At 70.5% G+C, this 114,938-nt stretch carries 104 protein-coding genes, 1 rRNA gene and 2 pseudogenes (1 of these 107 running past the window's edge); 79 read left to right on the forward strand and 28 right to left on the reverse strand.

The genetic code is table 11. The annotated features are described in order from the left end of the window. Positions 1–113 precede the first annotated feature (113 nt). Positions 114–230: ribosomal RNA gene (gene rrf / locus ABZX61_RS35870) — 5S ribosomal RNA — on the forward strand. A 477-nt stretch (positions 231–707) separates the two neighbouring features. Here rrf and ABZX61_RS35875 read toward each other — a convergent pair. Beyond that, entirely contained in the window at positions 708–2,375 is a 1,668-nt protein-coding gene (locus ABZX61_RS35875; RefSeq protein ID WP_355200576.1) for a hypothetical protein, read from the reverse strand. Here ABZX61_RS35875 and ABZX61_RS35880 point away from each other — a divergent pair. Continuing rightward, the gene (locus ABZX61_RS35880; RefSeq protein WP_355200578.1) at positions 2,313–3,446 is read left to right on the forward strand and encodes a hypothetical protein; all 1,134 of its coding nucleotides are present in this window, start codon (positions 2,313–2,315) and stop codon (positions 3,444–3,446) included. The genes ABZX61_RS35875 and ABZX61_RS35880 overlap by 63 nt on opposite strands. A gap of 578 nt (positions 3,447–4,024) precedes the next feature. Here ABZX61_RS35880 and ABZX61_RS35885 read toward each other — a convergent pair. Then, a complete protein-coding gene (locus ABZX61_RS35885) occupies positions 4,025–4,960 on the reverse strand; it encodes an MBL fold metallo-hydrolase (RefSeq protein ID WP_350739871.1) in 936 nt (311 codons plus the stop codon). 110 nt (positions 4,961–5,070) lie between these two features. Between ABZX61_RS35885 and ABZX61_RS35890 the strand changes: the two genes are divergently transcribed. Further along, positions 5,071–5,490, forward strand: coding sequence for a single-stranded DNA-binding protein (locus ABZX61_RS35890; protein WP_350739874.1), 420 nt, complete (start codon positions 5,071–5,073; stop codon positions 5,488–5,490). A 428-nt stretch (positions 5,491–5,918) separates the two neighbouring features. Here the strand turns inward: ABZX61_RS35890 and ABZX61_RS35895 are convergent, their stop codons facing one another. Beyond that, the gene (locus ABZX61_RS35895) at positions 5,919–7,715 is read right to left on the reverse strand and encodes a DUF1015 domain-containing protein (RefSeq protein WP_355200581.1); all 1,797 of its coding nucleotides are present in this window, start codon (positions 7,713–7,715) and stop codon (positions 5,919–5,921) included. A 120-nt stretch (positions 7,716–7,835) separates the two neighbouring features. On the opposite strand from ABZX61_RS35895, the gene ABZX61_RS35900 reads away from it, so the two are divergent. After that, positions 7,836–8,258 carry a tetratricopeptide repeat protein gene (locus tag ABZX61_RS35900; protein WP_355200583.1) on the forward strand — a complete coding sequence of 141 codons (423 nt, stop codon included), beginning with the start codon at positions 7,836–7,838 and terminating at the stop codon, positions 8,256–8,258. Positions 8,259–9,022: 764 nt separating this feature from the next. Beyond that, positions 9,023–9,994 (forward strand): HAD-IIA family hydrolase, encoded by a 972-nt coding sequence (locus ABZX61_RS35905; protein ID WP_355200585.1) that lies wholly within the window; start codon positions 9,023–9,025, stop codon positions 9,992–9,994. 891 nt (positions 9,995–10,885) lie between these two features. Here ABZX61_RS35905 and ABZX61_RS35910 read toward each other — a convergent pair. After that, a complete protein-coding gene (locus tag ABZX61_RS35910; RefSeq protein ID WP_350739886.1) occupies positions 10,886–11,233 on the reverse strand; it encodes an SCP2 sterol-binding domain-containing protein in 348 nt (115 codons plus the stop codon). Positions 11,234–11,361: 128 nt separating this feature from the next. Between ABZX61_RS35910 and ABZX61_RS35915 the strand changes: the two genes are divergently transcribed. The 13 genes from ABZX61_RS35915 (at position 11,362) to ABZX61_RS35975 (ending at position 24,080) form a co-directional block, all read left to right on the forward strand. Next, positions 11,362–11,523, forward strand: coding sequence for a hypothetical protein (locus tag ABZX61_RS35915; RefSeq protein ID WP_350739888.1), 162 nt, complete (start codon positions 11,362–11,364; stop codon positions 11,521–11,523). Continuing rightward, positions 11,520–12,332: a TlyA family RNA methyltransferase gene (locus ABZX61_RS35920; RefSeq protein WP_355200587.1), complete on the forward strand. Its 813-nt coding sequence runs from the start codon at positions 11,520–11,522 to the stop codon at positions 12,330–12,332. Before ABZX61_RS35915 ends, ABZX61_RS35920 begins: the two co-directional genes overlap by 4 nt. Next, a complete protein-coding gene (locus ABZX61_RS35925; RefSeq protein WP_350739894.1) occupies positions 12,329–13,228 on the forward strand; it encodes an NAD kinase in 900 nt (299 codons plus the stop codon). The genes ABZX61_RS35920 and ABZX61_RS35925 overlap by 4 nt, the downstream gene beginning before the upstream one ends. Positions 13,229–13,333: 105 nt before the next feature. Next, a complete protein-coding gene (gene recN / locus ABZX61_RS35930) occupies positions 13,334–15,043 on the forward strand; it encodes a DNA repair protein RecN (protein ID WP_350739897.1) in 1,710 nt (569 codons plus the stop codon). A 73-nt stretch (positions 15,044–15,116) separates the two neighbouring features. Continuing rightward, the gene (gene steA / locus ABZX61_RS35935) at positions 15,117–16,313 is read left to right on the forward strand and encodes a putative cytokinetic ring protein SteA (RefSeq protein WP_350739900.1); all 1,197 of its coding nucleotides are present in this window, start codon (positions 15,117–15,119) and stop codon (positions 16,311–16,313) included. Further along, complete coding sequence (locus tag ABZX61_RS35940; RefSeq protein ID WP_355200590.1) at positions 16,310–17,287, forward strand: copper transporter; 978 nt, start codon at positions 16,310–16,312, stop codon at positions 17,285–17,287. Before steA ends, ABZX61_RS35940 begins: the two co-directional genes overlap by 4 nt. A gap of 1 nt (position 17,288) precedes the next feature. Further along, positions 17,289–18,152, forward strand: a complete 864-nt coding sequence (locus ABZX61_RS35945) for a hypothetical protein (RefSeq protein ID WP_355200592.1) — start codon at positions 17,289–17,291, stop codon at positions 18,150–18,152. Between the two features lie 73 nt (positions 18,153–18,225). Further along, on the forward strand, positions 18,226–19,839 hold the full coding sequence (locus tag ABZX61_RS35950) for a lipid II flippase MurJ (RefSeq protein WP_355200594.1): 1,614 nt from the start codon (positions 18,226–18,228) through the stop codon (positions 19,837–19,839). A gap of 126 nt (positions 19,840–19,965) precedes the next feature. Beyond that, positions 19,966–21,045, forward strand: coding sequence for a glycosyltransferase family 4 protein (locus tag ABZX61_RS35955; RefSeq protein WP_355200596.1), 1,080 nt, complete (start codon positions 19,966–19,968; stop codon positions 21,043–21,045). Positions 21,046–21,222: 177 nt separating this feature from the next. Next, positions 21,223–22,206 (forward strand): TerC family protein, encoded by a 984-nt coding sequence (locus ABZX61_RS35960; protein ID WP_185077015.1) that lies wholly within the window; start codon positions 21,223–21,225, stop codon positions 22,204–22,206. Between the two features lie 108 nt (positions 22,207–22,314). Continuing rightward, entirely contained in the window at positions 22,315–22,956 is a 642-nt protein-coding gene (locus tag ABZX61_RS35965) for a phosphatidylserine decarboxylase (protein WP_350739914.1), read from the forward strand. Next, on the forward strand, positions 22,943–23,767 hold the full coding sequence (gene pssA / locus ABZX61_RS35970) for a CDP-diacylglycerol--serine O-phosphatidyltransferase (protein ID WP_350739917.1): 825 nt from the start codon (positions 22,943–22,945) through the stop codon (positions 23,765–23,767). Before ABZX61_RS35965 ends, pssA begins: the two co-directional genes overlap by 14 nt. Before the next feature lie 37 nt (positions 23,768–23,804). Continuing rightward, positions 23,805–24,080 carry a hypothetical protein gene (locus ABZX61_RS35975; RefSeq protein WP_355200597.1) on the forward strand — a complete coding sequence of 92 codons (276 nt, stop codon included), beginning with the start codon at positions 23,805–23,807 and terminating at the stop codon, positions 24,078–24,080. A 309-nt stretch (positions 24,081–24,389) separates the two neighbouring features. Here ABZX61_RS35975 and ABZX61_RS35980 read toward each other — a convergent pair whose 3' ends face one another. Both ABZX61_RS35980 and ABZX61_RS35985 read right to left on the reverse strand, forming a co-directional pair. Continuing rightward, positions 24,390–25,046, reverse strand: coding sequence for an MBL fold metallo-hydrolase (locus ABZX61_RS35980; protein WP_350739922.1), 657 nt, complete (start codon positions 25,044–25,046; stop codon positions 24,390–24,392). After that, positions 25,043–25,837: a maleylpyruvate isomerase family mycothiol-dependent enzyme gene (locus ABZX61_RS35985; RefSeq protein ID WP_355200599.1), complete on the reverse strand. Its 795-nt coding sequence runs from the start codon at positions 25,835–25,837 to the stop codon at positions 25,043–25,045. Before ABZX61_RS35985 ends, ABZX61_RS35980 begins: the two co-directional genes overlap by 4 nt. Positions 25,838–26,053: 216 nt before the next feature. Between ABZX61_RS35985 and uvrA the strand changes: the two genes are divergently transcribed. Then, a complete protein-coding gene (gene uvrA / locus ABZX61_RS35990) occupies positions 26,054–28,894 on the forward strand; it encodes an excinuclease ABC subunit UvrA (RefSeq protein ID WP_355200601.1) in 2,841 nt (946 codons plus the stop codon). A gap of 528 nt (positions 28,895–29,422) precedes the next feature. Here uvrA and ABZX61_RS35995 read toward each other — a convergent pair. Then, positions 29,423–30,091: a DUF2306 domain-containing protein gene (locus tag ABZX61_RS35995; protein ID WP_355200603.1), complete on the reverse strand. Its 669-nt coding sequence runs from the start codon at positions 30,089–30,091 to the stop codon at positions 29,423–29,425. A gap of 616 nt (positions 30,092–30,707) precedes the next feature. On the opposite strand from ABZX61_RS35995, the gene ABZX61_RS36000 reads away from it, so the two are divergent. From ABZX61_RS36000 to whiA, 7 genes are all read left to right on the forward strand, one after another. Next, positions 30,708–31,115: a Rieske (2Fe-2S) protein gene (locus ABZX61_RS36000; protein ID WP_350739934.1), complete on the forward strand. Its 408-nt coding sequence runs from the start codon at positions 30,708–30,710 to the stop codon at positions 31,113–31,115. Between the two features lie 154 nt (positions 31,116–31,269). Further along, positions 31,270–31,743, forward strand: a complete 474-nt coding sequence (locus tag ABZX61_RS36005) for a Rieske (2Fe-2S) protein (RefSeq protein ID WP_350739937.1) — start codon at positions 31,270–31,272, stop codon at positions 31,741–31,743. 45 nt (positions 31,744–31,788) lie between these two features. Next, positions 31,789–32,235, forward strand: coding sequence for a Rieske (2Fe-2S) protein (locus ABZX61_RS36010; RefSeq protein ID WP_192785735.1), 447 nt, complete (start codon positions 31,789–31,791; stop codon positions 32,233–32,235). Positions 32,236–32,346: 111 nt separating this feature from the next. Continuing rightward, positions 32,347–34,251 carry an excinuclease ABC subunit UvrC gene (gene uvrC / locus ABZX61_RS36015; protein ID WP_355200990.1) on the forward strand — a complete coding sequence of 635 codons (1,905 nt, stop codon included), beginning with the start codon at positions 32,347–32,349 and terminating at the stop codon, positions 34,249–34,251. An 82-nt stretch (positions 34,252–34,333) separates the two neighbouring features. Further along, the gene (gene rapZ / locus ABZX61_RS36020) at positions 34,334–35,200 is read left to right on the forward strand and encodes an RNase adapter RapZ (RefSeq protein ID WP_350739942.1); all 867 of its coding nucleotides are present in this window, start codon (positions 34,334–34,336) and stop codon (positions 35,198–35,200) included. A 218-nt stretch (positions 35,201–35,418) separates the two neighbouring features. Beyond that, positions 35,419–36,387, forward strand: coding sequence for a uridine diphosphate-N-acetylglucosamine-binding protein YvcK (gene yvcK, locus ABZX61_RS36025; protein WP_350740115.1), 969 nt, complete (start codon positions 35,419–35,421; stop codon positions 36,385–36,387). 70 nt (positions 36,388–36,457) lie between these two features. Further along, entirely contained in the window at positions 36,458–37,438 is a 981-nt protein-coding gene (whiA, locus tag ABZX61_RS36030; protein WP_350739945.1) for a DNA-binding protein WhiA, read from the forward strand. 693 nt (positions 37,439–38,131) lie between these two features. Here the strand turns inward: whiA and ABZX61_RS36035 are convergent. Beyond that, a complete protein-coding gene (locus tag ABZX61_RS36035; RefSeq protein ID WP_355200606.1) occupies positions 38,132–38,686 on the reverse strand; it encodes a hypothetical protein in 555 nt (184 codons plus the stop codon). A 273-nt stretch (positions 38,687–38,959) separates the two neighbouring features. Between ABZX61_RS36035 and gap the strand changes: the two genes are divergently transcribed. The 5 genes from gap to ABZX61_RS36060 all read left to right on the forward strand — a co-directional run bounded on the left by gap (position 38,960) and on the right by ABZX61_RS36060 (position 42,985). After that, the gene (gene gap, locus ABZX61_RS36040; RefSeq protein WP_350739951.1) at positions 38,960–39,964 is read left to right on the forward strand and encodes a type I glyceraldehyde-3-phosphate dehydrogenase; all 1,005 of its coding nucleotides are present in this window, start codon (positions 38,960–38,962) and stop codon (positions 39,962–39,964) included. A gap of 282 nt (positions 39,965–40,246) precedes the next feature. Then, a complete protein-coding gene (locus ABZX61_RS36045; protein ID WP_355200992.1) occupies positions 40,247–41,446 on the forward strand; it encodes a phosphoglycerate kinase in 1,200 nt (399 codons plus the stop codon). 7 nt (positions 41,447–41,453) lie between these two features. Further along, entirely contained in the window at positions 41,454–42,236 is a 783-nt protein-coding gene (gene tpiA, locus ABZX61_RS36050; RefSeq protein WP_350739957.1) for a triose-phosphate isomerase, read from the forward strand. 99 nt (positions 42,237–42,335) lie between these two features. Beyond that, positions 42,336–42,566, forward strand: coding sequence for a preprotein translocase subunit SecG (gene secG / locus ABZX61_RS36055; RefSeq protein WP_185076999.1), 231 nt, complete (start codon positions 42,336–42,338; stop codon positions 42,564–42,566). Positions 42,567–42,640: 74 nt separating this feature from the next. Then, positions 42,641–42,985 carry an RNA polymerase-binding protein RbpA gene (locus tag ABZX61_RS36060; protein ID WP_350739960.1) on the forward strand — a complete coding sequence of 115 codons (345 nt, stop codon included), beginning with the start codon at positions 42,641–42,643 and terminating at the stop codon, positions 42,983–42,985. Between the two features lie 79 nt (positions 42,986–43,064). Here the strand turns inward: ABZX61_RS36060 and ABZX61_RS36065 are convergent, their stop codons facing one another. Further along, the gene (locus ABZX61_RS36065) at positions 43,065–44,669 is read right to left on the reverse strand and encodes an amidohydrolase (RefSeq protein ID WP_355200609.1); all 1,605 of its coding nucleotides are present in this window, start codon (positions 44,667–44,669) and stop codon (positions 43,065–43,067) included. 508 nt (positions 44,670–45,177) lie between these two features. On the opposite strand from ABZX61_RS36065, the gene ABZX61_RS36070 reads away from it, so the two are divergent. Continuing rightward, positions 45,178–46,197 carry a GNAT family N-acetyltransferase gene (locus tag ABZX61_RS36070; RefSeq protein ID WP_350739966.1) on the forward strand — a complete coding sequence of 340 codons (1,020 nt, stop codon included), beginning with the start codon at positions 45,178–45,180 and terminating at the stop codon, positions 46,195–46,197. Between the two features lie 174 nt (positions 46,198–46,371). Here ABZX61_RS36070 and ABZX61_RS36075 read toward each other — a convergent pair. Beyond that, a pseudogene (locus ABZX61_RS36075) lies at positions 46,372–46,788 on the reverse strand (Clp protease N-terminal domain-containing protein); the annotation flags it as partial. 72 nt (positions 46,789–46,860) lie between these two features. Between ABZX61_RS36075 and ABZX61_RS36080 the strand changes: the two are divergent. From ABZX61_RS36080 to ABZX61_RS36090, 3 genes are all read left to right on the forward strand, one after another. After that, positions 46,861–47,607 (forward strand): hypothetical protein, encoded by a 747-nt coding sequence (locus ABZX61_RS36080; RefSeq protein WP_355200611.1) that lies wholly within the window; start codon positions 46,861–46,863, stop codon positions 47,605–47,607. Positions 47,608–47,684: 77 nt separating this feature from the next. Next, on the forward strand, positions 47,685–48,554 hold the full coding sequence (locus ABZX61_RS36085; RefSeq protein ID WP_355200613.1) for an oxidoreductase: 870 nt from the start codon (positions 47,685–47,687) through the stop codon (positions 48,552–48,554). A gap of 12 nt (positions 48,555–48,566) precedes the next feature. Further along, positions 48,567–49,142, forward strand: coding sequence for a TetR/AcrR family transcriptional regulator (locus ABZX61_RS36090; protein ID WP_355200614.1), 576 nt, complete (start codon positions 48,567–48,569; stop codon positions 49,140–49,142). Here ABZX61_RS36090 and ABZX61_RS36095 read toward each other — a convergent pair. Beyond that, positions 49,131–49,877 (reverse strand): class I SAM-dependent methyltransferase, encoded by a 747-nt coding sequence (locus tag ABZX61_RS36095; protein WP_355200615.1) that lies wholly within the window; start codon positions 49,875–49,877, stop codon positions 49,131–49,133. The genes ABZX61_RS36090 and ABZX61_RS36095 overlap by 12 nt on opposite strands. A 99-nt stretch (positions 49,878–49,976) precedes the next feature. Between ABZX61_RS36095 and add the strand changes: the two genes are divergently transcribed. After that, the gene (gene add, locus ABZX61_RS36100; protein WP_355200616.1) at positions 49,977–51,011 is read left to right on the forward strand and encodes an adenosine deaminase; all 1,035 of its coding nucleotides are present in this window, start codon (positions 49,977–49,979) and stop codon (positions 51,009–51,011) included. A gap of 92 nt (positions 51,012–51,103) precedes the next feature. Here the strand turns inward: add and pgl are convergent, their stop codons facing one another. The 6 genes from pgl to tkt form a co-directional block, all read right to left on the reverse strand. Beyond that, positions 51,104–51,877 carry a 6-phosphogluconolactonase gene (gene pgl / locus ABZX61_RS36105; RefSeq protein ID WP_355200617.1) on the reverse strand — a complete coding sequence of 258 codons (774 nt, stop codon included), beginning with the start codon at positions 51,875–51,877 and terminating at the stop codon, positions 51,104–51,106. Between the two features lie 33 nt (positions 51,878–51,910). Then, on the reverse strand, positions 51,911–52,825 hold the full coding sequence (locus tag ABZX61_RS36110) for a glucose-6-phosphate dehydrogenase assembly protein OpcA (protein WP_355200619.1): 915 nt from the start codon (positions 52,823–52,825) through the stop codon (positions 51,911–51,913). Positions 52,826–52,892: 67 nt separating this feature from the next. After that, positions 52,893–54,488, reverse strand: coding sequence for a glucose-6-phosphate dehydrogenase (gene zwf, locus ABZX61_RS36115; protein WP_355200621.1), 1,596 nt, complete (start codon positions 54,486–54,488; stop codon positions 52,893–52,895). A 1-nt stretch (position 54,489) separates the two neighbouring features. Beyond that, entirely contained in the window at positions 54,490–56,103 is a 1,614-nt protein-coding gene (locus tag ABZX61_RS36120; protein ID WP_355200994.1) for a glucose-6-phosphate isomerase, read from the reverse strand. Then, positions 56,103–57,194: a transaldolase gene (tal, locus tag ABZX61_RS36125; RefSeq protein WP_355200622.1), complete on the reverse strand. Its 1,092-nt coding sequence runs from the start codon at positions 57,192–57,194 to the stop codon at positions 56,103–56,105. The genes ABZX61_RS36120 and tal overlap by 1 nt, the downstream gene beginning before the upstream one ends. Before the next feature lie 7 nt (positions 57,195–57,201). After that, complete coding sequence (gene tkt / locus ABZX61_RS36130; RefSeq protein ID WP_355200623.1) at positions 57,202–59,310, reverse strand: transketolase; 2,109 nt, start codon at positions 59,308–59,310, stop codon at positions 57,202–57,204. A gap of 248 nt (positions 59,311–59,558) precedes the next feature. Between tkt and ABZX61_RS36135 the strand changes: the two genes are divergently transcribed. Beyond that, positions 59,559–60,503: a heme o synthase gene (locus tag ABZX61_RS36135; RefSeq protein WP_350739996.1), complete on the forward strand. Its 945-nt coding sequence runs from the start codon at positions 59,559–59,561 to the stop codon at positions 60,501–60,503. A gap of 81 nt (positions 60,504–60,584) precedes the next feature. Next, the gene (locus tag ABZX61_RS36140) at positions 60,585–61,775 is read left to right on the forward strand and encodes a PrsW family intramembrane metalloprotease (RefSeq protein WP_350739999.1); all 1,191 of its coding nucleotides are present in this window, start codon (positions 60,585–60,587) and stop codon (positions 61,773–61,775) included. Here the strand turns inward: ABZX61_RS36140 and ABZX61_RS36145 are convergent. Continuing rightward, the gene (locus ABZX61_RS36145) at positions 61,751–62,458 is read right to left on the reverse strand and encodes an ElyC/SanA/YdcF family protein (RefSeq protein WP_350740002.1); all 708 of its coding nucleotides are present in this window, start codon (positions 62,456–62,458) and stop codon (positions 61,751–61,753) included. The genes ABZX61_RS36140 and ABZX61_RS36145 overlap by 25 nt on opposite strands. 62 nt (positions 62,459–62,520) lie before the next feature. After that, positions 62,521–63,516 carry a COX15/CtaA family protein gene (locus tag ABZX61_RS36150; RefSeq protein WP_355200625.1) on the reverse strand — a complete coding sequence of 332 codons (996 nt, stop codon included), beginning with the start codon at positions 63,514–63,516 and terminating at the stop codon, positions 62,521–62,523. Between the two features lie 316 nt (positions 63,517–63,832). Between ABZX61_RS36150 and ABZX61_RS36155 the strand changes: the two genes are divergently transcribed. The 8 genes from ABZX61_RS36155 to ABZX61_RS36190 are packed head-to-tail and all read left to right on the forward strand — an operon-like array spanning position 63,833 to position 71,121. After that, on the forward strand, positions 63,833–64,975 hold the full coding sequence (locus ABZX61_RS36155) for an FAD-binding oxidoreductase (protein WP_355200627.1): 1,143 nt from the start codon (positions 63,833–63,835) through the stop codon (positions 64,973–64,975). Beyond that, positions 64,972–65,214 (forward strand): (2Fe-2S)-binding protein, encoded by a 243-nt coding sequence (locus ABZX61_RS36160; RefSeq protein ID WP_185076981.1) that lies wholly within the window; start codon positions 64,972–64,974, stop codon positions 65,212–65,214. Before ABZX61_RS36155 ends, ABZX61_RS36160 begins: the two co-directional genes overlap by 4 nt. Next, positions 65,211–66,584 carry an FAD/NAD(P)-binding oxidoreductase gene (locus tag ABZX61_RS36165; protein WP_355200629.1) on the forward strand — a complete coding sequence of 458 codons (1,374 nt, stop codon included), beginning with the start codon at positions 65,211–65,213 and terminating at the stop codon, positions 66,582–66,584. Before ABZX61_RS36160 ends, ABZX61_RS36165 begins: the two co-directional genes overlap by 4 nt. Positions 66,585–66,606: 22 nt before the next feature. Next, positions 66,607–67,500 (forward strand): dihydrodipicolinate synthase family protein, encoded by an 894-nt coding sequence (locus tag ABZX61_RS36170; protein WP_355200631.1) that lies wholly within the window; start codon positions 66,607–66,609, stop codon positions 67,498–67,500. Further along, positions 67,497–68,498 (forward strand): proline racemase family protein, encoded by a 1,002-nt coding sequence (locus ABZX61_RS36175; protein WP_355200632.1) that lies wholly within the window; start codon positions 67,497–67,499, stop codon positions 68,496–68,498. Before ABZX61_RS36170 ends, ABZX61_RS36175 begins: the two co-directional genes overlap by 4 nt. Then, positions 68,495–69,508 (forward strand): proline racemase family protein, encoded by a 1,014-nt coding sequence (locus tag ABZX61_RS36180; protein ID WP_355200633.1) that lies wholly within the window; start codon positions 68,495–68,497, stop codon positions 69,506–69,508. Before ABZX61_RS36175 ends, ABZX61_RS36180 begins: the two co-directional genes overlap by 4 nt. Then, a complete protein-coding gene (locus ABZX61_RS36185) occupies positions 69,505–70,440 on the forward strand; it encodes an ornithine cyclodeaminase family protein (protein WP_355200635.1) in 936 nt (311 codons plus the stop codon). The genes ABZX61_RS36180 and ABZX61_RS36185 overlap by 4 nt, the downstream gene beginning before the upstream one ends. Positions 70,441–70,452: 12 nt before the next feature. Beyond that, a complete protein-coding gene (locus tag ABZX61_RS36190; RefSeq protein WP_350740024.1) occupies positions 70,453–71,121 on the forward strand; it encodes a GntR family transcriptional regulator in 669 nt (222 codons plus the stop codon). 321 nt (positions 71,122–71,442) lie between these two features. Here ABZX61_RS36190 and ABZX61_RS36195 read toward each other — a convergent pair whose 3' ends face one another. Beyond that, entirely contained in the window at positions 71,443–72,357 is a 915-nt protein-coding gene (locus ABZX61_RS36195; protein WP_355200637.1) for an EamA family transporter, read from the reverse strand. 193 nt (positions 72,358–72,550) lie between these two features. On the opposite strand from ABZX61_RS36195, the pseudogene ABZX61_RS36200 reads away from it, so the two are divergent. Beyond that, positions 72,551–73,027, forward strand: a pseudogene (locus ABZX61_RS36200) (MFS transporter); the annotation flags it as partial. A 116-nt stretch (positions 73,028–73,143) separates the two neighbouring features. Continuing rightward, on the forward strand, positions 73,144–73,653 hold the full coding sequence (locus tag ABZX61_RS36205) for an MFS transporter (protein ID WP_355200639.1): 510 nt from the start codon (positions 73,144–73,146) through the stop codon (positions 73,651–73,653). Positions 73,654–73,659: 6 nt separating this feature from the next. Here the strand turns inward: ABZX61_RS36205 and ABZX61_RS36210 are convergent, their stop codons facing one another. Next, entirely contained in the window at positions 73,660–74,457 is a 798-nt protein-coding gene (locus tag ABZX61_RS36210; RefSeq protein ID WP_355200641.1) for an ABC transporter permease, read from the reverse strand. After that, complete coding sequence (locus tag ABZX61_RS36215) at positions 74,454–75,362, reverse strand: ABC transporter ATP-binding protein (RefSeq protein ID WP_355200642.1); 909 nt, start codon at positions 75,360–75,362, stop codon at positions 74,454–74,456. Before ABZX61_RS36215 ends, ABZX61_RS36210 begins: the two co-directional genes overlap by 4 nt. 146 nt (positions 75,363–75,508) lie before the next feature. Here ABZX61_RS36215 and ABZX61_RS36220 point away from each other — a divergent pair, with 146 nt between their 5' ends. The 14 genes from ABZX61_RS36220 (at position 75,509) to ABZX61_RS36285 (ending at position 91,015) form a co-directional block, all read left to right on the forward strand. Next, complete coding sequence (locus tag ABZX61_RS36220; protein ID WP_355200644.1) at positions 75,509–76,294, forward strand: VOC family protein; 786 nt, start codon at positions 75,509–75,511, stop codon at positions 76,292–76,294. Positions 76,295–76,378: 84 nt separating this feature from the next. Further along, a complete protein-coding gene (locus ABZX61_RS36225) occupies positions 76,379–77,605 on the forward strand; it encodes a multidrug effflux MFS transporter (protein ID WP_355200646.1) in 1,227 nt (408 codons plus the stop codon). A gap of 95 nt (positions 77,606–77,700) precedes the next feature. Beyond that, the gene (locus ABZX61_RS36230; protein ID WP_350740121.1) at positions 77,701–78,399 is read left to right on the forward strand and encodes a helix-turn-helix domain-containing protein; all 699 of its coding nucleotides are present in this window, start codon (positions 77,701–77,703) and stop codon (positions 78,397–78,399) included. Next, positions 78,396–79,808: a Fe-S cluster assembly protein SufB gene (sufB, locus tag ABZX61_RS36235; RefSeq protein WP_350740043.1), complete on the forward strand. Its 1,413-nt coding sequence runs from the start codon at positions 78,396–78,398 to the stop codon at positions 79,806–79,808. Before ABZX61_RS36230 ends, sufB begins: the two co-directional genes overlap by 4 nt. Beyond that, positions 79,808–80,929: a Fe-S cluster assembly protein SufD gene (gene sufD / locus ABZX61_RS36240; protein WP_355200648.1), complete on the forward strand. Its 1,122-nt coding sequence runs from the start codon at positions 79,808–79,810 to the stop codon at positions 80,927–80,929. Before sufB ends, sufD begins: the two co-directional genes overlap by 1 nt. Beyond that, complete coding sequence (locus ABZX61_RS36245) at positions 80,926–81,246, forward strand: non-heme iron oxygenase ferredoxin subunit (protein WP_350740049.1); 321 nt, start codon at positions 80,926–80,928, stop codon at positions 81,244–81,246. The genes sufD and ABZX61_RS36245 overlap by 4 nt, the downstream gene beginning before the upstream one ends. Positions 81,247–81,251: 5 nt before the next feature. Further along, positions 81,252–81,998 carry a Fe-S cluster assembly ATPase SufC gene (sufC, locus tag ABZX61_RS36250; RefSeq protein ID WP_350740052.1) on the forward strand — a complete coding sequence of 249 codons (747 nt, stop codon included), beginning with the start codon at positions 81,252–81,254 and terminating at the stop codon, positions 81,996–81,998. Further along, a complete protein-coding gene (locus ABZX61_RS36255; RefSeq protein ID WP_350740055.1) occupies positions 81,995–83,251 on the forward strand; it encodes a cysteine desulfurase in 1,257 nt (418 codons plus the stop codon). The genes sufC and ABZX61_RS36255 overlap by 4 nt, the downstream gene beginning before the upstream one ends. 2 nt (positions 83,252–83,253) lie before the next feature. Next, entirely contained in the window at positions 83,254–83,691 is a 438-nt protein-coding gene (gene sufU, locus ABZX61_RS36260) for a Fe-S cluster assembly sulfur transfer protein SufU (protein ID WP_350740058.1), read from the forward strand. Next, entirely contained in the window at positions 83,688–84,047 is a 360-nt protein-coding gene (locus tag ABZX61_RS36265) for a metal-sulfur cluster assembly factor (RefSeq protein WP_350740061.1), read from the forward strand. Before sufU ends, ABZX61_RS36265 begins: the two co-directional genes overlap by 4 nt. A gap of 308 nt (positions 84,048–84,355) precedes the next feature. Beyond that, on the forward strand, positions 84,356–86,317 hold the full coding sequence (locus ABZX61_RS36270) for a DEAD/DEAH box helicase (protein ID WP_350740064.1): 1,962 nt from the start codon (positions 84,356–84,358) through the stop codon (positions 86,315–86,317). A 119-nt stretch (positions 86,318–86,436) separates the two neighbouring features. Beyond that, positions 86,437–87,492 (forward strand): LacI family DNA-binding transcriptional regulator, encoded by a 1,056-nt coding sequence (locus ABZX61_RS36275; RefSeq protein WP_355200650.1) that lies wholly within the window; start codon positions 86,437–86,439, stop codon positions 87,490–87,492. 41 nt (positions 87,493–87,533) lie between these two features. Continuing rightward, the gene (locus ABZX61_RS36280; RefSeq protein ID WP_355200995.1) at positions 87,534–90,023 is read left to right on the forward strand and encodes a glycoside hydrolase family 2 TIM barrel-domain containing protein; all 2,490 of its coding nucleotides are present in this window, start codon (positions 87,534–87,536) and stop codon (positions 90,021–90,023) included. Beyond that, positions 90,020–91,015, forward strand: coding sequence for a cellulase family glycosylhydrolase (locus ABZX61_RS36285; protein WP_355200652.1), 996 nt, complete (start codon positions 90,020–90,022; stop codon positions 91,013–91,015). The genes ABZX61_RS36280 and ABZX61_RS36285 overlap by 4 nt, the downstream gene beginning before the upstream one ends. Here ABZX61_RS36285 and ABZX61_RS36290 read toward each other — a convergent pair. The 4 genes from ABZX61_RS36290 to ABZX61_RS36305 all read right to left on the reverse strand — a co-directional run bounded on the left by ABZX61_RS36290 (position 91,005) and on the right by ABZX61_RS36305 (position 95,429). After that, positions 91,005–91,964: a carbohydrate ABC transporter permease gene (locus ABZX61_RS36290; protein ID WP_355200654.1), complete on the reverse strand. Its 960-nt coding sequence runs from the start codon at positions 91,962–91,964 to the stop codon at positions 91,005–91,007. The two genes, ABZX61_RS36285 and ABZX61_RS36290, sit on opposite strands and share 11 nt — an antisense overlap. Next, positions 91,964–92,875: a sugar ABC transporter permease gene (locus ABZX61_RS36295; protein WP_350740079.1), complete on the reverse strand. Its 912-nt coding sequence runs from the start codon at positions 92,873–92,875 to the stop codon at positions 91,964–91,966. Before ABZX61_RS36295 ends, ABZX61_RS36290 begins: the two co-directional genes overlap by 1 nt. Positions 92,876–92,938: 63 nt before the next feature. Next, entirely contained in the window at positions 92,939–94,183 is a 1,245-nt protein-coding gene (locus ABZX61_RS36300) for an extracellular solute-binding protein (protein ID WP_355200656.1), read from the reverse strand. Between the two features lie 205 nt (positions 94,184–94,388). Beyond that, the gene (locus tag ABZX61_RS36305; protein ID WP_355200658.1) at positions 94,389–95,429 is read right to left on the reverse strand and encodes a LacI family DNA-binding transcriptional regulator; all 1,041 of its coding nucleotides are present in this window, start codon (positions 95,427–95,429) and stop codon (positions 94,389–94,391) included. A gap of 152 nt (positions 95,430–95,581) precedes the next feature. Here ABZX61_RS36305 and ABZX61_RS36310 point away from each other — a divergent pair, with 152 nt between their 5' ends. The 7 genes from ABZX61_RS36310 to ABZX61_RS36340 all read left to right on the forward strand — a co-directional run bounded on the left by ABZX61_RS36310 (position 95,582) and on the right by ABZX61_RS36340 (position 101,285). Next, on the forward strand, positions 95,582–96,544 hold the full coding sequence (locus ABZX61_RS36310; protein WP_355200660.1) for an acetylxylan esterase: 963 nt from the start codon (positions 95,582–95,584) through the stop codon (positions 96,542–96,544). A gap of 114 nt (positions 96,545–96,658) precedes the next feature. Next, positions 96,659–96,922, forward strand: coding sequence for a phosphoribosyl-ATP diphosphatase (locus tag ABZX61_RS36315; RefSeq protein ID WP_192785690.1), 264 nt, complete (start codon positions 96,659–96,661; stop codon positions 96,920–96,922). Between the two features lie 64 nt (positions 96,923–96,986). After that, the gene (gene hisG / locus ABZX61_RS36320; protein WP_355200662.1) at positions 96,987–97,832 is read left to right on the forward strand and encodes an ATP phosphoribosyltransferase; all 846 of its coding nucleotides are present in this window, start codon (positions 96,987–96,989) and stop codon (positions 97,830–97,832) included. Positions 97,833–97,925: 93 nt separating this feature from the next. Continuing rightward, the gene (locus ABZX61_RS36325; RefSeq protein ID WP_355200664.1) at positions 97,926–98,810 is read left to right on the forward strand and encodes an ABC transporter ATP-binding protein; all 885 of its coding nucleotides are present in this window, start codon (positions 97,926–97,928) and stop codon (positions 98,808–98,810) included. After that, positions 98,810–99,544: an ABC transporter permease gene (locus ABZX61_RS36330; RefSeq protein WP_355200666.1), complete on the forward strand. Its 735-nt coding sequence runs from the start codon at positions 98,810–98,812 to the stop codon at positions 99,542–99,544. Before ABZX61_RS36325 ends, ABZX61_RS36330 begins: the two co-directional genes overlap by 1 nt. After that, positions 99,541–100,683 carry a sensor histidine kinase gene (locus ABZX61_RS36335; protein ID WP_355200668.1) on the forward strand — a complete coding sequence of 381 codons (1,143 nt, stop codon included), beginning with the start codon at positions 99,541–99,543 and terminating at the stop codon, positions 100,681–100,683. Before ABZX61_RS36330 ends, ABZX61_RS36335 begins: the two co-directional genes overlap by 4 nt. Next, positions 100,680–101,285 (forward strand): response regulator transcription factor, encoded by a 606-nt coding sequence (locus ABZX61_RS36340; protein WP_355200669.1) that lies wholly within the window; start codon positions 100,680–100,682, stop codon positions 101,283–101,285. Before ABZX61_RS36335 ends, ABZX61_RS36340 begins: the two co-directional genes overlap by 4 nt. 9 nt (positions 101,286–101,294) lie before the next feature. Here the strand turns inward: ABZX61_RS36340 and ABZX61_RS36345 are convergent, their stop codons facing one another. Together ABZX61_RS36345 and ABZX61_RS36350 are read right to left on the reverse strand one after the other, a co-directional pair. Beyond that, on the reverse strand, positions 101,295–102,572 hold the full coding sequence (locus tag ABZX61_RS36345; RefSeq protein WP_355200671.1) for an aminotransferase class V-fold PLP-dependent enzyme: 1,278 nt from the start codon (positions 102,570–102,572) through the stop codon (positions 101,295–101,297). Positions 102,573–102,635: 63 nt separating this feature from the next. Then, a complete protein-coding gene (locus ABZX61_RS36350) occupies positions 102,636–103,658 on the reverse strand; it encodes an EAL domain-containing protein (RefSeq protein WP_355200673.1) in 1,023 nt (340 codons plus the stop codon). Between the two features lie 127 nt (positions 103,659–103,785). Between ABZX61_RS36350 and ABZX61_RS36355 the strand changes: the two genes are divergently transcribed. From ABZX61_RS36355 to ABZX61_RS36400, 10 genes are all read left to right on the forward strand, one after another. Continuing rightward, a complete protein-coding gene (locus ABZX61_RS36355; RefSeq protein WP_350735143.1) occupies positions 103,786–104,442 on the forward strand; it encodes an acVLRF1 family peptidyl-tRNA hydrolase in 657 nt (218 codons plus the stop codon). Positions 104,443–104,736: 294 nt separating this feature from the next. Further along, positions 104,737–105,756 carry a LacI family DNA-binding transcriptional regulator gene (locus tag ABZX61_RS36360; RefSeq protein WP_350735145.1) on the forward strand — a complete coding sequence of 340 codons (1,020 nt, stop codon included), beginning with the start codon at positions 104,737–104,739 and terminating at the stop codon, positions 105,754–105,756. Positions 105,757–105,864: 108 nt separating this feature from the next. Then, positions 105,865–106,521: a DUF1961 family protein gene (locus tag ABZX61_RS36365; RefSeq protein WP_355200675.1), complete on the forward strand. Its 657-nt coding sequence runs from the start codon at positions 105,865–105,867 to the stop codon at positions 106,519–106,521. Between the two features lie 123 nt (positions 106,522–106,644). Then, entirely contained in the window at positions 106,645–107,274 is a 630-nt protein-coding gene (locus ABZX61_RS36370; RefSeq protein WP_350735149.1) for a DUF624 domain-containing protein, read from the forward strand. Positions 107,275–107,306: 32 nt separating this feature from the next. Continuing rightward, positions 107,307–108,830, forward strand: coding sequence for an extracellular solute-binding protein (locus ABZX61_RS36375; RefSeq protein WP_355200677.1), 1,524 nt, complete (start codon positions 107,307–107,309; stop codon positions 108,828–108,830). Between the two features lie 58 nt (positions 108,831–108,888). Next, positions 108,889–109,863: an ABC transporter permease subunit gene (locus tag ABZX61_RS36380; RefSeq protein WP_355200679.1), complete on the forward strand. Its 975-nt coding sequence runs from the start codon at positions 108,889–108,891 to the stop codon at positions 109,861–109,863. Between the two features lie 11 nt (positions 109,864–109,874). Then, positions 109,875–110,765, forward strand: coding sequence for a carbohydrate ABC transporter permease (locus tag ABZX61_RS36385; RefSeq protein ID WP_355200681.1), 891 nt, complete (start codon positions 109,875–109,877; stop codon positions 110,763–110,765). Further along, positions 110,762–111,382 (forward strand): rhamnogalacturonan acetylesterase, encoded by a 621-nt coding sequence (locus ABZX61_RS36390; RefSeq protein WP_355200682.1) that lies wholly within the window; start codon positions 110,762–110,764, stop codon positions 111,380–111,382. The genes ABZX61_RS36385 and ABZX61_RS36390 overlap by 4 nt, the downstream gene beginning before the upstream one ends. Further along, on the forward strand, positions 111,379–113,961 hold the full coding sequence (locus tag ABZX61_RS36395) for a Tat pathway signal sequence domain protein (RefSeq protein ID WP_355200684.1): 2,583 nt from the start codon (positions 111,379–111,381) through the stop codon (positions 113,959–113,961). Before ABZX61_RS36390 ends, ABZX61_RS36395 begins: the two co-directional genes overlap by 4 nt. A gap of 111 nt (positions 113,962–114,072) precedes the next feature. After that, positions 114,073–114,938: the 5' end (the start) of an excinuclease ABC subunit UvrA gene (locus ABZX61_RS36400; RefSeq protein WP_355200686.1), read on the forward strand. It continues 1,432 nt past the right edge of the window; the window shows 866 of its 2,298 coding nt (coding positions 1–866); it begins with the start codon at positions 114,073–114,075; its stop codon lies beyond the right edge, outside the window.

Genomic DNA, 114,938 nt, shown 5'->3' on the forward strand with positions numbered 1-114,938 from the left:
GTGGAGCTGACCGGTACTAATAGGCCGAGGACTTGACCACAAAGCAGACTTTTCTAGTCGTTGCTCGCGTCCATTATGTGATTCTGAGACAGCAAATGGCTGTTTCGCAGAGTTACGGCGGTTATGGCGGGAAGGAAACACCCGGTTACATTCCGAACCCGGAAGTTAAGCTTCTCTGCGCCGATGGTACTGCACTCGGGAGGGTGTGGGAGAGTAGGTCGCCGCCGGACAATCTTTGGAGGGGGTTCGACGCCTTGTGCGTCGGACCCCCTTTTTTTGTGTGCTGTGTCGGCTGTGATGGGAGCTGTGGGGCGTTCCCTGGCGCGGCCGGCTACCCGCCCTTCCACTTACTGGCCAGATCGGCGTCCGAGGCCACATTTCTGTAGCTGTGACGTTCCGCTAACGGCGCAGCTGTGCGCTGTTCCGCAATTCGAGCGCCTTCGTAAACGGACGACGGGCGTTGACCGCCCCGATGGCAGAGCGGCAACTTCGGCCGAATCCCGTTCGCGGATCAAGATTTCCGCGAGGCGTGGTGACAGTGCGAACACCCTCGCTGACCGTACGTTTCTGGTTGCGCCGATATATGGCTTGCGTCCGGGCTCATGGACGTACTGGGGCTTGCTAGGCTGGAAGGAACCGGGCCACCCCACGGGTGGCCTTCGTCGCGTAAGGCCCGAGAGGCGGCGACCAGCCACGGTGGACCGTCGTTATGAGTCCGCTGAGTGAGCCAACGAAATGGACCAGAAGTGAACAGTGATAACGGATCGGACGGCGGACAGCGCGGGCGCGGCGACTATGGGGACAGGCGCTCCAGCGGAGGCGGCAGGAGCGGCGGGTACGGTTCTCGTGGGCGAGACTCCGGCGGCGACCGTCCGTTCCGTTCCGACGACAGGTCGCGCTCCTACGGTCGTGGAGACAGGACGCCGCGGCGCGACGACGGATACAGAGATGATCGCGGCCCGCGTCGTGAGGGTGACGAGCGTCGTTCGTTCGGGGACCGGGATGACCGTGGGCCTCGTCGTGAGGGCGGGTCCGGCGAGCGGCGCGAGGGCAGGTACGGGGACCGCCGTGAGGGCGGCTTCCGTGAGGACCGTGGCCCGCGCCGCGAGGGCGGCTTCGGCGAGCGCCGGTACGGCGACCGTCGTGAGGGCGGGTCTCGTGACGATCGAGGGCCGCGCCGCGAAGGTGGCTTCCGTGACGATCGTGGTCCGCGCCGTGAGGGCGGGTTCCGCGACGATCGAGGACCGCGCCGTGAGGGCGGGTTCCGCGACGACCGAGGACCGCGTCGCGAAGGCGGGTTCCGTGAGGACCGCGGCCCGCGTCGTGAGGGCGGCTTCGGCGACAGCCGTGGCCCTCGACGTGAGGGTGATGATCGCGGACCCCGGGGTGACGATCGTCGTACCTACCGGGACCGCGACGATCGCGGCCCCCGTCGTGAGGGTGACGAGCGTCGTCCGTTCCGGGATCGGGATGATCGCGGTCCTCGCCGTGAGGGCGGTTTCGGCGAGCGGCGCGAGGGCAGGTACGGCGACCGTCGTGAGGGCGGCTTCCGTGAGGACCGTGGCCCGCGCCGCGAGGGCGGCTTCGGCGACCGCCGTGAGGGCGGGTCTCGTGACGATCGAGGGCCGCGCCGCGAAGGTGGCTTCCGCGATGATCGGGGTCCGCGCCGTGAGGGCGGGTTCCGTGACGATCGAGGCCCGCGTCGCGAAGGTGGGTTCCGTGACGATCGAGGCCCGCGTCGCGAAGGTGGGTTCCGTGACGATCGAGGCCCGCGTCGCGAAGGCGGGTTCCGCGACGATCGTGGGCCGCGTCGTGAGGGTGAGGAGCGTCGTCCGTTCCGGGATCGGGATGATCGCGGCCCCCGTCGCGAGGGCGGCTACGGTGACCGGCGTGAGAGTGGGGGCGGCCCCCGGCGCGAAGGCTCGCGTCCATTCTCGAGGGACGACCGTGCCCCCCGCAGGGAAGGCGGCTACGGCGACCGCCGCGAGGGCGGGTTCCGGGAGGATCGGGGTCCGCGTCGTGAAGGCGGATTCGGTGGCGGGCGCGAGGGCGACCGCGGCCCGCGTGGCGGCGGCGACCGTCGCGAAGGTGGCTTCGGTCCCCGCCGGGACTCGCGGCCGTTCTCGCGGGACGACCGCGGCGAGCGCCCCGACTCCTCGGGCACCCGCGCCAGGTACGGCAGGTCCGACCGCGACGCCGAGGCCCCGCAGCGCGAGAAGCTGCCCGAGGTCGCGCTCGACATCACCGCGGACGAGCTCGACAAGGAAGTCCGCGAGGAGCTGCGCTCCCTGCCCGGCGACCTCGCCGAGCTGGTGGGCCGGCACCTCGTCGCCGCCGAACGGGCGCTCGAGGACGACGACCCCGACCGGGCGCACGAGCACACGAAGGTGGCACGCAGGTTCGCGGCCAGGATCGGTGTCGTACGAGAGGCCGCGGGCATCGTCGCCTACCGCGCGGGACACTTCTCCGAAGCGCTGAGCGATCTGCGCGCGGCCAGGAGGATGACGGGCTCTGACGCGTACCTGCCGGTCATGGCCGACTGCGAGCGCGGTCTCGGTCGTCCGGAGCGGGCGCTTGACCTCGTACGTTCGCCAGAGGCCGAACGCCTCGACCGCGCCGGACGCATCGAGCTGACCATCGTCGAGTCCGGCGCCCGCCGCGACCTGGGCCAGCACGACGCCGCCGTGATCACCCTGCAGCGCCTCCCCGAGCTGCGTGACCCGCAGCCCAGGCCGTGGTCGGCGCGGCTGGCGTTCGCGTATGCGGACGCTCTGGCCGAGGCCGGGCACCAGGAGGCGGCTACGGACTGGTTCGGACGGGCGATGGCGTTCGACGAGGACGGGGAGACCGAGGCGGCCGAACGTTACGCCGAGCTGACCGGGTCCGTCATCGAAGATGTCGAGGAGGAGTTCGACTACGAGGACGACTTCGACGACGCCGGCGCGGCCGAGGCAGCTGAGGCGGCCGAGGACGTGGATGACGCCACGGCCCTGGCCGAAGCGGGCGACCTCTTGGACTCCCCGGAGAGCGTCTCGGACGAGGCGTCCGCCGACGTAGTCGATGAGGAGTCCCCGGAAACGGCCCCGGCCGAGGAGGAGCCGCGGGAAGCGGCGCCCGCCGACGTCCTGGAAGAGCAGCCGGCGGACGTTCTGGACGAGGAGCCGCAGGAGGCGGCCTCGGCAGACGTACGGGATGGGGAGTCGCGAGAAGCTGCCCCCGCGGACGCATCGGATCGTGGGCAGGAGGCTGCCCCGGCCGACGCGCCCGAACAGTCCGGTCCCGCCGACGCTGCCGAGGAGCAGACTGAGCGGCCTGCTCAGGAGGCCCCGAAGCAGGCCGAGGCGCCGAGCATTACCCCGGCGTTCATCGAGCCCAACTTCGGAGACACGCTCAACGACGAGTCCGACGAGCCTGCCTCGGACGGCAAGCGCAAGTCCGACGACTGACGCCACGTCCCCGCCGTACCCGGACCGATACCGTCGCCATCCGACGGTCAAGCCGGTCCGGTACGGCGGGGACGGGTGGGCGACCGCTCACGGTCTCATTCGATGACGAACGCCCGCCTATCCGGCCCGCCGGCGGATTCTGTACGGCATGAGCGTGAGAATCCCCCGCGCGATTGACGGCGAGGAACTCGGCTCCTCGTACGGTGCCGAGGAACCCAGCTCACGTCCATCGGCCCTGAAATCCCATACGCATCTGACCGCGTGAAATTCCCGTCTCCATGCGAGAAACCCCGCAGGCCTTCGACCGCGAGAAATCCTGCACAGCGTTGACCCGCGAGAAGCCCAGTACACGCGTGACCTAGGGGAATCTGACGTCCACGACGTCGGCGCACGTGCAACGGCACGACGCCCCCTGACCCGTATGACGCCAAGAACCGCCACACACGGGAGCACGACGCTCCCTGACACACGGCTTCTGCGGTGAGATTTATTGGCCAGGCGAGGAAAGCGGATACCGGTAAGGCGACGACGCGGACATCCGCCCGCCCCCATCGCCCGGCACCTCCCACAACGCGCGACTACGGTGAGACGCGGTTGAGCCAGTGGAGGATCCCCGCCACGTTTGACGGAGCACCACTCAACAGCTCGAGTTGCTCAGCCGCCCCATCCTCCCCACCAGCAGCCTCCAACGCCCGATAGCGATCCTTGGTGCGATCCCTGACCATGGCGACGGCGTGGTCCAGATCCATCCCCTCAGCATGAGCCCGCCGAGTGAGATCAACCCAGATGCGAAGCTCCTCCGCAGACCGCTCCAAAGTCTCCTGTACGGCATCGACCGGCCCATAGTGGCTGAACAGCAGCCGTTGCGGCCCAAGCGCCTCGAACAACGCGATCGAATCGAGCGCCGTCTCCAGGTCGAAGTCCGGCGGCGGCGTCGCGGGACGGAGATCGCCCGTTTCGGGGAGGTAGACGCCGGCCGCGTCGCCGACGTACAGGTCTCCGGTGGCGGAGTCGATCAGGCCCACGTGGTGTTTCGCGTGCCCAGGGGAGTAGTGGCTGTTCAGCGTGCGTCCGTTGCCCAGGTCGACGGCTCCGGTGTCGCCGAGGGCCACGATGCGTTCGGCCTCGGTGGGCGACAGTTCACCAAATAGTGTGTCGAGCTTGTCACCCCACACCATCCGTGCACTGGCCATCAACCGTGACGGGTCAGCCAGATGGCGGGCGCCCTTCTCGTGTACGACGACCTGCGCGGACGGGAAGAACTTGGCGATGTCGCCCACGCCACCGGCGTGATCGAGATGAATGTGCGTCACCACGACGGTGGCCAGGTCCTCCGGGCCGACACCGAGCGAGGCCAGCGCATCGCGCACCACAGGGGCCGAGGTCGAGGTGCCCGTCTCCACGAGGCACGGCCGATCCCCCAAAATCAGATAGCCGGCCGTGATACCCGTGTATCCAGCCATTTTGGTGTCGATTTCATAGACGTCGCCACCCAACGCGGTGATGTTTTCCACAGGAACTCCCGAGCCTCCAGCAGCTGTCCCCAGAACGGCATTCCAGCCGATCCGGCCTCCTCCTCATCGTAGATAGTGATCTCCACCAGAGCACCGATAGGAGGACGACAGTGGACCGAAACGAAGTCCTGCTGGTAGGCCGGCTGTCGGCGGGGGTCGAGGAGCACTCCTTGCCCAGCGGCGACACCGTGGCGAAGTGGCGCATCATCGTGCGCCGCCGCCGCAACCGACGCGGAGCCGCCCTGACCGACAGCATTCCGTGCGTCACCTTCGACCCGGAGACGGCGGCCACAATCCGCGGCCTCAAACCCCGCGACTACATGGAGGTGACCGGATCCTTCCGCTGCCGCGTCTTCGGCCCGTCCGCGGCCAAGATCTGGCGGTACGAGGTGGAGGTGAGCTCCGCCAGACCGTACGAAGCCGACGTTCCCCTCCCCAGCGACCTTCCGGACGGCCCCACCCACAGCTCTCACGGAAGCCTCGCCGCCCTGATCCCCCGCCAAGTGGTCTACCTCGCCCCAGCAAGCTGACCCACCGGTTGTGAGAGTTGGCGTGCGTGGAGAGCGCTGGAGCCTCGCCCGGTCGTGGACAGCGCCCTCTTGTGGGGTGGCGGCCGGCCGGTCGAGGGCGTGGATTTCCTCGGCCGTCCGTCGACCGAGAGCACATAACCGTCCGCCGCGGTCAGCGGTAGTGCTCGCGGTCATCACGTGGAGTCGCTCGGCCAGGCAGCGCTCGCCGGCGGGTGGCTGGGCTGGCCATTCGATCGGGGCTCTCCGCGGCTGGGCGGTCGTGCTGGGTGTTGCACCGTTCCGTGTGTCCCGCCGCCACGGGTGGTTCTCGCAGGAGCCACCGCACAGCGCTTTATGGACGGCGGGGACGTTCTTACGATCGCCGCGCAGACGGCGGACGTCGGCGATCGTGAAGAATCCTGCGCCGCGATTGAGGGGAGACGGCTGCGTCAGTCGATGGCGAACGTACGGAGGACCAGGCCGGTCCTGGGCTTCGGACCGAAGGAGGTGGACTTGCGGGGGACTCGTTCGCCGCCCGCAGCGACGGCCAGTACGTCGTCAACCGCGAGCGGCTTGAGGAGCACCGCGGTGCCGCCGGTGCGGATGGCCAGTCGCACCGCGGCGTCCGTGTCGTGGTGGACGATGCGTACGGCCTGCTCGTCATCGCGCATGCCCCACACCTTGGGCAGGACGAACTCCGTGAGGACGGAGGTGTTGAGGGAGTTCCAGCGCTCGGAGTGGTCGGGCGGCATGGCACGGGCGATCTGCACCGGGTCGGGGTTGGTGAGCAGGTGCGTGCCACCCTCCCCGCCGAGCAGGAAGGCCGGCTCTTGAGCCTCCTCCAGGGCGGCCAGGCCCTGCGCCAAGTCGTCGAAGTCGTGAACGCGCCACGCGCCTCTGGCCTTGGCGACCGCCTCGGCGAGGGGGAGCCCGGGGATCACGCGGTGGATGGCCTGCAGATTGGGCGGGTACGCGGTGGAGTCGACGAGCAGGGCCAGCCCGAAGTCCCACGGCCCGACCACGGGTGCTGGTGTCGAGCGGCCGCCGCCTGAGGGCACGGATCCGGCCTTGCCGGCGACACCATCGGTCCCGGAGACCTGGGAGGCCTGGGGGATATCAGGGATCGACGGCTTCCCATCCAGGTCGAGGTTCCCGCTGGGGGAAGACGTCTGTGATTCCGAAGGGATGGCGGGATGAGGTGGTTGAGCCGCTGGTTCGACGTCAGAGGAAGAGGATGTTTCTGCCTCCGAGGCGTTGGGTGACTGCGCCTTTGAAGTGGCGGCAGGCTGGGAGAGGTGGGCTTCTGACGTGGCGGTGTGCAGCGGTGGCGGCGTCTGCGGGATGTCGGGTGGTTCCGGTCTCGTGGTGGTGGAGAGCGGCTGCTCGGGCTGGGCCGAGCGGTGGGTGGCGTGCTCCTGGCGTTGGAGGACGCGGTACGTCGCGTACCGGTGGTGGCCGTCGGCGATCAGGGCTTGGCGGTCGTGGAGATCGGCGTTTATCGCGTTGATCTCGGATACGTCCGTGATGGCCCACAGGCGGTGCGTGAGGCCATCCTCGGTGTGGGCGGACACGAGGGGGCGCCGTTCCGAGGCCACCTCGTCCACCAGGCGAGTGGCCGTGCCGTTATCGCCGTTGTAGAGGAGGAAGATGGGTTCGAGGTTGGCCTGCGTGGTGCTCATGAGGGCGAGCCGGTCGGTGATAGGGCCCGGCATGACGTCCTCGTGGGGGAGGATGATGCGCTGCCCCGGATCGGCCAGGCCCACGTCGCCGATCAAGCCGCGTTGCAGCACGTTCGGCCCGCTCTGCTCGTACACGTAGAGCGCTGGAACGTCATCCGGCACCAGGACACCCGTGTCCAGCCAGGCCCTCAGCGTGTCCCGCGCCTTGGCATAGCGGGTTTCAAGCCCGGCGTCGGACGGTGCGGGAGGAACGGACGCCTGCTGCTGCGTGGTGGCCGGCTCGCCGTCAGCCGACGGGCGGTGGGGCGCGGTGCTGGGTGTTTGGTTTGGTTCCTGTTGCCGATGGGGGGCTGGTGGTTTGACGGAGGAATCGCCTCGGGGGGAGCGGGGAAGGATGAGTCGGACGACGTTGTTCGGATGGGAGTCCAGGAGGGCGTCCACGTCGGCGTCGGAGATCAGGTCGTATGGCGGGGAGGTCACCTTGGCGGGATCTTCGACGGCGAAACGTACCCCTCGGAAGGGTCGCAGCACCAGCCCGTCCGGCATCGGCAGTTCAGGAGTCCCCATACCGGGCATGCTCCCATAAATGCTTGTCCCTCCCCGAAGTCCCCCCATGGTTGCAGCCCGTGCCCTTCCCGTAGCAGGGCGAAGCGGGTCCGTCGTTCAGCGATGAAGGAGTCCCCACGCATGGCCCACGATGGAAACGTTCAGAACGAGAACTCAGGTGCTCCCGGGGGCGGTGTTTACGATTGGTATCAGCGTGGGGTGAGATTGCTGAAAGAGGGCAGCCCGGCTGCCGCTGCCGCGTTGCTGGAGCGCGCTGCCGCGGCCGAACCCGCATCGCGCAGCATTCTGGAAGCGTTGGCTCGGGCGCAGTTCAATTCACGGCAGTACGCGGAGGCTGCCGATAGTTTCCGGCAGATCGTGAATGCTAATCCGGCCGAGGATTATGCCTACTTTGGGTTGGGGTTGTCGCTGTGGCGGACCGGGGATGTGGAGGGGGCCCAGGAGCCTCTGGCCATCGCGGTGGCCATGCGGCCGGATGAGCGGCATTATGTGTCGGCTTTGAAGAGTGTTCGCGCTACCTTGCGAGCTCGTCGCGAAATGTAGTCGGAGGACGTAGGGCGTCGGGTGGCCGCCCTGGTCTCTTGTGGTCGTCTTCTTTGGCTGTCTTGAGCTATGTGGTTCTGGGTGTGGGATGCGTGTTGAGCGATGCCTTGCGTCGTTCCGGCGAGGGGTTCGGTGCTTGAGTCGGCCTGGTGTGTGAGCGGGCGGTAGGCGGCGTTCCTGTTGTCTTCGTGCGGGATCGAGTGGTCGGTAATGGCGTCGCGCTGTTCGGCGGTTGGCGCGGGCCGTGTCCTGTGGCCGAGCGCGGGCGGGGCGGGGGCGTGAAGTTTGGTATTGAGTGATCTCAGGGCGCACGGGCGCGGGTGAAGATTGCTCCGGTTTGGAAAGCTGGGGCTGGTGGGTGTGGGTGCGCCCGCGCGATTGGCGGTGTGGATCTCAGGCGTGCAGGGTGCTCTGGTGCCGACGAGGGTGAGGAGACCGCCGATGCAGCCAGGGTGGGTTGTGGAGCCCAGGCGGGCTGTAATGCGTTTGGGGCGCGAGGGAACGGCCGCTGGGTCAGTCGGCTCGATATGGCAACCGTGAATGCGGCGGCGGCTGATGAGAGGCGTTGGTTGGTGTGGGCGTGGGATGTGAAGTTGGGCGCCCTGCGCATGTAGGGGTGGGTGTCTCTGCGTGTGCGCGTGGTGTGGAGATGGGTGTCCACGCGCATCGGCGGTGGGCGTGGAAATGGTCGGCCCTTGTGTAGGTGAGGGTTGCGGCGGCGCTAGAGTCGCACGCGGCGTAAGAGTCGAACGGGGAGAGGCACTGTGCTGATCGACGGCTATGACACCCTGCTGCTCGACCTCGACGGTGTGGTCTATCTGGGCAGCCATGCGGTGCCGGGGGCGCCGGCGGCGTTGGAGGAGGCTCAGCGGCGTGGGGTGCGGCTGGCGTACGTCACCAACAACGCCTCTCGTACGCCTGCTGCCATCGCCACTCACCTTCGCGAGCTTGGGGCACCGGCCTCGGCTGACGACGTGGTGACTTCGGCTCAGGCCGCTGCTCGGTTGGTCGCCGAAAGGGTGCCGCCCGGGTCGAACGTGCTCGTCGTCGGAGGGTCCGGGTTGCGGCTGGCCCTACGGGATCGGGGGCTTCGGCCTGTTTCTACCGCCGCCGAGTCACCTGTTGCCGTGGTGCAGGGGATCGCCCCCGGGCTGTCGTATGGGCTGCTGTCGGAAGGGGCGCTGGCGGTGCGGCAGGGGGCGTTGTTCGTGGCCTCCAACGGGGACAGCACGATGCCTACCGGGCGAGGGGAGTTGCCGGGGAACGGGGCGATGGTTCGGGTGATCGCGGCTGCTACCGGGGTTGAGCCGGTTTATGCGGGCAAGCCTGATCCGCCGTTGCATCGGGAGTCCATGATCCGTACGGGGGCGCGGCGGCCGTTGGTTGTGGGGGATCGGCTGGACACCGATATCGAGGGGGCCTCCAACGCAGGGGTTGAGAGCCTGCTGGTGCTGACCGGGGTGGCTACGGCTGTCGATGTGCTGACGGCGGGACCGCGTCATCGGCCCACCTATGTCGGTGCGGATTTGCGTACGTTGCTGGAGTCTTATCCCGAGGTGCGGGATGGGGCTTGCGGGGGGTGGCGGGCCCGGTGGCAGGACGGCGTGCTGCGGCTCGATGGTGACGGGAGCCGAATTGACGGGCTGCGGGCCGCCTGCGACGCGGCGTGGGCCGTGGCTGGGGAGGGGCGGGTCGAGGAGGACGCCGTGAAGCCTGTGCTGGATCGGTTGGGCTGAGGTTCGCGAGGGCTGGGCCACCCTTGAGGGTTCGCCGGTCTCACTGAAGTGTTGCCGGGTAGAGGCAGGCCGGTGAATCTGGCGCAGGGGTGTCGGGTGGTTGGCGCTGCCTCAAGCTGCCGCCCGGGTGTCGCCGCTGCCACAGCTGTGGTCCCCGTCCCCGCCGCTGCGGTGGTCGCTGCCGTGGTTGCCGTCGCTGCTATGGTCGCCGCTGCTGGACGGGTGGGTCGGCTCGGATGTCTCCGCTGCGTGGTGTCGCCAGGGTTGAGGCGGAGACAGCGGGGCTGGTTGGGGTTGGGGCGTGTGCGGCCCTGCTGGGGGTGCGGGCTCGGAGCCGGTGAATCTGCTCAGGGGCAGGTTGGCGTGGGGGTGTGTGCTGCCTGCTGGGGTTGCGGGCAGGGCGGCGGTGAGTCTGCTCAGGGGCTGGTTGGTGGTGCCTGCCCCTCTGTTGCTGCCTCGCTGCTGCTGGACGGGCCGGTGTTGGCGACCTGATGTCTCGGCTGCGCGGTGTTGCTGGGGTTGGGGCGCGCGGGGTGAGTTTGGCGGGGTTGGCGTCAGGGGTGGGGCCGGCAGTAGGTGGTGCCGTCGTGGCGACTATGCCGGTCGCGGTCGTCAGATGGTCTGGCCCGTTCGGAGGGAGAGCGGGCAGACGGAGGGAGGGCGGGCAGGGGGCTCAGGGGCGGTGAGTGGTGAGCCGCCCCTTTGGGGGCGGCTGGGGAGGGTTGGGGTGGTGTGCGGGCCCGAGGGGCAGGGCGGCGGGTCAGTTGGGCAGGGTGGCTGGTTCGTTGGTTGGGGTGGCGGGTTCGTTGGGGTAAGCCAATGGGTTCATTGGGGTGGGGTGATGGGCTTGCTGAAGTGAGGTGATGGGTTTGTTGGGTGGGGTGGGTTCCGTTAGAGGAGTCTGCGGAGGCGGAGGAGGTCGCCGAAGCTGGCATCGACCTTCACTCGTCCCCCGAGGAGCGCGCGAGCGAGGTCCAGTTCCCCGTCCACCAGGGCGATCAGGTCGTCGCTCGCGATCGTGAGCTTGACGTCCGCCGGTTTGCCGTCCGATGGTGGACGTTCGGTGAACGGGTCGAGCCCTCCGTGGTGCAGTCGGCCGTAGAAGATCACGTCGAGGTCGGGAACCCGGCAGCTGACCGTCCGCTCGACCACGTGCTTGGCACGATCCTGCTCGTCGATCTCGTCGAACTGGGCGACGAGCTTCACCAGTGCCGCCCGGCACTCCTCGACGCTTGCCATGATGCGCATCCTTTCATTTCCCTTTGCGGACGGTAGCGTTCCACATCAGTAGCACCCCCGTATGAGCTTCAACGCGTGACACGCCTGCCAAGGTCCCGGGCGCTCGCGGGAGGCGTTACCGTCGAGTCATGAGTGAGCTGCCGGAGGAGACCGGCAACGAGCGGGTCGATGCCATCGTGGCCGGTCTGGGCCGCCTTGGCGAGCTGCCGGTGAGTGAGCACGTTCAGGTCTTCGACGAGGCGTTCTCCGGGCTCGAGTCCACGCTGGCCACCGCAGTGGAAGAGCAGTGAGCCGGCGGATCCGCCTCGACAGCGAGCTGGTACGCCGGGGCCTGGCCAGGTCGCGTGAGCAGGCCGCCCAGCTCATCGAGGCCGGCCGGGTCAGCGTCGGGGGCCAGGCGGCGCGCAAGTCCGCCACCCAGGTCGAGACCGCCTCCGCCATCGTGGTGGCCGAGTCGGAGGACGGGCCCGACTACGTTTCGCGAGGAGCGCACAAACTTCTCGGCGCGCTCGAGGCGTTCGAGAACCTGAGCGTGGAGGGCCGGCGCTGCCTCGACGCGGGCGCCTCCACCGGCGGGTTCACGGACGTGCTGCTGCGCCGCGGCGCCGGTCACGTGCTCGCCGTGGACGTGGGATACGGCCAGCTGGCGTGGTCGCTGCGTACCGATGAGCGGGTGACGGTGATGGAGCGCGTCAATGTACGCGACCTGACCCCCGAGATGGTCGGCGAGCCGCCCACGCTGGTCGTGGGCGACCTGTCGTTCATCTCGCTGCGGCTGGTGCTGCCCGCTCTGGCCTCGGTCGCCGCGCCGCGGGCCGATTTCGTGATGCTGGTCAAACCGCAGTTCGAGGTGGGCAAGGACCTCGTCGGGGCGGGTGGCGTCGTGCGCGATCCCGAGTTGCGCAGGCGTTCGGTGAGCGATGCCGCCGCCAAGGCCCGGGAGCTGGGGCTGACCGTGCGCGGTGTGACCGCCAGCCCCTTGCCGGGACCATCGGGAAATGTCGAATATCTGCTCTGGCTGGGCAAAGGGGAGGGCGAGCCAGCTGTCGCCGACCTCGAAGCCGAGATCCAACGTGCCGTCGCGGAAGGGCCGCAATGAAACGGACCGTGCTGGTCGCCGTACACACCGGGCGTGACGCCGCAGTCGAGAGCGCTCGCCTGGTCATCAACCGGCTGGTGGACGCCGGAATCAACGTCAGGGTGCTCGAGACCGAGTACGCCGAGGTCGGCTGCGGCGGCGTGGAGACGGTGCCCGGAGACCCGGGCGCGGTCAAGGACGCCGAGGTCATGATCGTGCTCGGTGGCGACGGGACGCTGTTGCGTGCGGCCGAGCTGACCAAGCCGGCGGGCACGCCGCTGCTGGGGGTCAATCTCGGACATGTCGGGTTCCTGGCCGAGGCGGAGGTCGCCGACCTGGCCGAGGCGGTCGACAGCGTCGTGGCGGGTCGCTACGACGTCGAGGAGCGCATGACCATCGACGTTCTCGCCAGGCAGAACGGCCGGGTGATCGCCGACACGTGGGCGCTCAACGAGGTGACCGTGGAGAAGCAGGAGCGCATGCTCGAGGTGGTCGCCGAGATCGACGGCCGCCCCCTGTCGCGGTGGGGGTGCGACGGCGTGATCTGCGCCACCCCGACGGGCTCGACGGCCTATGCTTTCTCGGCGGGCGGACCCGTCGTGTGGCCGGAGGTGGAGGCGCTGCTCATGGTGCCCATCAGCGCGCACGCGCTGTTCGCCAGGCCGTTGGTGGTCTCGCCGCGTTCCACGCTGGCCGTCGAGATCCTGCCCGAGACGCCGGGCGGCGTCCTGTGGTGCGATGGGCGGCGCCGCTTCGAGTTGCCGTCGGGCTCGCGGGTCGAGGTGCGCAGAGGCGCCGAGCCCGTACGCCTGGCGCGGCTGCACGGCGTGGAGAACAGCGGCGCGCCGTTCACCGACAGATTGGTCGCCAAGTTCGAGCTTCCTGTTCAGGGCTGGCGCGGAAGGGTGCGACCCTGAGTCAATGGAGGCGGGACCGCGTAGGATCGCCTGGGCACACGTTGGCACACGTGTTCGGAGACGACGCGGGTGACCATCAGACACGGCAGTGAACGGGAGTGGGCAGTGCGACCAAGGGTCGAGGAGGTCCGCATCCAGGGGCTCGGCGTCATCGACGAGGCCGTGCTCGAGCTTTCGCCGGGCTTCAACGTGGTCACCGGCGAGACCGGCGCGGGCAAGACGATGGTCGTGACCGGGCTCGGGCTGCTGTTCGGCGGCCGGGCCGACCCCTCGCGCATCCGTCCGGGGGCCGATCGGGCGCGCGTCGAGGGCACGCTGGTCATCAAGCCGGCCGGGCGCGTCTCCCAGCAGGTCGAGGACATCGGCGGCGAGGTCGAGGACGGCGAGCTGATCATCTCGCGCACCGTCTCGGCCGAGGGCAGATCCAGAGCCTGGCTCGGCGGGCGCACGGTGCCCGTCGGCACCCTGACCTACCTCGCCGACGACCTGGTGGCCGTGCACGGGCAGATGGACCAGCAGCGGCTGCTCCAGCCGGCCAGGCAGCGCGCGGCGCTCGACCGTTATGCCGGAAACGAGCTGGTCAAGCCGCTGCGGGCGTACTCGCAGGCGTACAAGCGGCACAAGCAGGTCGGCGCGCTGCTCGAGGAGCTGACCACCAGGGCCAGGGAGCGCACGCAGGAGGCCGACCGGCTGCGGTTCGGTCTGGAGGAGATCGAGAAGGTCGAACCCAAGCCGGGCGAGGACACCGAGCTGCGCGGTGAGGAGGAGCGGCTCTCGCACGCCGACGCGCTGCGCAGCGCCGCCACCACCGCGCACACCGCGCTGCTCGGCGACCCCATGGAGGCGGCGGGAAGTCCCCACGACGTGGTCTCGCTGCTCGGCGAGGCGCGTACGGCTGTGGAGGCCGTACGCGACTTCGACCCCCAGCTCGCCTCCGTGGCCGACCGGCTGGCCGAGGCCGGCTACCTGATCTCCGACGTGGCCACCGACCTGGCGGCCTACGCGGAGTCGATCGAGGCGGATCCGGCGCGGCTGGCGGCGGTGCAGGAGCGCCGCTCCGTGCTGTCCGGGCTGATCAGGAAATACGCGGAGGACAGCGCGGGCGTCCTGGCCTGGGCGCAGCAGGCCGCCACGCGGCTGGCCGAGCTGGAGGGCGACGACGAGCGCATCGAGGAGCTGACCCGCGAGCACGAGGAACTGACCGCCCGGCTCACCGACCTGGCCGCCGAGCTCACCAGGGTGCGCCAGAGCGCCGCCGAGCGGTTCGGTCAGGCCGTGACCGAGGAGCTGACGGCGCTGGCCATGCCCCATGCCAGGGTCGTGGTGCAGCTCAGCCAGAGCGAGGAGTTCGGCCCCGAGGGCCGCGACGAGGTGGAGCTCCGGATGGCGGCCCACCCCGCCGCGCCGCCGCTGCCGCTCAACAAGGGCGCCTCCGGCGGTGAGCTGAGCCGGGTCATGCTCGCGATCGAGGTGGTGTTCGCGGGGGCGGACCCGGTGCCGACGTTCGTGTTCGACGAGGTGGACGCGGGGGTCGGCGGCAAGGCCGCGGTCGAGATCGGGCGCCGGCTGGCCAGGCTCGCCCGCACCGCGCAGGTGATTGTGGTCACCCACCTGCCGCAGGTCGCCGCGTTCGCCGACCAGCATCTGGTGGTCGAGAAGGCGAGCGACGGCAGTGTCGTGCGCAGCGGCGTGGTCACGCTCGACCACGAGGGCAGGGTACGCGAGCTCTCCCGCATGTTGGCGGGCTTGGAGGACTCCGAATTGGGCAGAGCCCACGCGGAAGAACTCCTGGGGCTGGCTGCGGCAGACAGGTGATCCTGGGTGACATAGCGGACACGCCGCGTCATGCGTGGCCTCTGCGCTGTTTCGCTCTGGCAGGATGGTCTTGATGAAGGTTCCGGGAAGCAAGATGCCGGGCCTCCGCGGCCGGAAGGTCGGAGACCTTCCAGGTGTAACGGCAGTGGCGAGAATCGACCGGCGGACCAAGAGGCTGACAAAGCGCCTCCAGCCCGGGGAAATTGCGATTATCGACCACGTTGACGTTGACCGGGTCAGCGCGGAGGCGCTCGTCGCATGCGGTGCCGCGGCGGTGGTGAACGTCGCCTGCGGCATCAGCGGCCGCTACCCCAACCTGGGGCCCCAGATTCTGCTCGAAGCGGGCGTGCCGTTCGTCGACAACGTCAATCAGGAGCTGTTCGAACGCGTCAAGGACGGCGACGTCGTACGCGTCAGCGACGGCGTGGTCTACCTCGACGACGACATCGTCGGCAAGGGCAGTGAGCAGACCGTCGAGGCCGTCGAGTCGGCCATGGCCGAGGCCCGCGCCGGGCTCGCCGTGCAGATCGAGGCCTTCGCCGTCAACACCATGGAGTACGTCCGTGGTGAGGGCAAGCTGCTCATCGACGGAGTCGGCGTACCTGAGATCCGCACCCCGATGGAGGGCAGGCATGTCCTCATCGTGGTGCGCGGGTATCACTACAAAGAAGACATCGCCACCCTCCGCCCCTACATCCGCGAATACCGTCCCGTCCTCGTCGGCGTCGACGGCGGGGCCGACGCGCTCATGGAGGCCGGCTACCTGCCCGACGTGATCGTGGGCGACTTCGACTCCGTCTCCACCAAGGCCCTGACCTGCGGCGCCGAGCTCGTCGTACACGCCTACCGCGACGGCAGGGCGCCGGGCCTGGAGCGCGTCCACCAGCTCGGCCGCGAGGCGGTGATCTTCCCCGCCACCGGCACCAGCGAGGACATCGCGATGCTCCTGGCCGACGACAAGGGTGCCGAGCTGATCGTGGCCGTCGGCACCCACGGGACGCTGGAGGAGTTCCTCGACAAGGGACGCCCCGGCATGGCCAGCACGTTCCTCACCCGGCTGATCATCGGCAGCAAGCTCATCGACGCCAAGGGCGTGAGCAGGCTCTACCGCAGCCGCATCTCCACCCCGCAGCTGCTCCTGCTCGTGATCACGGCGCTCATCGTGATGAGCGTCGCGCTCTTCCTCTCACCGATCGGCCAGACCTGGCTGAACGGTCTGCAAGATGCCTGGAACGCCTTCATCTTCTGGCTGGTCGGACTTTTCTCGTGATCGATTTTCGCTACCACCTCGTCTCCATCGTCGCGATCTTCCTGGCGCTCGCGGTGGGAATCGTGCTGGGCACCACGCTGCTGCAGGAGCCCGCGGTCAAGTCGGCGCAGGAGGTGGCCGCCCAGCTCACCAAGTCGAAGGAGGAGCTGCGGACGCAGCTCGACGCGCTCCAGGGCCGCGAGGCCGGCAACGACGCGCTCATCACCGCCCTGACGCCGGACCTGGTGGCGGGTGACCTGACGGGCCAGCGGGTGCTCCTCGTCGAGACGCCCGGCTCCAGCACCACCGTTCGCGAGGCCGCGCAGCAGGTGCTCACGCAGGCGGGCGCGGAGATCTCCGGGCGGGCCTCGCTGACGGAGAAGTTCTTCGACCCCAAGGGCGTCGGCGTGCTGGACGGCCTGGTCAACCAGCTCAAGCCGGCCAACATGATCTTCCCGGCCACGGCCACCTCCTGGGACCGGGCCGCCATGCTGCTGTCGGCCGCCTTCGTCACCCCCGACCAGGCACAGGCCAACACTCCCAACCCGGCCACCGCCGACGTCGTCAGCTCCTTCGAGACGGGCGGGCTGCTCACCACGGACGGCGACCCGGTCAAGCGGGCCACGCTCGCCGTCATGCTCGCGCCGGAGAAGCCGTACGAGGGCGAGAGCGCCGAGGTCCAGGCGGGCGCGCTCGTCTCTGTGGCCGGCGGGCTCGACCTGGCGGGCAAGGGCACGGTGCTGGCCGGGACCGTCGCGACCCCCGCCGCGCCCGGCGACCCGATCGCCGCCCTGCGCGACGACGGCGAGGTCTCCAAGAGGGTCAGCTCGGTCGATACCGCCGACATGCCCGCGGGCCGGGTCGCGATCGTCTACTCTCTCCGGGAGCAGCTCAACGGGCGCGCCGGCCAGTACGGCATCGGCAGAGGCGCCTCGGCGATGCTGCCCACGGTGACGACCGCCACTCCGTCCCCCACCACCCAGTCAGGGAGCTGACATGCCTGCCACCCAGGCCCGTGGCCTCCTCTACGCACTCGCCGGTGCCGCGATCGGCGCCGCGGCCGCCCGCGTCGCGTACGCCGCGTTCACCCGCAACAAGCCGGCCGACCTGAGCGGCCGCTGGACGCGCAAGAACCACCGCGGCGAGCCCATCACGCTGCTCGAAGGCCCCGCGTTCGTGGCGGGGGCGAGCACGGCGGCCGCGCTCACACCCGGCTTGCCGGGGCGGTTGCGCCTGGCCGCGCTCGTCGCGGGCGCGGGCAGCGGCGCGCTCGGCGCCTACGACGACCTGTACGGCACCACGTCGTCCAAGGGCTTCAAGGGCCACCTGACCGCGCTCGCCCGGGGCGAGGTCACCAGCGGCGCCGTCAAGATCCTCGGCATCGGCGCCACCGGGCTCGGCGCCGCCGCCCTCGTCTCGCAGGGACCGGTCGACACCCTGGTCAACGGCGCCGCCATCGCCGGCGCCGCCAACCTCGCCAACCTCTTCGACCTGCGCCCCGGCCGGGCCATCAAGGTGGGCCTGCTGACCGGCGGGCCGCTGCTGGCCGCCTCCCTCTTCCGCGACTCGCCCGCCGCCGCGGCGCTGGCCGCCGTGCCGCTGGGGGCCGCCGCGGCGCTGCTGCCGGACGACCTGGGCGAGCGCGCCATGCTCGGCGACGCCGGGGCCAACTCCCTGGGCGCCCTGCTCGGGCTCGCCGCCGTCACCAAGCTGGGCCGTCCGGGACGCTATGTCCTGCTGGGCACCGTGGTGGCGCTGACCGCCGCCGCGGAGAAGGTCAGCTTCACCAAGGTCATCGCCGGCAACCCCGTGCTCAACCGCCTCGACATGCTCGGCCGCCGACCGGTCGACCCTGTGTGACCGCTCGTTTGTCGGTACGACCTGCCAGGATGTTCTGCGTCGGCGCGATCGGGCGCGGGGCTGGGGAGGCCGGGTGGCAGTGGTGACGGCGCGAGGGGTCGCGGGCGGCGCCATGCTCATCGGAGCCATCACGGTGCTGGCACGCGTCGCCGGGTTCGCCAAGCAGTACGCCTTCGCCCAGACGGTGGGGACCAACTGCCTCTCGACCGCCTACATGACGGCCAACCAGATCCCCAACATCGTGTTCGAGGTGGTCGTCGGCGGGGCCCTGGCCGGGATGGTCGTCCCGGTGCTCGCCGCCCGGGCCTCGGACGACGACCGGGAGACCGGCCAGCGGGTGGGGTGGATCAGTTCGGCGCTGCTGACGTGGGTGGTCGTGGTGCTCGTCCCGCTGGCCGTGCTCACCGCGCTGTTCGCCGGGCCGGTCATCGGGCTGTTCTTCGGCTCCCCGATCAAAGGGTGCGACATGGGCGCGGTGACGGCGGTCGCCACCCGGATGCTGGTCGTCTTCGCGCCCCAGATCCCCCTTTACGGTGTCGCCGTCGTGCTCTACGGCGTGCTGCAGGCGCACAAGCGCTTCGCCGGGCCCGCGGTCGCGCCCCTCGTGTCCAGCATCGTGGTCATCGTGGCCTACCTGCTGTTCGTGCCGCTCAGTGGCGGCGACAGCAACCCTGAGCCGCTGTTGACCCCGGCCGAGCTGGCGCTGTCGCTGGGGACCAGCCTGGGGGTGCTGTCCCTGGGGCTTGCCGTGATCGGGCCCACGGCCCGGCTGGGGCTGAGATGGCGGCCCACCCTGCGGTTCCCCGACGGGGTGGCCGGGCAGGTGCGCCGGCTCGCCTTCGCCGGGATCGCCGCGCTCCTCGCCCAGCAGGCCGCCACGATCATGGTGTTGGTGCTGTCCAACCACGCGATCGGCAACGGCGCCATCGTCGTCTACAACTACGCGTGGGCGATCTACCTGGTGCCGTACGCGGTGCTGGCCGTGCCCATCGCCACCAGCGCATTCCCCCGGCTGTCCGCGCAGGCCGGCGAGCCGCGGGCGTTCGCCGAGCTGGCGGCGCGCACCACGCGGGCCGTGGTGCTGGTGTCCGGGCTGGCCGCCGGGGTGCTGGCCGCCGCGTCGGGGCCGGGAGCGGTGGTGTTCCTCGGGAGCAAGACCCAGGTGGACCCGTCCGAGCTGGCCCACGCCATCGCGCTGTTCGCGCCGGGCCTGGTCGGCTATGGGCTCATCGCTCACCTGAGCCGGGTCCTCTACGCGGCCGGCCGCGGCCGGGAGGTCGCCACCGGGACCGTGGCGGCATGGGTGGTCGCGACGGTCGCGCAGGCGGTCTTCGCGCTGGCACTGCCCGGGGGGTGGAAGATCGGTGGCCTGGCGCTCGGGATGAGCGTCGGCATGAGCGTGGGCGGTGCGCTGCTGCTCGGCTCAGTGGTCCGCGCCCGGGGGAGCGCGGCGGTGGCGGGCCTGCCCCGGGCGGCGGTCGCGGCGGCCGGGGGCGGTTTCCTGGGTTACCTGGCAGGGACCGGCGTGGTGGGGCTGGTCGGGGCGAGCGGCATCTGGCCCAACGTGTGGGCCACCGTCCTGGCCGCCGCCGCCGCGCTGGTGGTGGGGGCCGTGGTCGTGGCCCTGGTCGATCGGGCCGACGCCGAAGCTGTGGCCGGGCTGCTGCGCCGGGGCGGACGGGGTTGAGAGCGGGCTGGGCTGAGCGGGCGAGGGCTGAGCAGGGCTGGGTTGAGTAGGGCTGGGTTGAGCGGGCTGGGTTGAGCGGGCCGCTCCGTGGCCCGGCGGCCGGGAGCGGTGAGGAAGGAGCGGGTTGTGCGGGTGGCTTTCGTGCTGGGCACCACGTCCGGCGGCACCGGGAGGTATGTCCGGATGCTGGTCGAAGGGCTGGCGCGGCGCGGGCATCAGGTGGCCGTCATCGGGCCGCGCAGCGTCGAGGAGCAGTTCTCCTACGGTCGTGCCGGGGCGCGGTTCGCGGCGGTGGCCGTCTCGGACCGGCCGCACCCCGCGAACGACCTGCGCACCGCGCTCGCCATCAGGCGGTTGACCCGGGACGCCGACGTCGTGCACGCCCACGGGCTACGGGCCGGGGCGCTGGCCGCCCTCGGGAAGCGGGGCGGGCCGCGACTGGTGGTCACCCTGCACAACGCGCTGACCGCCGGAGGGTTCGTCGGGCTCGTCTACGGGGTCCTGGAGCGGATCGTGGCGCGGCGGGCCGATCACGTGCTCGTCGTCTCGCCGGACCTCGGCGTGGGCATGGCCCGGCTCGGGGCCCGCGATGTGCGGGCCGCCGTGGTGCCCGCGCCCGGGCTCCGACCGGCGGCACGCACGCCGCGGCAGGTCCGGGATGAGCTGGGCGCGGGCGACCGGCCGGTGCTCCTGACGATCGCCCGGCTGGCCCAGCAGAAGGGGCTCGAGACGCTGCTCGACGTCGCCGCCGGGCCGTGGCCGTCCGAGCAGCCGTTGTTCGTGGTCGCGGGGGACGGGCCGCTGCGCGGGGAGCTGCAGAGCAGGATCCAGGCCGAGAGACTGCCCGTGGTGCTGCTGGGCAACCGGGACGACGTGCCCGACCTGCTCGGGGCCGCCGTCGTGCTGGTGATGCCGAGCCGGTGGGAGGGCCAGCCGCTGACCCTCCGCGAGGCGCTCATGTCGGGAACACCGGCAATCGCATCCGATGTGGGTGGAATTCCAGAAATTTTGGGGGATGCTGGGATCTTGGTTCCACCCGGGGATGTTGAGGCGCTGCGCCGGGCCGTACAGGCGCTTGTAGCTCCCGGAGCTGCGGAAACACTGGCTGCGGCGGCCGCGCGGCGGGGGCTGGAGATGCCCGGGGATGACGACGCCGTCGAGAGCGTGCTGGCCGTTTACGGTGGTCAAGATCCAAAGGATGATTAGGCCGCGCCGAACGGTTCTCATATACTGCCTGGGTTAGGGAGGGGAGTATCCCTTCGCGACAGCCTCGTCATCACGGTGCAGCCCCGCTCCACGGGGCCCCCGGGGCTGCCGGTCCGCGGTTTTCAGCGGGCGGGAGAGACCTCCGGCAATGAGTCGTGCATGCCGGAGGGTCTTGACGTGACTGTACCCGTGTGGGCCTGGATCGCCGTGATCGGCGGTCTCCTTGTCGTCCTCGCCATTGACTTGTGGATAGTCGACCGTGGAGAAGCCCGAGAGTTCTCCATGCGGCAGGCCGGATACTGGGTGACCTTCTATGTCGCCCTCGCCATTGTGTTCGGAGTGCTCCTGTGGGCCACTGTCGGAGGAGACAAGGCCGGTGAGTTCTTCGCCGGCTACATCACCGAATACAGCTTGAGCGTCGACAACCTCTTCATCTTCTTCATCATCATGAGCAGATTCGCCGTGCCACGCCAATACCAGCACAAGGTGCTGCTCGTGGGCATCCTGCTCGCGCTGGTGATGCGCGGTATCTTCATCGCGCTCGGGGCCGCCGCCCTGGAGCGCTTCAGCTGGCTCTTCTACGTGTTCGGCGCCTTCCTCGTCTACACCGCGATCAACCTCATCCGCCAGCACCTCAAGGGCGAGGAAGAGGAGTTCAACGAGAACGTCGTGCTGAGGTGGGTGCGCAGGGCCTTCCCCACCACCGACGGGTACGTCGGCTCCAAGGTCACCGTCAAGATCGACGGCCGGCGCATGGTGACCCCGATGCTCATCGTGATGGTCGCGATCGGAAGCACCGACCTGCTCTTCGCGCTCGACTCGATTCCGGCGATCTTCGGGCTCACCAAGGACCCGTTCATCGTCTTCACGGCCAACGCGTTCGCCCTGATGGGATTGCGTCAGCTCTACTTCCTGCTGGGCGGGCTGCTGCAGCGACTGGTCTACATCAGCTATGGTTTGGCGTTCATCCTGGGGTTCATCGGGGTTAAGCTGATATTGGAGGCGTTGCACGCCAGCCATGTCTCCTGGGCGCCCGAAATTCCCATCTGGGTGTCGCTCTCGGTCATCGGCGCCACCATGGTCATCACCACCGTGGCCAGCCTGATCAAGGCCCGCATCGACGCGCGCAAGGGCGAGGAACCGCACCCGGAGCAGGTCTAGCGAAAAGGGCTTCGAGGCGCTTTGCTTGTGTAGTTGTGCCGTGTAATAGTTGCTAGTTCTGTAACATCACGGCAAAGCGCCCAATCCAGTCACCATCAAAGGTTGTACGTGTCAGACGATTCTGCCAAGTCGAGCCGCGTCAGGCTCGCACGCGGGGTCTCCCCGTGGCTCCTCCCGACGGTGGCCGCGGCGGCCGCCACCGCGCTGCTGACGCGCCGAGACCGGCGCTGGGCGCTCGCGGCGGTGCCGCTGAGCGCACTCACCGGCGGTATGCTCTGGTTCTTCCGCGACCCTGACCGCACCCCCGGCGAGGGACGCGTCCTGTCGCCCGCCGACGGCGTGGTGCAGAGCATCGACCCGTGGCCGGACGGCCGCACCAGGGTCGCGATCTTCATGAGCCCGCTGAACGTACACGTCAATCGGGCCCCTCTTGCGGGAAATGTCACCTCCGTGCAGCATGTGGCAGGTGGGTTTCTGCCGGCGTTCAACAAGGACAGCGACCAGAACGAACGCGTGGTGTGGCATTTCGAGACCACGCTGGGCGACATCGAGATGGTGCAGATCGCGGGCGCGGTGGCGCGCAGGATCGTGCCATACGTGAGCAGCGGTGCGAAGGTGGCGCAGGCCGAGCGGATCGGGCTCATCAGGTTCGGTTCGCGCGTCGACATCTACCTTCCCGAAGGGATCTCTCCCGCGGTGTCCGTGGGTGAGAAGACGGTTGCGGGGGTGACCAGAATTGACCGCGGCTGACGCCGGCAGTTGGCAGGCGGATGAGGAAGAACCTCGTGGTCCCGTCGGCAAGGCGTTCCGCCTGTCCGCCGCGGACTCCCTCTCGCTGGGCAACGCGGTCTGCGGGTTCCTCGCGGTGTGTGTGCTGGCGTACTCCGCGATCCAGCAGCTGACGGTCGCCGGCGGTCATTTCACGCCCGTTCCCAGCTCTTTCGCCACCGCCATCGTGCTGCTGCTCATCGGCGCGACGTGCGACCTGTTCGACGGCCTCGTGGCGCGGCGTTTCCGAGCCTCCGCGATGGGCGCCGAGCTCGACAACCTGGCCGACGTCATCAGCTTCGGGTTCGCGCCCGCGTTCATGGTCGTGATCTGGGGCGGGTTCACCAAAGAGGTGCCGTTCCCGATGGTGGTCGGGGCGGCGGCGGCCGTGCTGGTGGCCGGCGTCGTACGCCTGGCCAGGTTCGCCTGCGTCAAGACCAAGAGCGGCGACTTCATGGGCCTGCCCATCCCCATGGGGGCCATGACCGTGATCTCCATCGTGCTGCTGTTCCAGCCGAGCGTCTGGTCCCTGCTGGCCGTGCTCGCCGTGGCGTGGCTGATGGTCAGCCGGATCGAGTACCCCAAGCCGAAGGGCCAGCTCCTGGCGGGCGTCCTGGGCTGGATCATGGTGAACGTGGCGTTCCTGACCTTCTGGGTGGCCTGGCCCGAGGGCGGCGACATGCCGATCAAGATCGGCGCGAGCATGCAGATCGCGCTCGTGGCGGCGATCCCTCTGCGGGTGCTGGTCTACAAGCGGGAGCAGCGCCGCGAGGCCGAACGTATTAACAACTGACCGGGATTTTTCGTCTTACTTCGGCTTTGATGGAGCCATGTCGGCTACGCCGCGCGAGCACACGCGCACGTACTATCTCGGCAAGCTGGCCACGGAGCTGGAGCAACGCGGGCTGACGGCCACGCTCCGGCCTTACCCGCCCGCGTTGCGGATCAGCGATCCCGACACGGCGCTGCTGGCGGAGACCGTCGACTGCGTGCCGTTGTCCGAGGGATGGTTCTATCGGTGGTCGTGGGGCGAGGTCGTCGGCCTGGCCGACGACCCCGCCCTCGCCGCCGACCGCATCCTCCACGTCCTCTCCACCCATCCCTAGGCCCATTTTTTACGGCTGCGCACGGTGGGCCGCGCGCCGGTCTTCAGGCCCATCCTTTACGGCTGCGCACGGTGGGCCGCACGCGCCGACGTCTGTGGCCGTCTGTCATGGCCGGTCGTGAAGGCTCACGGGTTGCTCGCCGTGACGACGCGCGTTCTGGGCCGATTCCGTGGTGAGTCTGACCACGGCGGCATCGAGAGCGCGGCGCCCTCGCGGAAGAGGCGTTGCTTGCTCTCAGGCGGTCGTCCCCAAGCGGCAGGCCGCGCAAGTCCGTCCCCAACAGCGCGGCCCGCCCAAATGGCGCTTAGATCACCAGCCGCGAGACTTCCATTCGGGGAGGGACGGGCGTTCGGTGGCGAGGGTGGTGTCCTTGCCATGGCCCGGGTAGACCCAGGTCTCGTCGGGGAGGCGGTCGAAGATGCGCTCCACCACGTCGTTGTAGAGCTGGGTGAAGCGCTGCGGGTCCTTCTGGGTGTTGCCGACGCCGCCGGGGAACAGCGAGTCGCCCGTGAACAAGTGGTGTCCCGCCTCGCCGCCGTCGTACAGCAGGGCGATCGAGCCCGGCGTGTGGCCGCGCAGGTGGATGACCTCCAGCGTGACGGCGCCGACGGTGATCGTGTCGCCGTGCTCGACCGTGCGGTCCACCGGCACGGGCAGGGCGGGCGCGTCGAGCGGGTGGGCGATCACCTCGGCGCCGGTGACCTTGGTCAGCTGCTCAAGAGCCTGCCAGTGGTCGCCGTGCTGGTGGGTCGTGACGATCTCTCCGACCGGCCGGTCGGAGATCAGGGCGAGCAGCCGATCGGCGTCGGCGGCCGCGTCGATCAGCAGCCCGTCGCCGGTCTCCGAGCAACGCAGCAGGTACGCGTTGTTGTCGAACGGGCCGACGGCGAGCTTGTAGATCGTGAGCGCGGGCAGCTCGCGCACGTCGGCGGGGCCGCCGACCTGGACGTCACCTGTGTAGGTCATGGGTAGTCCTTCGGGGGTGTCGTGGGCAGATCAGCGGGGGCCGGCATCGTCAGCCACGGCGGCGGCTCCGGAAGGCCCTCGCCCGCGGGCGTGAACGACTGCCCCACTGGCACCAGGGTAACGCCCTCACCCCTCGACCGGCCGGTCAGCCAGGCCAGCATGTCGGCCGGCGCGCCCTCGACCGCGGGGCAGGGGCCGAGGCCGGGCCACCTGGCGGTGATCTCGCCCGACGGGTTCTTGAGCATGATCTCGCTCACCGTGCCGCGGGCGTGCGGCCAGCAGGCGCGGCAGTCGTGGAGTTCGCGCAGGACGAACGGTGCGGGCCAGTCGGCGGGGCCGTACCCGGCGGCCAGGTCCACGTGGTGGAGGCCGATCTCGCGCAGGCGGCGTACCAGGAGGTACCAGGCGGGGTGCTCGGGCGGGCGCATGCCCTCCACCCGGGCCGACCAGCGGTCCTGGGGCAGGTCGCGGACGGCGGCGGCCAGGCGGGCCGCGCCTTCCTCGAGGTCGGCCAGGTGCCGGGCGGCTGGGTAGGTGGAAGCGGCCTCGATCGCGGCGGTTCTGGCCTCGTAGGAGGCGTACTGTGGGACTTTGACGCCCGTCTTCGCCCAGGTCAGGAGGTTGAGGTGGGAGTCGGCGTTCTGCGCGACGTGGGCGAGCACGTGTCCTCTGGTCCAGCCGGGCAGGAGGGAGGGCTCGGCGAGGTCGGCGTCGGACAGGGACGCGGCCGTGGCGAGCAGCCGGCTGGTGGCCGAGGCCAGCTCGGCCTGCAGCGCGAGTAGGACGGTCATGTCTGGATATTTCATCAGTTGGGGGCGTGGGCTGGCGCCCGGCATAAAGCCGCAGGTCAGCTGGTTGAATGTGGAAGGGCTCCTGCCGGGGTGGGAGATGGCCGTAACCTGTGAGGGACGGATTTTCGGGGGCCGGGCAACGGTCCGCCGAAATTGTCGGAGCCTCCGTCTACCATCCCCCGTGGACCTATCCGCCTCTTGACCTCCGGGATCGCCGTGGCAGACCGCCTGATCGTGCGTGGTGCACGAGAACACAACCTCAAGGACGTCTCGCTCGACCTGCCGCGAGACTCGCTGATCGTCTTCACCGGCCTGTCCGGCTCCGGGAAGTCGAGCCTGGCCTTCGACACGATCTTCGCTGAGGGCCAGCGGCGCTACGTCGAGTCGCTGTCGGCGTACGCCCGCCAGTTCCTCGGCCAGATGGACAAGCCCGACGTCGACTTCATCGAGGGCCTGTCGCCCGCGGTGTCGATCGACCAGAAGGCCACCAGTAAGAACCCGCGCTCGACCGTCGGCACGATCACCGAGGTCTACGACTATCTGAGGCTGCTGTGGGCGCGCATCGGCAAGCCGCACTGCCCGGTGTGCGCGCGGCCGATCGCCAGGCAGACGCCCGAGCAGATCGTCGATCGCGTGATGGACCTGGAGGAGGGCACCCGCTTCCAGGTGCTCGCGCCGGTCATCAGGGGCCGCAAGGGCGAATACGCCGAGCTGTTCCGCGAGTTGCAGACCAAGGGTTTCGCCAGGGCCAGGGTCGACGGCACGGTCGTGCGGCTGGAAGAGCCGCCGAAGCTGAAGAAGTACGAGAAGCACGACATCGAGGTCATCGTCGACCGCCTGTCGGTCAAGGAGTCGGCGCGGCGCCGGCTCAACGACTCGGTCGAGACCGCGCTGCAGCTGTCCGGCGGCACGATCACGCTCGAGTTCGTCGACCTGCCGGAGGACGACCCCAACCGGGAGCGGTTCTACTCCGAGCACCTTTACTGCCCCTACGACGACCTGTCGTTCGAGGAGCTGGAGCCGCGCTCGTTCTCGTTCAACTCCCCGTTCGGCGCCTGCCCCGAGTGCACGGGCCTCGGCACGAAGATGGAGGTGGACCCCGACCTGGTGGTGCCCGACCCCGAGCGCACGCTCGGCGACGGCGCGCTCCACCCCTGGTCCGGCGGCCACACGAGCGAATACTTCGTCAGGCTGATCGAGGCGCTCGGCCACACGGTCGGGTTCACCCTCGAGACGCCGTGGGAGAAGCTGCCGAAGAAGGCGCAGAAGTCGCTGCTGTACGGCCACGACGAGCAGGTCCACGTACGCTACAGCAACCGCTACGGCCGCCAGCGCTCCTACTACACCACCTATGACGGCGTCATCCCGTGGGTGCAGCGCCGGCACGCCGAGGCGGAGAGCGACTCGACCCGCGAGCGGTTCGAGGGCTACATGCGGGAGATCCCGTGCCCGGCCTGCAAGGGAGCCAGGCTCAAGCCGGTCACGCTGGCGGTCACCGTCGCCGACAAGTCGATCGCCGAGGTCGCGGCCATGTCGATCGGCGAGTGCGCGAAGTTCCTGGCAGGCCTCAAGCTGTCCGACCGCGACATGCACATCGCCGAGCGGGTGGTCAAGGAGATCAACGCCCGCATGGGCTTCCTGCTCGACGTCGGCCTCGACTACCTGACCATGGACCGCGCCGCCGCCACCCTGGCGGGCGGCGAGGCCCAGCGCATCAGGCTGGCCACGCAGATCGGCTCCGGCCTGGTCGGCGTCCTGTACGTGCTCGACGAGCCGTCCATCGGCCTGCACCAGCGTGACAACATGCGGCTGCTCGACACCCTCGTCCGGCTGCGCGACATGGGCAACACGCTGATCGTGGTCGAGCACGACGAGGACACGATCGCGGCGGCCGACTGGGTGGTCGACATCGGCCCCGGCGCCGGCGAGCACGGCGGCCAGGTCGTCGTGTCCGGCACCGTCCAGGACCTCCTGAGCAGCGAGGAGTCGCTGACCGGCCAGTACCTGTCCGGCCGCAAGAGCATCGCGATCCCGGCCAAGCGCCGCAAGCGCGACAGGAAGCGGCAGATCACGGTCAAGGGGGCGCGCGAGCACAACCTCAAGGGTGTCGACATCGACTTCCCGCTGGGCGTGTTCACGGCGGTCACGGGCGTGTCGGGGTCCGGCAAGTCGACGCTGGTCAACGACATCCTCTACAACGCGCTGGCCAAGGAGCTCAACGGCGCCCGCACGGTGCCGGGGCGGCACTCGCGGATCAACGGCATGGACCACGTGGACAAGGTCGTCCACGTCGACCAGTCGCCGATCGGGCGCACGCCGCGTTCCAACCCGGCCACGTACACGGGCGTGTTCGACCACGTCCGCAAGCTGTTCGCGGCCACGGCCGAGGCGAAGGTGCGCGGCTACCAGCCCGGGCGCTTCAGCTTCAACGTCAAGGGCGGGCGCTGCGAGGCGTGCGCGGGCGACGGCACCATCAAGATCGAGATGAACTTCCTGCCGGACGTCTACGTCCCCTGCGAGGTCTGCCACGGCGCCCGCTACAACAGGGAGACGCTGGAGGTCCATTACAAGGGCAAGACGATCTCCGAGGTGCTCGACATGCCGATCGAGGAGGCCCTGGGCTTCTTCGAGGCGATCCCGGCGATCAAGCGCCACCTGCAGACGCTCAACGACGTGGGTCTGGGCTACGTACGGCTCGGGCAGCCCGCGACCACGCTGTCCGGTGGCGAGGCGCAGCGCGTCAAGCTCGCCTCGGAGCTCCAGCGGCGGCAGACGGGACGGACGATCTACGTCCTGGACGAGCCGACGACAGGGCTGCACTTCGAGGACATCCGGCGACTGCTGGGGGTGCTCGGAAGGCTGGTCGACGGCGGTAACACGGTGATCGTGATCGAGCACAACCTCGATGTGATCAAGACTGCTGACTGGATCATCGACATGGGGCCTGAGGGTGGGTCCCGGGGCGGGACGCTGGTCGCCAGCGGGACGCCTGAGGAGGTGGCGCTGGTGGACGAGAGCCACACGGGCCGCTTCCTGCGGAAGATTCTCTCCTTCTGAGTCCCGCACGGGGGTGTCCTCGTGCGGGCGGCAGACCTGGCGGGGTGGCTGATTGGAGTGCCCGGGTGGCGGGCGGCTCCGGTGCGGACCGCTGCGGCACCCCGGTGCGGGCGCAGCGGTCCGGGGCGCACCGGGACGGCCGGTCGGACGCGGGGTGTCCGCGCGGGCGTTGCTGGTGGGGGACAGCGCCCACGTGGGGTGGTCGTGCTGGATGAGGTTAGGCACGCAGTGCTGGTGCCTGGCGATATTCGTGCTTACGCGCGAAGTGGTGATGCCGGAGAGATGCGGTGTCCACACGAGCGGGTGTTGGGCGGACGTGGGTGCTCATGCGCGGTGGCGTGGGCAGCGTTCGTAGTTGTGCGCGGTGGCGCTGGGCGGTGTCCGTAGTTGCGCGCCGGGTGGTAGTGGGGGGGACGTTCGTAGTTTGCGCGCGGGGTGGTAGTGGGGGGACGTTCGTAGCTTGTGCGCGGGTAGTGGCGGGGCGACGTTGGTTCTGTGCGCGGGGTGGTAGCGGGGCGAAGTGTGCGTTCAGGCTGCTTGGCGGTTTGCGGCGGCGGCGCGGGCGCGGCGCTTGGCGGCGTCGCCGCGCTCCAGCCACCACTCGGCGAACAGCAGCGGCAGCACCCAGCCCAGCCACGCGCTCAGCGCGCTTACCATGCTCGCCAGCAGCGTCTCGTCGCCATGGAAGGTTGTCTCCAGTTCGGGCGACAGGGCGATGGTGAACACGACGCCCCAGAGGCGGTTCGTGATGATGGACAGGGTCAGGGCGAAGCTGCGGACCATCCACCGGCGGTGGTCGACGAACCTGCGCTGCCTGGCCATCCGCCAGCCCGCCAGCGTGCAGGCCACCCAGAGGGTTGCGAGTACAACGCCGCTGGCCGCCGTCACCGGGCCGAAGTACGGCGTGGTCACCGACACGATCAGGCCCAGCACGCCGCTGGGCAGGCAGCCGCCGAAGACGTACACGCGGCCGATCCGGCGGTGCGCGCGGGGATAGCGCTGGCGGAACCACGGCCAGATCTGCAGGCAGCACGTGATCATCGCGGTCGAGCCGAAGATCACGTGCAGGGACAGCACCGCGAAGTGAGGTGGGAAGAAGTCGGGGGCGGGCACGCGGGACTGGGCCGGGTTCATGGACAGGTAGGGCGGCAGCGAGAAGGCGACGAACGCGATCGCCACCACCGCCAGAGGGGCCACCCAGGGACGCCGCCACCAACGGGGTCGGACGGGGGGTGTGGTCGGGCGTTCTGTCGTGAGAGTCATATGGGCAGGGTGGGCGTCGGCGCTGACCGTCGGCCTACCACCCGCTGACCGTCGATCACGCCGGGCGGTAGTCGAGTTCTCGCTTCGGCAACCGATTGCCGGGATGCCGACGGTTGTGGGGTCGCTGGGCTGTTTCGCTGGTGGGGGTGGTTGTGGGGCTGCGAGGCTGCCTGCCGGTGTAAGCGGGTGGGGCTGTTGGGCTGCCTTGCTGGCGCCGATGGCTGGGGGCTGCTGGCCGCCTCGCTGGGGGTTGCCGGGCCTTTTCGTCGGTGGGGGTGGCTGGAAGCGGCTGGGTCGGTCGTCGGGGTCGATGGTTGGGGGGCGGTGAGGTGCCGGCGGCCGTGCGGAGCGGTGGTGGCTGTGGCGGGGTGGGGTGGCCGGCTGGGCGGTGGGGGTGGGGGGCTACCCGGCGGGGGGACCGAGGGGTGGCGGCAATAAGGTTGGGTGATGGTAACGGCTTGACCTGCAGGGGGTCAGCGGCGACGCGGAGGGTCGGCAGTTCATGACGGTTACGGAGCGGGGCGCAGCCGTGCCTGAAACGGGGCCTGAAGTGGGCTCTGAAGCGGGGTTCGGGCGGCGCAAGGTGCTGGGGGCGGCCGGGGTCGCGGCGTGTGCGCTGGCGTTGGCGGGGTGTGGCGGGGGAGATGCCAAGGCCCAGCCGAGTCTCAAGGGCAAGGTCATCGCCAAGGTCGCCGACGTGCCCGTGGGCGGGGGCAAGGTGATCGAGGACCTGCAGGTCGTGGTGACCCAGCCCACGCAGGGGGTCTTCATGGCGTTCAGTTCGATCTGCACGCACAAGGGCTGCGCGGTCAGCACCCCAAAGGAGAACGTCATCAGGTGTGCCTGCCACGGCAGCGAGTTCGCCGCCGACAGTGGCAAGGCCACCAAGGGGCCCGCGAGCGCCCCGTTGACGTCCTACAAGGTCAGGGTCGAGGGTGACGGCATCGTGGTCGCCTGAAGCGGCGCCTGAAGTGGCGGGTGAAGTGGCGGCGTGAAGTGGCCTGCTGAACACGTACTTATGCGTAGAGAACCGGATTGGGCTCGGGCACGCTGAACCGGCGCGAGGGCGCTGGCCGTACCTGAAGTGAAAGCCAATCTGGGAGGAACACACCATGACGGAAACGACTCGCCGGGCGATGATGCTCGGCGCCGGCGGCGCCGGGCTCGCGGCGGTTCTGACGGCGTGTGCGAGCTACGGCTCGCCGACGACGGAGGCGAGTGCGGAGCCGCCGGCGGAGGAGCCCGCCGAGGAGTCGTCGTCGCCGAAGAAGAAAAAGGCCGAGGCGAAGAGCGGCGGCGGCAAGGCGCTGGCTGACACGGCCGATATCCCCGAAGGCGGTGGGAAGGTCTTCGAGAACGAGAAGATCGTGGTCACGCAGCCGACTGCCGGGGAGTTCAAGGCGTTCACGGCGGTCTGCACCCACGCGGGCTGCACGGTCGCCACCGTCGCGAACAAGACGATCAACTGCCCTTGTCACGGCAGCAAGTTCAACATCAGCGACGGCTCCGTCAAGGACGGGCCCGCGAGCGAGCCGCTTGAGGAGAAGAAGATCACCGTGGACGGAGACAAGATCAAGCTCGCGTAGATCGCGTCTCATGAATTTCTCACCTAGGTGCGGTTGGGTGAGCGCATGGGAGATGACCTTCAGAGTCGCCGTGCAGTGTTCGCGAGCGTCGGTGCGGGCGGCCTCGCGCTGGCGCTCACCGCCTGCGGCGGCGGCACTGATACCGCACAGTCCGCCGGCACCGCCTCCGAGTCGAGCGCCCCGCAGTCCGGCGCGCCGCAAGCCGGTGGGGCGCTGGCCAAGACCGCCGACATCCCCGTCGGCGGCGGGACGATCTTCAAGGACCAGAAGATCGTGGTGACGCAGCCCACTTCGGGCGAGTTCAAGGCGTTCAGCGCCGTGTGCACGCACAACGGGTGCACGGTCGGCAGCGTCTCGGACGGGGTGATCGTCTGCCCGTGTCATAACAGCAAGTTCGCCATCGCGGACGGCTCGGTCAAGGACGGACCGGCCGACAAGCCGCTGCCCGCGCAGCAGATCAAGGTCGAGGGCGACCAGATCACGCTCGCGTAGGCGGGCCCCTTTTCAGGGAGGGCCCGCCGCGCCTGGTGGGAAGGCGCGGCGGGCAACCTTGTCGGTGGGGGCTACTAGTCTTTGAATGTGGCGAGATCAGCGGGCACCCCCTTGAGTTTCCGGCCCAAGCCGGGTTCGATCCCCGATTCCCCGGGGGTCTACCGGTTCAGGGACGCGCACGGCCGGGTGATCTACGTCGGCAAGGCCAAGAGCCTGCGCCAGCGGCTCAATTCGTACTTCGCCGACTTCTCCGCGCTGCACCCGCGGACCCAGACGATGCTGACCACGGCCGCCGACGTCGACTGGACCGTCGTCGGCACCGAGGTCGAGGCGCTGCAGCTCGAATACTCCTGGATCAAGGAGTTCGACCCGCGCTTCAACGTGAAATACCGCGACGACAAGTCGTACCCCTACCTCGCGGTCACCATGGGCGAGGACTTCCCGCGCGTGCAGGTCATGCGCGGGGCCAAGCGCAAGGGCACGCGCTACTTCGGCCCCTATTCGCACGCGTGGGCCATCCGCGAGACCGTCGACCTGCTGCTACGGGTCTTCCCGGTGCGCACGTGCACGGCGGGGGTGTTCAAGCGGGCCGGCCAGATCGGCCGCCCGTGCCTGCTCGGCTACATCGACAAGTGCTCGGCGCCGTGCGTCGGCCGGGTCACCCCGGAGGAGCACCGCGAGCTGGCCGAGGACTTCTGCGACTTCATGGCGGGCAACACCAGCCGCTTCATCAAGCGTCTCGAGAAGGAGATGCGCGAGGCCGCCGGCGAGCAGGAGTACGAGCGCGCCGCGCGGCTGCGCGACGACATCCAGGCGTTGCAGCGGGCGCTGGAGAAGCAGGCCGTGGTGCTCGGCGAGGGCACCGACGCCGACGTGATCGCGCTGGCCGAGGATCCGCTCGAAGCCGCCGTTCAGGTCTTCTACGTGCGCGGCGGCCGCATCCGCGGCCAGCGCGGCTGGGTGGTCGACAAGGTCGAGGAGACCTCCCCCGGCGAGCTGGTCGAGCAGTTCCTGCTCCAGATGTATGCCGAGGCGAGCCCCGACTCGATGCCGCGCGAGGTGCTCGTGCCCGCGCTGCCGCCCGACAACGACGCGGTCGCCGAGCTGCTGACCGAGCAGCGCCGGGCCCGTGTCGAGGTGCGCGTGCCGCAGCGCGGCGACAAGAAGTCGCTGATGGAGACCGTCGAGCGCAACGCCAAGGAGTCTCTGGCGCAGCACAAGATCCGCCGCGCCAGCGATCTGACCACCCGCAGCAAGGCGCTGCAGGAGATCGCCGACGCGCTCGACCTCGACCAGGCGCCGCTGCGCGTCGAGTGCTACGACGTCTCCCACCTGCAGGGCGAGAACGTCGTGGCGTCGATGGTCGTCTTCGAGGACGGGCTGGCGCGCAAGAGCGAATACCGGCGCTTCGCCGTCAAGACCAAGGAGGGCGACGTCGCCTCGATCTACGAGGTGATCATGCGCCGCTTCCGCCGCTACCTGGAGGAACGCTCGGCCACCGGCGAGCTGGTCGCCGACGACGACACCGGCCACGGCCCTATCGACCCTGAGACCGGCAAACCGCGCAAGTTCGCCTATCCGCCCAACCTCGTCGTCGTCGACGGCGCGGGTCCCCAGGCGGCCGCCGCGCAGCGGGCGCTCGACGAGCTCGGCATCGACGACGTGTCCGTGTGCGGGCTGGCCAAGCGGCTGGAGGAGGTGTGGTTGCCCGGCGATGACCAGCCGGTGATCATGCCTCGTTCAAGCGAGGGTCTCTACCTGCTGCAACGCGTGCGGGACGAGGCACACAGGTTCGCCATCACCTACCATCGTTCCAAGAGGTCCAAGACGGTGAAGGAGAGCGCGCTCGACGGCGTGCCCGGCCTCGGGCCGGCGCGCAGGCAGGCGCTGCTCAAACACTTCGGCTCCGTGAAGAAGCTACGCGAGGCCACTGCCGCGGAAATGTGCGAGGTTCCCGGCATCGGCCCGTCCATCGCCGAGGTCATCGTGTCGACACTGAAGGGAGAGTCACCATGATCTCGCCAGGATGCCACGGCGTGTCCGGGTGCCTCCGCCATGGTGGCGCGCCCGGGCAGGGCGTGCGGGACGGAGAGAGGCAATGAGCACCGAGCCGGCGTTCGTCATCGTCACCGGCATGTCCGGGGCGGGGCGCAGCACAGCCGCCAAAGCGCTCGAGGACCTGGGCTGGTTCGTCATCGACAACCTGCCGCCCGGGCTGCTGTTCGCGATGGCGGAGGAGGCGGGCAAGGTCAAGCTGGCGGCCGACAAGGTGGCGGCCGTCGTCGACGTGCGCAGCCTGGCCTTCACCACCGACCTCAACGCGGCCATCGAGGAGCTCGAGGGGCGCGGCGTGCGGGTGCGGGTGGTGTTCCTGGAGGCCAGCGACGAGGAGCTGGTGCGCAGGTTCGAGAACGTCCGCAGGCCACATCCCCTCCAGGGAGAGGGGCGCCTGGTCGACGGGATCACCCGGGAGCGGGGGATCCTGCGGGAGGTCAGGGCCAACGCCGACCTGGTGATCGACACCTCGTCGCACAACGTCCACGACCTGCGCAACAAGATCGTCGCGTACTTCGGCGGTGAGGACCGGCCGGGGCTGCGGCTCAACGTCGTGTCCTTCGGGTTCAAGTACGGGCTGCCGGTGGACGCCGACCTGGTGGTCGACTGCCGGTTCCTGCCCAATCCGCACTGGGTGCCGGACCTGCGGCCGATGAACGGGCTCGACGCGCCCGTGCGCGACTACGTCCTCGGGCAGCCGGGGGCCAAGGAGTTCCTCGACGCGTACGAGGAGGTCCTGCAGGTGATCGCGGCCGGATACGCGCGCGAGGGCAAGAGTTACGCGACGCTCGCGGTGGGCTGCACGGGCGGCAAGCACCGTAGCGTGGCCATGGCCGAACAGGTCGGCGCCCGCCTGCGCGACCGCGGGATGGAGGTCCAGGTGAGCCATCGGGATGTGGGGCGGGAGTGACCGATGAAGGCTTCGCAGCAGCAGGTTCACCGCGGTCGGCGGACGGTGATCTTCCCGGCGCTGTGACCCGCTCGGACGCGGTGGGTCCAGGCTCCGAAGGGCGTGCTGAGAGTACGGGTTCCGAGGGGGCCGGTGTGGGGCGTGACGAGAACCCGGACCTGGCCTCGGAGGGTGAGGTGTGCCCGGTGCGGCTCGCGCGGCCGGCCGCGGGCAACCCGGTGCCGGAGCGCGGGACGTACACGCGGACGTTCTCGGGGTTCGGGCCGCACGTCGTGGCGCTGGGCGGCGGGCACGGACTTTACGCGTCTCTGTCCGCATTACGGATGGTGACCGACCGGTTGACCGCCGTGGTCACCGTCGCCGACGACGGCGGGTCCAGCGGGCGGCTGCGGCGCGAGCTCGGCGTGCTGCCCCCCGGCGACCTGCGGATGGCGCTGGCCGCGCTGTGCGGCGACGACGAGTGGGGCAGCACCTGGAGCGAGGTGGTGCAGCACCGCTTCCGCAGCGAGGGCGAGCTGCACGGGCACGCCGTCGGCAACCTGCTCATCGTGGCCCTGTGGGAGCTGCTCGGCGACCCCGTGGCCGGGCTCGACTGGGTCGGACGCCTGCTGGGCGCGCACGGCCGGGTGCTGCCGATGGCGTCGGTGCCGCTCGACATCGTGGCCGAGGTGGAGCTCGACGGCGTCAGATCGACCGTGCGCGGGCAGGTGGCGTGCGCGCTGACGCCCGGACGGGTGCAGGCGATCTCGCTCGTGCCCGAGGACCCGCCCGCGCGGCCCGAGGCGGTCGAGGCGGTGCAGGAGGCCGACTGGGTGGTGTTCGGGCCGGGATCGTGGTTCACCAGCGTGCTGCCGCATCTCAAGGTGCCCGAGCTGGCCAGGGCCCTGCACTCGACCAAGGCCAAGCGGCTCGTGACCCTCAACCTGGCGCCCCAGCCGGGTGAGACGGACGATTTCTCCTCCCAGCAACACCTGGAGGTGCTCAGGCAGCACGCTCCCGACCTGTCGATCGACGTCGTGCTCGCCGACACCGGAGTGGTGGACGACCCCGGCGCGCTGGACAAGGCCGCGGCGGCGCTCGGCGCACGGCTCGTGATGGCCGACGTGGCCGCCGCGGACGGCTCGCCGAGGCATGACCCACGACGTCTTGCCTCCGTCCTGGACGAGATTTTCCTCCAGAAGCGTTGATCCTGGTCGGCGTGGCGCGAAGGTGCGAGAGACTGCTGAGAGCCGGTCTGATGGGGGAGAGGACTAACGCATGGCCATGACAGGTGTGGTGAAAGACGAACTGAGCCGCCTGCCGGTGCTGAAGCCGTGCTGCCGCAAGGCGGAGGTTTCCACGCTGCTGCGATTCGCCAGCGGCCTGCACCTGGTGGGCGGACGGATCGTGATCGAGGCCGAGCTCGACACGAACGCCACCGCACGGCGACTGATCAAGGACATCGGCGAGGTGTTCGGGCACAAGGCCGAGGTGCTGGTGCTCGCGCCTGCCGGCCTGCGCAAGGGCTCGCGCTACGTCGTGCGGGTCTACCGCGACGGCGAGGCGCTCGCGCGCCAGACGGGCCTCATCGACAACCACGGCCGCCCGGTGCGCGGCCTGCCCCGCCAGGTGGTGGCGGGGGCCGCCTGCGACGCCGAGGCCGCCTGGCGGGGCGCGTTCCTCGCGCACGGCTCCCTCACCGAGCCGGGGCGTTCGATGTCGCTCGAGGTCACCTGCCCGGGTCCGGAGGCGGCGCTCGCCCTGGTGGGCTCGGCGCGGCGGCTCAAGATCCACGCCAAGGCGCGCGAGGTGCGCGGCGTCGACCGCGTCGTGGTGCGCGACGGCGACGCCATCAGCGCGCTGCTCACCCGCCTTGGGGCGCACGACAGCGTGCTGGCCTGGGAGGAGCGCCGGATGCGCCGCGAGGTCCGGGCCACCGCCAACCGGCTGGCCAACTTCGACGACGCCAACCTGCGGCGGTCGGCGCGGGCGGCGGTGGCGGCGGGGGCGCGGGTGCAGCGCGCTCTGGAGATCCTCGGGGACGAGGCGCCCGATCATCTGGTGGTGGCGGGGCGGCTGCGGGTGGAGCACAAGCAGGCGTCTCTGGAGGAGCTGGGGCAGATCGCCGACCCGCCGTTGACCAAGGACGCCATCGCGGGGCGGATCCGGCGGCTGCTGGCCATGGCCGACAAGCGCGCCTCCGACATGGGCATCCCCAACACCGAGGCCAACCTCACCGTCGACATGCTGGCCCCGTGACTTTTTAGATCTCCAGATGCCGCGGCTGTGCCTGGTGGGGGCCCGGTCACCTGCCGCGGTGTGCGCTTCAAGCCCGTCTCTTACGGATGAGCACCGGTCTGGCCCATCCTTTACGGCTGCGCACGGTGGGCCGCACGCGCCGACGTGGGTGGCCGTCTGTCATGGCCGGTCGTGAAGGCTCACGGGTTGCGCGCCGTGACGACGCGCATTCTGGGCCGGCTCCGTGGTCGGCTTGGCCGGGGGCCGATGGCTGGTGCGTTGCGTGGACGGCTGGTGGCTGGAGTGCCTGGTGTGCGACCAGTGGCTGCAGCGTTGGTGGTCCGGGTGCCGGTGGCTCGTGAGCCGTGGATTCGCGGTGGCTGTGCGCGGCGCAGGAGGGCCCAGAAGCGACGTGCCGGCTCGTTAGGTGCCGGTGGCTGGGCTGGCGGCTGGTCGGGGTGCGTAGGCCGTCCACCGGCTGGTTGGAGCACTTGGCTGGTTGGCGCCGGGTTGGGCGCCGGCTGGGCACTTGGGTGGGTCGGCGCCCGGTGAGCCGGCTTCCGGTGGGTGGGCTGACGAGCGGTCGGGAGCGCGGAGCGCCGGTCGGCGGGGTGCGGAGTGGCTGGGTGTGCCCTGGCGGTGGGCCGGCGGACGGTCGCGGTGTGCCTGTCAGTGGGGCGGGGGTGGGGCCCGGGGCTGGTGGGGTGGGGGTGGTCAGTCCTTGGTGGGGTTGCGGGGGGTGAACAGGTCCGTTGTCGGCTTCGGGGTGGGGGCCTGGGCGGGCTCGAACGGGGCGCGGTACTCCGGCTCCGCCGACTCCGACTCCGCCTCGGCCGCCTGGGCCCTCTGGGCGCGGCGGACCCGTACCACGCGCAAAGTCAGCAGGAGCAGCGCGGCGAGGGCGGCCACGGCGATGTAGAGCCAGGCCGCCCACGACACCGAGAGCGGATCCCGGTAGAGCGCGGGCGCGTAGGGGAGGCCGGCGGAGAAGTTGTCCAGCGTGATGTCGGACAGGTCGGCGGGGCCGCGCTCGGCGGGCGGGGTGTGCAGGGTGGAGCCGATCATGATCGACGAGCCGGCGATCTGACCCGCGGCCATGGCGCCGCCCGCGTACAGCGCGGCCACGGGGATCAGGAGGATGCTGCGGGGCCGTACCGCGCCCATCGCCAGGGCGACGATCAGGGCGACCACGAGAGACGAGGCCAGCGACAGCGGATGGCCGTTGCCGAAGGCGATCACGGCGGCGGGCAGGCGGGTCTGGAACAGCACGGCCGCCCCCAGCACTGCCGCGCTGACCAGCGCAGATAGTACGCCTACAATGAGTCCGGGCAGCAGGCCGGACCGCTTGTGTGACATCTCAGCCCCCAGAGAATGCACGAATTTACATCGATGAGTCGGGCACTTTACTCGAACCTCGCAAAACGTGCCTCCGGAACGCTGATTCACATGCGGGGACCTGCAGTGGTCTAAACCAATTTAGGTCCGATAGGGTTCGTGGTTGAGGTTTCAGCCCGCCACCTGGTTTCGAGGAGATCGGTTCCCGTGAGCATCCGCGTAGGCGTCAACGGCTTCGGCCGCATCGGTCGCAACTTCTGGCGCGCTGTCGCCGCCAGCGGCAAGGACATCGAGATCGTCGCGGTCAACGACCTGACCGACAACGCGACGCTCGCCCACCTGCTGAAGTACGACAGCATCCTGGGCCGCCTGCCTTACGAGGTGAAGGCCACGAGCGACGAGATCGCGGTCGACGGCAAGGCGATCAAGGTCTTCGCCGAGCGCGACCCGGGCAAGCTGCCCTGGGGCGACCTCGGTGTGGACGTGGTCGTGGAGTCGACGGGCCTGTTCACCGACGCCACGAAGGCCAAGGTGCACGCCGAGAACGGCGCGAAGAAGGTCATCATCTCCGCTCCGGCGAAGAACGAGGACGTCACGATCGTGATGGGCGTCAACGAGAAGAGCTACGACCCGTCCAGCCACACGATCATCTCCAACGCCTCCTGCACGACCAACTGCCTGGCGCCGATGGCCAAGGTCATTCACGACACCTTCACCATCGAGAAGGGTCTGATGACCACCATCCACGCGTACACGCAGGACCAGAACCTCCAGGACGGCCCGCACGGCGACCTGCGCCGCGCCCGCGCCGCCGCGCTCAACGTGGTGCCCACCTCCACCGGCGCCGCCAAGGCCATCGGCCTGGTGCTGCCGGAGCTCAAGGGCAAGCTCGACGGCTTCGCCATGCGCGTGCCGATCCCCACCGGCTCGGCCACCGACCTCACCGTCGACGTCAGCCGCGAGGTCACCGTCGAGGAGGTCAACGCCGCGGTCAAGGCCGCCGCCGAGGGGCCGCTCAAGGGCATCCTCAGCTACACCGAGGACCAGATCGTCTCCTCCGACATCGTCACCGACCCGCACTCCTGCATCTTCGACGCCGGCCTGACCAAGGTCATCGGCAACCAGGTCAAGGTCGTCGGCTGGTACGACAACGAGTGGGGCTACTCCAACCGCCTCGCCGACCTGATCGAGCTGGTCGGCCGCGACCTCTGACCCACCGAGTCCGTGGGGGAACGCCGTTGCCTTGCCCGGTGAGGGAGGGCAACGGCTCAGAGCGAACAAGCCGCCGCCGTGGGGTGGGGCCCATGTGTTCGCGAGGGAGCGCCGTCGCCTGGACTGAGGAGCGCAGGGAGCGAAGCGACCGGAGCGACGAGGGAAGGCGACGGCTCGAAGCGACCGAGCCCGCCTCCGCGGAGCGGAAGCCATAAGCAGGCGACGGCTCGAAGCGACCGAGCCCGCCTCCGCGGAGCGGAGGCAATGAACAGGAGCATGAGCATGCGCACGCTCGACGAGCTCGACGTGAAGGGGCGGCGCGTGCTTGTGCGCGTCGACCTCAACGTCCCCCTCGACGGGGAGACGATCACCGACGACGGCCGCATCCGGGCGTCGGTGCCGACGATCAAGGCGCTGGTGGAACGGGGCGCCAAGGTCGTCGTCTGTGCCCATCTGGGCAGGCCCAAGGGCAAGGCCGACCCGAAATACTCGCTCAGGCCGGTGGCCAGGCGGCTGGGCGAGCTGCTCGGCCAGGAGGTGGCGTTCGCGACCGACGTGGTCGGCGACAGCGCCCATGGCACGGTTGAGACGCTCCAGGGCGGCGAGGTCGCGCTGCTGGAGAACCTGCGCTACGAGCCGGGCGAGGAGTCCAAGGACGACGCCGAGCGGGCCGCGTTCGCCGGGAAGCTGGCGGGGCTGGCCGAGCTCTACGTGGGCGACGGGTTCGGCGCGGTGCACCGCAAGCACGCCAGCGTCTACGACGTGCCCAGGCTGCTGCCGCACGCGGCGGGCGGGCTGGTCGTGGCCGAGGTCGAGGTGCTGAAGAAGCTGACCGAGAGCCCCGAGCGGCCCTATGTGGTGGTGCTGGGCGGCGCCAAGGTCTCCGACAAGCTCGGTGTCATCGCCAACCTGCTGACCAAGGTCGACCGGCTGCTGATCGGCGGCGGGATGGCGTACACGTTCCTCAAGGCCCAGGGCTACGAGGTCGGCAAGTCGCTGCTCCAGGAGGACCAGCTCGACCAGGTGCGCGGCTTCCTCAACACGGCCGCCGAGCGCGGCGTCGACCTCGTGCTGCCGGTCGACGTGCTGGCGGCGGTCACGTTCGGGCCGGACGCCGAGCACGACGTGGTCGCGGCCACCGAGATCCCGGCGGACCGGGAGGGGCTCGACATCGGGCCCAGGACGCGCGAGCTGTTCGCCTCGAAGCTGGCCGACGCCAGGACCGTCTTCTGGAACGGCCCCATGGGCGTGTTCGAGTTCGACGCGTTCTCCGGCGGCACCAGGGCGGTGGCCGAGGCGCTGATCGCCCGTACCAGCGCCGAAGGGGCCTTCACCGTGGTGGGCGGCGGCGACTCGGCGGCGGCCGTGCGGAAGCTGGATCTCCCCGAGGACGGTTTCTCGCACATCTCCACCGGTGGCGGGGCCAGTCTCGAATACCTTGAGGGCAAGGCCCTCCCCGGACTCGCGGCCCTGGAGGACTGAGCTACTCATGAGCACGCGCAAGCCGCTCATCGCCGGCAACTGGAAGATGAACCTCAACCACCTCGAGGCCATCGCGCTGGTCCAGAAGCTGGCCTTCGCACTCAACGACAAGGACTTCGACAAGGCCGAGGTCGCCGTCCTGCCACCGTACACCGACCTGCGCAGCGTGCAGACGCTGGTCGACGGCGACAAGCTGAGGATCGTGTACGGCGCCCAGGACCTGTCGCAGCACGAGGGCGGCGCCTACACCGGTGAGATCTCGGGCGCCATGCTGGCCAAGCTCGGCTGCACCTATGTGGTGATCGGCCACTCGGAGCGGCGGCAGTACCACCACGAGGACGACGACCTGGTCAACGCCAAGGTGCAGGCCGCCTACCGGCACTCGCTCACCCCGATCCTGTGCGTCGGGGAGGGCCTGTCGGTACGTCAAGAGGGCGGCCACATCGCGCACAGTCTTGGACAACTCGACGGCGCGCTGCGCAAAATCAGCGCCGAGCAGGCAAAATCGATAGTGGTGGCCTACGAACCGGTGTGGGCGATCGGCACCGGTGAGGTGGCCACCCCGGAGGACGCCCAGGAGGTTTGTGGCGCGCTGCGAGTCAGACTCGCGGAGCTCTACGACTCCGAAGTGGCCGCCGGGATCCGTATCCTTTACGGAGGCTCGGTCAAGTCGGGCAATATCGCGGGGATCATGGCTCAACCCGATGTCGATGGCGCGCTCGTGGGCGGTGCCAGCATCGACGCCGGGGAGTTCGCGAAGATCTGCCGTTTCTCCGATATGCCAGGCTAACTGAGTCGTTCTGGGGGTGCGACTTGACAACAGGCCGTACCCTCAGAAGGCAAGTCTGAATCGTCACGCGTAACAAAGCATTGAAGGAACAGGCATACCGTGGAAATCGGAATCTCCATCGCCCTCATCCTGGCGAGCGGTCTCATGATCCTGCTCGTGCTGCTCCACAAGGGCAAGGGTGGCGGCTTGTCTGACATGTTCGGCGGCGGTTTCTCGTCGAACTTCGGTGGTTCCTCGGTGGTGGAGCGCAACCTCGACCGGCTGACGATCATCACCGGCACGATCTGGTTCGTCTGCATCATCGCTCTCGGCCTTCTCATGAAGCCCTGAGCAAACAAGTTAACGCGTGACAGTGATTCTCCCCCCGTGCCTGCGCGCGGGGCGATCGAGCGAGGAGTTCATCCGTGGGTAGTGGCAACGCGATCCGTGGCAGCCGAGTCGGCGCCGGCCCTATGGGGGAGGCCGAGCGCGGCGAGGCAGCTCCGAGAGTGCGGGTCTCGTTCTGGTGCGCCAACATGCACGAGACGCGCCCCAGTTTCGCCAGCGACGCGGCGGTTCCCGAACATTGGGACTGCCCACGTTGCGGCCTCCCTGCCGGACAGGACGAGTCGGCCCCGCCTGCCCCACCGAAGAACGAGCCGTACAAGACGCATCTTGCCTATGTGAAGGAGCGCAGGAGCGACAAGGACGGCAAGGCGATCCTCGAGGAGGCACTGGAGCGCCTGAGGAACAACAAGTCCCCCTGGTAGTGGCTGGGTTCGGCGAAAGGGTCTCGGTTCTCCGAGGCCCTTTCGCCGTTTCCGCGGCCGCTCAGCGGTCCTCGTGGACTCAGCTTTCGTGGACGGGGTCGCCGTCCACGAACGTCAGGCGCGCCCGCGCCGTCCAGATCTCGCCCGGCGCGAGCTCGAACGGGTCGCGGTCCAGGACCACCAGGTCGGCCGGGCGGCCCGGCTCGACGGCACCGGCCGGGGAGCGGTTGATCCAGGCTGAGCCCGCCGTGTACGCGGTCATGGCGGCGGCCAGGTCGATGCGCTGGCCGGGCAGGAACGGGGTCTGCGCGGTCGGGTAGCCGGCATGCACCGAGCCGCCGGGCTCCGTGCGGTTGACCGCGACGTGCATGCCCTGCAGCGGGTCGGCGTTGGAGACCGGCCAGTCGCTGCCCGCGCAGAAGCGGGTGCCGTGCGCGAGCAGGTCCGCGAACGGGTACTGCCACGACGAGCGCGGCTCCCCGAGGTACGGCAGGGTCAGCTCGTCCATCTGGGCGTGGTGCGTGGCCCACAGCGGCTGCAGGTTGGCCGTGACGCCCAGGGCGGCGAAGCGCGGCACGTCCGACGGCTCGATGATCTGCAGGTGGGCGATGTGGTGGCGGTTGGCGGGGTCGGTGCCCTCGAAGCTGTCCAGGGCCTCGCGCACGGCCCGCTCGCCGATGGCGTGGAAGTGCACCTGGAAGCCGAGCCGGTCCAGCTCGGCGACGTACTCCTTGAGCTTGTACGGGTCCACGTACGACAGGCCCGTGCCGCCGCAGAGGCAGTACGGCTCCAGGGTGGCCGCCGTGAAGTTCTCCGTGATGCCGTCCTGCATGATCTTGACCGAGGTGGCCCTGAACCGGTCGAGGCCCTCGGCGGCGGCACGGCGTTCGACCAGCTCCTCGATCTGGTCCAGGCCGCGCGTCCTGTCCCACCACAGGGCGCCCACCACACGCGCCCTGAGCCTGCCTGAGCGGGCGGCGGACAGGTAGGTGGGCAGTTGGTCCTGGGAGCCCGCGTAGGAGCCCACGATGGCGTCCTGCCAGCCGGTGATGCCCAGCGAGAACAGGTGCCGCTGCGCGTCCTCCAGCGCGTCGTCCAGGTCCTGGGCGGTCGGGCGCGGGGTGAGCAGGCCGACGAGGTCCATCGCGCCCTCGTGCAGCACGCCGGTGGGCTCGCCCGCGGCGTCGCGCTCTATGCGGCCGTCGGCGGGGTCCGGCGTGTCCTTGGTGATGCCGGCCAGCTGGAGGGCCCGGGTGTTGACCCAGGCGGCGTGGTGGTCGCGCTGGATGAGGTACGCGGGGCGGTCGAGGAAGTCGAGCTGGTCGCGATGGGGGAGGCCGCCGGGGAACGCCGCCATGTCCCAGCCGCCGCCATCGATCCACTCTTTAGCCGGATTTTTCGCGGCATAGTCGGCTATCACGGCTATGTAGGCGTCAAGGCCGAAATCTTCTGACAAGTCGCACTTTGACCGTTCGAGGCCCGCCTGGACCGGGTGCATGTGCGCATCCGTGAAGCCGGGCACCAGCAGGCCACCCTCCAGATCCACCGTCTCGTGGGACGGCGCCTGGCGGGCGAGCTCGCCCTCCGGACCCACCGCGGCGATCACGCCGTCGCTCACCAGCACGGCCTCGTCCCGCACGCCGCCCGGCGTGAAGACGCGGCCCCCTCGGAAGAGGATGTTCATGGGGTTCCTTTCTGTGGTGGATCCGGCTCGCGCGCTCCGAGCCCGCCGTACATCTTCCCGCCCGGCCCGGTGACCTGCGACAAGCGGGGCGGCCCCCGGGCTGCTGACGGGCCCGTGACGGCGTCCTCGCCGCGCTCGGGGAGCGGCCGGGTCTCACCGCTCGAACGGGGCGCCCTTCCCGATCGGCGCCCCCACCGTGCGGGACGGCCGGATCTTCGGCCGGTCGACGGCTACGAGCGCGATGGAGCGGTCGGCGTCGGGCCGTGCGGTGGTGCGACCTCCGCCTCCTGACGAGGCCCAGTCCGGGGGCCGCCCAGGTGGCCATGGCGCGTTGTCGCATCGCGGCGGGCGCGCGGAGGTCGAGGGTGCGGAGGTGGGTTGCAGAGGTGGGGGTGCGGAGGGGGCGATAGAGGGAAATATGGGGATAAATCGCACGATCTAGCGATGAAATACGCGATGAAACACATCGTTAGCGGTCGTGTAACAGCTGCCAGGCATGCTCAAAGCCATGGGATTCTTGCGCATCCGCACCACGGTGGACGAGCGACCCGGCCGGCTGGCCTCACTCGCCGCGGCCCTGGCGGCCAGGGGCGGCAACATCCTCGGCCTGAGCGTGCAGTCCGACGCGGACGGCACCGTCGACGAGTTCGTCGCCGACATCCCCGCCAACCCCGAGACGGTGCGCGAGGCGCTGGAGGCGGCCGGCGGCCGCCGCGTCCAGGTGGTCCCCGCCACCGCCCACGAGCTGACCGACGAGCCCACCAGGGCGCTGCTGCTGGCCTCCAGGCTGCGTTCCATGCCGTGGCGGCTGCCCGAGCTCCTGGCCGAGCTGCTGCGCGCGGACGACGCCAGGTGGATCTATGGTGAAGCGGTGAGTGATCTTCCCGACCCGACCCAGCTCGTCGTCCCCGTGGCCCCCAGGCGGGCGGTCCGGCTGCGCCGCGCGGAGCTCCCGTTCACGCTGACCGAGGCGGCCAGGGCGGCCTCCTTCGCCAGGCTCGCCCAGCCCGCGGAGACGAGCGCCGCCGAGCGCGCGATCAAGCTCTCCGACGGCGTCGAGGTCACGGTCCGGCCGCTCACCTCGATCTACCGCGAGGCCGTGCGCGACCTGCACGACAGGTGCTCGCCCGAGTCGCGCCGGTTCCGCTACTTCACCTCGATGCCCGCGCTGCCGGCGCGCACGTTCGACCGGCTGTGCGACAGGAGCAGGGGATTCTCGCTGGTCGCCGGGCACGACGGGCAGGTCGTGGCGATGGCCAACCTCATGTTCACCCCCGACCCGGGCATCGCGGAGATGGCCTTCCTGGTCGAGGACCGCTGGCAGGGGCGTGGCCTGGGCACGGCGATGGCCAGGATGCTCGTGCGGAGCGCCCGCGACCTGGGGTACGCCGAGGTCAAGGCCACCATGCTGTCCGACAACGCCAGGATGCGCAGGCTGCTGATCTCCTTGGGCGCCACGCTCGGCTACACCGAGGACCCCGGGGTGATGGAGGGCAGGCTGCCGGTCGGCACGATGGTCTCAGCCTAGGCCCTCTTCGCCCGGCGGCTCTTCCGGCCGCTTGTCGGCCTGCGGCCGGATGCCCAGGTGGCGTTCGATGCGCTCCAGGCTCTCCTCGATGCGGGTGAGCCGCTCGCCCAGCACGGAGCCGCCGGCGAAGAACATCTCGGTGGGTCGCTCCTTGGAGCCGCGGCCCACGCGGTCGAGCAGCCGCTGCCGTACGTCCGCCAGGTCCGCGCCCGCGTCCACGAGCGCCTGGGCCGCCAGCCCCTCTCCCTCCCTGATCAGGCCGAGCAGGATGTGCTCGGTGCCGATGTAGTTGTGGCGCAGCTGCAGGGCCTCGCGCAGTGACAGTTCCAGGACCTTCTTGGCGCGCGGTGTGAAGGGGATGTGCCCGCTGGGCGACTTGGTGCCGTGGCCCACCTCGCGTTCGACGAAGGCGCGTACGTGGTCGAGCTCCACGCCACAGCCGTCGAGCACCAGCGAGGCCAGACCCTCGCCCTCGTGGATCAGGCCGAGCAGGATGTGCTCCGTGCCGATGTAGTTGTGGCTCATCATCCGCGCCTCCTCCTGGGCGAGGACGACGACCCGTCGCGCACGGTCGGTGAAGCGTTCGAACACGGGGGCCTCCGTTCGACTGCCACTGCCTCCACTATGCGCTACAAACCAGCGGATGTGGGGTATTTGTCCTGTGTGGATCTTGACGAGGTGGCCGGCCGGCTCTACGCGCTGCCGCCGTCCGAGTTCACCGCCGCGCGCGAGGCCGAGGCCCGCGCGGCCAAGGACGCGGGTGAGGCGGGGCTCGCCCGCGAGATAGCGAAGCTCCGCAAGCCCACGGTGTCCGCCTGGGCCGTGAACCGGGTCGTCCGCGAGCGCCCCGACGAGCTCGCCGAACTGCTCGACGTGGGAGAGCGGCTGCGCGCGGCCTGGCAGGAGCAGGACGCCGACGCGCTGGCCGAGCTGACCCGGCGCCGCGCAGGCGTCATGGGCAAGGTGGGCAGGCTCGTCAGGCAGGCGGGCGGCCTGTCGCCCGCGGCGGCCGCCGAGGTGGACCAGACGCTGGAGTCCGCCATCGTGGACGCCGGCGCGGCCGCGCAGGTGCGCCGGGGCTGCCTGGTCAAGCCGCTCAGCTACAGCGGCTTCGCCCCCGCCCCCGTCCCGCGCGAGCGGCCCGCCAGGCGGCCGTCCCCCGAGGACGAGGCGCAGAAGCGCGAGGAGGCCGAGGCCAGGAGGGCCAGGGAACGCGAGGAGGCCGAGGCCGCGCACCGGGAGTGGCAGGCGGCGCTGGAGTCCGCCGTGCGGGAGCACGACGAGCGCGCCGAGCGGGTGGCGCTGCTGGAGCGGAAGCTGGCCAAGGCCCGCAAGAGGCTCACCGAGAGCGGGCAGCGGCTGGAAGTCGCCCGGCGCGAGGAGCGGCACGCGCGGCAGAGATTGGGCTAGGGTGGTGGTGTACGAAACGGTTTCGTACACCAACGAGCCACAGTAGCGATTCATGCGCCCAGACCCGAGGAGTGGCGATGACTGGCTGGACCCCCGACTCCATCCCCGACCTGACCGGCAGGACCGCCATCGTGACCGGCGCCAACAGCGGTATCGGCCGGCCCACCGCGCTGGAGCTGGCCAGGCACGGCGCCCGCGTCATCGTCGCCGCGCGCTCGCCCGAGAAGGGCGAGGCGACCGTGGCGGACATCCTGCGGGCGGTGCCCGGCGGCCAGGTCGAGTACGGCCGGCTCGATCTGGCGGACCTGGCCTCGGTGAGGCGTTTCGCCGAGGGTGTCGACCAGGTGGACCTGCTGATCAACAACGCGGGCATCGGCCTGATCTCCCGGCGGGAGACCAAGGACGGCTTCGAGATGCAGTTCGGCACCAACCACCTGGGCCATTACGCGCTCACCGGCCTGCTGCTGCCCCGCCTGCTCGAGGCCCCCGGCGCCCGCGTGGTCACGGTCTCCAGCGACGCGCACGTGTGGGGCAAGATCGACTTCGACAACCTCGACCTGAAGCGCGGGTACCGCCGGATGAGCTCGTATGGACGCTCCAAGCTCGCCAATCTGCTCTTCACCCTGGAGCTCCAGCGACGTGCTGAGAGGGCCGGTGTGGCCCTCACGAGCGCCGCGAGCCATCCAGGTGCGACCGCCACGAACATCGTCAAGATAGGGCCGCTACAGCCCCTTGTGGGGGTGTTCCTCCAGTCGGCGGAGGCCGGTGCGATGCCCTCCCTCTACGCCGCGACCTCTCCCGACATCCGGGGCGGCGAGTTCGTCGGTCCCAAGCTCAAGCTCCTCACGCCGTCGGAGACGGCCAGGTCGGAAGAGCTCGCCAGAAGGCTCTGGGACGTATCGGCCGAGCTGACGGGCGTACGATTCAAGGAAATCGCCTACAGCTAGAAGGACGTGTACGTGGCTCCACTCGACCCCGAGCGTGAACGGGCCATTCTCGACGCCACGTTGGAGCTGCTGTCGGAGGTCGGCTACGACCGGATGTCGGTCGACCAGATCGCCAAGCGGGCCAGGGCCAGCAAGGCCACCATCTACCGGCGCTGGGCGGGCAAGCCCGAGCTGGTGGTGGACGTCATCTGCCGGCGATTCGACATGGACACGCCGGAGGGTGCCGACACCGGGTCGCTCCGCGGCGACCTGGCCGCCGTCTTCCGCGGCCTGTGCGAGACGGTGGAGCGCAAGCACAGTCTCATCATCGGCCTGTCCTCGACGCTGCTGTCCCACCAGGAGCTGGCACGCACGCTGCGCGAGCACCTGCACGCGAGAGACTTCGACGCCGTGCGCGAACCGCTGGAGCGGGCCGTGAAACGCGGAGAACTGGCCGGGCGGGTCGACCCCGGGCGGCTCTTCGCGCTGGCGGAGGCGCTGGTGTGGCATCGGATGATCTTCACGGGGCCGCCTTTCGGCCCCGAGTTCGTCGCGGAGTCCGTCGACGGGGTGCTGATGCCGCTGGTGACCGCCTGGTCAAAGGCCTGACCGGGCGGCGTGCGCCAGGTAGGCGCACACGGGGAAGCCCTCCCGCTCGTACGGGGCCGCCAGCCGGGTGTAGCAGGCCCTGATCCGCTCGAAGGTCTCCGGCGGCTGTCTGGCGATCATCGCGAAGCGCGGGCCGCCCGCCTGCACGATGTCGTCCCACCAGGTGGCCACATCGACCCGGTGGTGCCAGCGCACCGGATCGACCGCCGCCGCCTCGAACCCCGCCGCCTCCAGCAGCTCGGTGAAGCGCCGCGGCGTGTCGTTGCCGGTGAACGGCCGGGCCGGCGGCTCGTAGGGGACGCCGGCGGCGGCGATGGCGTCGGCGAAGACGTTGGTGGCGGTCATCTCGTCGGACTTCCACCAGGTCAGCGCGATGGTGCCGCCGGGACGCAGCACGCGGTGGAGCTCCTTGAGGGCCCTGGCCGTGTCGGGCACATGATTGATGACGAAATTTCCGGCTATGGCGTCAAATTCCCCGTCGTTGAAGGGGAGCTCGGGGAGTGTGGCCTGGCGGATCGTCGCGTACGGGTGGCGGCGCGCGGTCAGCTCGAGCATGCCGGGATCGGCGTCCACGGCCGTGACCTCGGCGCCTAACGCGAGCGCCGCGGAGGTGACCACGCCGGTGCCGCAGCCGATGTCGAGCAGGCGGGGCGCGCACGCCCGGTCGAGGAGGGGGCCGACGGTGTGGGAGCTCAGGTGGGCGAAGCCGCGATCGTACGCTTCGGCGTTGGTCACGCCTTCAACCCTATCCCAGCCGCCGATCCTGACATTCTTCTGTGAGATTTCCCCATGAAGGCTATTTTTTCGGGAAATATCGCTCGTATGGTCGTCGCCATGACCATCGACGCCACCGACGCCACCATCGACGCCTTCATCGACGGGCTCCCCAAGGTCGAGCTCCACGTGCACCTGATCGGCTCGGCCTCGGTCCCCACCGTGCTCGAACTCGCCCGCCGCCACCCCGGCAGCACGGTCCCCACCAGCGAGGAGGAGCTGCGCCGCTTCTACACCTTCCGCGACTTCCCGCACTTCGCCCAGGTGTACCGGGCCGTCAACGCGCTCGTCAGGGAGCCCGAGGACGTGGCGACCCTCGTCCTCGGCCTGGCCCGCGACCTGGCCCCGCAGGGCGCCCATTACGTGGAGCTCCAGGTGACGCCGTACGCCCACCACATCGTCGGCATGCCCATGCGCGAGGTGACGGAGGCACTTGACCTGGCCGCCGCCCGTTCGCTGGCCGATCACGGGGTGGAGATGGCGTACATCTTCGACATCCCCGGCGAGTACGGCGAGGAGGCCGCCAAGGTGACCGTGGAGCACGCGCTCCAGGAACCTCCCGCCGCGCTGGTAGGTTTCGGGATCGGCGGCATCGAGCAGGAGCGCCCGAAATATCGGGACGCGTACCGATCGGCGTTCTCGGCGGCCCGCGCCGCCGGCCTCCACAGCGTCCCGCACGGCGGCGAGATGTCCGGCCCCGAGACGATCTGGGAGGTCATCGAGGGCTACGGCGCCGAACGCATCGGTCACGGCATCAACTGCCTCGCCGACCCGCGCCTGGTCGCACACCTGCGCGACACCCAGCTCCCGCTGGACGTCTGCCCCACCTCGAACGTCTGCACCGGCCAGGTCGCCGACCTCGCCGGGCACCCGCTGCCGCGGATGCTGGAGGAGGGCCTGTACGTGACGCTGAACAGCGACGACCCGCCCATGTTCGCCACGACGCTGGCCGACGAGTACCGGGCTGCGGCCCGCGCCTTCGGCTTCGGCAAGTCCGAGCTGGCCCAGCTGGCCAGGAACGGCGTGCGGGCGTCGTACCTGGCCGAGGAGCGCAAGCAGGCGCTGATCGAGGAGATCGACCAGCTGGCCGGGTAGGGACGACACAGGGCGGGAACCGCGCGGCCCCCGCCCTGTCCGGAATCAGGGCCCGAAATCTGGGTCCGGAATCTGGGTCCGGAATCACGGCCTCAGGGGGACGAGATGCGCCCGAGCTCCGGCGGGATCTTGCTCGCCGCCGCCCGGTCCAGCAGGAACAGCGTGCGCGCCCGCCCTCTGGCACCCGAAGCGGGCACCTGGACGTGCCCCGACTCCGACAGCGCCAGCCGGACGGCGCCCGACTTCTCCTCACCGGCCGCCACCACCCAGACCTCGCGCGAGGACTGGATGGCGGGCAGCGTCAGCGAGATGCGGGTCGGCGGCGGTTTCGGCGCGCCGTGGACGGCCACCACCGGGCGCGTGTCGTACAGCGCGGGCATGCCCGGGAACAGCGACGCCACGTGCGCGTCGGGCCCCATGCCGAGCAGCATCACGTCGAAGCCGGGCACGGGACCGTGGTCCTCCGGCCGGGCCGCCCTGCGCAGCTCGGCCGCGTAGGACTCGGCCGACTCCTCGGCCGTCAGGCCCGAGTCGGGGCCGAGCATGACGTGGACCCGCTCCGGGTTGACGTCCACGTGGTCGAGCAGGGCCTCCCGGGCGCCGGTCTCGTTGCGTTCCTTGTCGCCGGAGGGCACGAAGCGCTCGTCGCCCCACCAGATGTCCAGCCGGCGCCAGTCGACGGCGTCGCGGGCGGGGGTCGCGGCGATCGCCGCCAGCGTGGCGATGCCGACCGTGCCGCCCGTGAGCACGATCGAGGCCGACCCCTTGGCCGACTGCACGTCGACCAGGCGGGTGATGATCCGTGCCGCCACGGCATTGGCCAGGACATCGGCGTCGCGATGGACGACCACGCTGGGAACGCTCACAGGTACTACTTTCTCAGCCACTGCGGTCCCACGTCATCCCTTGTACGTGCGTGCGAACCGCTTGACCGCGGCCTCGTAGATCTCGTCGGGGTCGAGCCTGCGCAGCTCTTCCGCCATCAGCTCGGCGGTCTGGCGCCGGGCCAGGGCCACGTTCCGGTCGGGCTGGCCCGGCCGCGACAGCGTGGCCAGGCGGGCGTCGTGCCGCACCACGGCCAGGTCGCCGTCGTTGAGCTGCAGGCGCACGGCCGTCAGCCCGGGGCCGGAGGAGTCGACGACCTTGATCGGGGCGCCGAGCCGGTCCGACAGCCAGGCGGCCAGCAGCGGCGCGCTCGGGTTGCCGGGAGAGGCCTCCACCACGCCCTTGCGGACCTTGCCCACCGGCTGGTCGAACGCGGCCGCCAGCAGGCTGCGCCACGGCGTCAGCCGGGCCCAGGACAGGTCGGTGTCGCCGCGGGAGTATCCCTTGGCCCTGGTCACCAGCGACTTGACGCCGCCGTCGTCGAAACCCCTGGCGTCGGTGATCCGGCGCTGCGCGAGGGCGCCGACCGCGTCCTTGGCCGGGACGTCGGGCGCCGCGCCCGGCCACCACACCACGACGGGCGTGTCGGGCAGCAGGAGCGGGCTGACCACGGAGTCGGCGTGCTGGGTCAGCTCGCCGTACAGGCGCAGGACCACGACCTCGCCCGGCGTGGACTCGCCGATGCGCAGCTCCGCGTCCAGCCTGATCGGCTCGTCGGCCTCACGGTTGATCACGACGATGATGCGCGACGGGTGCTCGCGGGCCGCGTCGGTGGCCGCGCGCAGCGCGTCGTACTGGTGGCGCTCCTCGCAGACCACCACGAGCGTCAGCACCATGCCGATGGCGGGCGCGCCCATCTGGTGGCGCAGATGCGTGAACTGCGCCGAGATCTTCCCAGCCGTCGTGTCCGACAGCATGAACGTGGTCACGAGTCCTCCTTCGTCGGACTCGCGACTGTGGTGCTGTGTCCGATGGTTCTCTCGCTACGCTCGATCACTAGAGTCTCCTCCACACGCGGCCGTCGCGGGCCATCATCGCGTCGGCCGACGGCGGCCCCCACGAACCGGACTCGTAGGGCTCGGGCTGGCCCTGCGTGGCCCAGAACTCCTCGATCGGGTCGAGGATCGTCCACGACAGCTCGACCTCCCGCTGGTGCGGAAAGAGCGGCGGGTCGCCGATCATCACGTCGAGCAGCAGCCGCTCGTACGCCTCCGGAGACGACTCCAGGAACGACTCGCCGTAGGCGAAGTCCATGGAGACGTCCCGGACCTCCATGGCGGTCCCCGGCACCTTCGAGCCGAACCGCACGGTGATGCCCTCGTCCGGCTGGACCCGCACCACCAGCGCGTTCTGGCCCAGGATCTCGGTGTCGTCCTTGCTGAACGGCAGGTGCGGCGCCCGCTGGAACACCACGGCCACCTCCGTCACCCGGCGGCCCAGCCGCTTGCCGGTGCGCAGGTAGAACGGCACGCCCGCCCAGCGGCGGTTGGCGATCTCCAGCTTGACGGCCGCGTACGTCTCGGTCGTGGACTCGGGCGAGATGCCCTCCTCCTGCAGGTAGCCGACGACCTTCTCGCCGCCCTGCCAGCCGGCGGAGTACTGGCCCCGCGCCGTGTTCAGCGCCAGGTTGGCCGGCAGCCGCACGGCCTTGAGCACCTTCTCCTTCTCCCGCCGCAGCGCCGAGGCATCGAACGAGGTCGGGTCCTCCATGGCGACCAGCGCGAGGAGCTGGAGCAGGTGGTTCTGGATCACGTCGCGGGCCGCGCCGATGCCGTCGTAGTAGCCCGCGCGCCCGCCGATGCCGATGTCCTCGGCCATGGTGATCTGCACGTGGTCGACGAAGCCGCGGTTCCAGATGGGCTCGTAGAGGTTGTTGGCGAACCGCAGCGCCATGATGTTCTGGACGGTCTCCTTGCCCAGGTAGTGGTCGATCCGGAAGATCGAGCTCTCCGGGAAGGCCGAGTTGGTGATCTCGTTCAGCTCGTGGGCCGACTTGAGGTCGTGCCCGAACGGCTTCTCGATGACCACGCGGCGCCACGACCCGTCGGGCGCGTCGGCCAGCCCGGTCCGCTTGAGCTGCTCCACCACCACGGGGAAGAACTTCGGCGGCACCGACAGGTAGAACGCGTAGTTTCCGCCCGTGCCCCGGGTCTCGTCGATCTCCGCCAGCGCCATGGCCAGCGCGTCGAACGCCCCGTCGTCGGAGAACTCGCCGGGCACGAAGTGGATGCCCTCGCGGATCTGCTTCCAGACCTCCTCGCGGAAGGGCGTCCTGGCGTGCGCCTTGACGGCGTCGTGCGTCAACTGGGCGAAATCCTGGTCTTTCCAATCGCGCCGGGCGAAGCCGACCAGCGAGAAGCCGGGCGGCAGCAGCCCCCGGTTGCCCAGGTCGTAAATCGCCGGCAACAGCTTGCGTTTGGCCAGGTCACCCGTCACGCCGAACAACACCATCACGCACGGTCCCGCAACCCGCGGCAGCCGCTTGTCGCGCGGATCGCGCAGCGGGTTGGCGGCGGCCACCTCCTCGGTGGTGGCGGTGCCCGCGACGGCGGCCGCGACGGCCTCCTCCACGGGTGCTGCCGGGTCAGTCATGTCAAGCCTCCTGTGCTGCTGCGAGCAAACGCGCGACACCCGCCGCGCGATCGGTCAAATGCAGTCGTACGGCGGGCCGTCCGCGGGTCTCGAGGGCCCCCAGGTCGCCGAGCGCCTGGGCCAGCTGGAGCCGCCCCAGCGTGTACGGCCGGCCGGGGACCGTCACGTCCTCGGCCACCGCCCCGGTGATCTGCAGGAACACCCCGTTCTGCGGCCCGCCCTTGTGGTATTGCCCCGTCGAGTGCAGCAGGCGCGGGCCCCACCCGAACGTCACCGGCCGGTTCGTGCGCAGCGCGAGCAGCGCCCGCAGCGTCGCCGGGTCGGCCATCATCCAGGCGTCGGTCATCTGCTCGAAGTCGGCCCCGTCGGGCACCGGGGCGTCGAAGGCCGCCATCCGGTCCAGAAAGGCCATGATCGACAGATAGCCGTCCGCCGGTATCGCGTTCAGCAACTCGGCGAACAGCCCGGGCAGGTCCCGGGCCGTGGCCGCGCCGTACACCTCGACGGGCCCGTCCACGAACGACGGCGCGCCGGTCGGCAGGTCGGGCAGGGCCAGCAGCGCCGCGGTGTTCGCCTTCGACTCGGCCACGTTCGGCTGGTCGAACGGGTTGATCTCCAGGAGCAGCCCCGCGAGGGCGGTGGCGTACTCCCAGACCAGGAACTGCGCGCCCAGCGGCCCGTCCACGCGCACGTCCCCGACGTCGGTCTCGATGGCGACGACCAGCTCGTCGCCGCTCTCGTTGGGGTCGGCGCCCACGACGGGCAGCATCCCCCTGCCCTGCTTGCCGGTGGACTCGGCCACGAGCTGCTCGATCCAGTCGGGCAGCCCGGTGATGGCCGAGAGCTGGTCCTCCAGCAGCAGCTTGTCGCGCCCGGCCAGCGCCGCGCCGCCGAGCGCGGCACCCAGGTCGAGCCCGGGGTTGCCGGTGTCGCGCGACAGCAGCGGCAGCACCTCCCCGGCCTCGTCCAGCAGCCGCGCCACGTCGGCGCCCGCCAGCGCGCTGGGCACCAGCCCGAACGCCGACAGCGCCGAGAAACGGCCGCCGACGTCCGGCTGGGCGAGCACCAGCGCGTAACCGGCCTCCACGGCCCGCTTCTCCAGCGGCGAGCCCGGGTCGGTGACGACCACGACGCGGCCGGAGGGGGCCAGGCCCGCGTCGGTGAACAGCCGCTCGTAGATCCGCAGCAGGGAGTCGGTCTCCACGGTCGAGCCGCTCTTGCCGGCCACGACCACCACCGTGGCGTCGAGCTGCTCGCTCAGCGCGCGCCGCACCTGCCCCGGGTCGGTCGTGTCCAGCACGGTGAGCGGCACGTCGGCGGTCGCGCAGATGACCTCCGCCGCCAGCGACGAGCCGCCCATCCCGGCCAGCACCACGTTGGTCAGGCCCGCGGCGCGGGCCCGCTCGACGAGCCCGCCCAGCACGGGCAGCAGCTCGCGAGAGTAGCGGGGCAGGGTCAGCCAGCCGAGCCTGACCGCCGCCTCCCGCTCGGCGTCCTCACCCCACAGCGTGGGGTCGCCGGCGGCGAGCCGCGCGGGCACGCCGTCGGCGACGAGGCGCCCCGCGACGGAGGAAGCGGCCGAGGCCACCCCCTCCTCGCGGTAGAGCACCTCCATCACGGAACCAGGTTCTTGGTGACGCTCTCGAGCAACTCGTTCCAGGACGCCTCGAACTTCTCGACGCCCTCGTCCTCCAGCACCTTCACCACGTCGTCGTAGTCGATGCCGGCCTCCTTGAGCGCGGCCATGGTGTTCCAGGCCTGCTCGTAGAAGGGCCGGACCGTGTCGCCGGTGACGTTGGCGTGGTCGGCCGTGGCGTCGAGCGTCTTCTCCGGCATCGTGTTGACGGTGCCGGGGGCGACGAGCTGGTCGACGTACATGGTGTCGGAGTAGTCGGGGTTCTTGACGCCGGTCGAGGCCCACAGCGGCCGCTGCGGACGGGCGCCCGCCGAGCGCAGGCGCTGCCAGCGCTCGGAGTTCATCACGTCCTCGTACGCCGCGTAGGCCAGGCGCGCGTTGGCGATGCCCGCCTTGCCCTTCAGCTCCGGCTTGCCCACCTTGTCGAGCCGCTTGTCGATCTCGGTGTCGACGCGGCTGACGAAGAACGAGGCCACCGACTCGATCGTGGCGAGGTTGAGGCCCTTGGCCTGCGCCGCCTCGAGGCCGGCGAGCCAGGCGTCCATGACCGCGCGGTAGCGCTCGAGGGAGAAGATCAGCGTGACGTTGACGCTGATGCCCTCCGAGAGCGCCTGCGTGATCGCGGGCAGACCCTCGACCGTGGCCGGGATCTTGATGAACAGGTTGGGCCTGTCGACCATCCACCACAGCGCCCGGGCCTCGGCGACCGTCTTCTCGGTCTCGCGGGCCAGGCGCGGGTCCACCTCCAGCGACACGCGGCCGTCCACGCCGCCCGTGGCGTCGAAGACGGGGCGCAGCACGTCGGCGGCCCAGCGGATGTCGTAGGTGGTGATGGCGCGCACGGCCTCGCCCACGTCCACGCCGCGTACGGCGAGGTCGTGGAGCTGGGAGGCGTAGGCGTCGCCCTTGCTGAGCGCGTTGGCGAAGATCGTCGGGTTGGAGGTCACCCCGACGACGCTCTTCTCGCGGATCAGCTGCTCCAGGTTGCCCGTGCGCAGTCGCTCACGGCTGATGTCGTCGAGCCAGATGGCAACGCCCTGGCCGGACAGGTTCTTGAGGATCTCGCTCATCTCTTCTTCAGTTTCCCGTCGTCTCGCCCTTTTCCTGACCAAGCTTGGCCAGGCTCGCATGTGCCGCCGCCGCCACGCGCTCCGCCGTCAGCCCGAACAGCTCGTACAAAGTCTTGTACGGGGCGGAGGCACCGAAGTGTTCGAGACCGACCACTTCGCCGCATTCGCCGACGAACTCGTGCCAGCCGAGCGCGATGCCGGCCTCGACCGCGACGCGAGCCCGGATCGACGAAGGCAGAACCGTCTGCCTATATGCGATGTCCTGCCCCTTGAACCATTCGACACACGGCATCGACACGACCCGCGTCGGGATGCCCTTGCCCTCCAGCAGTTCGCGGCCCGCCAGCGCGATCTCCACCTCGCTGCCGGTGGCGATGAGGATGACCTTGGGCTGGCCGTCGGAGGCCTCGCGCAGGATGTAACCGCCGTGGGCCACGCCCTCGGCGCTGGTGCCCTCGACGACCGGCAGGTTCTGCCTGGTCAGAGCCAGAGCGGCGGGCCGGTCGGTGTGCTTGAGCACGGTCTTCCAGGCGTACGCCGTCTCGTTGGCGTCGGCCGGGCGCACCACGTCGAGTCCGGGGATCGCGCGCAGCGACCACAGGTGCTCGATCGGCTGGTGGGTGGGGCCGTCCTCGCCGAGGCCGATGGAGTCGTGCGTCCACACGTACGTGACCGGCAGCTTCATCAGCGCGGCCAGGCGCACCGAGGGGCGCATGTAGTCGGAGAAGACCAGGAAGGTGCCGCCGTACGGGCGGGTGCCGCCGTGCAGGGCGATGCCGTTGAGGATGGCGCCCATGGCGTGCTCGCGGATGCCGAAGTGCAGCGTGCGGCCGTAGCGGTTGCCGGGGAACTCCTTGGTCTGGAACTCCTCGGGGATGAAGGACGGCTCACCCTTCATCGTGGTGTTGTTCGACTCCGCCAGGTCGGCCGAGCCGCCCCACAGCTCCGGCAGCACCGGCGCCAGCGCGCTGAGCACGTCGCCGGAGGCCTTGCGGGTCGAGATCGACGCGCCCGTCTCGAACGACGGCAGCGCCCTGGCCCAGCCGTTGGGCAGCTCGCGCTGGGAGATGCGGTCGAACTCCTCGGCGCGCTCGGGGTTGGCCAGCCGCCACTCGGCGTAGCCCTTCTCCCACTCGGCGTGCTCGGCGCGGCCGCGCTGGGCGACGCCGCGGGCGTGCTCCAGCACTGCGGCCGGGACGTCGAACGTCTTGGCCGGGTCCATGCCGAGGACTTCCTTGGTGGCGGCGACCTCCGCCTCGCCCAGGGCCGAGCCGTGGATCTTGCCGGTGTTCTTCTTGTTGGGGGCCGGCCAGCCGATGATCGTGCGCAGCCGGATGAACGACGGCCGGTCGGTCTCCGCCTTGGCCGCCTGCAGCGCGTCGTAGAGCGCCTGGACGTCCTCGGCGTACTCGCCGGTCTCGGTCCAGTCGACGCTCTGGGTGTGCCAGCCGTAGGCCTCGTAACGCTTGACCACGTCCTCGGACTTGGCGATCAGCGTGTCGTCCTCGATGGAGATCTGGTTGTCGTCCCACACGACGATGAGGTTGCCCAGCTTCTGGTGGCCGGCGATGGAGCTGGCCTCGTGGCTGATGCCCTCCTCGATGTCGCCGTCGCTGACCACGCACCAGATGTGGTGGTCGAACGGCGAGCCGCCGGCCTCGGTGTCGGGGTCGAACAGGCCGCGCTCGCGGCGGGCCGCCATCGCCATGCCGACCGCGTTGCCCAGGCCCTGGCCGAGCGGGCCGGTGGTGGTCTCGACGCCCGCCGTGTGGCCGTACTCGGGGTGACCGGGCGTGAGGCTGTCCCACTGGCGCAGCCGGCGCAGGTCGTCGAGCGTGAGGCCGTAGCCGGACAGGTAGAGCTGGATGTAGAGCGTCAGGCTCGAGTGGCCGCACGACAGCACGAAACGGTCGCGCCCGGCCCACTTGGGATCGGTCGGGTCGTGACGCATCACACGCTGGAACAGCAGGTATGCGGCGGGAGCCAGGCTCATGGCGGTGCCGGGGTGACCCGAGCCCGCCTTCTCCACTGCGTCCATCGCCAGGGCTCGAACGACGTCGACCGCCTGCTTGTCCAGGTCGGTCCATTCGAGGGCTGGCACGAGTTCGGTGCTCAAGTGCTCGATCTCCGGAATCTAGTAGTCATTGATTGGCTATCCCGCCCACACGGGACCCTAACCGAGTGGAGCTGGCGAACGATTCCCATCCCACCCGCACGTGTCCATGTGCGGCGCAAGCCCCCCATTGGCCGGACCGGCCGCCCCTGCGACTACAGTTTGTTTGTTCGCAGGGGCGTCACGGCGCCCACCCATGGATCCGCTCTAATCAGAGGTTACGCGTTGACTCCGCACAGGCTGGAAGCGCCTTGACGGTGCTGACCAACAGGCAGGCGACGGCCCGATCTCCGCAGGTGGAGGGGCCGCGCTCGATCGGCATGATCGTCAAGGCCTACATCGCGCTCACCAAGCCGCGGATCATCGAGCTGCTGCTGATCACGACGCTGCCGGTGATGTTCCTGGCGGCGGGCGGCCTGCCGCCGCTGTGGACGTCGATCTCGGTCATGGTGTTCGGCACCCTATCGGCGGGCAGTGCCAACGCGCTCAACTGCTATGTGGATCGCGACATCGACCAGAAGATGCGCCGCACCCGCCGCAGGCCGCTGGCCAGGCACCAGGTGTCGCCGCGGGGGGCGCTGGTCTTCGGGATCGTGCTCGGCGTGCTGTCCCTGGTCGGCCTCTGGGTGACCACCAACTGGCTGGCCGCGATGCTGTCCACCGGGGCGATCCTGTTCTACGTGCTGGTCTACTCGATGATCCTGAAGCGCCGCACGGCCCAGAACATCGTGTGGGGCGGCATCGCGGGGTGCATGCCGGTGATGATCGGCTGGGCCGGCATCACCGAGCGGCTCGACTGGGCGCCGCTGGTGCTGTTCGGGGTGGTGTTCTTCTGGACGCCGCCGCACACCTGGACGCTGGCCATGCGCTACAAGGAGGACTACGCGGCGGCCAAGGTGCCCATGCTGCCCGTCGTGGCCACCGAGCGGCGCGTGATCCTGGAGTCGATCGCCTACACGTGGGCGACCGTGCTGTGCTCGCTGGCGCTGTGGCCGGTGGCCGGCACCACGCTGTTCTACCCGATCGTGGCCGCCGTCCTCGGCGCCATGTGCCTGTGGGAGGTCCACCGCCTGCTGGCCCGGCTCAACGCCGGCAAGACCGGCGTCGACCTGCGCCCCATGCGCTTCTTCCACTGGTCCAACGCCTACCTGGCGCTGCTGTTCCTGGCCGTGGCCATCGACCCGCTGCTGGCCTGACGGCGTGCGGCCGCGTGTCCGGACGGTGAGGCTGTCTTGACCGGCACGGACCCCGGCCCTCTGATCCGTTAAAGTCACCGTATGGCGACCCGTGATCCACGCTGGGTGTTGAAGGACCGCCCGTCGTTCGCGTTGATCATCGGGCTCGTCCTCACCGGAGTCTGCGCTCTGGTCTCGTTCTCCTTCGACGTGCTCAACGGCGCTCCGGTGCAGTTCTTCATCGCGCTCGCGCTGGCGCTCGCGCCGGTTCCGCTGCTGCTGGCGGCCGTGCTGGCGCTCGACCGGATGGAGCCGGAGCCGCGCAGCAACCTGATCTTCGCCTTCGCGTGGGGCGCGGGCGTCGCGGTGCTGGTCGCCGGCCTGATCAACTACCTCAACCTGCACTACATCATCGACACCGCCAAGCTGTCGGAGGCCGGCGCCCGCAACGTCGCGGCCACCTTCGGCGCTCCCGTGGTGGAGGAGACGATGAAGGGGCTGGTGCTGCTCGGGCTGCTCAGGTTCCGCAGGGCCGAGCTCGACGGCCCCACCGACGGCATCATCTACGCCAGCATGGTCGGGCTCGGCTTCGCCATGAGCGAGAACGTCAGCTACTACCTCGCCGCGCTGTCCAACTCCGGCGTCAAGGGGCTGGCGGTCACCGTGGTGCTGCGCGGCATCCTGTCGCCGCTGGCCCACCCGCTGTTCAGCTCCATGATCGGCGTCGCCGTGGCCTACGCCGCCCGGCGCGAAGGCCCCGAGCGGGTCTTCTACATCCTGGCGGGCTGGTCGGGCGCGATGATCCTGCACGGCCTGTGGAACGGCCTGGCCTCCTACGGCGGCTTCCCCGGGCTCGTGGTGGCCTACCTGGCGCTGCTGGCCGTGCTGATCGTGCTCATCGGCGTGGTGTTCAAGGACCGGCGGCGCATCGTGGCCCTCATCCAGCGTTACCTGCCGCCGTACGAGCCGACCAAGCTGGTCACCCAGGCCGACATCTACATGCTGTCGACGTTCCCCAGGCGGCGCCAGGCCAGGCAGTGGGCCAAGGCCCACGGCGGCAAGCGCGGGCTGCGCGCCATGCGCGACTACCAGCTGGCCGCCACCGAGCTGGGCCTGCTGCACGAGCGGGCGGCCCGCCACATGGTCGACGAGCAGGGCTTCCACGAGGAGCAGCGGGCGCTGCTGGAGTGCATGAGCACGGCCCGGGCGGACTTCCCGGTGCCGACGGCGCACGCCAGGTCGGCCGCGCGGGGCACCCCGCCGCCCGGCTACGCCCCCGGCGCGCCGGGCTGAGCCAGGATGTTCGTCAGGGAGACCTCGCGCGGGCCCGGATAGACCGGGTCGGAGTGGAGCACCATCGCGTCGGCGAACGCCTTGGCGGTGGCGAGCAGCTCGCGGGTGGCGTAGGCGTACGTGGGCGCGGCGAACTCCCTGGTCGAGTCGTCACCCACCCCGAACGCCTCCAGCCCGGCCGTCCGGCACAGCGTCACGGCCCTGGGCAGGTGGAACTCCTGCGTCACGACCGTCACCTGCCGCGCCCCGAACACCTTGCGCGCCCGCACGCACGAGTCCCACGTGTCGAACCCCGCGTAGTCCAGCACCATCACCCGCTCCGGCACGCCCCTGCGGAGCAGGTAGTCGCGCATGGCCGTCGGCTCGTCGTACTCCTTGCGGCTGTTGTCGCCCGACAGCAGCAGGGCCCGTACCTTGCCGGCCCGGTAGAGCTCGGCGGCGATGTCCAGCCGGTGGGCCAGCATCGGGGTGGGCTGCGTGCCGTACAGGCCCGCGCCCAGCACCAGCGCGGCCTGCGCCACCGGCACCCGCCCGAGCCAGGCGTCGCCCACGGCCGTCACCCGGTGCGTCGAGCTGCCGAGCCAGGCCCACGTCATGGGCGCCAGGGAGAGCACGCTGACCAGCACCAGACCCTGGTACGCGCGCCGCAGGGCCTTCCGAGTGGGGCGGACTTTCAGTAACAAATCTCACCCTCCAGGGGGCGGGGGAGTGGCGGACCGATCCCCTCATACCCTGGCATATCCACTCAGACGGCGGCGGGTGCTCCGGCGGCTTCGGCGGGGGAGTGGTCGGCGGGGGCGGTCTGCGGGGAGCGGGTGCGCAGCGAGGTGACCACCCTGAGCGCGGCGATCCAGACCAGCGTGGAGCCGAGCACGTGCAGCAGCACCAGCGCGGCGGGCACGGCCAGGAAGTACTGCGTGTAGCCGATCACACCCTGACCCAGCTCCACGGCCAGCAGCGCCAGCGCCGCCCGCCGGGCGGGCCGCGGCGCCTTGCTCACGTGCAGGGCGAACAGCACCGCGAACGTCAGCCCCACCACGATGTACGCGACGTCGGCGTGCAGCCGGGCCACCGCCTCGATGTCGAGGTCGAAGCGGGAGGCCATCTCGTCGCCCGAGTGCGGGCCCGTGCCGCTCACCCCGACCCCGACCACCAGCAGCGCGAACACGGCCGCGAGCAGCGCGTAGCCGAGCCTGCGGATGTCGCGGTGGGCCACCCGTAGCGCCGGGCCGTCGCCCTCGCCCGCCCGGGCGTACAGCATCCAGCAGGCGGCGATCAGGCCGATGGAGATGAGGAAGTGCATGCCCACCGTGAACGGATTGAGCATCGTGCTGACCACCAGGCCGCCCCACAGCGCCTGGGCCAGGACGCCCGCCGGCTGCAGCAGCGCCAGCGTCATCAGCGAGCGCCTGCGCGGCGCCAGCCGGAACGCCGACAGCACGCACGCCACAGCCACCGCCAGCACCAGGAACGTCAGCAGCCGGTTGCCGAACTCGACGAGCATGTTGAGCATCGACACCTCGGGGTGCGCGACCGGGATGAAGCTGTCCGGCGTGCACTTGGGCCAGGTCGGGCAGCCCAGCCCGGAACCGGTGACGCGCACGCCCGCGCCCGTCACCGCGATGCCCGCGTTGACCACCACGGACGCCATCGCCCAGGCCCGCATCGACTGCGTCGTGGGCGCCCAGAAGGAGAACAGGCGGCGCACGTGGCGGTTGGGGTGGTCCGTGGGTAGCTTCACGCCATCGATGGTACGGGCCCACCCACCCGGTCCCCCCACCGGTCACCCCACCCCTGACCACGCACGCCCCCTCCGCTCGACCGCCCACGCTCCTCCCACGGGCCTCACTCAAAGCGCATCCGCGCGGGTGGTGGGCGGGCGGCGGGGCGCGTGGGCCACCCCTCCGCGAAGGGAGCTGGGCCGGGTGCGGTGAGGTGGTGATATGCCGTCGGTGGGTAGCGGCGGGGGCAGGGGGCGGCGGTGTCGTCCGTCCGGTGGAAAAGGCCTTCTCAAGAGAGCGGGGTATGTGACATATTACAGACCTGGGAGGTGATGGATGTCCGACGTCATCGTGGTCGGCGCCGGAGTCGTGGGCGCCGCATGCGCCTACTACGCCGCGCGCGCCGGTCTCGACGTGACCGTGGTCGATCGTGGCCCCGTGGCGGGCGGCACGACCGGCTCCGGCGAGGGCAACGTGCTGGTGTCCGACAAGGAGCCGGGCCCCGAGCTGGAGCTGGCCCTGCTGTCCAACCGGCTCTGGCGCTCGCTCGCGGACCTCGGCGGCTTCGAGTTCGAGCCCAAGGGCGGCCTGGTGGTCGCCGAGACCCCCGAGGTCCGGCGGCAGCTCGCCGAACTGGCCGCCAAGCAGGACGTGGAGCACACCCTGGTGGCCGGCGAATCCCTGCGCGACTACGAGCCGCACCTGGCCGAGGGCCTGGCCGGCGGGGTGTACTACCCCGAGGACGCCCAGGTGCAGCCCATGCTGGCCGCCGCGCGCCTGCTCAGGCACGGCGCGGAGAGCTTCGGCCACGGAACGCTGCGGCTGCGCCTCGGGGCGGCGGTGACCGGGTTCGTGCGGAAGGGGGACCGCATCGCGGGTGTGCGCACCTCCCAGGGTGACGTGCTCGGCGACGCGGTGATCAACGCGGCGGGCACCTGGGGCGGCGAGGTGGCCGCGCTGGCGGGGGTCGATCTGCCGATCCTGCCCAGGCGCGGGTTCATCCTCGTCACCGAGCCCCTGCCGGAGCCGCTGATCAGGCACAAGGTCTACACCGCCGCCTACGTCACGAACGTGGCCAGCGACTCGGAGGCCCTGGAGACGTCGGCGGTCGTGGAGGGCACGCCCGCGGGCACCGTGCTCATCGGGGCCAGCAGGGAGCGGGTCGGGTTCGACCGGACGACGTCGGTGCCGGTGCTCGCCCGCCTGGCCGAGCAGGCCGTGGCGCTGTTCCCCGCGCTGCGCGAGGTGCGGGCCATCAGGTCGTACTGCGGGTTCCGGCCGTACTGCCCCGACCACCTGCCCGTCATCGGCGCCGACCCGCGTGTTCCCGGGCTCTATCACGCCTGCGGGCACGAGGGGGCGGGCATCGGGCTCGCCCCGGCGACCGGCCACCTGCTCGCGCAGGTGCTCACCGGCTCCCCGACCGACCTGGACCTGCGGCCCTTCCGGCCGGATCGCTTCGCGGAGGAGTCCTCTTGACGTTCCACATCACGATCGACGGGCGTCCGGTACCCGTCGTGCCCGGGCAGACGATCGGGGCGGCGCTGCACGCGGCCGGGGTGCGGTCGTGGCGCAGCACCCGCTTCGGCGGGCGGCCCCGCGGGCTGTTCTGCGGGATCGGGGTCTGCTTCGACTGCCTGATCTCGGTCAACGGGCGGGCCCCTGAGCGGGCCTGCCTGGTGGAGGCCGCGCCCGGTGACGAGGTGACGACGTCATGACGTACGACCTGGTGGTGATCGGCGGCGGGCCCGCGGGGGTGGCCGGCGCGCTCACGGCGGCGCTGGCCGGACTGCGGGTGGCGCTCCTGGACTCCTCCGTACGACTCGGCGGCCAGTACTTCCGCCACGCCGCCGACCCCAAGCCCGCGCCCGGCCTGGACCGGTTCCTGCGGCAGGCGCGGGCCCTGGACGCCCGCGCCGAGGTGCTGCCGCGCCACCAGGTGTGGAGCGTCACCCGCGAGCCGGACGGGGACCTGGTCGTGCACTGCGTCACGCGTGGCGCGGACGCCACGGAGCGGCAGGTCGTCCTGCGGGCGCGGCGGCTGCTGATCGCGACCGGCGCGCACGACCGGCCGCTGCCGTTCCCCGGGTGGGACCTGCCCGGCGTCCTGACCGCCGGCGGCGCGCAGGCGCTGCTCAAGGGCAACGGCGTCGTGGCGGGCAGGCGGATCGTCGTCTCCGGCACCGGCCCGTTCCTGCTGCCCGTGGCCACCGGGCTGGCCGCGGCGGGGGCGCGGGTGCTCGGGGTGCTGGAGGCGAACGGCGGGCTCGGGCTGGCCAGGCATCCGCTGCTGGCCCTGGCCAAGGCCGGGGAGGCCGCCGGGTACGCCGCGAGCCTGGCCAGGCACCGCGTGCCGTACCGGACGCGCCAGGCGGTGGTCGCGGCGCACGGGGAGCGCGAGGTGGAGGCCGTCACCGTGGCCCGCCTCGACCAGGACTGGAACGTTCTCTCCACCCGCGTCGTCGCGTGCGACACGGTGGCCGTCGGGTACGGGTTCGTGCCGCAGATCGAACTGGCCACCCAGCTCGGCTGCGCCACCCGGAACGACGTGGACGGCAGCCCCGTGCTCGACGTGGACGCCGCCCAGCGCACCTCCGTCCCCGGGGTCTGGGCCGCCGGAGAGCCCACGGGCGTGGGCGGCTGGCTCCTGTCCGAGACGGAGGGCCGCATCGCCGGCCGCGCCGTGGTGGCCGACTCGCGCTCCTCACAGGCCGATTCGGGGCTGCTGCTGCGGCGCCGGGAGCGCGGGCGGGCCTTCGGAGAGGCGCTGCAGCGGGCGTACCCCGTCAAACCCGGCTGGCAGGGCTGGCTGCGCGACGACACGCTGGTGTGCCGCTGCGAGGAGGTGCCGCTGGCCCGCGTACGCGAGGCCCAGGACCTCGGCGCCACCGACGCGCGCTCGATCAAGCTGCTGGCCAGGCCCGGCATGGGCTGGTGCCAGGGCCGCATCTGCGGCTACGCCGTCTCCTGCTTGGCCGGGGAGCCGCAGCGGCCGCCCCGCCGCCCCATCGCCCAGCCCGTCACCCTCGGCGCCCTCGCCGAGCTTCCCGACGATTCCGATCTTCCCGACGTTCCCCCCACCCACTGACCCTGACATGGAGGACTTTCCCATGGACAACCGCACCAAAGCCTGGCACGGCATCATGGTGGCCACCGCGCTGCCCCTGCGCGACGACCTCTCCGTCGACTACGACGGCTACGCCGACCACTGCCGCTGGCTGGTCGAGAACGACTGCGACGGCGTCGCGGTCAACGGTTCGCTGGGCGAGTACCAGACGCTCACCGCGGAGGAGCGGGCCAAGGTGGTCGAGACCGCCGTCCAGGCCGTGGGCGGGCGCCGGGTGATGGCCGGAGTGGGCGCGTACGGCGCCGCGGAGTCGCGCCGGTGGGCCGAGCAGGCGGCCGAGGCCGGCTGCGGTTCGCTGCTCCTGCTGCCGCCCAACTCCTACCGCGCCGACGAACGGGCCGTCATCGCGCACTACCGCGAGGTCGCCAAGGTGGGCCTGCCGGTCGTGGCCTACAACAACCCGTACGACACCAAGGTGGACCTGACTCCCGCGCTGCTGGCCAAGCTGCACGAGGAGGGGCTGATCGTGGCGATCAAGGAGTTCAGCGGGGACGTGCGGCGCGCGTACGAGCTGGCCGAGCTGGCCCCCGAGCTGGACCTGCTGATCGGCTCCGACGACGTGCTGCTCGAGCTCGCCGTGGCCGGGGCCGTCGGCTGGATCGCCGGCTACCCCAACGCGCTGCCCGTCTCCAACGCCGCGCTCTACCGCGCCGCCGTCGCCGGCGACCTGGAGACCGCGCTGCCTCTTTACCGGACCCTGCACCCCCTGCTGCGCTGGGACTCCAAGACGGAGTTCGTCCAGGCCATCAAGCTGTCCATGGACCTCGCGGGCCGCCACGGCGGGCCGTGCAGGCAGCCCAGGCAGCCGTTGACGGACGAGCAGGCCGCTATCGTGCGAGCGGCGACCGAGAAGGCACTGGCAGAAGGGCTGCGATGAGGACAAAACGCGTTTTCCACGCCGTCGACTCCCACACCGAGGGCATGCCCACCCGCGTCATCACCGGCGGGATAGGCGTGATCCCGGGCGCGAGCATGGCCGAGCGGCGCGTCTACTTCCGTGACAACCTCGACCACATCCGCACCCTGCTGATGACCGAGCCGCGCGGCCACTCCGCCATGAGCGGCGCCATCCTGCAGCCGCCCACCAGGCCGGACGCGGACTACGGCGTGCTGTTCATCGAAGTGTCGGGGCTGCTGCCGATGTGCGGGCACGGCACCATCGGCGTGGCCACCGTGCTCGTCGAGACGGGCATGGTCGAGGTCGTGGAGCCGGTCACCACCGTGCGCCTGGAGGTGCCCGCCGGGCTCGTCGAGGTGGACGTGGCCGTCGAGGACGGCCAGGCCATGGCGGTGACGCTGCGCAACGTGCCCTCCTACAGCGACCGGCTGGACGCCGTCGTGAAGGTGCCCGGGTTCGGGGAGATCCCGTACGACCTCGCGTACGGCGGCAACTTCTACGCCGTCGTCGACCTCGACTCCTACGGCCTGCCCTTCGACCGCAGGGCCAAGAACGAGATCATCGCCGCCGGCCTGGCCACCATGGAGGCGATCAACGCGGCCGACGAGCCCGTCCACCGCGAGGACGACCGCATCCGCGGCTGTCACCACGTCTACTTCGCCGCCCCCGGCTCGGACGCCCACCACTCGCGGCACGCGATGGCCATCCACCCGGGCTGGTTCGACCGCTCGCCGTGCGGCACCGGCACCAGCGCGCGGATGGCGCAGCTGTACGCCAGGGGGGAGCTGCCGCTCGGCCGGGACTTCGTGAACGAGTCGTTCATCGGGACCCGGTTCATCGGGCGGCTGCTGGAGGAGACCACCGTGGGCGGCGAGCCGGCCGTCGTGCCCTCGATCACCGGCCGCGCCTGGGTCACCGGCACCGCCCAATACTTCCTGGACCCGCGCGACCCGTTCCCCGCCGGGTTCGAGCTGTGAGCGAACGTGACGATCGTGGTTCCGGCCTGGCCGGGACCACGATCACGACGACCGACTACCACACGGGCGGGGAGCCGTTCCGGATCGTGACCGGCGGCGTGCCCGAGGTCCCCGGGGCGGACGTGCTCTCGCGCCGCTCCTCCGCCGCCGCCGACCCCCGCTTCGACGACGTGCGGCGGCTGCTGTGCCAGGAGCCGCGCGGCCACGCCGACATGTACGGCTGCTTCCTCGTCCCGCCGGACAACCCGGGGGCCGCGTTCGGGGCGCTGTTCTGGCACAAGGACGGGTTCTCCACCGCCTGCGGCCACGGCACCATCGCGCTCGGCGCCTACGCCGTGCACGAGGGGCTGGTGGCCGCCGACCCCGACGGGGAGACCGACGTGGTCGTCGACGTGCCGTCGGGGCGCGTCACGGCGCGGGTGCGCTGCTCCGGGGGCAAGGTGACCGGGGTGACGTTCGTCAGCGTGCCGTCGTTCGTGGTGGCGCGGGACGTGGCCGCCGCCAGGACCAAGGTCGACGTCTCGTACGGCGGCGCGATCTACGCGTCGCTGCCCGCCGCGGCGGTGGGCCTGTCCGTGGAGCCCGCGAACCTGACGGCGCTCATCGGCCACGCCCGCCGCATCAAGGCGGACCTGGCGGACCATCCGGCCGCCCGGCACCCGTCCGACGACCGGCTGTCCGGCGTCTACGGCGTGATCTTCTACGACGAGCTGCCGGACCGGGACGGGGCCGCGCACCAGCGGAACGTGACGGTGTTCGCCGACGGGGAGGTGGACCGCTCGCCCTGCGGGTCGGGCACGGCGGCGCGGATGGCGCTGCTGCACGACTCGGGGCTGCGCGCGCCCCTGATCCATGACAGCGTCGTCGGGAGCACCTTCCTGGCGCGCGTGGCCGAGGTACGCGACGAGGGGGTCGTCCCGGAGATCGAAGGCATGGCCTACCGGACCGGGCGGCACGTCTTCGAGCTCGATTCCGACGATCCGATGGGTGTGGGGTTCACGCTGCGATGACCGGACTGCCATATCTCGACGCCGCCACGATGGAGCGGCTGGTGCCGATGGGGCGCGCCGTAGGGATCCTGGAGGACGCCCTGCGCGCCGGCCTCGACCCCGAGGCCACGCCGCAGCGGCCGATCGTGGACCTGCCGGCCGGGCAGCTCCTGCTCATGCCCGCCGCGGCCGGACGGTACGCGGGGGTGAAGGCCGTCACCATCGCGCCCGGCAACCCCGATCGCGAGCTGCCCCGGATCCAGGGGACGTACCTGCTGTTCGACGGCGACACCCTGACCCCGCTCGCGGCCCTGGACGGGATCGCGCTCACCTCCCTGCGCACCCCCGCCGTCTCGGCGCTCGCCGTCAGCCACCTGGCGGACGGGGACGCCCGGCGGCTGGTGGTGTTCGGGAGCGGCCCGCAGGCGTGGGGGCACGTGCTCGCGCTGCGGGAGGTGCGGCCCATCGAGGACGTGACCGTGGTCGGGCGCGACCAGGACCGCGCGGAGGCGCTCGCCGGCCGCTGCCGCGCGCTCGGCCTGGATGCCCGCGCCCTGCGGCGGTCCGACGCGGCGGAGGCACTTGCCGAGGCCGACGTCGTCGCGTGCTGCACGACAGCGAGAGAACCGCTGTTCCCGGGTAAGCTCGCCCGCGACGGCGGCACCGTCGTCGCGGTCGGGTCGCACGAGCCCGGCGCCCGCGAGCTCGACGGCGACCTCATCGCCCGCGCCACCGTGGTCGTCGAGGCCAGGGCGGCCGCCCTGGAGGAGGCGGGCGATCTGCTCATCCCGATCCGCGAGGGCACGATCACCGCTGGTCATCTCGCGGGCAACCTCGCCGACCTCGTCGCCGGTCGGGTGGTCGCCGGCACGGGGCCGCGCGTGTTCAAGAGCACGGGCATGGCCTGGGAGGACCTCGTGGTCGCGGCCGCCGCGTACGAGGCGTGGAAGTAGAAAGGGATGCGGATGGCTGCCGAGGACCGGCTCGACCTGCCGATGGTGGGGGAGCGGCAGAGCCTGCGCGAGCAGGTCGCGCACGCGCTGCGTGCCGCGCTGATCACCGGCGAGATGCGGCCGGGAGTGGTCTACTCCGCGCCGGTGCTGGCCGCCCAGTTCGGCGTCTCGGCCACGCCGGTGCGCGAGGCCATGCTCGACCTCGCCAAGGAGGGCCTGGTCGAGGCGGTGCGCAACAAGGGCTTCCGGGTGACCGAGCTGTCCGACCGCGACCTCGACGAGCTCACCGAGATCCGCCAGCTGATCGAGGTGCCCACCGTCGCGCGGCTGGCCGGCGGCGCGCGGGAGGCGGAGCTCGAGCGGCTCAGGCCCGTCGCCGAGGAGATCGTCTCGGCCGCCGAACGCGGTGACCTGCTCGCTTACGTGGACGCCGACCTGCGTTTCCACGTCGAGCTGCTGACCCTGGCGGGCAACGCCCACCTGGTCGAGGTGGTGCGCGACCTGCGCAACAGGGCCAGGCTCTACGGCCTGTCCCAGCTGCGGGAGCGCGACGTGCTGGGCGAGTCGGCCAGGGAGCACCTGGCGCTGCTCGACGCGCTCAAGAGCGGCGACCGCCAGGCCGTCGAACACCTCATGAAGGAGCACATCGGTCACGTGCGGGGGATCTGGGCCGAGCACTGAGAAGCCGCTGGTGGGTGGACTCGTCCGTTTTTCGCCCACTAAGTTCTGACATTCGGGGATCGCGCGGACCGGGATGGCGGTACTCTCATCTCGGGTCGAAAGAGCGACGCCCCAAGCGTCCGCCGGCGGCCCCGTCGTCCAGGTCCCAAGCGGACCGGCCACCACCGATTCCGGTGGGTGGCGCATGCCTGGTCACGCGGACACCCGCACTCCGCTGACCTTCCATGGGCTCGGCCTACCCCGCCCACCAAAGCCGAGCCCTCCGCCGCGCGCCCGAGACCCCATCCCACGGGCGCGCGGCGGCCCGCCACAGCTCCCGCGTCAGACCTTGCGCCGCCGGGTCGAGCCCAGGCTGGCGGCCACGATGCAGACGATCGCCGCCCACTGCTGCGCGTGCAGGACCTCGTTCAGCAGCATCACGCCGATCAGCGCCGCCACGGCCGGCTCCAGGCTCATGAGGATGCCGAACACGTGCTTGGGCATCCGCCGCAGCGCCTGGAGTTCGAGCGAGTACGGGATCACCGACGACAGCAGCCCCACGCCGAGCCCGATCAGCAGCAGCTCCGGCTGCAACAGCTCCGCCCCGCCCGTCGCGATGCCGATGGGGGCGACCACCAGGGCCGACACGATCATCGCGAACGACAGCCCGCTCGTCCCGGGGAATCGCTGCCCGGCCGCCGCCGACAGCAGGATGTACCCGGCCCAGCCGACGGCCGCCAGCATCGCGAACCCGATGCCGAGCCAGCTCACCGACGCCGACTGCCCCCATGGCGCGAGCAGCACCACGCCCGCGCCCGCCAGGCCGATCCACAGCAGGTCGATCCTGCGCCGCGAGGCCGCCACGGCCACCCCCAGCGGCCCCAGGAACTCGATGGCCACCGCGATCCCCATCGGCAGCCGCGACAGGGCCTCGTAGAACGTGAGGTTCATGAGGGCGAGCGTCACCCCGAACCCGATCCCCACCGCCCAGTCGCGCCAGGACAGGCCCTTCAGCCGGGGCCGGACGAGCGCCCCCATGATCAGCGCCCCGGCCGTGATCCGCAGGAACACCACCGCGCTCGGCGGCAGCGTCGCGAACAGCTCCTTCGCGAACCCGGCGCCCAGCTGCACCGAGACGATGGCCAGCAGCACGAGCCCGGACGGCGGGATCGAGTCGGCGGCCGTGCGCAGCAGGTTTCCCGGCCTGGGCAGGCCGGAACCGCGATCGAAGGGATCGTCGAGGGCGAACGCGGTCACAGGACTCCTCACGGGCTTCAGGGGATGACGGTCAGAGCGTACTCGTGGCCTGCGACATGACCCGACATAGGGTGTTCTGGATGGCTCTTGGATCATTGATCGTATGAAGTCCCCCACGAGTCTCGCCCGGCCGCCGCTGGCCCTGTCCGCGGCCTCGTTCGTCAGCAGCTTCGACCGCTTCGCCGTGAGCCCCATGCTCGTGCTGATCGCGGTGGACCTGAAGGTCTCGCTGTCCGCCGCCGTCGCGGCCGCCAGCGGCTACTACCTCGCCTACGGGCTCACCCAGCCGCTGTGGGGGCTGCTGTCCGACCGGTTCGGCCGGGTGCGGGTGATGCGCGGGACGCTGTTCGGCGCGGCGCTGGCGGGGCTGGCCTCGGCGCTGATGCCGGTCCTGGGGGCGCTGGTGGTGGCCAGGATCGTGACGGGCGCCTGCTTCGGCGCGGTGATCCCGACCGGGCTGACGTACGTGGGCGACACCGTGGAGCCGTCGACCCGGCAACGCGCGCTGACCGATCTGATGGGCGCCGCCGCCCTCGGCACGGCCCTGGCCACCGGGCTGAGCGGGGTGCTCGCGGGCCTGGTGGACTGGCGGGTGGCGTTCACCGTGCCCGCCGCCTGCGCCCTGGCCTGCGCGCTCGCGCTGCGCTCGCTGCCGGAGCCGTCCCGCTCCCTCCCGCACGGCCGGGGGTTCGCTGTCGGCCGGTACCTGGGCGCGGTGCTCGGGCACGGCTGGGCGCTGCTGGTGTTCGGCTCGCGTTCGTCGAGGGCGCGATCATGCTCGGCGCCATGCCGTTCCTGGCCACCGCCCTGGAGCACGCGGGGTACGCCGCCGCCGTGGCCGGGCTCGCCATCACCGCGTACGGGCTGGGCCTGTGGTTGTTCACGAAGCTCGTCAGGCGGCTGTCGGGGCGCTGGCCCACTCCCGTGCTGATGACGGTGGGCGGGGCGCAGCTCTGCGCCGGGTTCGCCATCGTCGCCGTGCACGTGGACATGGCCACCGTGGCGGTCACGGCGCTGCTGCTCGGCGGCGGCTGGTCCTTCCTGCACTCCTCGCTGCAGACGTGGGCGACGTCAGTGGTGCCCGAGGCCAGGGGGACGACGATCGCCTTCTTCGCCTGCGCGCTCTTCGTGGGCAGCGCGGTCGCGTCGTGGGCGGCCGGCCCGCTGGCCGAGCACGGCCGCTACGCCCTGCTGTTCGGCCTGGCGGCCGCCGCCGCGATCCCGCTGACGGCCGCGGCCGCGCTCACCAGGCGTCGTTACGGCACCCTGCACGGCGAGCTGCCCCGGACCGGGTGAGCCGGGCTACTCCCAGCGGAACGTGCGCGAGACCAGCCCCAGCGACAGCACCGCCCACACGGCCAGCACGGCCAGCGGGCCGAGGGGCAGTGCGGCGCCGTGGGCGAGGACCGCGCGCAGGCCGCCGGTCAGGGCCGAGATGGGCAGCAGCTCCAGGACCTGGCGCATGCCCTCGGGGAACTTCGACAGCGGGAAGATCACCCCGCCGGCCCCCAGCAGCAGCAGGTAGACGAGGTTGGCGGCGGCCAGGGTGGCCTCCGCGCGCAGGGTGCCGGCCATGAGCAGCCCCAGCCCGCTGAACGCCGCCGTGCCCAGCACGATGAGCAGCGCCGCGCTCAGGAACGACCCGTGCGGCCGCCACCCCAGCGCCAGGCCGACGCACACGATCACCACGGCCTGGATGACCTCCACGGCCACCACGGCGGACGTCTTGGCGAGCATGAGCCCGGCCCTGGACAGCGGGGTCGCGCCCAGCCGCTTCAGCACGCCGTAGCGGCGCTCGAAGCCGGTCGCGATGGCCTGGCCGGTGAAGGCCGTGGACATGACGGCCAGCGCCAGCACGCCGGGCGCCAGGAAGTCGATGCGCCTGCCGCCGCCGATGTCGATCAGCGGCGCCAGCGAGAACCCGGTCAGCAGCAGCACCGGGATGATCATGGTGAGCAGCAGCTGCTCGCCGTTGCGCAGCATCGCCCGGATCTCCGCGCCCGCCTGGGCGAGGACCATGCGCGGGAACGGCGCCGCCCCGGGCGCGGGCGTGAAGTCCAGCGCGATCTGCCCGGCGGGCGCGCGCTCCGATCCGGTCATCGCAGCTCCCTGCCCGTCAGCTCCAGGAAGACGTCCTCCAGCGTGCGGCGCTCGATGCGCAGATCGTCGGCCGTGACGCCCTCGGCCGCGCACCAGGCGGTCACCGTGGCCAGCAGCTCGGGACCCACCTGACCCTCGATGATGTAGTGCCCGGCGGGCGACTCCTTGGCCGCGCTGCCCGTGGGGAGCGCGTTGAGCAGCTCCTCCAGCGCCAGCCCCGGCCGGGCCCGGAAACGCAGCTGCCGCTCGGCGCCCGTCAGCGAGGCCGGGCTGCCCTCGGCCACCACCCGGCCCTTGTCGATGATCACGACCTGGTCCGCCAGCCGCTCGGCCTCGTCCATGTGGTGCGTGGTCAGCACCACCGACACGCCCGCCCCGCGCAGCTCGCCCACCAGCTCCCAGCAGGCGTGCCGGGCCTGCGGGTCGAGCCCGGCCGTCGGCTCGTCGAGGAAGACCAGCTCGGGCCGCCCGACGACGGCCGCGGCCAGCGAAAGCCGCTGCTGCTGCCCGCCCGACAACCGCCGGTAGGGGGTGCGAACGTGATCGGCCAGCCCCAGCCGCGTCAGCAGCGCCCCCGCGTCGAGGGGACGGGCGTAGAAGCGCGAGACCAGGCGCAGCCATTCGGCGCAGCGCATGGCGGGCGGCACGCCGCCCGACTGCAGCATGACCCCCACCCGCGGCCGCAGCTCGGGCAGCGTGGGCGTCAGGCCGAGCACGCGGACGGTGCCCGCGTCGGCCCTGCGGAACCCCTCGCAGATCTCCACCGTGGACGTCTTGCCCGCGCCGTTGGGCCCGAGCACGGCGGTCACCGCGCCCCGCTCGGCGCGCAGCGTGAGGCCGTCCACGGCCGTGATGCCGCCGTAGCGTTTGACCAGGCCGATGATCTCGACGGCTGGGGACTCCATGGCCACGAGTTTAGGGACTGGGGCAGGCGGTTCGAGCCGCAGGTGGGGTTGGCCGGATTTGGACATGTCTTGACCCGGCCATTTCCCAGAAAGGCGCCAACAGAGGTGAAAGTCTGACGACAAGCTCCATGTAGCAGGAGGGCGCAATGGCGCAACGCAGTGGGTACGACCCGGGAGTCCCGTGCTGGGTGGACCTGTCCAGCACCGACGTCGAAGCTTCCGCCCGGTTTTACAGTGAGGTCTTCGGCTGGCAGGCCGACATGATCGACGACCCCGAGGCCGGTGGCTACGGGATGTTCCTTTACCAGGGCAGGCAGGTCGCGGGGCTGGGGCCGGTCATGGGCGCGGGGTCGCCCTCGTTCTGGAACATGTTCGTCGCCACCGACGACGCCGCCGCGCTCGCCGAGCGCGTCAGGAACGCCGGCGGCGCCGTCACCATGGAGCCGACGGCGGTCTTCGACGAAGGCGTCATGACGGTCTTCCAGGCCCCTGACGGCTCGTACGCGGCCGCCTGGCAGGCGGGCAACCACCACGGCGCGCAATTGGTCAACGAGCCCGTCTCGTTCTGCTGGAACGAGCTGGTCACGCGCGACCCGTCGGCCGCCGAGAGCTTCTACCCGGCCGTCTTCGGCTGGATGCCGCGGCTGCAGGAGATGGACGGGATCAAGTACACCGAGTGGCATACGGGGGAGCGGGCCGTCGCGGGCATGGTGGAGATGTTCTCCGACTACCCGGCGGCGACGCCGTCGTTCTGGATGACGTACTTCGCGGTCGCCGACGTCGAAGCCACGACGGCCGCGGCCGAGGGAGCCGGCGCGAGCGTGCTGGTGCGGGGGATGGAGGCGCCGCCCGGCCGGTTCTCGATGCTCACCGATCCCCAGGGAGCGGTGTTCTCTGTCATCCAGCTTCACGAAATCGCGCGAAATATCTGATGACCGGGAATTCGGAGGACCGGATCCTGGTTTGATCTCTCGGCCCTCGTGGGCCAAAGGCCTGCGAGGGAGAGGGGATCACGCATGTCCGTGGCGGCCGAAGCCACGTCCACGTCCACCATCGGGATCGAGCGGAGGAGGAGCAGCCGCGGGCTGCTGTTGGTGATCCTGGGCGCCTTGTCGGCGATCGGGCCCCTGTCCATCGACATGTACCTCCCGGCGCTGCCCGCCATCACCTCCGAGATGCTCAGCGCGCCGGCGCAGGTCCAGCTCACCCTCACCGCCTGCCTCATCGGCGTGTCCATCGGCCAGGTGATCGCCGGTCCGGTCAGCGACGTGCGCGGCCGCAGGACACCGCTGATCGTGGGCGTGGCCGGCTTCATGGTCGCCTCGCTGCTGTGCGCGTTCGCGCCGTCGGTGCCTATGCTCATCGCCTTCCGCCTGCTGCAGGGCGTGCTGGGCGGCGCGGCCCTGGTGATCGTGCGGGCGGTCGTCCGCGACCTGTACGACGGCGCCGCCATCGCCCGCATCTTCGCCACGCTCATGCTGGTCAGCGGCCTGGCGCCGATCCTGGCGCCCATCGCCGGCGCGCAGCTGCTGGAGTTCACCTCGTGGCGCGGCGTTTTCGTGGCGCTCAGCGTCGCCGGGATCGTGCTGCTGCTGGCCGTCCTGGGAGGCGTGCGCGAGACGCTGCCCGCGGCCGAGCGCGAGAGCGGCGGCCTCAAGCACACGGTCGGCACGTTCGGCAGGCTCCTGCGCGACCGGACGTTCATGGGCACCGCGCTGACCGCGGGCCTGGCGTTCGCGGCCATGTTCGGCTACATCTCCGGCTCGCCGTTCGTGCTCCAGGAGGTGTACGGCGCCACGCCGCAGCAGTACTCGCTCATCTTCGGGCTCAACGCCTTCGGCCTGACCGCCATGGCCCAGCTCGGCGGCCGGCTGTCGGGACGGGTGCCGCCGGTGACCCTCGTGATCACCGGGCTCGCCGTCGCCCTGACCGGCGCCTCGCTGCTGCTGACCGCCGCGCTCACCGGGCTCGGCCTGTGGGGCATCGTGGGCGGGCTGTTCGTCATCATGCTCGGCCAGGGCCTGGTCATGCCGGCCACCGGCGCGCTGGCCCTGGCCAGCCAGCCCGCGCAGATCGCCGGCAGCGCCTCGGCCCTGCTCGGCGTGCTGCAGTTCGCGCTCGGTGCCGCCGCGGCCCCGCTGGTCGGTCTCGCGGGCGCCACCAGCGCCGTGCCGATGGCCTGCGTGATGCTGGGCCTCATCCTTTGCGCAAGCTTGACCTTCGCCTTCCTGCGGAAGAGTTAGGTAAGGCTACCCTGCGTGAGAAATTCCATTCCCGGGCTGCTCAGATCCGTTTGTGAACCGGGAAGGAATTACGGCACACTGATGTTGTGAAAAACATGCCGGGGATCGAGCCAGGAAGCGAGCGGAGCACGCGTGCCCGCGTCGCCCGGCTGATCCTTGAGCATGGTCCCGTCGCGGCCGCCGCGCTGGGCGAGCGGCTGGGGCTCACCTCCGCCGCCGTCCGCCGCCACCTGGACGCGCTGCTGGCTGACGGGATGATAGAGCCTCGCACGGTCGGGCCGCGCGGGCAGCGCGGGCGCGGACGCCCCGCCAAGCTGTTCGCGATCACCGACGCGGGGCGCAGTGCTTTCGAGCACGCCTATGACGACCTCGCCGGGAGCGCGCTGCGCTTCCTGGCCGAGCGCATGGGAGAGGAAGCGGTGGCCGACTTCGCCCGTCTGCAGGTCTCGAGCCTGCTCAAGCGGCTGGAGCCGGTCATGCGGACGGTGCCGGCGGACCAGCGCGTACAAGTGCTGGCGCAGGCGCTGTCGGCGGAGGGGTATGCCGCCTCGGCCAGCAAGGCCAAGTCGGGCGGCGACCAGCTCTGCCAGCACCACTGCCCGGTGGCCCACGCGGCTGCGGAGTTCCCGCAGCTGTGCGAGGCCGAGACAGAGGCGTTCGCGCAGCTGCTCGGCACCCCGGTGCAGCGCCTGGCCACGATCGCCCACGGCGACGGGGTCTGCACGACACATGTGAGCCCACAGTCGCTGGGTGAATCCGCACATAGAGACAAGAGCAAGGAGACCGGAAGGTGACTGTCACCGACCGCCCGGAGCTGGAAGGCCTCGGGAATTACAAGTTCGGCTGGGCCGACCCGGATGCCGCCGGGGCGGCGGCCAAGCGCGGCCTGTCCGAGGAGGTCGTCCGCAACATCTCCGCTCTGAAGAACGAGCCGGAGTGGATGCTCGACCTTCGCCTGAAGGGCCTCCGCCTGTTCGACCGCAAGCCGCTGCCCACCTGGGGCTCTGACCTCACCGGCATCGACTTCGACAACATCAAGTACTTCGTGCGCTCCACCGAGAAGCAGGCCGCTTCCTGGGACGAGCTGCCCGCCGACATCAAGAACACCTACGACAAGCTCGGCATCCCCGAGGCGGAGAAGCAGCGCCTCATCGCCGGTGTCGCCGCCCAGTACGAGTCCGAGGTCGTCTACCACAAGATCCGTGAGGACCTCGAGGAGAAGGGCGTCATCTTCCTCGACACCGACACGGGCCTGAAGGAGCACCCGGAGATCTTCCAGGAATACTTCGGCTCGGTCATCCCGGTGGGCGACAACAAGTTCGCCGCCCTCAACAGCGCCGTGTGGTCCGGTGGCTCGTTCATCTACGTGCCGCCGAACATCGAGGTCGAGATCCCGCTGCAGGCCTACTTCCGGATCAACACCGAGAACATGGGCCAGTTCGAGCGGACCCTGATCATCGTGGACGAGAACAGCTACGTCCATTACGTCGAGGGCTGCACCGCGCCGATCTACTCCTCCGACTCGCTGCACAGCGCGGTCGTCGAGATCATCGTGAAGAAGAACGCCCGCTGCCGTTACACGACCATCCAGAACTGGTCGAACAACGTCTACAACCTGGTCACCAAGCGCGCCGTGGCCTACGAGGGCGCGACCATGGAGTGGATCGACGGCAACATCGGCTCCAAGGTCACGATGAAGTACCCGGCCGTCTACCTGATGGGCGAGCACGCCAAGGGCGAGACGCTGAGCGTCGCGTTCGCGGGCGAGGGCCAGCACCAGGACGCCGGCTCCAAGATGGTGCACCTGGCGCCCAACACCAGCTCCAGCGTCATCTCCAAGTCGGTGGCGCGCGGCGGCGGCCGCACCTCCTACCGGGGTCTCGTGCAGATCGAGGAGGGCGCCCACGGCAGCGCCAGCACCGTCAAGTGCGACGCCCTGCTGGTCGACCAGATCAGCCGCTCCGACACCTACCCCTACGTCGACGTCCGCGAGGACGACGTCAAGATGGGCCACGAGGCCACGGTCTCCAAGGTCAGCGAGGACCAGCTCTTCTACCTCATGAGCCGCGGGCTCGACGAGGACGAGGCGATGGCGATGATCGTGCGCGGCTTCGTGGAGCCGATCGCGCGTGAGCTGCCCATGGAATACGCGCTCGAGCTCAACCGGCTGATCGAGCTGCAGATGGAAGGAGCCGTCGGCTGATGGGCCTGAACGAGAAGCCCTTGTCGACCTTGCACGAGAAGGCGTCCTACGAGCTGGGCGACTTCGAGGTCCCGACCGGGCGCGAGGAGGCGTGGCGCTTCACGCCGCTCTCCCGCCTCAAGGGCCTGCACAGCGGCAAGGCCGAGGCCGTCGGTCACGTCCGGGCGGACGTCGACGCGGCGCCCGAGGTCACGGTCGAGACGGTCGGCCGCGACGACGCCCGGGTCGGCAAGGCCTTCGTGCCCACCGACCGGGTCAGCGCCCAGGCGTGGAACAGCTTCGAGAAGGCCACCGTCATCACGGTGCCGCGCGAGGCCGTCACCTCCAAGCCGACCGTGCTCACGCTCACCGGCTCCGGTGACGGCGCCGCGTACGGCCACATCGTGGTCAAGGTGGAGCCGCTGGCCGAGGCCGTGATCGTGCTCGACCACAAGGGCAGCGCGGTCTACGCCGACAACATCGAGTTCGTCGTCGGCGACGGGGCCTCGCTCAGGGTCGTCAGCCTGCAGGACTGGGACGACGACGCGGTCCACGTCTCCCACCACCACGCGCAGCTGGCCAAGGACGCGACGTTCCGCAGCTTCGTGGTGACGCTCGGCGGCGACCTCGTACGCCTGTCGCCCAACGTGTCCTACACCGCTCCCGGCGGCGACGCCGACATGTCGGGCGTCTACTTCGTGGACGCCGGGCAGCACCTGGAGCACCGCCTGCTGGTCGACCACTCGCAGCCCAACTGCAAGAGCAACGTCGACTACCGCGGCGCCCTGCAGGGCGAGGACGCGCACGCCGTCTGGATCGGCGACGTGATCATCAGGGTCGAGGCCGAGGGCACCGACACCTACGAGCTCAACCGCAACCTCATCCTGACCGACGGCGCCCGCGCCGACTCGGTGCCCAACCTGGAGATCCTCACCGGCGAGGTCGCCGGGGCGGGGCACGCCTCCGCCTCCGGCCGGCTCGACGACGAGCACATCTTCTACCTCCAGGCCCGCGGCATCCCCTACGACGAGGCCCGCCGCCTGGTCATCAGGGGCTTCCTCGGCCAGCTCGTCGAGAAGATCGAGGTCGAGGAGATCCGCGAGCGCGTGCTGAGCGCGCTGGAGGCGGAGCTCGCGAGATGAGTTCGTTCGAGAAGGTCTGCAAGCTCGACGACATCCCCGACGGGGGAGTCATCGGGGTGGAGGTCGACGAGACGCCGGTGGCGCTCGTGCGCAAGGGCGGCGAGGTGTTCGCCCTGCGCGACGTCTGCTCCCACGCCGAGGTGAAGCTCAGCGAGGGCGAGGTCTACGACGGCACCCTGGAGTGCTGGCTGCACGGCTCGTGCTTCGACGTGCGCTCCGGCAAGCCCACCGGCCCGCCCGCCACCCAGCCCGTGAACGTCTACACAGTCAAGATCGACGGCGATGACGTGCTCGTCTCGCTCTCGAAGGAGTCATAACAACAATGTCCACCCTTGAGATCCGCGACCTCCACGTCGCCGTCGAGGACAAAGAAATCCTGCGCGGCGTCAACCTGACCGTCAACTCCGGCGAGACCCACGCCATCATGGGCCCCAACGGCTCGGGCAAGTCGACGCTCGCCTACGCGATCGCCGGCCACCCGAAATACACGATCACCGGCGGCCAGGTGCTGCTCGACGGCGTGGACCTGCTGGAGCTGTCGGTCGACGAGCGGGCCCGCGCTGGCCTGTTCCTGGCCATGCAGTACCCGGTCGAGGTCCCCGGCGTGTCGGTCTCGAACTTCCTGCGCTCGGCCGTCACCGCGGTCCGCGGCGAGGCGCCGAAGCTGCGCGAGTTCGCCAAGGACCTCAAGAACGGCATGGACGCGCTGTCCATCGACGCCGCCTTCGCCCAGCGCAACCTCAACGAGGGCTTCTCCGGCGGTGAGAAGAAGCGCCACGAGATCCTCCAGCTCGAGCTGCTCAAGCCGAAGATCGCGGTGCTCGACGAGACCGACTCCGGCCTCGACGTCGACGCGCTGCGCGTGGTGTCGGAGGGCATCAACCGCTTCCGCGCCTCCGGCGAGACCGGCGTGCTGCTGATCACGCACTACACCCGCATCCTGCGCTACGTGAAGCCGGACTTCGTCCACGTCTTCGCGGCCGGCCGGATCGTCGAGGAGGGCGGCCCCGAGCTGGCCGAGAAGCTCGAGGCCGAGGGCTACGAGCAGTACACGAAGGCATCTGCATGACACAGCTCAGCTTTGACGTGGAGAAGATCAGGAAGGATTTCCCGGTCTTCTCCCGCGAGCTGCCCGACGGGCGCCCGCTCGTCTATCTCGACTCGGGCAACTCCTCACAGAAGCCCAACCAGGTCATCGAGACCATGCGTGACCACTTCGCGCTGCACTACAGCAACGTCGGACGGGCCATGCACGTGCTCGGCGCCGAATCGACCGACGCCTACGAGGGCGCCCGCGACAGAGTCGCCGCGTTCGTCGGGGCGCCGTCGCGCGACGAGGTGATCTTCACCAAGAACGCCTCCGAGGCGCTCAACCTCGTCGCGTACGCCTTCGGCAACCCCATCAACACCGATCCGCGCTTCACGCTCGGGGCCGGCGACGAGATCGTCATCTCCGAGATGGAGCACCACTCCAACATCGTGCCGTGGCAGCTGCTCGCGCAGCGCACCGGTGCGACGCTGAAGTGGTTCGGCGTCACCGACGAGGGACGGCTCGACTACGACCCGTCCGTGATCACCGAACGGACGAAGATCGTCTCGATCGCCCACCAGTCCAACGTGCTCGGCACCGTCAACCCGGTCGCCGAGGTGGCCAGGCGGGCGCACGAGGTCGGCGCGCTGATCATGCTGGACGCGTCGCAGTCCGTGCCGCACCACCCGGTCGATGTCACCGAGCTGGGCGCCGACTTCGTGGCCTTCACCGGCCACAAGATGGTCGGCCCGTCGGGCATCGGCGTCCTGTGGGGCAAGGCCGAGCTGCTCGACGCCATGCCCCCGTTCCTGGGCGGCGGCGAGATGATCGAGGCGGTCTGGATGGACCACTCGACGTACGCGCCGGTGCCGCACAAGTTCGAGGCCGGCACGCCGCCGATCGTCGAGGCCATCGGGCTGGGCGCGGCCGTCGACTACCTCACCGAGGTCGGCATGGAGGCCATCGAGGCGCACGAGCGTACGCTGACGGCCTACGCGCTCGACGCCCTGCGCGAGGTGCCCACCCTGCGCCTCATCGGGCCCGACTCGCTGGAGCAGCGGGGCGGCACGGTGTCGTTCACGCTGGCGGGCATCCACCCGCACGACGTCGGCCAGATCCTCGACGACCAGTTCGGCGTCGCCGTACGCGTCGGTCACCACTGCGCGCGTCCCCTGCACCTACGCTTTGGAATACCGGCGACCACGCGGGCGTCGTTCTACCTGTACAACACCACGGGCGAGATCGACGCTCTGGTCCGCGGCCTCCATCACGTTCAGAAGGTGTTCGCATAGCCATGATCGGCGAGTCGATGTACCAGGAGCTGATCCTGGAGCACTACAAACACCCGCAGGGGCGGGGGCTGCGTGAGCCGTACGACGCCGAGGTTCACCACGTGAACCCCACGTGCGGCGACGAGATCACGCTCAGGGTGAAGGTGGGCGACGGGGGCAAGGTCCTGGACGTCTCCTACGACGGACAGGGCTGTTCGATCAGCCAGGCCGCCGCCTCGGTGCTGCACGAGCTCGCCACCGGCTCGACGGTCGAGGAGACGCTCTCCGTGGTCGACGAGTTCACCAGGCTCATGCAGGGCAGGGGACAGGTCGAGGCGGACGAAGAGGTGCTCGGCGACGCGGTCGCGTTCGCGGGCGTGGCCAAGTTCCCGGCGCGCGTCAAATGCGCGCTGCTTTCGTGGATGGCCTACAAGGATGCGGTAGTGAGGAGTGCCCGATGAGTAAGCCGGTGGAGACTCCGACCGACTTCGACGGCGAGACCACCGTCGAAGAGGTCATGGAGGCGCTCAAGGACGTCGTGGACCCCGAGCTCGGCATCAACGTGGTCGACCTGGGCCTCATCTACGGGCTCAACCTCGACCCCGCCGACGGCGCGCGGCCCGTGGCGACCATCGACATGACGCTGACCAGCGCGGCCTGCCCGCTGACCGACGTCATCGAGGACCAGGCCCACTCGGCGCTCGACGGCATGGTGTCCGACGTCAAGATCAACTGGGTCTGGCTGCCGCCGTGGGGCCCGGACAAGATCACCGACGAAGGGCGCGATCAGCTCCGTATGCTAGGATTCAATGTCTGATCTTTTCTGCTGAAACGGCTGATGTTGACTCGTCAGCCGTTTCAGCGTGCCATAGAGGGTTGCGGAAGGTCCGGGCCCGTCCGGGGAATTTCAGATAGCATCCCGGCGTTGGTACCAAACGCACCTGACGTCTCATCGCGCGTCTGCATCGCCTGCGGCCGGTGCCCGGTGTGTTCCCCCCTTAAATGATTTGACCCGCCCGTACGGCGGGTGACCAGAACCCCTGTGCGGCGTGCGCCGCACGTCCCGGCTCGTCCTTTCGCAGAAGTGACGTGCCACTTCGACTGAAAGGCACGACTTTCGTGACCATGCTTGACGCTGTCATGCCCGCGTTCGACGAGACCGCCGGTGCGGCGGGCTCCGACTCGCCGGCCCCTTCCGGCCAGACGGCCTCGGCCTCTGGCAGAGACGCCGACCCGAGGCCGTCGGAGTTCGAGCTGCTCGGCCTGCCCAAGCCGCTCATCACCGGGCTGGCCAAGCAGGGCATCGACAGCCCGTTCCCCATCCAGAGCGCGACCATTCCCGACGTGCTCGCCGGCAACGACGTGCTCGGCCGCGGCCAGACCGGCTCCGGCAAGACGCTCGCGTTCGGACTGCCCACCATGGCCCGCCTCGCGGGCGTGCGGCCGGCCCCCGGCCACCCCCGCGCGATGATCCTCGTGCCCACCCGTGAGCTCGCGCTCCAGGTGCACGACGCGCTGGAGCCGCTCGGCCGCGGCCTGGGCCTGCGCATGAAGGTCGTCGTGGGCGGCATGTCCATGGGCAAGCAGATCGAGGCGCTGCGGCGCGGCGTCGACATCGTCATCGCCACGCCCGGCCGGCTCGGCGACCTCATCCGGCAGGGTGAGTGCTCGCTCGCCGACGTCGAGGTCAGCGTCCTGGACGAGGCCGACCACATGTGCGACCTCGGCTTCTTCCCCGTCGTCACCGACCTGCTCGCGCAGACCCCGGCCGACGGGCAGCGGCTGCTGTTCTCCGCCACGCTCGACGGCGACGTCGACAAGCTGGTGCAGCGCTTCCTCAAGAACCCGATCACCCACTCCGTGGCCCCCGCGACCTCGCCGGTCGACACCATGGAGCACCACGTGATGCAGGTCACGCGCGACGAGAAGTTCGACGTCATCGCCGAGATCGCCAACCGTGAGGGCCGTACGATCATCTTCGTCCGCACCCAGCACGGCGTCGACCGGCTCTGCAAGCAGCTGGCCAGGGTCGGCGTCAAGTCGGGCGGCCTGCACGGCGGCAAGCGCCAGAACCAGCGCACCCGCATCCTCGCCGAGTTCCGCGAGGGCGCCATCAACGTGCTCGTCTGCACCGACGTCGCGGCGCGCGGCATCCACGTCGACAACATCAGCCTGGTGCTGCACGTGGACCCGCCCCAGGACCACAAGAGCTACCTGCACCGGGGTGGCCGCACCGCCCGCGCCGGTGAGAAGGGCACCGTGGTCACGCTGGTGCTGCCCAGCGAGCGTCGCTCCACCGACGCGCTCACCCGGCGGGCCGGCATCCACCCGTTCCGCCTGAAGGCTACGCCCGGCCACCCGCGGGTGGCCGAGGTGACCGGCGCCCGCATGCCGAGCGGCGAGGCCATCCCGGTCTGGGAGCCGGACGTGCGCAAGCCCCTGCGCCCCCGCCGTGAGGGCGGCGGCGGTCAGGGCGAGCGCCGCAACGGCCGCCGCCCCCGCCGCGACTTCGACGGCGACCGCCGCCCCCGGCGTCACGAGGACGGCGAGCGTTCGTTCGGGTCGGGCGATGACCGTCGCCCGCGCCGTCACCAGGACGGCGAGCGTTCCTTCAACTCCGGTGACGACCGTCGCCCGCGCCGTCACCAGGACGGCGAGCGGCCCTTCAACTCCGGCGAGGACCGTCGTTCCCGGCCGCACGCCGAGGGTGAGCGGCCCTTCGGGCGCTCGCAGGAGCCGCGGACCTTCGGGGACGACCGGCGCCGTGACAGCGGGCCGCGCGGCGGCTACCGCTCGGACGACCGGCCGTTCCGCCAGGACGACCGCGGCCAGCGCGGTGGCGGTGGCTACCGTTCGGACGACCGCGGCGGACGCTACGCCTCCGACCGCAGCCGCCCGTTCTCGGCCGACCGCGATCGTGGCCCCCGCTCCGACGAGCGCGGCCCGCGCGACGGTTACCGCTCCGGTGGTGGCCGTTCGGACGAGCGCGGCCCGCGCGACGGCTACCGCTCGGGCGGCGGCCGTTCGGACGAGCGCGGCAACGGCGGCGGCTACAGCCGTAACTCGGGCCGTCGCTTCGAGCGCTGACCCGCAGCTTCATCTCCCACCCGCCCGCCGGACCCCGCAAGGGGTACGGCGGGCGGTGTCATTTGCCGTAGAGTCGCGCTTGGCGACATATATGAACCGGTAAATCCAAGGGGCGGCCGATGAAGCGACCCACGATCGACGACATCGCGCGCAGGGCCGGCGTCTCGAAAGGGGCCGTGTCGTTCGCGCTGAACGGCCGTCCCGGCGTCTCCAGCGAGACGCGCCGCCGCATCCAGGCCATCGCCGCCGAGCTGGGCTGGCAGCCCAACAGCCTGGCGCGGGCCCTGTTCGACGGCCGGCCGGACGTGCTGGGCCTGGTCGTGGACCGCCCGGCGCGCACGCTGGGGCTGGAGCCGTTCTTCATGCAGCTGATCTCCGGCATCGAGGCCACGCTGTCGGCCGCGTCCGTGGGGCTGCTGCTGCAGATGACCGAGGAGCACGAGGCCGAGATCTCGATCTACCGCAAATGGTGGGCGCAGCACCGGGTCGCCGGGGTGTTCGTCGTGGACCTGCGGGTCGAGGACGCCAGGATCGCCGTGCTGGAGGAGCTGCGGCTGCCCGCCGTGGTCATCGGCGGCCCCGGCGGGACCGGGCGGCTGCCCGCCGTGTGGATCGACGACGGCGGCGCGCTCGCCGCCGTGATCGAGCACCTGGCCGGGCTGGGGCACCGCAGGATCGCCAGGGTCGCGGGCCCCGAGGAGCTCATGCACACCGGCGTCAGGACCGCCGCCATGCGGGCCGCCGCCGCCCGGCTGGGCGTCGAGAGCGTCACCGTGTACGCCGACTACGGCGGCGAGAGCGGCGAGCGCGCCACGCTCGACCTCCTGCGCGGGCCGGACCGGCCCACCGCCATCGTGTACGACAACGACGTGATGGCGGTCGCGGGCACCGCCGCCGCCCGCGAGGCCGGGATCTCGGTGCCCGGCGAGCTGTCCGTCGTGGCCTGGGACGACTCCGCCCTGTGCCTGCTGGCCCGGCCGCACCTGACGGCGGTCAGCAGGGACATCGCCGCCTGCGGCGCCCACGCCGCCCGCGCCCTGCTCGATCTGGTGCAGGGCCGCGAGGTGGCCGACGCGCGGCAGGCCAACCCGCGCATGGTCAGCAGAGGCAGCACCGCGCCCGTACGTGAACCCGTTCAGTTAATGGCCGGAAACATTGAAACTAAACGGGTTTAGTGATGCGATTGCCATTCCCGCTGCTCGAGCTCGGAGGGTTGATGAGCCCGTTCCGCCCCCTTCATGAAGCCTGGACCGTCCGCTCCGCGAGCGGCGACGTGCGGGCCCCGGCCACCGTCCCAGGTTGCGTGCACACCGACCTGCTCGCCGCGGGGCTGATCCCCGATCCCTACCTCGACGACAACGAGACCCACCTGGCCTGGATCGGGCGCACCGAGTGGCGTTACGAGACGGAGTTCTCGTGGGACGGCACCGGGCACGAGCACGTCGACCTCGTGTGCCAGGGGCTCGACACCGTGGCGGCCGTCGAGCTCAACGGCGTGCGGGTGGGCGAGTCCGCGAACATGCACCGCTCGTACCGGTTCGACGTTCGCCACGCGCTGCGGACCGGGAGCAACCGGCTGACGGTCACGTTCGGGTCGGCGCTCGAATACGCCGAGCGGCTGCGGGAGGAGCTCGGCCACCGGCCGGGCGCCTACACCCAGCCCTACAACTTCATCAGGAAGATGGCCTGCAACTTCGGCTGGGACTGGGGCCCGACGCTGATCACGGCGGGCATCTGGCGGCCGATCGGGCTGCACGAGTGGAGCGGGGCCAGGATCGCCGAGGTCCGGCCGCTGGTGACCGTCGAGGACGGGACGGCCAGGGTGGACGTCCACGTCCGGGTGGAGAAGACGGGCGCCGCCGAGGTGAGCGCGGCGATCAAGGGGGTGACGGCCCGCGCCGTGATCCCCGAGGACGGCGACGAGGCCGTGCTCACGCTGGAGGTGCCCGACCCGGAGCTGTGGTGGCCGCGCGGGTACGGCGAGCAGCCGCTCTACGAGCTCGAGGTGACGGCCGGCGAGGACGTGTGGCGCCGCCGGATCGGGCTGCGCGAGGTGCGGCTGCGTACCGAGGACGGCGCGTTCACCCTGGCCGTCAATGGGGTCGAGGTGTTCGTCAGAGGGGTCAACTGGATCCCCGACGACTGCTTCCCCACCAGGGTGGGCCGCGACCGCTACGCCGCCCGGCTCGCCCAGGCCTGCGAGACGAACGTCAACCTCGTCCGCGTGTGGGGCGGCGGCCTGTACGAGAGCGAGGACTTCTACGACCTGTGTGACCGGCTCGGGCTGATGGTCTGGCAGGACTTCCCGTTCGCCTGCGCCGCCTACCCCGAGGAGGACCCGATCGGGGCCGAGGTGGAGGCGGAGGCGCGCGAGCAGGTCGCCAGGCTGAGCGCGCACCCGAGCCTGGTCCTGTGGTGCGGCAACAACGAGAACATCGAGGGCTACGCCGACTGGGGCTGGCAGGAGCCGCTCCAGGGGCGCAGCTGGGGAGGCGGCTTCTACCTGGAGACGCTGCCGCGCGTCGTGGCCGAGCTGGACCCGACCCGCCCGTACTGGCCGGGCAGCCCCTACTCGGGCTCCATGGATCTGCCGCCCAACGACCCGGCCCGCGGCACCATGCACATCTGGGACGTGTGGAACGAACGCGACTACACCGTCTACCGCGACTACCGGCCGCGCATGGCCGCCGAGTTCGGCTTCCAGGGGCCCGCCGCGTACGCCACGATCCGCCGGGCGATCAGCGACGAGCCGCTGCTGCCCGACTCCCGGGGCCTGCTGCACCACCAGAAGGCCGTCGACGGCAACCTCAAGCTGGCCGCCGGGCTCAAGCCGCACTTCCCGGTCCCCGGGACCTTCGACGACTGGCACTACCTCACCCAGGTCAACCAGGCGCGTGCCATCCAGCTCGGGGTGGAGCACTTCAGGGCCCTGTGGCCGCACTGCGCGGGCAGCGTGGTGTGGCAGCTCAACGACTGCTGGCCGGTCACGTCGTGGTCGGCCGTGGACGGGGACGGGCGGAGGAAGCCGCTGTTCCACGCGCTGCGCAGGGCGTACGCCGATCGGCTGCTGACGGTGCAGCCGCGCGATGGCGGGATGGCGCTGGTCGCCGTCAACGACAGCGCGCGGCCGTGGCGGGCGTCGGCGCGGGCCGTACGGCACGGCTTCGACGGCAGCGAGCTCGCGGCGCAGGACCTCGCGCTGGACGTGCCGCCCCGGGCGGTCGTCACCCTGCCGCTGGCCGCGCCCGTCGCCGAGCCGGGCGACCCGGCGAGTGAGCTGATCATCGCCGCGATCACCGAGCCGGACGACCCGGCAAGCGAGCCGATCGCCGCCGCGATCACCGGGCCGGACGACCGGGCGGGCGAGCCGATCGCCGCGCCGGGCGGTGGCGAGCCGGCGGTGGCGCGGGCGCTGTGGTTCTTCGTGCCCGACCGGGACCTGCGCCTGCCCGAGCCGCGCTACGACACCGCGGCCGAGGCCGTCCCCGGCGGGCTGCGGCTGACGGTCACCGCGCGCACGCTCCTGCGCGACCTGGCCGTCTTCCCCGACCGGCTGGACCCGGCCGCCGAGGCCGACGACCAGCTCGTCACGCTGCTGCCGGGCGAGCGGGCCGAGTTCCTGATCGACACGGCGGGCCTGGACGAGCAGGCCCTCGTCCGCGTGCCGGTGCTGCGCTGCGTCAACGATGTGGTGGTGGAAGCATGAGGCGATACGGGTTCAACCTGCAGTGGATGTTCTGGAAGGACCCCGGTGTGAAGCCGGCATCCGTGGACGAGCGGGTGCTGGACGCGATCGCCGCGTGGGGCTTCGACTTCGTCCGCATGCCGTGCGACTACCGCTTCTGGACCGACGGGCTCGACTACGCCCACCCCGACGAGCGCGTGCTCGAGGTGCTGGACACCTACCTCGACGCCTGTCGCGAGCGCGGCCTGCACCTCTCGCTCAACCTCCACCGCGCCCCCGGCTACGTGATCACCGGGTGGGAGAGCGAGCACCACAACCTCTGGGCCGACCGCGAGGCGCAGGATGGCTTCGCCGCCATCTGGACCGGTTTCGCCCGCCGCTACCGGGGAGTGCCCGGCGACGAGCTCTCGTTCGACCTCGTCAACGAGCCGCCCTCCGTGGGGGAGCGGGGGTTCACCAGGGCGGCGCACGAGACGGTGATCCGCCGCGTGGTGGCGGAGATCCGGCGGGCCGACCCGGATCGGCCGATCGTGATCGACGGGCTGGGCGGCGGCCATCTGGCCGTACCGGAGCTGGCCGACCTCGGCGTGGTCCACAGCACCCGCGGCTACGCGCCGATGAGCGTCAGCCACTACCGGGCCGAGTGGTGGCCCGGCTCACAGGGCCTGGCCGAGCCCACCTACCCCTGCGACTACCAGGGACGACGCTGGGACCGGGCCGAGCTGCGCGACTTCTACGCGCCGTGGCGCGAGGTGGCGGGGCAGGGCGTGCCCGTCCACGTGGGCGAGTTCGGCTGCTACGACCACACGCCGAACGACGTCGCGCTGCGCTGGCTGTCCGACGTGCTCGGCGTGTTCGCCTCGTTCGGCTGGGGATACGCGTTGTGGGAGTTCCAGGGGCCGTTCGGGGTGATCGGGCACCGGCGGCCCGGTGCGCGCTTCGAGCAACTCGACGGGTTCCCGGTGGACCGGGACCTCCTGGAGCTGCTCCAGGCGCACCGGGTCAGCCCTTGAGACCGCTGAGGGCGATGCCGCGGGTGAAGTACTTCTGGAAGATCACGAAGAAGACGATCGTCGGGACCGACGCGAGCAGCCCGCCCGCCATGATCGCGCCTTGGTGATCGGGGCCCACGTAGTAGGAGTTGAGCCTGGCCAGTGCGACGGGTATGTTCGCCATCTCGTCGCTCTGGACGATGATGAGCGGCCAGAGGAAGTTGTTCCACTCCGCGAGCACGATGAAGATCGACATCGCGGCGAGCGCCGGCCGCAGCAGCGGCAGCACGATCTTCCACCAGATCCGCCACTCCCCGGCGCCGTCCACCCTGGCCGCCTGGATCAGCTCGTTCGGCAGCGACTGCAGGAACTGCACCAGGAAGAACAGCACGAACGCCTTGGCCAGCGCCGGCACGATGTAGGCGGCGTAGTTGTCCAGCCAGCCCAGGTTCCGCATGATCACGTAGTTGGGGATCAGCGTCGTCTGCCAGGGCACCATCATCGACGCGATGATCAGCAGGAAGATCGTCCGCCGGCCCTTGATGTCGTGCTTGGAGATCACGTACGCGGCCAGCGAGCAGATCAGCAGCGACCCGACGGTGATGGCGGTGGTGATGACGAGGCTGTTGAGCATGAACCGCCAGAACCCCATGTCCACCTGGTAGCGCTGGAAGATGCCCGCCAGATGGCCGGGGTTGATCCCCTTGGGGCTCCACTCCGTGTCGTAGAAGTTGGCGACCGTGGGGGACTGCGGCACGAACGACGGCGGCGTCCTGGCCAGCTCCCTCGGCGGCTTGAACACCGTGATGAGCAGCCAGTAGAACGGCGCGATCATCGTCAGCGCCAGCAGGTAGAACGGCAGGCGCAGCAGATGCCCGTTGATCTTCGCGCGCCGGTTGCCGCCCGCCGGCGCCGCGTGCCGGGACGGCTGCGGCGCGGGGGCGATCGTGTCCATCGGGGCGACGGCCATCACAGCTCCTTCATGGCGCGGCCCACGCGCAGGTTGACGAGGCTCAGCACGAAGATGATCAGGAAGAGCACCCAGGCGATCGCCGAGGCGTAGCCCAGCCTGAAGTGGGTGAATCCCTGGTCGTAGAGGTAGGGGACGATCATCAGGCCCGAGTCGAGCACGCCGCCGATGGTGTTGGCGCCCGACGAGAAGACGATGTAGACGGCCTCGAACACCTGGAAGGCGCCGATCAGGCCGGTCACCACCACATACGTGGTGACGGGACGCAGCAGCGGCAACGTGATGTGGCGGAAGCGGTGCCAGGTCGAGGCGCCGTCGATCTTGGCGGCCTCGTAGTACTCCTCGGGGATCGAGCCGAGGCCGGCCACGTACAGCACCATGCCGTAGCCCATGCCGCCCCACACCGACATGACCACCAGGATGGGGATCGTCAGCCCCGGCGTGGCCAGCCAGGCCACGGCCTTGCCGCCGAACCAGCCCACGATGGTGTTGGCCAGGCCCACGTCGCTGGGGTAGAGGACCCACTTCCACATCAGCATGAGCGCGATGGAGGAGGTCACCGACGGCAGGAAGAACACCGTGCGCATGATCCGGTGCAGCCAGCTGGTGCCGCTGAAGGCCAGCGCGAGGCCCAGCGACAGCAGCGTGCCGAGCACGACCGACGCGACCACGTACAGGGCCGTGTTGCCCAGCGCGTGGCGGAACCTGGCGTCCGAGGCCAGCTGCTGGAAGTTCTCCAGGCCGGTGAACGCGGCGGGGTTGATCCCGTCGAACTTCGTGAAGCTCAGATAGAGAGAGTTGGCCAGCGGCCAGATCAGAAAGCCCGCGAACAGCGCGAGGAAGGGCAGCAGCATCGCGTACGAGGTGCCGTAGCGGCGCAGCCTGCTGCGCAGGGGGATGGGGGAGGCCATGTCAGACTCCTAGGTCATCGGGGGGCCGGACCGGGACCGGGACAGGCCGGTCCCGGCGAGCGGCTAACCGGCGTTGCGCTCCATGACCTTGGCGGCCTCCGCCAGCGCGGTCTTGGCATCCGACTTGCCCAGGATGACCGACTGGAGCTGCTTGGTCACGTCCGGCGCGCTCTCGTCCCAGCCCGGGCAGCCCGGCGCGGCCTTGCCCGTCTTGATCGACGCCTCGAACACCTGAGCCTGCTCGGGCGCGAACACCGAGCCGTTCACGATCTTGTCGGCCCGCGGTGAGATGTAGGAGATGTTCCGCTTCCTGGCCTCGTCCGAGATCGCGGCAATGGCCTCGTCGCTGTACATGAACGTGACGAAGTCCGCGCCCGTCTCGACGTACTTGCTGAAGGAGGTCACGCCGATCGCCCGGCCGCCGATGAACGCGGTCGGCCCGGCGGGCCCCGCGGGGATCGTGGACATCGCCCACTTGCCCTTCAGCTTCGGCTTGTTGATGTCGATGCCCTTGGCGATCCAGTTGCCCGCCACCACCATCGCGGTGCCGGTGTCCAGCGCGTCGGAGCCCTCCACGGTGGCGGTCGGCGCGCCGTGCTTCTTGTACAGGTCGGCCCAGTACGTCAGCGCCTGCTCGGCCTCCGGGGTGTTGAGCGAGGGCTTGCAGTCGGCGGTGTAGAACGAGCCGCCCGCCTGGTAGAGGTAGTTGAAGTAGCCGATCCAGTCCAGGTTGCCCCAGTCCTGGCTGTAGGGCTTCTTCACGCCGGCGGCCTTGAGCTTGTCGATGGCCGCGGTCAGCTCCTCCCAGGTCTTGGGCGGCTCGACCTTGGCCTTCTCCAGCAGATCGGTGCGGTAGTAGAGGGCCAGGGTCGACATGTCCAGCGGCACGCCGTACACCGAGCCGTCAGGGGAGATGGCCGACTCCCACTGGGCGGGCAGCGCCTGCGCCTTGAGCGAGTCGGCGCCGTACTTGCGCAGGTCCACCATGGCGCCCCTGGTGCCGAACTGGATGGTCCAGGTCATGCCGCCGGAGATGATGTCGGGCCCGTTGCGACTGGTGGCCGCGGCCAGCAGCTTGGCGTACGCGTCGCTCCACGACAGGGTCTGCACCTTGACCGTCACGTTCGGATGCTTCTGGTGGTAGAGGTCGGCCGCCTTCTGGAAGGTCGCGGTCTCGTCGTCTCCGCCCGTGGACCAGAAGGACAGGGTCGCGGGGGCGTTCTGGTCTGCCTGCTTGGTCTGCGTCTGGCCACTCGTGGCGCAGGCCGCGCTCAGGACCGTCAGCAGGACCGCGCTGCACGCTGCCATCGTTCGTCGCATGGGGCTGTCCGATCTATCGGTCGGATGGGCGCCGGGACTCCCCTGCGAAGGGCGTGCGGATGTGCGAGGGCATCCCCACGACTGGCGCCCAAATTCAATGGTGTAGGGATCTCACCACTTAAACGGGTAAGTTACAATAGCCAGCCTTGGAGATTGCTGAAATGTTTCCCCTTATGGAGCCGCTGACCTGTGGCTACATCGCCCGTGAAACGGTTCGGTCACGGCCCGCGGGGGCGGTGCTGCCCCGGGGCAGCAGGCGCGCCGGCGGCCCCTCCAGGCTCCCCGTCTCCCCGCTGCCGATCAGCCGGAGCAGGGTCTGGGCGGCGTGCGCGCCGCAGGCGGGGATGTCCCTGGTCACCGCGGTCAGCGACGGCCGCACCACCTGGGAGAGCGGCGAGTCGTCCCAGCCCACGATCGACAGATCGGCGGGGACGTCCAGGCGCATCTCCTGCGCGACCGACAGCCCCGCCACCGCCATGATGTCGTTGTCGTAGACGATCGCGGTGGGCCTGGCCCGGGAGCTGAGCAGCCGCCTGGTCGCGCGGGCGCCCTGCTCGCCCGTGTAGTCGGTGTGGACGACCGGATGCTCGCTCACGCCCGACTCGGCGCAGAGCTCCGCGAACGCCTCGTCCCTGATCCTGGTGTGCAGCAGCGCCGGCAGCCCGGCCACCCTGGCGATGTGCCGGTGGCCGAGCGCCGCGAGATACTCGACCACCTCGCGCAGCACGGCCACCTCGTCCGACCACACCGAGGGCAGCGAGCCGGTGCCCGACGGGTGGCCGGTCACCACCGCCGGCATGCCGAGCCGCTCGACCACCGGGATCCGGGGGTCGTCGGTGTGCAGGTCGACCAGGATCGCGCCGTCCACCCGGCCCTCGCCCCACCAGCGCCGATAGACCGCGATCTCGGCCTCGTGGTCGGCCACCACCTGCAGCATCAGCGCGCACGAGCTGGCCGCCAGCTCGCCCTCGATGCCGCTGATCAGCTCCATGAAGAACGGCTCCACGCCGAGGAAGCGCGCCGGGCGGCACAGGACCAGGCCGATGGCGTCGGCCCTGGCGCCGCTGAGCGAGCGCGCGGCCACGTTGGGCCGCCAGCCGATCTCCTGGGCGATCGCCTGGATGCGCGCCCTGGTCTCGGCGGAGACACCGGGCTGGCCGTTCAGCGCGTAGGAGACAGCCCCCTTGGACACGCCGGCCCGTCTGGCGATGTCGGCGATCGTTGGCCTCTTCACCCCGTGCTCCTCTCTGAAACTTTCACTGAACCGTATCAGCGATAACCGCGGCCCTCCTGGCGCCGAACGCTCGCCCTCCCGCGACCGGATGATCGCGCCGGCGCGATCACCGTTACGGTGAGGGCACCCCGATGTGTCCTCCAGGAGTGCCGATGTTCGTAGACATGCCACTCGCCCGGCTACGCGAGTATCTCCCCGAACGCGCCGAGCCCGCCGACTTCGACGCCTTCTGGGAGCGCACGCTCGCCGAGGCCCGCACCCACGACCTCGCCCCCGAGTTCACCCCCGTGGCCTCCCCGCTGACCACCGCCGAGGTGTTCGACGTCACCTTCGCCGGCTTCGGCGGCCATCCGATCAAGGGCTGGCTGCTCGTCCCGCGCCAGGCCGCCGGGCCGGTGCCGTGCGTGGTCGAGTACCAGGGCTACGGCGGCGGACGGGGGCTGCCGATCGACTGGCTGCTCTGGCCCAGCCTCGGCTACGCCGTCTTCGCCATGGACAGCCGGGGCCAGGGAGCCGGCGGGTGGCGGCGCGGCGACACCGCCGACCCCTATCCCGGCTCCGGCCCCACCACACCCGGCGTCATGACCAGCGGCATCCACGACCCGGACGCCTACTACTACCGGCGGCTCTACACCGACGCGGTGCGCGCGGTCGAGGCCGCCAGGGCCCACCCCCGGGTGGGCACGGTCGCGGTCGGCGGCGCCAGCCAGGGCGGGGCGATCGCGCTGGCCGCTTCGGCGCTGGTGCCCGGCCTCGCCTGCGCCTTCCTGGACGTGCCGTTCATGTGCCACATCCGGCACGCCACGGAGATCACCGGCGAACGTCCGTACGCCGAGATCGCCGCCTACTGCCGGGCGTTCAAGGAGAAGGTCGAGCCCGTCTTCGAGACCCTGGCCTACTTCGACGGCGTCAACTTCGCCGCCCGCGCCGCCACGCCCGCCCTCTTCTCGGTCGGGCTGCAGGACGGGATCACGCCGCCGTCCACGGTGTTCGCCGCCTACAACCACTACGCCGGGGAGAAGGACATCAAGGTCTACCCGTACAACGGGCACGAGGGCGGCGAGTCCGCGCACACCATGGAGCGGATCGCGAGGGCCAGGGAGGCGCTCGGCTGAGAACGCCCCGGTGGCCCATTGGTGAGGCCGTCTCGCGTGGCGGACGCGGGGCGGCGTCACCCTCTCACGCAGACTAGGCTTGACAAGCACGTCAGCCGACCGACGAGAGAGACCATGAAGACCTTCGAAGAGCTGTTCGCCGAGCTGTCCGAGAAGGCCAGGACCCGGCCCGAGGGCTCGGGCACCGTGGCCGCCCTCGACGCCGGCGTCCATGCCATCGGCAAGAAGGTCGTCGAGGAGGCCGCCGAGAGCTGGATGGCCGCCGAGCACGAGTCAGACGACAGGGCCGCCGAGGAGATCTCCCAGCTCCTCTACCACGTGCAGGTGCTCATGATCGCCAAGGGCATCGGCCTCGACCAGGTCTACAAGCATCTCTAGGGCGCCCGGCGCCCGCCACCAAGCCCCTGGAGAAGCAACAGCGAGACAGATCGAGGACCCGAACATGCTGCGTCTGGCAGTACCCAACAAGGGCTCGCTCAGCGAGGCGGCCCAGAACATGCTCAAGGAGGCCGGTTATCGGCCCCGCAGGGACAGCAAGGAGCTCGTCGTCGTCGACGAGGCCAACGGCTGCGAGCTGTTCTTCCTGCGACCCCGCGACATCGCCGTCTACGTCGGCGAAGGCACGCTCGACGTCGGCATCACCGGCCGTGACATGCTGGTCGACTCCGGCGCGCCGGTCGAGGAGATCATGCCGCTCGGCTTCGGCGGCTCCACCTTCCGCCTGGCCGCCGCGGCCGGCACGATGACCTCGGCCGCCGACCTCAACGGCCGCCGCATCGCCACCTCCTACGCGGGCCTGCTCGACAAGTACCTCTCCGACGAGGGCGTAGACGCCCGCGTGATCAAGCTCGACGGCGCCGTCGAGACCGCCATCCGGCTCGGTGTGGCCGACGCGGTGGCCGATGTCGTCGAGACGGGCACCACGCTGCGCAACGTCGGCCTGGAGGTGTTCGGCGAGCCGATCATGCGCTCGGAGGCGGTGCTGATCAAGCAGCAGAGCTCGCCCGACACACCCGCCGTCCAGCAGCTCGTCCGCCGTATCCAGGGCGTCGTGCACGCCCGCGACTTCGTGATGATGGACTACGACATCCGGGCCGAGCGCATCGAGGAGGCCATCGCCCTCACGCCCGGCATGGAGGGCCCCACCGTCTCCCCGCTGCACCGCGAGGGCTGGGTGGCCGTGCGCGTCATGGTCCGCCGCCAGGGCCACCAGCGGGTGATGGACCAGCTCTGGGACATCGGCGCGCGGGCGATCCTGATCACCGACATCTACGCCTGCCGCGTGTGACGTCCGGCCCCGGCGTTGGCCTGACAAATGTCACGGCCAACGCCGGAGGTAACGCACTAACCGGCCGGAAGCCGCGGCCATAGCGTTCTTTTCATGAACGCCATCGTGTTCGACCACGTCAGCAAGCACTACGGGGACGTGCTCGCCGTCGACGACCTCTCCCTCGCGATCGAGCCAGGCAACACCGTGGCCCTGCTCGGCCCCAACGGCGCCGGCAAGTCCACCTCCATCAACCTCCTGCTCGGCCTGCTCAAGCCCACTGCGGGCACGGTCGCCGTGCACGGGCGCACCCCCGACGAGGCCGTCCGGGCCGGCCAGATGGGCGCCATGCTCCAGAACGGCGCGCTCATCCCCGAGCTGTCCGTCAAAGAGCTCATCGACCTGGTACGCCGCCTCTACCCGAACCCGCTCGCCCTGGACGAGATCCTCAAGCTGGCCGACCTGACCGAGCTCGCGGGCCGGCGGGCGAACAAGCTGTCCGGCGGCCAGTCGCAGCGCGTCAGGTTCGCCCTGGCCATCGCGGGGGCGCCCAGGATCCTGCTGCTCGACGAGCCGACCGCGGCCATGGACGTGGAATCGCGACTGCGCTTCTGGGCCAGCATGCACGACTACGCCTCCGGCGGCAGGACCGTGCTGTTCGCCACCCACTACCTGGAGGAGGCCGACGAGCACTCCGACCGGGTGATCGTCATCGCCAAGGGCCGGCTGGCCGCCGACGGCACCGCCGCCGAGATCAAAGCCGAGGCCGGCGGCCACACCGTCAGCTTCGCCCTCGGCGAGCAGCCCGCGGCCGGGCTCGACCGGCTCCCCGGGGTGACCGCCGTGGAGGTCGCCGGCGGCGTCGCCACCCTGCACACCTCCGACACCGACGCCACCCTCGCCGCGCTCTACCGGGGCACCACCCTCGACGTGAGCGAGCTGAAGCTCTCCAGCGCCGACCTCGAATCCGCCTTCCTCGCCCTCACCAGGGAGTCCTGATGCTCTACTACGCCAAGACCGAGGCCATGCGGATGCTGCGCAACCGGCGCTACCTGATCTTCGTGGTCGCCTTCCCCGTCCTGCTCTACCTCATCAACTCCAACATCTACGGCAACCAGACCGACGCGGGCGGCGTGAAGTACAGCGTCATCCTGATGGTGTCGATGGCCGCCTACGGGGCGCTGGCCTCGTCCATGATGAGCTCGGCCGTCCCGTGGGCCACCGAGCGGCAGTCCGGCTGGCTGCGCCAGCTCCAGATCACCCCGCTGCCGAGCTGGGCGATCATCGTGACCAAGCTCGGCGCCACCATGGTGCTCGTGCTGCCCTCGCTGGTGCTGGTGAGCCTGGCCGCCGTGGTGCAGCAGCACGTGTCGCTGTCGCTCGGCACCTGGGCGGAGCTGCTGCTCGCGCTCTGGCTCGGCGTGCTGCCGTTCGTCGCGCTGGGTCTGGCCATCGGGTCCGTGCTCTCGGCCGACGCCGCCCAGCCGGCCGCGATGATCTGCATGTTCGCGCTGGCGATCGCCGGCGGGCTGTGGTTCCCGCCCGAGGTGCTCGGCGACACCCTGCGCACGGTCGCGGACATCACCCCGTCGTTCCACTACGCCAGGCTGGGCCAGAGCATCGTCGCCGGCCAGGGACTGCCCATGACGGACGTGCTGGTCGTCGCCGGGTGGGGGGTCGTGCTCGGGGGCGCTGCCGTCTTCCTCTACCGGCGGGCTACCGTACGGCTATGAGCTTCGCCGAGAGGATCACCTTCGGGGACGCGGAGGGCAAGCCGTCGCGCAAGCGGCGGCTGCTCGGCATCTCCGTGGGCCTGGTCTACCTGGTCTTCCCCATCAGCGACATCGTGGGGGGCACCCTGACGGGGGCCCGGGCCGTGTGGGCGGGGGTGCTGCTCGTCACTTTCGTCGCGTCCTTCCTCGCGACGGTGCTGATCAACAAGGGCATGTTCGACCACAACCGCCTGAGCTATCCGCTGCTCGGGGTGACCAGCGTGCTCGGCGTGGTGGGAGCCACCTCCTTCGGCGGCTCCTGGCTGAGCCTGCCGGTCTACACGGTCGTGCTGTACGGGTTCACGCTGCCGCCCCTGTGGGCCGTCGTGGCCGTGATCGCCCAGCTGGTCGTCGTCGTCGGCGCCGGCCTGGTCAACCACGACGACGCCGACACGATCATCGTCCTGGGCCTGCAGGTGGTGTCGCTCGGCGTGCTGTTCATCAGCGTGCGCAACACCAGGGCGCTGACCGTCAAGCTGCGCCTGGCCCAGGACGAGGTGGCCCGGCTGGCGGCCACGGAGGAGCGGCTGCGCATCGCCCGCGACCTGCACGACCTGCTCGGGCACAGCCTGTCGCTGATCGTGCTCAAGAGCGAGCTGGCCGGACGGCTGTCCGAGGACTCGCCGCAGGCGCACAGGGAGATCACCGACATCGAGACCGTCGCCAGGAAGGCCCTGACGGAGGTGCGGGAGGCCGTCACCGGCTACCGCCAGCGCAGCCTGCCCGAGGAGCTCGACAACGCCAGGACCGTGTTACGCGCGGCGGGCGTGGCGGCCGAGGTGCGGGTCTCGGGGACGCCGCTGCCCGAGCTGCTCGACGGGCTGTTCGGCTGGTCCGTACGCGAGGGCGTCACCAACGTCGTGCGCCACGCGCGGGCCACCCGGTGCGAGATCAGAGTGACGTTCGAGGCCGGACACGCCACCCTGGAGATCATGGACAACGGAACGGGCGGCGACGGGCCCTACGCGATGGGCAGCGGGCTGAGCGGGCTCAACGAGCGGGTGGCGGGTGCGGGCGGCACGGTGGAGGCGGGCCCCGCCAGGGGCGGCGGCCATCACCTGCGGGTGCTGGTGCCGGTCGGGAAGGAGGCGTGCGCGTGATCCGCGTGATGCTGGCGGAGGACCAGGGCATGGTACGCGGCGCGCTGGCATCCCTGCTGGGCCTGGAGCCCGACATCGAGGTGGCCGGCGAGGCCGCCGACGGGGAGGAGGCGGTCGCGGTCGCCGCCGAGGTCCGGCCCGACATCGCGCTGCTGGACATCGAGATGCCCGGCATGGACGGGCTCGCGGCCTGCGCGAGCATCACGCGGCAGGTGCCCGGGTGCCGGGTGATGATCCTGACCACGTTCGGGCGGCCCGGCTACCTGCGTACCGCCATGGAGGCCGGGGCCTCGGCGTTCCTGGTGAAGGACAGCCCGGCCAGGGAGCTGGCCGCGGCCATCCGGCGGGTGCACGCGGGGGAGCGGGTGATCGACCCCGGGCTCGCCGCGGCGGCCCTCAGCGCCGGGCCGAACCCGCTGTCGGCGCGGGAGCGGGACGTGCTGGAGGCGGCGGCGGACGGCTCCACGATCGGCGACATCGCCGGCAAGCTGCACCTGTCGGAGGGGACCGTGCGCAACTACCTGTCCTCGGCCATCCAGAAGACGCACGCCCGCAACCGCATCGAGGCGGTGCAGCGCGCCAAGGCCCAGGGCTGGCTCTGACACCCGGGCTCAGCGGAGCCCGGCCACCGCCTTGACCGCCTGGTCCACCTGCTCGGGGGTGGTCACGATGCTGGTGCCGAAGCGCAGCAGCGGCGGGTCGTACGGCGTCACGCTCGCGATCACCTTGCTGGCGTGCAGCCGGTCGACGGCCTCCATCGGCGCCATCCCCTCGATCGAGCAGCACACGAGGCCCGCCGACAGCTCGGGCGCCCGCGGCGTGGCCAGCGTGACCTGCGGGATCGCGGCCAGGCCGTCCTTGAGCCTGGTGGCCAGCTCCTGCGTGCGCCGCCGCACCCGGTCCTTGCCGATCGCCGTCATGAACCCGAACGCCTGCGACATCGCCCACCGGTGCTCGAACGCCTTGAAACCGCCCGGCGTGACCAGCTCCGCCGTGCTCGCCCCCGGGGAAGCGCCGCCCTGCCACGCCTGGAACGACGCTCCGCTGAAGCTGGCGATGATCGGGGAGACCGCGTCCCAGGCCCTGCCCCACACGATGCCGGTGCCGCGCGGCCCGAACAGCCACTTGTGCGTGCCGCTGGCCAGGAAGTCGCAGCCCAGGTCGCCGGGGCCGTCGGCCATCGCGCCGAACCCGTGCACGCCGTCCACGCACAGCAGCGCCCGGTCGTGCTCGTCGCGGCCCTTGTTCGCCTCGGCGAGCATGTCGGCGATGGCGCGGACGGGCAGGCGCACGCCGGTGCTGGAATGCACCCAAGTGACCGCGACCACCCTGGTACGCGGGCCTAGCCCGGCCTTGATCGCCGCCACCATCCGGCCGGCGTCGGCGCGGGCGGGGTCGTCGTACAGCCTGACCTTGCGCACCTTCGCGCCCGTGCGCTCGGCCAGCAGCCGCAGCCCTTCGTGGGTGGCGAGGAAGTCGTGCTCGGTGGTCAGCACGTCCTGGCCGGGGCGCAGCCTGAGGCCGGAGTAGAGCAGGGCCAGACCCATGGTGGTGCTGTCGGTCAGCGCGACCTCCTCCGCCCTGGCGCCCAGATAGCGGGCCGCGGCCTCGCGTACCGTCTGGTCGGGCGACTGCGCGCCGGGCGGCGTGTACTCGGGGTCGGCGTCCAGCGCGTCGCGGTGCTTGGCGATCGTCTCGCGGACCGGGGCCGGGGCGGGCGCCAGCACGAACGCCGCGAACTGCCCGTAGGCCGGGTCCAGCGCGAACTGGGCCCGCACGGACGCCCAGTCGCCGGGGTCGAACTCAGGCTTCACCGCAGGCGTACTGGTCGTGCACGCGCTTGCCAGCCCCGCCAGCATCCCCGCCCCGAGCAGGGTTCTCCTGTCCATCCGCATGGCTACTTCCTATCCCGGTCGCGCGCCCGCGCCCAGGACCCCCACGCGAGTCGTTCGTCAACTCCTGATCGCGGCGACCTGCCTGATGAGGTCGGAGACGCGGACGATGCCGAGGCAGCGGTTCATCTCGTCGGTGACCACCAGGTCGTCATAGACGCGGGCCGAGTCCCGGCCCGCCGCCTGCATGGCCGCGATCGCCGGGGTCGTCCGCGGCACCGTGCGGGGCGGGTCGGCCAGCCGCTGCGCCGGCTTCGAACCGTGCAGCGCGTGCCCGTACCGGGCCGCGAACGACAGCAGGAACCGGCTGCGGTCGAGGCTGCCAATGGGCCGCTGGAACTCGTCCACCAGGATCACGCTGGTGATCGTCGGCTCGTGCCCGAACGCCTTGACCGCGTCCTCCGCCTTGGCCTCCGCGGGCAGCGTCACCGCCGGGATGAGCAGTTCCTGGACGCGCGGTCCGAGCATGACGGAGATCGGCTCGTCGGTGACCGGGAGCGGCACCCGTACCTTGCCGTCGGGGCCGGGGGCCAGCAGCGGGCCGTGCGCCAGCCGCACGCCGAGGCCGCGGGCCACCGCGACCTGCGGCTCGCGTTCGACGCCGGGGGCGAGCACGTGGGCGCCGATGCCGCGGGCCAGCGTCACCACCGACCGAGCCACCGCGGTCGCGCGATGGTCCCCCGGGATGCGGGTGACCATCTCGGGGTCGAGGGCCAGCAGGTACGGGCTCGTGTCGGCGACCAGGTCCAGGGCCGCGCCGCTCGTGCCCACGTCGGCGAAGCCGAGCAGGTAGCCGATCGTGCGCAGGCCGTCGAGCCCGACCTTGAGCAGCGGCCGGTCCTGTTCCTGGCACGGTCCAGTGAGCAGCAGGATCGCCTCGCGGGGATGCCTGAGGGCTCTTCGGAGCGACTCGTGCAGGGGCGCCAGGGCACCCGCGCCCGCCAGGACGACCCTGACGGGCAGCTCCAGCACCATGGGCAAGGGGGCCGCCTTGAGCGTGCCCGCGGAGTCGACGACGGCCGGGTGGGCGATTACTGCCCCGGTGTCGAGATCCACCATGGGGCTGGTGAGCAGGGAGGACACGTTCAGATGGTGGTGGAGTCACGGGCGTGGCTGAAGGCCCAATCAGCAAAATTTACCGACATTTCGTTTTCCCTCCGGGGAGCGGCGGCTTGGCCGTGGGGAATCTCATTCGGTTAGCCTTCGGGGCATGAGCGCGCGTCCGGCGAGGGGTGGCGGCCGGTGGGTCACGGTGCCGCCGGAGCGCCTGCATCCGTGGATCGACGGGTTCGCGGGGCGTCACGGGCCCTTCACGGCGACCGGCGACGAACGGGTCGTGCGGCTGCTCGCCGACGACGGGGCCCTGGCCGAGCTGCACGTGCCGTTCCCGCCCATGACGCCGCCGGGGCCGCCGCACGTCACCCGGTTCGTCGCGCACGCCCAGGCCGCGCGGCAGGTGGGGGTGTTCCTGGTGCGGCTCGGGGGCTACGCGGCGGGGGTCTTCTCCGGGGCGTCGCTGGTGGCCTCCAAGGTGGGGTCGCGGCTGGTGCAGGGGCGCACGGCGGCGGGCGGGTGGTCGCAGCAGCGCTTCGCCCGACGGCGGCGCAACCAGGCGGCGCAGGCGTACGACGACGCGGTGGAGACGGCGGTACGGGTGCTGACGCCGTACCTGGGGGAGCTGGACGGGGTGGTGCTGGGCGGCGACCGCCGGGCCATGGACGCCCTGCGCGCCGACCGGCGGCTCGCGCCCCTGCTGGCTCTGGAGACCGAACCGTTCCTGGTGGTGCCCGATCCTCGGCTGGCGGTGCTCCGGGACACCCCGGCGTCCTTCCGCGCGGCCCGCATCCGCATCGTCGATCCGTCCTGACCTCATCCCTTCACGCGGCCCCGTGACCGGTTTGAGAGTTTGAGACGATTCAAAAGAATCTTGAATGCCGCTATGATGCGAGAGTTCGCGGAGGACCGTCATCGGCGGTCCATCCGTTGTCCCTGCGCTCACGGCGTACCGCGTCCAGCGGATCGCCGCAGGTGGCGGTAGGGCGCATCCACGGTGGACCGCTTCAAGGCGGCCCGCCGCAGCACCTTCGGTGGGCCGCGTTCAGCGGACCACTGCCCAAGTAGCGGATTATGCATTTCAAGCAGCACGGCCTCGTGAGGATCGATGGCGACCAGGAACATCAAGGAGGTCGCGCAGCTGGCGCGCGTCTCGGTGGGCACGGTGAGCAATGTGCTCAACCGCCCGGAGATCGTGTCCCCCGCCACACGCGAACGCGTCTTCGAAGCGATCAAGAAACTGGGCTTCGTCCGCAATGAGGTGGCCCGCCACCTGCGGGTGGGCCGTAGCCGTACGGTCGGCCTCGTCGTGCTCGACGTCTCCAACCCGTTCTTCGTGGACGTGGCCCAGGGCGCCGAGTCGGTGGCCGACGACCACGACTCGATGGTGGTGCTCTGCAACAGCGCCGGCGACCCCGGCCGCGAGCGCCGCCACCTCGACCAGCTCGAACAGCAGCGCGTCATGGGCATACTGATCACCCCGGTGGAGATGGAGAGCCCCTGGCTGGAGGAGCTGGCCGCCCGCGGCACGCCCGTGGTGCTGGTCGACAGCCCCGCGACCGGCCTGCAGTGCTCGGTGGCGGTCGACGACCGGCTCGGCGGCCAGATCGCCGGCGCCCACCTGATCGAGCGGGGGCACCGGCGGATCATGTTCGTCGGCGGGCCGACGTCCATAAGACAGGTGGCCGACCGGCACGCGGGCATCAGCAGCGCCGTGGCCGCGGCCGACGGCGCGGTCGAGCTGCTGACCTCCACCGCTCCCACGCTGACCGTCGCGGAGGGCCGGGCCGTCGGCGAGCGCGTCGCGGCGCTGCCCGCCGACGAGCGGCCGACGGCGGCGTTCTGCGCGAACGACATGATGGCGCTGGGCTTCTTACAGGCGATGGCCACGCACGGACTGCGCGTGCCCGAGGATCTGGCCATCATCGGGTACGACGACATCGACTTCGCCGCGGCCGCCGCGGTGCCGCTGTCCTCGATCCGGCAGCCCCGTGAGCTGCTCGGACGTACGGCGATCGACCTGCTGCTCGAAGAGGTCGCCGACCCGGAGCAGCATCGGCACCGGCAGGTCATCTTCCAGCCCGACCTGGTGATCCGGGAGTCGAGCGCGTTCGATCGGCGCTCCTGACCCCGGCGCGTCCATGAACCGTTTCATCGCCGGCGGCCGCGCGCCCGCCGGCTCCGTTCGGCGTGCGCACGTTCCCGGCGAGCCGAGCGACCCCTTGAAGGAGCCCCCTTGACCGAGCTCTACCGCAACCCCCTGGCCACCCCCGATGACCTGGCAGGATTCCGCCTGGAGGGGGACGGCGCCACCTCCTTCCCCCAGGGACGCCTGCGCCTGGAGAGCCTCAGACCGCCCTCGGACGGCCAGGCGGCCAACCTGGTGCTCTGGTGTCCCGAGGAGTTCCCCGCCGACGTGCGGATCGAATGGGACTTCTGGCCCGTCCGGGAACCCGGCCTGGCCATCATGTTCTTCCATGCCCGCGGCAGGAACGGCGAGGACCTGTTCGACCCGGGCCTGGCCACCCGCACCGGCCCGTACGACCAGTACCACCACGGCGACATCGACGCCTACCACGTCTCCTATTTCCGCCGGATGTGGGCCTCCGAACGCGCCCTGCACACCTGCAACCTGCGCAAGAGCCACGGGTTCCACCTGGTCGCGCAGGGTCCCGACCCGCTGCCCGCGGTGCTGGACGCCGAGGGCCCGTACGCGATGCGCCTCGAGGTCAGGGCCGGGACGGTCACGTTCTCGGTCAACGATTTGGTCTCGTTCCGCTGGGCGGACGACGGCTCGATCGGCGGTCCCGCCCTGGCCGGAGGCAAGGTCGGGTTCCGGCAGATGGCCCCGCTGATCGGAGAGTACGCAAATCTCCGGGTATCTCGTCATTGACTTTGAGTCGATTCAACACTAATTTCGCACCAACCGCCGTTCACTGGCTTGTAACGGGGCAGGAATCGCGGTGCAACAACCCCACCCCCGAATCCGTGCACATGCCACGAGAGGTGGTGCCGGATGAACCATCCCGCCATGTCTATCAGGCTTCAAGCTGCCTGCTCAGAGCTCGTCTGGGCGGTCCAGCTCAACCTGATGTGGATCGTCTTCACGCTCGCTGGAGGCGTGATCGGCGGGCTCGGGCCCGCCACTGTCGCCGCGTACACGCTGGCTCGGCGGCGGACTCGTAATGAATCGTTTCATGGCTGGGCCGAATTCTGGACCGTCTACCGACGGGAGTTCGTCCGGGCCTCGCTGCTGGTCCTGCCCGTGGCGGCGCTGGCCACCGTCCTGGTCGGCAACTATCTTTACCTCTCCGCTCTCGGGCCCAGCATGGGAGCGTTGCGGATCGCGACCTTCGTGGCGCTCATCGCACTCGCCGGTGTGGGGGCGTACGTGGGACCGCTGTACGCGCACTACGATCTGCCGCTACGGGCCTACTGGCCCAAGGCGGCGCAGCTAGCGCTCCTGCGCCCGGCCTCGTCCGTGCTGTTGCTGCTAGCGCTATCAGCCATCGCCTACGCGACCTCGGCGGCGCCCATCCTCGCGCCGGTGATCAGCTTCGGTGCGTGGATCTATCTCAACACGTGGCTCTGCCAGCGCTTCTTCGCGGAGAACGAGGCGCATCTGCATTCGAAAGGGAACTCATGAGCGCATCCCGTCGTCGCCGGCTTCTGGCCGGTGTGTTAACGCTCACGGCTGCACTCACCGCCTCGGCGTGCTCGGGCGGCGGTGACGCGCCTCAGACCGACCCCAACACGATCACCGTGATGGCCAAGCTGTTCGGCACCGCACCCGACCCGAACGGCGAGATGCAACAGGCGGTCGAGAAGTTCCTCGGCAAGAAGCTCAAAGTCAACTGGGTTCCCAACGCCGAGTACACCGACAAGCTCAACGTCACGTTCGCCTCGGGCAACCTTCCGCAGGTCATGGTCGTCGACCCGCACCTCCCGGGCTTCGTCAAGGCGGCGGAGGCAGGTGCGTTCTGGGACCTGACCGGCAAACTGGACAAGTACCCGAACCTCAAGCCGGCGGACCAGCGCACCGCGCTGAACTCCTCCATCAACGGCAAGATCTACGGCCTCTACCGAATGCGGCCGTCGCTGCGCTCGGCGATGATCATTCGCAAGGACTGGCTGGACAAGCTGGGCCTGAAGCTGCCCGAGACGGTCGACGACCTCTACAACGTCGCCAAGGCGTTCGCCGAGAAGGACCCTGACGGCAACGGCAAGAAGGACACCTACGGCCTGATCATCCCGAAGTGGCCGGGCAACTACGCCAGCGCCAGCCCCTACGACGTGCTGGAGACCTGGTTCGGCGCCCCGAACGGCTGGGGTGAGCGCAACGGCAAGCTCGTCCCGGGGTTCGACACCCCCGAGTTCCTCGAGGCCAACAAGTTCCTCAAGAAGATGGTCAGCGAGGGCCTGGTCAACCCGGACTTCGCCACCCTGGACTCGGCCAAGTGGAACGAGCCGTTCCACCAGAACAAGGGCGGCATGATCATCGACGTGAACATCCGCTCCAGGCAGGTCCTCGACCTGTTCAAGGAGGACGACCCGGAGAAGTACGGCGACAAGGTCGCCATGGTCGGCAACCTCAAGCGCTCGGACGGCCAGAAGTTCTCCTACCCGTTCACCGGCTACGCCGACGTCCTGGCCATCTCCAAGCAGAGCGTGCGGACCGAGCAGGACCTCGACAACGTGCTGAAGACCCTGGACAAGCTGGCCACGAAGGAGGGCCAGGTCCTGCTGCAGAACGGCATCGAGGGCCGCAACTTCAAGGTCGAGGGCGACACCGCCTCGCTGATCAACGAGACCGACCCCAAGGTCCAGATCGTCCAGAAGGACGTGGACAACGCGTTCATCCAGCTCAGCACCAAGGGCACGAACGACATCGGCGGCATCGCCTACGCGCGTACGCCGTCCGGTGAGCCGTACAAGGTGATGCTCAAGCTCCAGAAGGAGCTGATGGACGAGGACCTCAAGACGGCCGTCTTCAACCCGGCGCTGCCGGTGGTTTCGCCCACCGCCGTCTCCCGGGGCGCGCAGATCGACACGATCATCCCGGACGCCCGGATCAAGTTCCTGTCGGGTGAGTTCACCGAGGAGCAGCTCAAGGGCGAGATCAAGCGTTGGTACGACAGCGGCGGCACGCAGGTCGCCACCGAGGTCAACGACCTGGTCTCGAAGCTCGGCAAGACGAACTGACCCCGCCGTGAGGGACCCGGGACGCGCACCCGGGTCCCTTACATGAAAGGAGGCCGCTGTGGCCACCGACCTGGCGCCGCCTCCCACGAAGGCGGCGAGCAAATCCGGGCACCGACGCCCGGGGGCGGGGCTGCGCGCCGTGTTCGGGCGCTACCGCTGGCTCTACCTGATGCTCCTTCCGGGCGTCATCTACTTCGCGCTCTTCAAGTACCTGCCGATGTACGGCGTCACGATCGCCTTCCAGGACTTCCTGCCGTTCCTCGGCTATTCGGGCAGCCCCTGGGTCGGCTTCAAGCACTTCGAGGAACTGCTCTCCGGTCCCGACTTCGGCCGGCTGCTGTTCAACACGCTGTTCCTGGCGCTGCTGCACATGCTCATCGTCTTCCCAGCGCCGATCGTCGTCGCGCTGCTGCTGAACGAGTTGCGGATCAACATCCTCAAGCGCTCGGTCCAGTCGCTGGTCTACATCCCGCACTTCCTGTCCTGGACGATCGTCGCGGCGCTGACATACGTGCTGTTCGCGGCGGACTTCGGCGTTCTCTCCGGGTGGATCCGCGACGTCCTCGGCGACACCTCGAAGATCGACTACATGGCGCAGGAGGACTGGTTCCGGCCGCTGATCATCCTGCAGCAGCTGTGGAAGCTGACTGGCTGGGGCACGATCATCTACCTGGCCGCGCTGGCCGGCGTGGACCCGCAGCTGTACGAGGCGGCGCGCATGGACGGCGCGGGACGCTTCAAGCAGCTCTGGCACGTCACGCTGCCCGCCATCCGCCCCACGGTCGTCGTCATGGCCATCCTGGCCTCCGGCAACCTGCTCGACTCGGGCTTCGAGCAGATCTGGCTGATGACCACCTCGCTGAACCGCTCAGTGGCCGACGTGTTCGACACCTACGTCTACTACTCCGGCATCACCCAGGGCGCGATCAGCTACTCCACCGCCGTCGGCCTGTTCAAGGGCGTGGCCGGCGTCATCCTGATCTTCGGCTCCAACTGGCTGGCCAAGCGTCTCGGCCAGCGGGGACTGTTCTAAGGGGGCCGGGAATGAAGCACAAGAAGCTGAACACCGAATACAGCACTGTCGGCAGCAAGGTGTTCGACGCGATCAACGTCGCCATCCTCGTCGGCCTGGCGCTGATCACGGTTCTGCCGCTGCTGTACGTCCTGGCCGGGTCGTTCGCCGGCGAGTCGGAGATCTCCTCGCGCCCGTTCTTCCTGTGGCCGGAGAAGTTCGTCACGGAGTCGTACGAGTACATCTTCGCCACCGACGCGTTCATCCGCGCCCTGCTGACGACCGTGATCGTGACGGCGGTGGGCACGGTGGTGCAGGTGCTGCTGACCTTCACCATGGCCTACCCCCTGGCCAAGCGCTACCTGCCGGGCCGCGCGCTGGTGCTGAACCTGATCATCTTCACGCTGGTCTTCTCCGGCGGCATGATCCCCACCTATCTGGTGGTGCGCGACCTGGGGCTGCTGGACAGCTACTGGGCGCTGATCCTGCCGCTGGCGATCAACCCGTTCTACCTGATCATCGTGAAGAGCTTCTTCCAGGAGCTGCCGCAGGCCCTGGAGGAGGCGGCGCGCATCGACGGCTGCAACGAGATGGGCGTCTTCTTCAAGATCGTCCTGCCGCTGTCCAAGCCGATCATCGCGACGTTCTCGCTCTTCTACGCGGTCGGCATCTGGAACGACTACATGTCGCCGCTGCTCTACATCACCGACCCGAGCAAGTGGACGCTGCAGATCCTGGTGCGCCAGCTCGTCAGCACCGACGCGGCGAACGCCCTGTCGCAGATGGACCGGACCTGGGTGCCGCCCGAGCAGGGACTGAAGTTCGCGGTCGTGGTGATCGCGACGCTCCCGATCCTGTTCTTCTACCCGTTCCTGCAGAAGCACTTCACCAAGGGCGTCCTGATCGGGGGCGTCAAGGAGTGAGTCGCGCCATCCTCCTGGCCGGTGACTCGACGGTCGCCGCGTGCCCGGCCTGGGAGGCGCCCATGTCCGGGTGGGGGGCTCAGCTCGGCGCGTACGCGGGCGAGCCCGTGCGCAACTTCGCCAAGGGCGGCGCCACCACGGCCGGCCACCGGGCCGAAGGGCTGTGGGCGGCGCTGCTGTGCGAGGTCGTGCCCGGAGACGTGGTCGTGATCCAGTTCGGGCACAACGACCAGAAGGATCCCGCGATCCCGTACCAGGACAACCTGCGCGCCTTCGTCGAGGAGGCGCGCGGGGCGGGGGCGTCGGCGGTGTTGTGCACGCCGGTGCAGCGGCGCCGGTTCGGCGGGGACCGGCTGGTGCCCACGCACGGCGACTACCCCGACCTGGTGCGGGCGCTGGCCGCCGCCGAGGGCGTGCCGCTGATCGACCTGACCGCCGCCACCACCGAGCTGTACGAACGGCTCGGCCCCGACGGCTCCAGGAGCCTGTTCACGCACTTCAAGCCGGGGGAGCACCCGCTCTACCCCGACGGGGTGGCCGACGACACCCACTTCAGCTTCCGCGGCGCCGACGAGGTGGCCGCGATCGTCGCCGAACGACTGAAGGAGATCCGATGACGGCACTTCGCTGGCTGGACCGACCGGGGGAGCAGGGGGTGACCTGGGGGGTTCCGTGGCCGCGCGGCGCGGTCAAGCGGGATGCGCCGTTCGCGCTGGCCGACCCGGAGGGCCGCGAGGTGCCCGTGCAGAGCTGGGTGACCGCCACCTGGCCCGACGGCTCGGTCAAGTGGTCGGCCCACGCGATCGGCGCGCGGCCCGCGGAGCTGTCGTACCGGATCGAGGCCGGACGCGAGCCCGCCGCGGCCGCCACCCCTGTCACCGTGGCCCGCCGGGACGGCGTGCTGACCGTGAGCACCGGCGTGGTCACCTGGACGATCGAGGAGTCCGGCGGCACGCTGGCCCGCTCGATCTCGCGCGGGAGCCGCGAGATCGCCAGGGACGTGCGCCTGGTCAGCCTCCGCCAGAGCGGGCCCACGCCGGACGACGGCGGCCCGGTGGCCCGTTCGCGGGCCACGGGGCAGGTCGAGACGGTCACGGTCGAGCAGGACGGGCCCGTGCGCGCGGTCGTCCGGCTGGAGGGCCGGCACGGCGACTGGCTGCCGTTCACCGTGCGCCTGTACTTCCACGCGGGCGCCGAGCAGGTGCGGATCATGCACACGTTCGTCTGGGACGGCGACCCCGAGCGCGACTTCCTGGCCGGGCTCGGGCTGAGCGCCGACGTGGTCATGCGGGACGAGCCGCACGACCGGCACGTGCGCCTGGCGGGCAGCGGCGGCTTCCTCACCGAGGCGGTGCGCGGGCTGACCGGCCTACGCCGCGACCCCGGCGAGCCCGTACGGCGGGCGCAGGTCGAGGGCCGGCCGGTCGGCGAGATCGCCCCCGAGGTCGCCAACCGGTTGCACCTCATCCCCACCTGGAACGACTACACCCTCGACCAGAGCTCCGCCGACGGCTTCACGCTGCGCAAGCGCACCGCCGAGGGCCACTCCTGGGTGACGATCCCCTCCGGCACCCGCTCGGCCGGCTACGGTTACGTCGGCGGCGCCGGCGGCGGCCTCGGCTTCGGGCTGCGCGACTTCTGGCGCCTGCACCCCACCCGCCTCGACGTCAGGAACGCGGCCACCGACCTGGCCACCGTGACCGCCTGGCTGTGGTCGCCGTCCGCGCCCGCCATGGACCTGCGCTTCTACCACGACGGCATGGGCCAGGACACCTTCGCCGAGCAGCTCGAGGGCCTGGAGATCACCTACGAGGACTACGAGCCCGGCTTCGGCGACGCCCACGGCGTGGCGCGCACGCACGAGCTGACCCTGCGCGCCTACGAGGCCACGCCGTCCGCGCAGGACCTGTCCCGGCACGCGACCGCGATGAACCAGCCGGGGCTGCTGGCCGTGTCCCCCGAGCGGATGCGCGAGGCGGGCGTCTTCGGCGTCTGGGAGCTGCCCGACCGCTCGACGCCGGCCCACGCCGAGATCGAGGACCGGCTGGACTTCCTGTTCGACCTGTACGTGCGCGAGCGCGAGCAGCGCAGGTGGTACGGGTTCTGGGACTACGGCGATGTCATGCACACCTACGACCCGGACCGCCACACCTGGCGCTACGACGTGGGCGGCTACGCCTGGGACAACTCCGAGCTCTCGCCCGACCTGTGGCTGTGGCTGCAGTACCTGCGCACGGGCCGGCCGGACGTCTTCCGCTTCGCCGAGTCGATGACCCGCCACACCGGCGAGGTCGACGTCTATCACGCGGGCCGCTGGAAGGGCCTGGGCAGCAGGCACAACGTGCAGCACTGGGGGTGCAGCTGCAAGCAGCTGCGCATCTCCAACGCCGCCTACCGCCGCTTCTACTACTACCTGACCGCCGACGAGCGCACGGGCGACCTGATGGACGAGCTGAGCGTCCCCGAGGAGACGTTCACCGTCATCGACCCCCAGCGCAAGGTGCGCGAGGACGTCTACACGCCGGACCCGTCGGCGCTGTCGGTCGGCCTCGGCACCGACTGGGGATCGCTCGCGGCCGCGTGGCTGACCCGGTGGGAGCGCTACGGCGACGAGCGGGCCAGAGACCGGTTGCTGGGCACGATGGCCGACATCGGCGCGCTGCCGAACGGCTTCCTGACCGGCGAGGCCCGGCTGGACCTGGCGACCGGGCGGTTCGACACCTCCCGGGACAAGGTCTCCGTCTCGCACCTGTCGTCGCTGTTCGGGCTGCCGGAGATGTGCGCCGAGCTGATCGGGCTGGACCTGGACGTGCCCGGGTTCGAGCAGGCGTGGCTGCAGTACTGCCGCCTCTACCTCGCGCCGCCCGAGCAGCAGGAGGCGGAGGTGGGGGAGCGGCTGAGCGGGATCTCGCTGATCCAGGCGCACAGCAGGCTCACCGCGTACGCGGCCGCCCGCACGGGCGACGCCGGCCTGGCCGCCTGGGCGTGGCGCAAGTTCTCCCTGGACGAGGGGGACCAGCTCAACAGCAACCCGATGCAGCGGGAGAAGGACTGGCGCCTGAACCTGGTGGACGGGCCGCACGTGCTGTCCCCGGTGCACGAGGCGGCCTTCGTCAGCACCAACGGCGCCGCCCAGTACGGACTGGCCGCCATCCACAACCTCGCCCTGATCGGAGCGCAGCTGAGGGAGTCATAACCGAACCGTATGATGTACGGTACGCTGTACGGAACCCGGAAATGTCGGGGCGGCGCTGTACGCTGTCCCGGCTTTCCCCTATGGCAACAAATCCCAAGATGGAAGGGTTCCGTGGTTTCCAGCCAGGCCAGCGCCGTTCACCGCGATCACACCGCCGCCGACAGCCACGACCTCATCCAGGTCCGCGGCGCGCGGGAGAACAACCTCAAGGGCGTCTCCCTCGATCTCCCCAAGCGCCGCCTCACCGTCTTCACCGGGGTGTCCGGCTCCGGCAAGTCGTCGCTCGTCTTCGACACGATCGCCGCGGAGTCGCGCCGGCTGATCGACGAGACGTACACGTCGTTCATCCAGTCGTTCATGCCGAGCCTGGCCCGCCCCGACGTGGACGCGCTGCACAACCTGAGCGCGGCCATCATCGTCGACCAGGAGCGGATGGGCGCCAACGCCCGCTCCACCGTGGGCACGGCCACCGACGCGCACACGATGCTGCGGATCATGTTCAGCCGCATCGGCGAGCCCCACGTCGGCGGGGCCGGCGCCTTCAGCTTCAACCTGGCCGAGGGCATGTGCCCCGAGTGCGAAGGGCTGGGCAAGGCGTCCACCATCGACGTCGACGCCCTGGTCGACCGCGAGCTGTCGCTCAACGACGGGGCGATCAAGGTCCCGGGATACCCGGTGGACAGCTGGCAGTGGCAGGTCATCGCGGGGTCCGGGCTGTTCGACCCGGCCGTCAAGCTGAAGGACTTCACGCCCGAGCAGTGGGAGGACTTCCTGCACAAGCCCCCCACCAAGCTCAAGTACGGCACCAACAACTTCACCTACGAGGGCCTGGCCGGCAAGGTCCGGCGGACCCTGCTGGGCAAGGACCGGGAGTCGATGCAGCCCTCGGCGCGGGCGTTCGCCGACCGGGCGCTCAAGCTCACCCTCTGCCCGTCCTGCGGCGGCTCCCGGCTGAACGAGGCCGCCCGGTCCGCCCG

It is taken from the genome of Nonomuraea sp. NPDC003709, from assembly GCF_040610775.1.
Taxonomy (GTDB): Bacteria; Actinomycetota; Actinomycetes; order Streptosporangiales; family Streptosporangiaceae; genus Nonomuraea; species Nonomuraea angiospora_A.

Excerpts from the sequence above, each read along its gene's own strand:
- ABZX61_RS36325 (WP_355200664.1), top strand. The coding sequence starts at position 97,926 with ATGAACGCCATCGTGTTCGACCACGTCAGCAAGCACTACGGGGACGTG.
- steA (WP_350739900.1), top strand. The coding sequence starts at position 15,117 with ATGAAGGTTCCGGGAAGCAAGATGCCGGGCCTCCGCGGCCGGAAGGTC.
- ABZX61_RS36285 (WP_355200652.1), top strand. The coding sequence starts at position 90,020 with ATGAGGCGATACGGGTTCAACCTGCAGTGGATGTTCTGGAAGGACCCC.
- ABZX61_RS36225 (WP_355200646.1), top strand. The coding sequence starts at position 76,379 with ATGTCCGTGGCGGCCGAAGCCACGTCCACGTCCACCATCGGGATCGAG.
- ABZX61_RS36120 (WP_355200994.1), bottom strand. The coding sequence starts at position 56,103 with ATGGAGGTGCTCTACCGCGAGGAGGGGGTGGCCTCGGCCGCTTCCTCC.
- ABZX61_RS35910 (WP_350739886.1), bottom strand. The coding sequence starts at position 11,233 with ATGGCAAGCGTCGAGGAGTGCCGGGCGGCACTGGTGAAGCTCGTCGCC.
- ABZX61_RS36345 (WP_355200671.1), bottom strand. The coding sequence starts at position 102,572 with ATGGACAGGAGAACCCTGCTCGGGGCGGGGATGCTGGCGGGGCTGGCA.
- ABZX61_RS36220 (WP_355200644.1), top strand. The coding sequence starts at position 75,509 with ATGGCGCAACGCAGTGGGTACGACCCGGGAGTCCCGTGCTGGGTGGAC.
- ABZX61_RS36335 (WP_355200668.1), top strand. The coding sequence starts at position 99,541 with ATGAGCTTCGCCGAGAGGATCACCTTCGGGGACGCGGAGGGCAAGCCG.
- ABZX61_RS35925 (WP_350739894.1), top strand. The coding sequence starts at position 12,329 with ATGAAACGGACCGTGCTGGTCGCCGTACACACCGGGCGTGACGCCGCA.
- tal (WP_355200622.1), bottom strand. The coding sequence starts at position 57,194 with ATGAGCGAGATCCTCAAGAACCTGTCCGGCCAGGGCGTTGCCATCTGG.
- ABZX61_RS35900 (WP_355200583.1), top strand. The coding sequence starts at position 7,836 with ATGGCCCACGATGGAAACGTTCAGAACGAGAACTCAGGTGCTCCCGGG.
- ABZX61_RS36385 (WP_355200681.1), top strand. The coding sequence starts at position 109,875 with ATGAAGCACAAGAAGCTGAACACCGAATACAGCACTGTCGGCAGCAAG.
- ABZX61_RS36275 (WP_355200650.1), top strand. The coding sequence starts at position 86,437 with ATGAAGCGACCCACGATCGACGACATCGCGCGCAGGGCCGGCGTCTCG.
- tpiA (WP_350739957.1), top strand. The coding sequence starts at position 41,454 with ATGAGCACGCGCAAGCCGCTCATCGCCGGCAACTGGAAGATGAACCTC.
- add (WP_355200616.1), top strand. The coding sequence starts at position 49,977 with ATGACCATCGACGCCACCGACGCCACCATCGACGCCTTCATCGACGGG.
- sufD (WP_355200648.1), top strand. The coding sequence starts at position 79,808 with ATGGGCCTGAACGAGAAGCCCTTGTCGACCTTGCACGAGAAGGCGTCC.
- ABZX61_RS36005 (WP_350739937.1), top strand. The coding sequence starts at position 31,270 with ATGACGGAAACGACTCGCCGGGCGATGATGCTCGGCGCCGGCGGCGCC.
- ABZX61_RS36270 (WP_350740064.1), top strand. The coding sequence starts at position 84,356 with ATGCTTGACGCTGTCATGCCCGCGTTCGACGAGACCGCCGGTGCGGCG.
- ABZX61_RS36265 (WP_350740061.1), top strand. The coding sequence starts at position 83,688 with ATGAGTAAGCCGGTGGAGACTCCGACCGACTTCGACGGCGAGACCACC.
- ABZX61_RS36175 (WP_355200632.1), top strand. The coding sequence starts at position 67,497 with ATGAGGACAAAACGCGTTTTCCACGCCGTCGACTCCCACACCGAGGGC.
- ABZX61_RS36395 (WP_355200684.1), top strand. The coding sequence starts at position 111,379 with ATGACGGCACTTCGCTGGCTGGACCGACCGGGGGAGCAGGGGGTGACC.
- ABZX61_RS36010 (WP_192785735.1), top strand. The coding sequence starts at position 31,789 with ATGGGAGATGACCTTCAGAGTCGCCGTGCAGTGTTCGCGAGCGTCGGT.
- ABZX61_RS36230 (WP_350740121.1), top strand. The coding sequence starts at position 77,701 with ATGCCGGGGATCGAGCCAGGAAGCGAGCGGAGCACGCGTGCCCGCGTC.
- ABZX61_RS35895 (WP_355200581.1), bottom strand. The coding sequence starts at position 7,715 with ATGGGGACTCCTGAACTGCCGATGCCGGACGGGCTGGTGCTGCGACCC.
- ABZX61_RS36300 (WP_355200656.1), bottom strand. The coding sequence starts at position 94,183 with ATGGCAGCGTGCAGCGCGGTCCTGCTGACGGTCCTGAGCGCGGCCTGC.
- ABZX61_RS36290 (WP_355200654.1), bottom strand. The coding sequence starts at position 91,964 with ATGGCCGTCGCCCCGATGGACACGATCGCCCCCGCGCCGCAGCCGTCC.
- ABZX61_RS36355 (WP_350735143.1), top strand. The coding sequence starts at position 103,786 with ATGAGCGCGCGTCCGGCGAGGGGTGGCGGCCGGTGGGTCACGGTGCCG.
- ABZX61_RS36315 (WP_192785690.1), top strand. The coding sequence starts at position 96,659 with ATGAAGACCTTCGAAGAGCTGTTCGCCGAGCTGTCCGAGAAGGCCAGG.
- ABZX61_RS35945 (WP_355200592.1), top strand. The coding sequence starts at position 17,289 with ATGCCTGCCACCCAGGCCCGTGGCCTCCTCTACGCACTCGCCGGTGCC.
- ABZX61_RS36140 (WP_350739999.1), top strand. The coding sequence starts at position 60,585 with ATGGCGACCCGTGATCCACGCTGGGTGTTGAAGGACCGCCCGTCGTTC.
- ABZX61_RS36295 (WP_350740079.1), bottom strand. The coding sequence starts at position 92,875 with ATGGCCTCCCCCATCCCCCTGCGCAGCAGGCTGCGCCGCTACGGCACC.
- ABZX61_RS36360 (WP_350735145.1), top strand. The coding sequence starts at position 104,737 with ATGGCGACCAGGAACATCAAGGAGGTCGCGCAGCTGGCGCGCGTCTCG.
- ABZX61_RS36210 (WP_355200641.1), bottom strand. The coding sequence starts at position 74,457 with ATGACCGGATCGGAGCGCGCGCCCGCCGGGCAGATCGCGCTGGACTTC.
- ABZX61_RS36330 (WP_355200666.1), top strand. The coding sequence starts at position 98,810 with ATGCTCTACTACGCCAAGACCGAGGCCATGCGGATGCTGCGCAACCGG.
- ABZX61_RS36310 (WP_355200660.1), top strand. The coding sequence starts at position 95,582 with ATGTTCGTAGACATGCCACTCGCCCGGCTACGCGAGTATCTCCCCGAA.
- ABZX61_RS36215 (WP_355200642.1), bottom strand. The coding sequence starts at position 75,362 with ATGGAGTCCCCAGCCGTCGAGATCATCGGCCTGGTCAAACGCTACGGC.
- ABZX61_RS35980 (WP_350739922.1), bottom strand. The coding sequence starts at position 25,046 with ATGACCTACACAGGTGACGTCCAGGTCGGCGGCCCCGCCGACGTGCGC.
- ABZX61_RS36085 (WP_355200613.1), top strand. The coding sequence starts at position 47,685 with ATGACTGGCTGGACCCCCGACTCCATCCCCGACCTGACCGGCAGGACC.
- hisG (WP_355200662.1), top strand. The coding sequence starts at position 96,987 with ATGCTGCGTCTGGCAGTACCCAACAAGGGCTCGCTCAGCGAGGCGGCC.
- zwf (WP_355200621.1), bottom strand. The coding sequence starts at position 54,488 with ATGACTGACCCGGCAGCACCCGTGGAGGAGGCCGTCGCGGCCGCCGTC.
- ABZX61_RS36370 (WP_350735149.1), top strand. The coding sequence starts at position 106,645 with ATGAACCATCCCGCCATGTCTATCAGGCTTCAAGCTGCCTGCTCAGAG.
- ABZX61_RS35975 (WP_355200597.1), top strand. The coding sequence starts at position 23,805 with ATGTCGGCTACGCCGCGCGAGCACACGCGCACGTACTATCTCGGCAAG.
- ABZX61_RS36070 (WP_350739966.1), top strand. The coding sequence starts at position 45,178 with ATGGGATTCTTGCGCATCCGCACCACGGTGGACGAGCGACCCGGCCGG.
- ABZX61_RS36185 (WP_355200635.1), top strand. The coding sequence starts at position 69,505 with ATGACCGGACTGCCATATCTCGACGCCGCCACGATGGAGCGGCTGGTG.
- whiA (WP_350739945.1), top strand. The coding sequence starts at position 36,458 with ATGGCCATGACAGGTGTGGTGAAAGACGAACTGAGCCGCCTGCCGGTG.
- ABZX61_RS36045 (WP_355200992.1), top strand. The coding sequence starts at position 40,247 with ATGCGCACGCTCGACGAGCTCGACGTGAAGGGGCGGCGCGTGCTTGTG.
- ABZX61_RS36205 (WP_355200639.1), top strand. The coding sequence starts at position 73,144 with ATGCCGTTCCTGGCCACCGCCCTGGAGCACGCGGGGTACGCCGCCGCC.
- ABZX61_RS36280 (WP_355200995.1), top strand. The coding sequence starts at position 87,534 with ATGAGCCCGTTCCGCCCCCTTCATGAAGCCTGGACCGTCCGCTCCGCG.
- ABZX61_RS35915 (WP_350739888.1), top strand. The coding sequence starts at position 11,362 with ATGAGTGAGCTGCCGGAGGAGACCGGCAACGAGCGGGTCGATGCCATC.
- ABZX61_RS36190 (WP_350740024.1), top strand. The coding sequence starts at position 70,453 with ATGGCTGCCGAGGACCGGCTCGACCTGCCGATGGTGGGGGAGCGGCAG.
- rapZ (WP_350739942.1), top strand. The coding sequence starts at position 34,334 with ATGAGCACCGAGCCGGCGTTCGTCATCGTCACCGGCATGTCCGGGGCG.
- ABZX61_RS36245 (WP_350740049.1), top strand. The coding sequence starts at position 80,926 with ATGAGTTCGTTCGAGAAGGTCTGCAAGCTCGACGACATCCCCGACGGG.
- ABZX61_RS36255 (WP_350740055.1), top strand. The coding sequence starts at position 81,995 with ATGACACAGCTCAGCTTTGACGTGGAGAAGATCAGGAAGGATTTCCCG.
- ABZX61_RS35985 (WP_355200599.1), bottom strand. The coding sequence starts at position 25,837 with ATGACCGTCCTACTCGCGCTGCAGGCCGAGCTGGCCTCGGCCACCAGC.
- sufC (WP_350740052.1), top strand. The coding sequence starts at position 81,252 with ATGTCCACCCTTGAGATCCGCGACCTCCACGTCGCCGTCGAGGACAAA.
- ABZX61_RS36065 (WP_355200609.1), bottom strand. The coding sequence starts at position 44,669 with ATGAACATCCTCTTCCGAGGGGGCCGCGTCTTCACGCCGGGCGGCGTG.
- ABZX61_RS36165 (WP_355200629.1), top strand. The coding sequence starts at position 65,211 with ATGACGTACGACCTGGTGGTGATCGGCGGCGGGCCCGCGGGGGTGGCC.
- sufU (WP_350740058.1), top strand. The coding sequence starts at position 83,254 with ATGATCGGCGAGTCGATGTACCAGGAGCTGATCCTGGAGCACTACAAA.
- ABZX61_RS36170 (WP_355200631.1), top strand. The coding sequence starts at position 66,607 with ATGGACAACCGCACCAAAGCCTGGCACGGCATCATGGTGGCCACCGCG.
- ABZX61_RS36155 (WP_355200627.1), top strand. The coding sequence starts at position 63,833 with ATGTCCGACGTCATCGTGGTCGGCGCCGGAGTCGTGGGCGCCGCATGC.